The 115,343-nt window shown below is 73.0% G+C and carries 81 protein-coding genes and 2 pseudogenes (2 of these 83 cut by a window edge); 37 read left to right on the plus strand and 46 right to left on the minus strand.

Annotated features, from left to right (window positions below; genetic code table 11):
• The 3 genes from IO29_RS01625 to IO29_RS01635 all read left to right on the plus strand — a co-directional run.
• Positions 1-1,084: the 3' portion of a gamma-glutamyltransferase family protein gene (locus IO29_RS01625; RefSeq protein WP_030377193.1), read on the plus strand. The gene continues 731 nt to the left of window position 1, outside the view; only the last 1,084 of its 1,815 coding nucleotides appear in the window; its start codon lies beyond the left edge, outside the window; the stop codon is at positions 1,082-1,084.
• Between the two features lie 98 nt (positions 1,085-1,182).
• Positions 1,183-1,938, plus strand: coding sequence for a YoaK family protein (locus IO29_RS01630; RefSeq protein WP_051707127.1), 756 nt, complete (start codon positions 1,183-1,185; stop codon positions 1,936-1,938).
• Between the two features lie 174 nt (positions 1,939-2,112).
• Positions 2,113-3,531 (plus strand): MFS transporter, encoded by a 1,419-nt coding sequence (locus IO29_RS01635; RefSeq protein WP_030377195.1) that lies wholly within the window; start codon positions 2,113-2,115, stop codon positions 3,529-3,531.
• A gap of 44 nt (positions 3,532-3,575) precedes the next feature.
• Here the strand turns inward: IO29_RS01635 and IO29_RS01640 are convergent, their stop codons facing one another.
• From IO29_RS01640 to IO29_RS01650, 3 genes are all read right to left on the minus strand, one after another.
• A complete protein-coding gene (locus IO29_RS01640) occupies positions 3,576-4,196 on the minus strand; it encodes a sugar O-acetyltransferase (RefSeq protein WP_051707128.1) in 621 nt (206 codons plus the stop codon).
• Between the two features lie 163 nt (positions 4,197-4,359).
• Complete coding sequence (locus IO29_RS01645; protein ID WP_030377197.1) at positions 4,360-11,328, minus strand: glycoside hydrolase domain-containing protein; 6,969 nt, start codon at positions 11,326-11,328, stop codon at positions 4,360-4,362.
• A gap of 372 nt (positions 11,329-11,700) precedes the next feature.
• A complete protein-coding gene (locus tag IO29_RS01650) occupies positions 11,701-12,270 on the minus strand; it encodes a TetR/AcrR family transcriptional regulator (RefSeq protein ID WP_030377198.1) in 570 nt (189 codons plus the stop codon).
• Positions 12,271-12,357: 87 nt separating this feature from the next.
• Here IO29_RS01650 and IO29_RS01655 point away from each other — a divergent pair, with 87 nt between their 5' ends.
• Positions 12,358-13,278 carry an NADP-dependent oxidoreductase gene (locus tag IO29_RS01655; RefSeq protein ID WP_030377199.1) on the plus strand — a complete coding sequence of 307 codons (921 nt, stop codon included), beginning with the start codon at positions 12,358-12,360 and terminating at the stop codon, positions 13,276-13,278.
• A gap of 672 nt (positions 13,279-13,950) precedes the next feature.
• On the opposite strand, the gene rph is transcribed toward IO29_RS01655, so the two are convergent.
• A complete protein-coding gene (rph, locus tag IO29_RS01665; RefSeq protein ID WP_030377200.1) occupies positions 13,951-16,548 on the minus strand; it encodes a rifamycin-inactivating phosphotransferase in 2,598 nt (865 codons plus the stop codon).
• 471 nt (positions 16,549-17,019) lie between these two features.
• Here rph and IO29_RS01670 point away from each other — a divergent pair, with 471 nt between their 5' ends.
• Both IO29_RS01670 and IO29_RS01675 read left to right on the plus strand, forming a co-directional pair.
• A complete protein-coding gene (locus tag IO29_RS01670) occupies positions 17,020-23,451 on the plus strand; it encodes a type I polyketide synthase (protein WP_051707131.1) in 6,432 nt (2,143 codons plus the stop codon).
• Positions 23,452-23,489: 38 nt separating this feature from the next.
• Complete coding sequence (locus IO29_RS01675) at positions 23,490-24,701, plus strand: geranylgeranyl reductase family protein (RefSeq protein ID WP_051707133.1); 1,212 nt, start codon at positions 23,490-23,492, stop codon at positions 24,699-24,701.
• Between the two features lie 56 nt (positions 24,702-24,757).
• On the opposite strand, the gene IO29_RS01680 is transcribed toward IO29_RS01675, so the two are convergent.
• From IO29_RS01680 to IO29_RS01735, 12 genes are all read right to left on the minus strand, one after another.
• Complete coding sequence (locus IO29_RS01680) at positions 24,758-24,961, minus strand: hypothetical protein (RefSeq protein ID WP_030377203.1); 204 nt, start codon at positions 24,959-24,961, stop codon at positions 24,758-24,760.
• 60 nt (positions 24,962-25,021) lie between these two features.
• Positions 25,022-25,576 carry an NADPH-dependent FMN reductase gene (ssuE, locus tag IO29_RS01685; RefSeq protein WP_030377204.1) on the minus strand — a complete coding sequence of 185 codons (555 nt, stop codon included), beginning with the start codon at positions 25,574-25,576 and terminating at the stop codon, positions 25,022-25,024.
• A gap of 58 nt (positions 25,577-25,634) precedes the next feature.
• Positions 25,635-26,417, minus strand: a complete 783-nt coding sequence (locus IO29_RS01690; protein WP_030377205.1) for an alpha/beta hydrolase — start codon at positions 26,415-26,417, stop codon at positions 25,635-25,637.
• A gap of 1 nt (position 26,418) precedes the next feature.
• Positions 26,419-27,453, minus strand: coding sequence for an LLM class flavin-dependent oxidoreductase (locus IO29_RS01695; protein ID WP_030377206.1), 1,035 nt, complete (start codon positions 27,451-27,453; stop codon positions 26,419-26,421).
• A gap of 31 nt (positions 27,454-27,484) precedes the next feature.
• Positions 27,485-28,825: an LLM class flavin-dependent oxidoreductase gene (locus tag IO29_RS01700; protein ID WP_030377207.1), complete on the minus strand. Its 1,341-nt coding sequence runs from the start codon at positions 28,823-28,825 to the stop codon at positions 27,485-27,487.
• Positions 28,826-28,848: 23 nt separating this feature from the next.
• The gene (locus IO29_RS01705; RefSeq protein WP_030377208.1) at positions 28,849-29,694 is read right to left on the minus strand and encodes an ABC transporter ATP-binding protein; all 846 of its coding nucleotides are present in this window, start codon (positions 29,692-29,694) and stop codon (positions 28,849-28,851) included.
• A complete protein-coding gene (locus tag IO29_RS01710) occupies positions 29,691-30,578 on the minus strand; it encodes an ABC transporter ATP-binding protein (protein WP_030377209.1) in 888 nt (295 codons plus the stop codon). The genes IO29_RS01705 and IO29_RS01710 overlap by 4 nt, the downstream gene beginning before the upstream one ends.
• Positions 30,575-31,465, minus strand: a complete 891-nt coding sequence (locus IO29_RS01715; protein WP_030377210.1) for an ABC transporter permease — start codon at positions 31,463-31,465, stop codon at positions 30,575-30,577. The genes IO29_RS01710 and IO29_RS01715 overlap by 4 nt, the downstream gene beginning before the upstream one ends.
• A 3-nt stretch (positions 31,466-31,468) precedes the next feature.
• Positions 31,469-32,497 carry an ABC transporter permease gene (locus IO29_RS01720; protein ID WP_030377211.1) on the minus strand — a complete coding sequence of 343 codons (1,029 nt, stop codon included), beginning with the start codon at positions 32,495-32,497 and terminating at the stop codon, positions 31,469-31,471.
• A 51-nt stretch (positions 32,498-32,548) separates the two neighbouring features.
• Positions 32,549-34,126, minus strand: a complete 1,578-nt coding sequence (locus IO29_RS01725; protein WP_030377212.1) for an ABC transporter substrate-binding protein — start codon at positions 34,124-34,126, stop codon at positions 32,549-32,551.
• A gap of 501 nt (positions 34,127-34,627) precedes the next feature.
• A complete protein-coding gene (locus IO29_RS01730; RefSeq protein WP_030377213.1) occupies positions 34,628-35,554 on the minus strand; it encodes a DsbA family oxidoreductase in 927 nt (308 codons plus the stop codon).
• Entirely contained in the window at positions 35,551-36,009 is a 459-nt protein-coding gene (locus IO29_RS01735) for an RrF2 family transcriptional regulator (RefSeq protein ID WP_030377214.1), read from the minus strand. Before IO29_RS01735 ends, IO29_RS01730 begins: the two co-directional genes overlap by 4 nt.
• A 139-nt stretch (positions 36,010-36,148) precedes the next feature.
• Between IO29_RS01735 and IO29_RS01740 the strand changes: the two genes are divergently transcribed.
• Together IO29_RS01740 and IO29_RS01745 are read left to right on the plus strand one after the other, a co-directional pair.
• Positions 36,149-36,667 (plus strand): cupin domain-containing protein, encoded by a 519-nt coding sequence (locus tag IO29_RS01740; RefSeq protein WP_030377215.1) that lies wholly within the window; start codon positions 36,149-36,151, stop codon positions 36,665-36,667.
• A gap of 166 nt (positions 36,668-36,833) precedes the next feature.
• On the plus strand, positions 36,834-37,856 hold the full coding sequence (locus tag IO29_RS01745; protein WP_030377216.1) for an aldo/keto reductase: 1,023 nt from the start codon (positions 36,834-36,836) through the stop codon (positions 37,854-37,856).
• Between the two features lie 3 nt (positions 37,857-37,859).
• Here IO29_RS01745 and IO29_RS01750 read toward each other — a convergent pair whose 3' ends face one another.
• Positions 37,860-38,501 carry a TetR/AcrR family transcriptional regulator gene (locus IO29_RS01750; RefSeq protein WP_051707135.1) on the minus strand — a complete coding sequence of 214 codons (642 nt, stop codon included), beginning with the start codon at positions 38,499-38,501 and terminating at the stop codon, positions 37,860-37,862.
• A gap of 105 nt (positions 38,502-38,606) precedes the next feature.
• Here IO29_RS01750 and IO29_RS01755 point away from each other — a divergent pair, with 105 nt between their 5' ends.
• Together IO29_RS01755 and IO29_RS01760 are read left to right on the plus strand one after the other, a co-directional pair.
• Positions 38,607-40,166, plus strand: coding sequence for an FAD-dependent oxidoreductase (locus IO29_RS01755; protein ID WP_051707137.1), 1,560 nt, complete (start codon positions 38,607-38,609; stop codon positions 40,164-40,166).
• A gap of 29 nt (positions 40,167-40,195) precedes the next feature.
• A complete protein-coding gene (locus IO29_RS01760) occupies positions 40,196-40,723 on the plus strand; it encodes a GNAT family N-acetyltransferase (RefSeq protein ID WP_030377219.1) in 528 nt (175 codons plus the stop codon).
• Between the two features lie 16 nt (positions 40,724-40,739).
• On the opposite strand, the gene IO29_RS01765 is transcribed toward IO29_RS01760, so the two are convergent.
• Together IO29_RS01765 and IO29_RS01770 are read right to left on the minus strand one after the other, a co-directional pair.
• The gene (locus IO29_RS01765) at positions 40,740-41,876 is read right to left on the minus strand and encodes an FAD-dependent oxidoreductase (RefSeq protein ID WP_030377220.1); all 1,137 of its coding nucleotides are present in this window, start codon (positions 41,874-41,876) and stop codon (positions 40,740-40,742) included.
• A gap of 148 nt (positions 41,877-42,024) precedes the next feature.
• Positions 42,025-42,720, minus strand: a complete 696-nt coding sequence (locus IO29_RS01770; RefSeq protein ID WP_030377221.1) for a TetR/AcrR family transcriptional regulator — start codon at positions 42,718-42,720, stop codon at positions 42,025-42,027.
• Between the two features lie 221 nt (positions 42,721-42,941).
• Between IO29_RS01770 and IO29_RS01775 the strand changes: the two genes are divergently transcribed.
• The 4 genes from IO29_RS01775 to IO29_RS01790 all read left to right on the plus strand — a co-directional run bounded on the left by IO29_RS01775 (position 42,942) and on the right by IO29_RS01790 (position 47,849).
• Entirely contained in the window at positions 42,942-44,447 is a 1,506-nt protein-coding gene (locus IO29_RS01775) for a Y4yA family PLP-dependent enzyme (protein ID WP_030377222.1), read from the plus strand.
• Complete coding sequence (locus IO29_RS01780; RefSeq protein ID WP_030377223.1) at positions 44,444-45,781, plus strand: pyridoxal-phosphate dependent enzyme; 1,338 nt, start codon at positions 44,444-44,446, stop codon at positions 45,779-45,781. The genes IO29_RS01775 and IO29_RS01780 overlap by 4 nt, the downstream gene beginning before the upstream one ends.
• A 3-nt stretch (positions 45,782-45,784) precedes the next feature.
• Positions 45,785-46,993 carry an aminotransferase class V-fold PLP-dependent enzyme gene (locus tag IO29_RS01785; RefSeq protein WP_030377224.1) on the plus strand — a complete coding sequence of 403 codons (1,209 nt, stop codon included), beginning with the start codon at positions 45,785-45,787 and terminating at the stop codon, positions 46,991-46,993.
• Between the two features lie 88 nt (positions 46,994-47,081).
• Positions 47,082-47,849: a class I SAM-dependent methyltransferase gene (locus IO29_RS01790; protein WP_030377225.1), complete on the plus strand. Its 768-nt coding sequence runs from the start codon at positions 47,082-47,084 to the stop codon at positions 47,847-47,849.
• Positions 47,850-47,891: 42 nt separating this feature from the next.
• Here IO29_RS01790 and IO29_RS01795 read toward each other — a convergent pair whose 3' ends face one another.
• Positions 47,892-48,518: a GNAT family N-acetyltransferase gene (locus IO29_RS01795; RefSeq protein WP_234307354.1), complete on the minus strand. Its 627-nt coding sequence runs from the start codon at positions 48,516-48,518 to the stop codon at positions 47,892-47,894.
• Between the two features lie 330 nt (positions 48,519-48,848).
• Here IO29_RS01795 and IO29_RS01800 point away from each other — a divergent pair, with 330 nt between their 5' ends.
• Entirely contained in the window at positions 48,849-51,977 is a 3,129-nt protein-coding gene (locus IO29_RS01800) for a discoidin domain-containing protein (protein ID WP_030377227.1), read from the plus strand.
• A 137-nt stretch (positions 51,978-52,114) separates the two neighbouring features.
• Here IO29_RS01800 and IO29_RS01805 read toward each other — a convergent pair whose 3' ends face one another.
• Complete coding sequence (locus tag IO29_RS01805; RefSeq protein ID WP_030377228.1) at positions 52,115-53,059, minus strand: endo-beta-N-acetylglucosaminidase H; 945 nt, start codon at positions 53,057-53,059, stop codon at positions 52,115-52,117.
• 317 nt (positions 53,060-53,376) lie between these two features.
• Here IO29_RS01805 and IO29_RS01810 point away from each other — a divergent pair, with 317 nt between their 5' ends.
• The gene (locus IO29_RS01810) at positions 53,377-54,285 is read left to right on the plus strand and encodes an SAM-dependent methyltransferase (RefSeq protein ID WP_030377229.1); all 909 of its coding nucleotides are present in this window, start codon (positions 53,377-53,379) and stop codon (positions 54,283-54,285) included.
• A gap of 33 nt (positions 54,286-54,318) precedes the next feature.
• On the opposite strand, the gene IO29_RS01815 is transcribed toward IO29_RS01810, so the two are convergent.
• The 6 genes from IO29_RS01815 to IO29_RS01840 all read right to left on the minus strand — a co-directional run bounded on the left by IO29_RS01815 (position 54,319) and on the right by IO29_RS01840 (position 61,574).
• Positions 54,319-55,434, minus strand: a complete 1,116-nt coding sequence (locus tag IO29_RS01815; RefSeq protein WP_030377230.1) for an alcohol dehydrogenase catalytic domain-containing protein — start codon at positions 55,432-55,434, stop codon at positions 54,319-54,321.
• The gene (locus IO29_RS01820; protein ID WP_030377231.1) at positions 55,431-56,843 is read right to left on the minus strand and encodes an aldehyde dehydrogenase family protein; all 1,413 of its coding nucleotides are present in this window, start codon (positions 56,841-56,843) and stop codon (positions 55,431-55,433) included. Before IO29_RS01820 ends, IO29_RS01815 begins: the two co-directional genes overlap by 4 nt.
• 8 nt (positions 56,844-56,851) lie before the next feature.
• Complete coding sequence (locus tag IO29_RS01825; RefSeq protein WP_030377232.1) at positions 56,852-57,607, minus strand: (5-formylfuran-3-yl)methyl phosphate synthase; 756 nt, start codon at positions 57,605-57,607, stop codon at positions 56,852-56,854.
• Between the two features lie 276 nt (positions 57,608-57,883).
• Positions 57,884-58,885, minus strand: a complete 1,002-nt coding sequence (locus tag IO29_RS01830; protein ID WP_030377233.1) for a LacI family DNA-binding transcriptional regulator — start codon at positions 58,883-58,885, stop codon at positions 57,884-57,886.
• Positions 58,886-58,929: 44 nt separating this feature from the next.
• Entirely contained in the window at positions 58,930-59,859 is a 930-nt protein-coding gene (locus tag IO29_RS01835; protein WP_030377234.1) for an ROK family protein, read from the minus strand.
• Positions 59,856-61,574, minus strand: coding sequence for a class I mannose-6-phosphate isomerase (locus IO29_RS01840; RefSeq protein ID WP_030377235.1), 1,719 nt, complete (start codon positions 61,572-61,574; stop codon positions 59,856-59,858). Before IO29_RS01840 ends, IO29_RS01835 begins: the two co-directional genes overlap by 4 nt.
• A 291-nt stretch (positions 61,575-61,865) precedes the next feature.
• On the opposite strand from IO29_RS01840, the gene IO29_RS01845 reads away from it, so the two are divergent.
• From IO29_RS01845 to IO29_RS01865, 5 genes are all read left to right on the plus strand, one after another.
• Complete coding sequence (locus tag IO29_RS01845) at positions 61,866-63,179, plus strand: ABC transporter substrate-binding protein (RefSeq protein WP_030377236.1); 1,314 nt, start codon at positions 61,866-61,868, stop codon at positions 63,177-63,179.
• A complete protein-coding gene (locus IO29_RS01850) occupies positions 63,176-64,126 on the plus strand; it encodes a carbohydrate ABC transporter permease (protein WP_030377237.1) in 951 nt (316 codons plus the stop codon). The genes IO29_RS01845 and IO29_RS01850 overlap by 4 nt, the downstream gene beginning before the upstream one ends.
• Before the next feature lie 3 nt (positions 64,127-64,129).
• On the plus strand, positions 64,130-64,945 hold the full coding sequence (locus IO29_RS01855) for a carbohydrate ABC transporter permease (protein ID WP_030377238.1): 816 nt from the start codon (positions 64,130-64,132) through the stop codon (positions 64,943-64,945).
• 53 nt (positions 64,946-64,998) lie between these two features.
• Positions 64,999-66,204: a glycoside hydrolase family 76 protein gene (locus tag IO29_RS01860; RefSeq protein ID WP_030377239.1), complete on the plus strand. Its 1,206-nt coding sequence runs from the start codon at positions 64,999-65,001 to the stop codon at positions 66,202-66,204.
• A gap of 121 nt (positions 66,205-66,325) precedes the next feature.
• On the plus strand, positions 66,326-69,457 hold the full coding sequence (locus tag IO29_RS01865) for a glycoside hydrolase family 38 N-terminal domain-containing protein (RefSeq protein WP_030377240.1): 3,132 nt from the start codon (positions 66,326-66,328) through the stop codon (positions 69,455-69,457).
• A 26-nt stretch (positions 69,458-69,483) separates the two neighbouring features.
• On the opposite strand, the gene IO29_RS01870 is transcribed toward IO29_RS01865, so the two are convergent.
• Positions 69,484-70,425: an MBL fold metallo-hydrolase gene (locus IO29_RS01870; RefSeq protein WP_030377241.1), complete on the minus strand. Its 942-nt coding sequence runs from the start codon at positions 70,423-70,425 to the stop codon at positions 69,484-69,486.
• A 101-nt stretch (positions 70,426-70,526) separates the two neighbouring features.
• Here IO29_RS01870 and IO29_RS01875 point away from each other — a divergent pair, with 101 nt between their 5' ends.
• The 3 genes from IO29_RS01875 to IO29_RS01885 all read left to right on the plus strand — a co-directional run bounded on the left by IO29_RS01875 (position 70,527) and on the right by IO29_RS01885 (position 75,007).
• Complete coding sequence (locus IO29_RS01875) at positions 70,527-71,465, plus strand: AraC family transcriptional regulator (RefSeq protein WP_030377242.1); 939 nt, start codon at positions 70,527-70,529, stop codon at positions 71,463-71,465.
• A 258-nt stretch (positions 71,466-71,723) separates the two neighbouring features.
• On the plus strand, positions 71,724-73,595 hold the full coding sequence (locus IO29_RS01880; RefSeq protein ID WP_030377243.1) for a LamG-like jellyroll fold domain-containing protein: 1,872 nt from the start codon (positions 71,724-71,726) through the stop codon (positions 73,593-73,595).
• 422 nt (positions 73,596-74,017) lie between these two features.
• Positions 74,018-75,007, plus strand: coding sequence for an NAD(P)-dependent alcohol dehydrogenase (locus tag IO29_RS01885; RefSeq protein ID WP_030377244.1), 990 nt, complete (start codon positions 74,018-74,020; stop codon positions 75,005-75,007).
• A 35-nt stretch (positions 75,008-75,042) separates the two neighbouring features.
• On the opposite strand, the gene IO29_RS01890 is transcribed toward IO29_RS01885, so the two are convergent.
• From IO29_RS01890 to IO29_RS01905, 4 genes are all read right to left on the minus strand, one after another.
• Positions 75,043-75,795: a class II glutamine amidotransferase gene (locus tag IO29_RS01890; protein ID WP_030377245.1), complete on the minus strand. Its 753-nt coding sequence runs from the start codon at positions 75,793-75,795 to the stop codon at positions 75,043-75,045.
• 111 nt (positions 75,796-75,906) lie between these two features.
• Positions 75,907-76,752 carry an amino acid ABC transporter permease gene (locus IO29_RS01895; RefSeq protein WP_030377246.1) on the minus strand — a complete coding sequence of 282 codons (846 nt, stop codon included), beginning with the start codon at positions 76,750-76,752 and terminating at the stop codon, positions 75,907-75,909.
• Positions 76,749-77,396, minus strand: coding sequence for an amino acid ABC transporter permease (locus IO29_RS01900; RefSeq protein WP_030377247.1), 648 nt, complete (start codon positions 77,394-77,396; stop codon positions 76,749-76,751). The genes IO29_RS01895 and IO29_RS01900 overlap by 4 nt, the downstream gene beginning before the upstream one ends.
• A 5-nt stretch (positions 77,397-77,401) precedes the next feature.
• Positions 77,402-78,391 carry a glutamate ABC transporter substrate-binding protein gene (locus IO29_RS01905; RefSeq protein ID WP_234307355.1) on the minus strand — a complete coding sequence of 330 codons (990 nt, stop codon included), beginning with the start codon at positions 78,389-78,391 and terminating at the stop codon, positions 77,402-77,404.
• Positions 78,392-78,655: 264 nt separating this feature from the next.
• On the opposite strand from IO29_RS01905, the gene IO29_RS01910 reads away from it, so the two are divergent.
• A complete protein-coding gene (locus IO29_RS01910; protein ID WP_158709265.1) occupies positions 78,656-79,633 on the plus strand; it encodes a LysR family transcriptional regulator in 978 nt (325 codons plus the stop codon).
• A 13-nt stretch (positions 79,634-79,646) separates the two neighbouring features.
• On the opposite strand, the gene IO29_RS01915 is transcribed toward IO29_RS01910, so the two are convergent.
• A complete protein-coding gene (locus tag IO29_RS01915; protein WP_030377250.1) occupies positions 79,647-88,943 on the minus strand; it encodes an OTU domain-containing protein in 9,297 nt (3,098 codons plus the stop codon).
• A gap of 428 nt (positions 88,944-89,371) precedes the next feature.
• Here IO29_RS01915 and IO29_RS01920 point away from each other — a divergent pair, with 428 nt between their 5' ends.
• Positions 89,372-90,790, plus strand: coding sequence for an SWIM zinc finger domain-containing protein (locus tag IO29_RS01920; protein WP_030377251.1), 1,419 nt, complete (start codon positions 89,372-89,374; stop codon positions 90,788-90,790).
• On the plus strand, positions 90,790-93,426 hold the full coding sequence (locus tag IO29_RS01925) for a DUF6493 family protein (RefSeq protein WP_030377252.1): 2,637 nt from the start codon (positions 90,790-90,792) through the stop codon (positions 93,424-93,426). Before IO29_RS01920 ends, IO29_RS01925 begins: the two co-directional genes overlap by 1 nt.
• A 33-nt stretch (positions 93,427-93,459) precedes the next feature.
• Here IO29_RS01925 and IO29_RS01930 read toward each other — a convergent pair whose 3' ends face one another.
• The 3 genes from IO29_RS01930 to IO29_RS01940 form a co-directional block, all read right to left on the minus strand.
• A complete protein-coding gene (locus IO29_RS01930) occupies positions 93,460-94,662 on the minus strand; it encodes a PP2C family protein-serine/threonine phosphatase (RefSeq protein ID WP_030377253.1) in 1,203 nt (400 codons plus the stop codon).
• Positions 94,663-94,865: 203 nt separating this feature from the next.
• Positions 94,866-95,285, minus strand: a complete 420-nt coding sequence (locus tag IO29_RS01935; RefSeq protein ID WP_234307356.1) for a spore-associated protein A — start codon at positions 95,283-95,285, stop codon at positions 94,866-94,868.
• A gap of 205 nt (positions 95,286-95,490) precedes the next feature.
• On the minus strand, positions 95,491-97,464 hold the full coding sequence (locus tag IO29_RS01940; RefSeq protein WP_030377255.1) for a sigma-70 family RNA polymerase sigma factor: 1,974 nt from the start codon (positions 97,462-97,464) through the stop codon (positions 95,491-95,493).
• 301 nt (positions 97,465-97,765) lie between these two features.
• On the opposite strand from IO29_RS01940, the gene IO29_RS01945 reads away from it, so the two are divergent.
• Entirely contained in the window at positions 97,766-98,896 is a 1,131-nt protein-coding gene (locus IO29_RS01945) for a metallophosphoesterase (RefSeq protein ID WP_051707182.1), read from the plus strand.
• 30 nt (positions 98,897-98,926) lie between these two features.
• On the opposite strand, the gene IO29_RS01950 is transcribed toward IO29_RS01945, so the two are convergent.
• Entirely contained in the window at positions 98,927-100,429 is a 1,503-nt protein-coding gene (locus tag IO29_RS01950) for a monooxygenase (RefSeq protein ID WP_030377257.1), read from the minus strand.
• A 58-nt stretch (positions 100,430-100,487) separates the two neighbouring features.
• Between IO29_RS01950 and IO29_RS01955 the strand changes: the two genes are divergently transcribed.
• On the plus strand, positions 100,488-101,150 hold the full coding sequence (locus IO29_RS01955; RefSeq protein ID WP_030377258.1) for a TetR/AcrR family transcriptional regulator: 663 nt from the start codon (positions 100,488-100,490) through the stop codon (positions 101,148-101,150).
• A gap of 10 nt (positions 101,151-101,160) precedes the next feature.
• Here IO29_RS01955 and IO29_RS01960 read toward each other — a convergent pair whose 3' ends face one another.
• The 6 genes and pseudogenes from IO29_RS01960 to IO29_RS01975 form a co-directional block, all read right to left on the minus strand.
• Positions 101,161-101,598, minus strand: a complete 438-nt coding sequence (locus IO29_RS01960) for a VOC family protein (protein WP_030377259.1) — start codon at positions 101,596-101,598, stop codon at positions 101,161-101,163.
• A gap of 237 nt (positions 101,599-101,835) precedes the next feature.
• On the minus strand, positions 101,836-102,069 hold the full coding sequence (locus IO29_RS39220) for a hypothetical protein (RefSeq protein ID WP_234307357.1): 234 nt from the start codon (positions 102,067-102,069) through the stop codon (positions 101,836-101,838).
• A 96-nt stretch (positions 102,070-102,165) separates the two neighbouring features.
• Positions 102,166-102,348 (minus strand): annotated as a pseudogene (locus IO29_RS40320) (alpha-L-fucosidase); the annotation flags it as partial.
• Between the two features lie 55 nt (positions 102,349-102,403).
• Positions 102,404-103,165 (minus strand): annotated as a pseudogene (locus IO29_RS39225) (alpha-L-fucosidase); the annotation flags it as partial.
• A 42-nt stretch (positions 103,166-103,207) separates the two neighbouring features.
• On the minus strand, positions 103,208-103,948 hold the full coding sequence (locus tag IO29_RS01970) for an SDR family NAD(P)-dependent oxidoreductase (protein WP_030377260.1): 741 nt from the start codon (positions 103,946-103,948) through the stop codon (positions 103,208-103,210).
• Entirely contained in the window at positions 103,945-104,781 is an 837-nt protein-coding gene (locus tag IO29_RS01975; protein WP_030377261.1) for a fumarylacetoacetate hydrolase family protein, read from the minus strand. Before IO29_RS01975 ends, IO29_RS01970 begins: the two co-directional genes overlap by 4 nt.
• A 123-nt stretch (positions 104,782-104,904) precedes the next feature.
• Here IO29_RS01975 and IO29_RS01980 point away from each other — a divergent pair, with 123 nt between their 5' ends.
• Together IO29_RS01980 and IO29_RS01985 are read left to right on the plus strand one after the other, a co-directional pair.
• Positions 104,905-106,203 carry an enolase C-terminal domain-like protein gene (locus tag IO29_RS01980; RefSeq protein ID WP_030377262.1) on the plus strand — a complete coding sequence of 433 codons (1,299 nt, stop codon included), beginning with the start codon at positions 104,905-104,907 and terminating at the stop codon, positions 106,201-106,203.
• Positions 106,200-107,138 carry an aldo/keto reductase gene (locus tag IO29_RS01985; protein WP_030377263.1) on the plus strand — a complete coding sequence of 313 codons (939 nt, stop codon included), beginning with the start codon at positions 106,200-106,202 and terminating at the stop codon, positions 107,136-107,138. The genes IO29_RS01980 and IO29_RS01985 overlap by 4 nt, the downstream gene beginning before the upstream one ends.
• A gap of 119 nt (positions 107,139-107,257) precedes the next feature.
• Here the strand turns inward: IO29_RS01985 and IO29_RS01990 are convergent, their stop codons facing one another.
• Together IO29_RS01990 and IO29_RS01995 are read right to left on the minus strand one after the other, a co-directional pair.
• The gene (locus IO29_RS01990; protein ID WP_158709266.1) at positions 107,258-107,710 is read right to left on the minus strand and encodes an amidohydrolase family protein; all 453 of its coding nucleotides are present in this window, start codon (positions 107,708-107,710) and stop codon (positions 107,258-107,260) included.
• Between the two features lie 51 nt (positions 107,711-107,761).
• The gene (locus tag IO29_RS01995; RefSeq protein WP_030377265.1) at positions 107,762-108,433 is read right to left on the minus strand and encodes a FadR/GntR family transcriptional regulator; all 672 of its coding nucleotides are present in this window, start codon (positions 108,431-108,433) and stop codon (positions 107,762-107,764) included.
• A 205-nt stretch (positions 108,434-108,638) separates the two neighbouring features.
• Here IO29_RS01995 and IO29_RS02000 point away from each other — a divergent pair, with 205 nt between their 5' ends.
• From IO29_RS02000 to IO29_RS02010, 3 genes are all read left to right on the plus strand, one after another.
• On the plus strand, positions 108,639-109,295 hold the full coding sequence (locus IO29_RS02000; protein WP_030377266.1) for a maleylpyruvate isomerase N-terminal domain-containing protein: 657 nt from the start codon (positions 108,639-108,641) through the stop codon (positions 109,293-109,295).
• A 193-nt stretch (positions 109,296-109,488) separates the two neighbouring features.
• Positions 109,489-111,003, plus strand: coding sequence for a PepSY-associated TM helix domain-containing protein (locus IO29_RS02005; protein ID WP_078618042.1), 1,515 nt, complete (start codon positions 109,489-109,491; stop codon positions 111,001-111,003).
• On the plus strand, positions 111,000-111,698 hold the full coding sequence (locus IO29_RS02010; RefSeq protein ID WP_030377268.1) for a DUF5134 domain-containing protein: 699 nt from the start codon (positions 111,000-111,002) through the stop codon (positions 111,696-111,698). The genes IO29_RS02005 and IO29_RS02010 overlap by 4 nt, the downstream gene beginning before the upstream one ends.
• A gap of 55 nt (positions 111,699-111,753) precedes the next feature.
• Here the strand turns inward: IO29_RS02010 and IO29_RS02015 are convergent, their stop codons facing one another.
• Positions 111,754-112,416, minus strand: coding sequence for a TetR/AcrR family transcriptional regulator (locus tag IO29_RS02015; protein ID WP_030377269.1), 663 nt, complete (start codon positions 112,414-112,416; stop codon positions 111,754-111,756).
• Positions 112,417-112,475: 59 nt separating this feature from the next.
• Between IO29_RS02015 and IO29_RS02020 the strand changes: the two genes are divergently transcribed.
• The 3 genes from IO29_RS02020 to IO29_RS02030 all read left to right on the plus strand — a co-directional run.
• Positions 112,476-113,441 (plus strand): SDR family NAD(P)-dependent oxidoreductase, encoded by a 966-nt coding sequence (locus IO29_RS02020; protein ID WP_078618043.1) that lies wholly within the window; start codon positions 112,476-112,478, stop codon positions 113,439-113,441.
• Positions 113,442-113,517: 76 nt separating this feature from the next.
• Positions 113,518-114,897: an MFS transporter gene (locus IO29_RS02025; RefSeq protein WP_063738055.1), complete on the plus strand. Its 1,380-nt coding sequence runs from the start codon at positions 113,518-113,520 to the stop codon at positions 114,895-114,897.
• Between the two features lie 232 nt (positions 114,898-115,129).
• Positions 115,130-115,343, plus strand: the start of a protein-coding gene (locus IO29_RS02030) for a PIG-L family deacetylase (protein WP_030377272.1). 620 nt of this gene lie beyond the right edge of the window; only the first 214 of its 834 coding nucleotides appear in the window; its start codon is at positions 115,130-115,132; its stop codon lies off the right edge, out of view.

The following is a 115,343-nucleotide window of genomic DNA, read 5'->3' on the forward strand; positions in this document are numbered from 1 at the left end:
GCCGCACCGGCACTCCTCCGGCAGCGACCACGCCGGAGTGATCACCGAGGCCGACCTCGAGGACTTCGTGCCCGGTCTCGAACCCGCCGTCACCGCGGAGTTCCGCGGGACCACGGTGGCGAAGGCGGGCCTGTGGTCCCAGGGTCCCGTCCTCCTCCAGGCCCTCACCCTGCTCGACCACTTCGACGACGAGCGGATCGATCCGTCGACCGCCGAGGGCATCCATACGATCACCGAGGCGCTGAAGCTGGCCATGGCCGACCGGGAGGCGTACTACGGCCATCTCGATCCGGCGGACGCCGAGGACGTGCTGGCCCGGCTGCTGTCCCCCCGGTACAGCAAGGAGCGCGCCGGGCTGATCGGCGCGACCGCGTCCACCGCGTTCCGGCCCGGCGACATCGGCATCCGGCCGTACATACCGCCGCTGGTACGGCGCGCTCACGCCGTCCGGACCGACGGCGTGGGCGAACCCACCGTGCAGCAGACCGGGGACACCCGCGGCGACACCTGCCACATCGACGTCGTCGACCGCTGGGGGAACATCATCTCCGCGACCCCGTCGGGGGGTTGGCTGCAATCCTCACCCGCCGTACCGGAACTCGGCTTCGCGCTCGGCACCCGCCTCCAGATGACCTGGCTGGACCCGGCCGCGCCCTCGCGCCTGACGCCGGGGCGGCGACCGCGTACGACACTGACCCCGACGCTCCTGCTGCGCGACGGCACTCCCGTGGCTGCCCTGGGCACACCCGGCGGCGACCAGCAGGACCAGTGGCAGCTGATCTACCTCGTGCGCACGCTCGCCTTCGGCCTCGACCCGCAGGAGGCGATCGACGCGCCCGCCTTCCACACCACCGCCGTACCGAGTTCCTTCTGGCCGCGCACCTGGACACCGGGCGGCCTGGTCATCGAGGAGAGGGCGGGCCGAGGAGTCGTCGACGAGCTGCGCGCACGCGGCCACGATGTCACCGTCTCCGGGCCGTGGAGCCAGGGCCGGCTCTCGGTCGTCACCCGCGATCCGGCAAGCGGCGTCCTGAGCGCGGCGGCGAACCCGCGCGGCGCCCAGGGCTACGCGGCGGGGCGATGAACACTTCTACGCCCGGAGCCCGCGCCGCAGCCCCCGCCGGCACCCGCATCCGCGCCGCAGCCCGCCCGGCGCGGCGGCCGGTGCCGCCTGCCGCCCTGATGCTCGCGCTCACCTTCGCGACCGGCGTCGTCGACGCCGTCGGATATCTGCGCCTCGACCAGGTGTTCGCGGGCAACATGACCGGCAACGTGGTCATCCTCGGGATGGCCGCCACGGGCGGGGCCGGCCTGCCGGTGCTCGGGCCGGCCGTGGCGCTGGCGTCCTTCCTGACCGGCGCGGCGGCGGCCGGGAGGGTGCTGCGCACCGCCGCCCCCGGCTGGACCCCCCGGTGCACGGCGCTGCTCGCCGGCACCGGACTGGTCCTGGCCGCCACGGCGCTCGGCCTGACCGTCCTCGGGACGGGCACCCACGGCGTCCGCGTGCCGCCGGCCGCGTCACTCGCCCTGGCCATGGGCGCGCAGGCGGCGACGGCCCGGCACCTCGCCGTGAAGGACGTCACCACCGTGGTCGTCACCTCCACCCTCACCGGTCTCGCGGCGGACTCCCGGCTGGGAGCAGCCCGCCCCCAGGGAGCCCTGCGGCGCGCCGCGGCCGTCACGCTCATCATCCTCGGCGCCGCCACGGGCGCGTTGCTGTGCCGGGCGCACGCCGGCCTCGCGGTCGTGGCGGCGGCGCTCATCGTGCTGGCGGTGAGCGCCCTCGGCCACACGCCCGCGGGGGACGCCGGTCCCGTATCCGTCCGGGCCGGCGGTTCCGCCTCCGCCCGGACCGTCGGACAGGCATCCATCCGGACCGACGACCAGCCGGCGCCCGCCGCGCGCCCACCGCGCCAGGACCCGCCCCCTCCCCGATGACGAACGGCCGCGAGCCCGCGCCGCCCGCGCCGCCCGCGCCGCCGACGCCCTCCGCGGGCGGCGGCACCCCGCACCCGCCCGGCCCCTGCTCGCCCGCAACCGACGGAACCACCGGACCCAACGGACCCACCGGACCCACCGGACCCAACGGAAAGGAAGCTCATGACCAGCCCCATGACCACACCCCTGGCTCCCCCGGTCCGCATGGGGAGGCTCGCTGTCGCGGCCCTCGGCATGCTGGCCATCTCCACCGGCGCGCTGGAGTCGGTCGTCTCGCCGACGCTCCCGCTGCTGCAACGAGAGCTGGACATGAGCCCGTCCGAAGGGGCGCTCCTCAACATCGTGCTCGCCGTCACCGGCGCGCTCATCACCCCCGCCGCGGGCAAGTTCGGCGACCGCTACGGCGGAAAACGCGTCCTGATCCGGCTGATGGCGGTGGTCTCGGTGGGCGGACTGGTCTCCGCCCTCGCGCCCAACCTGCCGGTGCTGCTGGTAGGTCAGATCTTGCAGGGGGCGATGGTGGGCGCCCTGCCCCTGTCGTTCATCGTCGTGCGCAAACACCTGCCACCGGGGGAGTCCAAGGCGGCCATCGGACTGGTCAGCGGGATGTTCGTGGGCGGCTCGATGGTGGGGCTGTTGTCGGCCGGGCCGGTGGCGGAGACGTTCTCCCGGCACTGGATGTTCGCGGTGCCGACCTTCGCGGTCATGGGGTTCACCCTGCTGGTGAACCGGCTCATGCCGGCCGACGCGCCGGGCCGCTCGGACGGCTCCGGGATCGACTGGCCCGGGATGCTCCTGCTGAGCGGCGTCCTGGTCACGCTCTTGCTGGTGTTCGGCGTCGCGCCCGACGCCGGCTCCCAGCCGCTCGCCCTCGGCGCCCTCGTCGTCGTCCTGTTCGCCCTCGTGGCCGGTTGGATCGCCGTGGAACGCCGCGCGTCCGCGCCGATGATCGACCTGCGCATGCTGGCGCGGCCGGTGATCTGGAAGTCGTGCGTGGTGACGTTCGTGATCTGCCTGGGCACCGCGATGGGGGTCTATCTCGTCCCGCAACTGCTCGACCTGTCCGGCGACGGCTACGGCTTCGGGGCCAGTCCCACCGAGATCGGCTTCATCCTCCTGCCCGGCGCGGTGGCCGCGACGCTGGCCGGGCCGATCGGCGGAATCGGGGAACGGCGGTTCGGCCCGCGCGTGATCGTCACCGCCTCGGCCGTCATGATGGCCGTCGCCATGCTCACCCTGTCGGCCGTGCACAGCGAGATCTGGCACATCGTCGTCGGCAAGGGACTGATCTCGCTCGCCAACGGCCTGTGCGTGACGGCCATGGTGACGAGCATCGCCTCCTCGGTCGACGAGGGCGACACCGGCATCGCCACCAGCCTGATCCTCGTGACGCGCGTACTGGGCTCCGCCGTCGGCGGCATGCTGGGCGGCGCGCTCCTCACCGCCGGAACCCCCTCGGGGTCCGATGTGCCGCACGAATCGGCCTTCGTGACCGGCTTCCTCATCGCAGGCATCGTCGCGGCACTGTGCCTGCTCGTCGTCCGCACCATGCACAAAGGAGCAGTCAAGACACGGACCACACCGACCGGTTGACCGGCGTCCGTGGCACGCACAAGCGCTCGGTCGTCATCTCAGAGTCAGTGTGCCCCGTGGCCATTCGTTGCCACCCCCTCCTCGCCCAGGCCGCGCACCGGCCGGGCCGGGTTGCCGACGGCGACGACGTTCGCGGGGATGTCCCTGGTGACGACGGCTCCGGCCCCGATGACGCTGTTGTCCCCGATCGTCACCCCGGGGCAGACGATCACACCGCCGCCCAGCCAGACGTTGTCCCCGATCGCGATGGGCCGCGCGGCCTCCAGCTTGTCCCGCCGCGGCCCCGGCTCCACCGGGTGGGTCGGGGTGAGGAGCTGCACGTTCGGTCCGATCTGGCAGTCCTCGCCGATGGTGATCGCCGCGACGTCCAGCGCGGTGAGGCAGTAGTTGACGAAGGTACGGGCGCCGATGGTGATGTTGCTGCCGTAGTCGACGTAGAGCGGCGGCCGCACCTCGACGCCCTCTCCCACCGCGCCGAGCAGCTCCGCCAGCACCGGCCGGGCCGCCTCCGGCCCCTCCAGGTGGGCGGCCTGGTAGCGGACGGCGAGCCGCATCGCCCGCTGCTGCCGGCGCGCGATCTCGGGGTCGTCGGCGAGGTAGAGGTCGCCCGCGCGCATGCGCTCCAGCTGGGTGCGGGGGTCGCCCGCGAAGTAGTCCTCCGGCATGCGGCCCGATCGTACAGACCGGAGCGTACGACCGTACGCGCACCGCACGCGAAACGGCCGCCGCCGCCAGGACGATGGTGTCGTCCTGACGGCGGCGGCTCGTGGTGCGATCGGATCAGCGGGGCGTGGCGGGTGCGGTGGTCACCGGGCGGTCACCGGGTGGTCACCACCTTCCCGGCCCGGTCCGTCCCGCCCACTCCGTCGCCGGTGACCAGAGCGGACCGCCGCCGGAGCCCCGGCCGTCGCCGCCACCGCCGTGACCGCCGGAGACGTAGGGCCGGTGGTCGTGGCCCGAGCGCTGGAACCCGATGGTGTACGTCCGGGTGACCTCACCGTTGGCCGAGGTCACCGTGAGCGTCCGGGTGGTGAACCGGGGCGAGTCCGAGGTGAGCACGGAACCGCCGCTGGTGACCTTCACCCGCGCCCCGGACTCGGCCGGCACCGCGGTGACCGCCGGGAGCGGCCGGTTCTTCGGCCAGTCGACGACGTAGGTGGACACCTCCGGGTCGAACCCGTCGATCGCGGCACCGTCCACGGTGAGCGCGCGGGCGTCCGCGACACTCGCCCTGGTGGCGTCCGCGAAGTTCGACACCGTGACCGAACCGTCGGCGTTCACGACCACGTCCGCCGCCATCGCGGCCGCCAGGTTGATCCGCTGCCAGCTCGCGCCGCCGTCCCCGGTCGGGTCGAGCGGGTACCCGGAGTCCGTCGCCGTCTGCTCGAGGATCTGGGTGCGCTGTTCGGTGGTGAGGCCGGGGAAGGCCGTGACCAGCAGCGCCGCCGCGTCGGCCGGCGCCTTCAGGGCCTGCCCCGCCTCGCCCGTCCGGGAGAACCCGTAGGTCAGCCGCTGCGTGTACAGGTCGATGTCCTGCGCCGTGCTCAGACCCCCGTACGGGTCGCCCGCGCACGCCGTCAGGGTGTCGCCGTAGCCCTCCTTCTCGCACCGCGCGAGCAGCACGTTCTCGATCTCGGTGTGGGCCTGGGTGAGCAGCTTCTCGAACTCGGGGTCCGCCCATCGGTGCGCGACGGTGGCCTGGGCGCCGATGCGGCCGCCCATCACGTCGAGCGGGTAGTGGAACCCGAGGACGATCCGGTTGTCGCCGTACTCCGAGGTTCGGGCGAGGATCGACGGCGCCAGCTCCGGTAGGAGCGTGGCCAGGATGGTGCCCGCCTCGTAGCCGCCGTAGGTGTGGCCGCTCGGGTACGACCCGCTGGTGGCGAGGCCGCTGTAGGAGCCGTCCTGCGACTCGTAGATGTCGCCGCCGTCCCCGACGAACCCGAGCCGCACGTACGGCCGCAGATAGCCGAAGTGGTTCTTCGCGGCGTCGTGGGTGTCGAGGTTCTTGGTGACGCGGGAGAACAGCGCGCTGGTCTTGGGCAGTCGGCCGCCGTTCAGCGCGTCCTCGTAGAGCGTGCCGAGCCGCGAGCCGAGACCGTCGGCCATCGTGACGGTGGCGCTGTGCGACGCGTCGACCTCGGCCCGGTCCACCTCCTTCTGGGTCGCCGCGTTGTTGATGCGGACGGCGATCTCGTCGTTCTCCGCGGTGAGCGGGGTGCCGGCGGGCGACTTCTCGTTGGCGCCCAGGACGCTGGACGGCAGGTCGTCGAAGCCGCTGAGCAGGTGGTCGAAGTAGTCCGTGCCGTCGTCGGTCTTCGGCCACTCGTCCGACGCGTAGTCCGCGTTGAGTGTGTCCTCGGGGAACGGGGACGGCTCGTACGCGCCGGGGCCGGAGGCGGCGGTCGCCGTCGTGCCGGCCGTGGTGGTGGCGTCCGAGGTGCCCGCCAGGGTGAGGGCCGTGACGGTCGCCGTGTGGGCCTTGGCCTTGTTCCTGGCGGTGAGCAGTGCCGTGTCCGTCGTGCCGGACACGTGCGCGGTGGCGCCGTCGTCCAGGGTCACGGTGTAGCCGAGGACCGGGAAGCCGCCGTCACCGGCCGCGCTCCAGGTCACCCGGACCTGCTTGCCGTCGGTGAGCACACCGGTGACGGTGGGCCGCTGCGGCCTGCTGTCGCCGGTGACCACGGGCGCCGTGGCGGCGCTCGCGTGCGAGGTGCCGACCGCGTTCACCGCGCGGACCCGTGCCGTGTACGACCGGCCGGCGGGCAGCCGGCTGAAGGTGGTGGCCCTGCTGTCCGGGTCGTGGATCTCGACCTGGTGGTCGTCGTCCAGGACGACCTCGTAGCCGGTGACCGGGGAGCCGCCGGTGTCCTCGGGGGTGGACCAGCCGACCTTGACGCTGGTGCCGGACACGGTGGCCGACACGGCGCCGGGTGCGGCGGGCACCGTCTTCCGCCTGGTGGTGAGCGCGGACATGGCGTGGTCGAGGGCCTTGTACCGGGTGGTGAGGGTCTCGTCCCCGGCCGCCTCGTCCGCCAGCGCGGTCCTCGCGGCGGTCAGCGCCCCGGTGAACGCCTTCCACGAGGCATCCGTGTAGCGCGCGTCGACCAGGGCCGAGGCGGTGGTGACCAGGTTGTCCAGCCTCAGCCGCGGCAGCGGGACGAGCTGCTTGGCCGCCAGGGTGAGACCGCGGGTCTGCGTGTCCACCTCGAGCTGGGTCGCGTCGTCGGCGTCCACGAGGGCGCGGGCGGCGGCCAGTTCGCGCTGGAACACCCCGAAGTCGATGGTGCCGTACCGCTCCGCGTCGTCGGACAGCCCCGCGTACTGCTCGATCGCCTTGTTCAGCGCGGCCTTGTCCGTCTCGGCGGGCGCCTCGACGTGACTGAAGGTGATCCGGCCCAGGTTCGCGACGTACGGGTGCGAGGAGTCCGGGTTCGTCGTCAGCCGAAGGTGGACGCCGTGCGTGCCGGTGATCGACTTCGGCAGGGTCAGACTCGTCGTACCGCCGGACGACCACGAACTGCCCGTGACAGGCAGCGGGACCGTCGCGTACGGCGTGCCCGGGCTGGCCGCGTCGAAGTCGTCCAGGTAGAGCTGGACGGCCGAACCGGTGCCGCAGCGCGCGGAGTTGTTGACATAGGTGAGCGTGACGGTGTTCTTCGCCGAGCGGCCGAAGTCGATGTCGCCGTAGTCGAGCCACGCCCCGTCGTAGGTGCCGCCGAGGTCGGTGGCCGAGCCCGCGTCGCTCCAGCCGGCCGGTTCGCTCTTGAGTCCGCCGCCGCTGTTCGAGTCGAACGCCGTGGCGTCGAAGAACACCGGGGCGTCGGCGCTCTGCGTCAGGGTGAGCGCGTGGACGTTGGCCACGTAGGGCCGGTCGGAGGTCTGGGTGCTGGAGACGAAGTCGGCGTAGACGTCCTGGACGCCGGTGAAGACGCTGGGGTCCAGCCGGACGGTCGTGGTGGCGAGGGTGCCCCAGCCCGAACCGGTGTAGTCCAGGGGGATGTCGACGCTCTTCGTGCCGTCCTTCGAGCCGAGGTGCAGCTCGATGTGCGAGTCCGACGCGGCACGCGACTGCGGCTTGTCGTACTGGACGGTCACGCTGTCGGCGCCGTCACCCAGATCGGTGCCGTGCCACTCGGCCCACGCGCCGTTCGTCACGTTCTCGAAGATGCCGCCCGAGAGCTTGAGCGGCAGCGAACCGTCGCCGGTCGTGGTGCTGTTGGCCGCGGTCAGCGTGGCGAGCGTGGTGGTGGGGGAGGAGGACACGTCGTACGGGGAGAACTGGTACCAGTCGAAGTTCGACACCCAGCTCTGCCCGGACGGAGCGTGGAAGACGAAGGTCGCGGCCGAGGCGTTCAGCAGGGCCTCGGGGTCGGTGACGGTCGCCCGCACTGTGGTGTAGTTCTGCCAGCTGCCGGTCCCGGGCAGGGAGACCGTGGCGACCACGGGGCCGTCGGCGTCACCGGCGTGGAGGTCGACACTGCTCGGCTTCGCCGTCGTCGCCTGGGAGTTGGCGTAGCGGACGGAGACGCTGTGCGGGGCGACCCCGCCGAAGTCCAGCTTGCCGTACTTCTCCCACGCGCCCTCGGTGACACCGCCGAGGTCGCCGTCGGAGTAGTACGCCTCCTTCACCAGGCTCGGACCCTCCATGGCGTCCGGGGCCTCGGCCTGGAGGACGGCGTAGCCGCCCTCGTCGATGGTGAGCGTGTCGACGGCCGACTGGAGCGCGTCGTGCGCGGCCATGAGGGTGGCGGTCGTGGCGGCGGTGTCCGCGAGGACGGTCCGCGCGCGTGCGAGCGCCGACCGGAACAGACCGTAGGAGCCGTCGGAGTAGTGGGTGCCGTGCGCCAGGGCGGCCTGGTCCACGAGCGCCTTGAGATCTCCGCGCTGCACCGCGGCGGCGGAGAGCAGGAGCGGGTCGGTCACCGACACCCCGGCGCCGCGCACCGACGAGGCCGGGACGTGGTGGGCGAAGGCCTTGTCGGCGAAGGTGAGGCCGAACCGTGCGTCGACCTTCGCGGTGCCGCTGAGCGACAGCGTCGCCGTGCGCGAACCGGTGACCCGGAGGTCGGCGGTGACGCCGCCCGGCAGACCGGTCACCGAGGCCGCCCCGGTCCGGGTGAGACTGGTGCCCTTGCGCGCGGCGAACCGCGCCCGCCCGTCGAGAGTGAGCTTGATGCTGCCGTCGACGGTGCCGTCCGCGGCGGTCTTCACGGTGGCCGGGCGGGCGGAGACGACGGTGTCGCCCTTGCCCGTGTCCGTGCCGCCGCCGGTGTCGCCGCCGTCGGTGTTCAGCGAGTACGCGGGCTTGGTGTCCGCGCCCCACTTCGACGGCTTGGCGCCCATGGTGAAGCTCAGGGTGCCGCCGGAGATGATCTGCGAGTAGTCGAGCCAGGTGTTGGAGAACCGGGAGCCGTTGTAGGTCGCCCGCTGCACGTAGTAGTTGTCCGGCGAGACGCCGTCGGCCTTCACCGTGAACTTCGTGCCGTTGGCGTAGGTGATGGTCGTCGAGTCGAAGAACGGGCTGCCGATCTGGAACTGGCTGGACCCGGCGGTCACCGGGAACAGTCCGAGCGCGGCGGCGACGAACATGGTCGACATGGTGCCGGCGTCGTTGTCCATCGTCGGCAGGAAGCCCTTGGGGGAGAGCTTGTACACCTGGGTCTTCACCGGCGGGGTGAACTCGCCGCCGGAGCTGGGGGCCTCGCCGGTGGAGCCGGTCGCGATGTACCGGTTCCAGGTGGTGCCGGTGTAGATGGCGCGCACCCACTTCTGCGTCAGGCTCGGCTCGCCGACGTAGTTGAAGAGGTAGGGCGCCTGGAGGTCGATCTCGTTGGCGTTGGAGTGCAGCATGGTCGAGCCGTCGTCGGCGTCGGAGTCCTCGCCGAACATGTGCTCGACGGCGGCCCGGCCGGCCTTCTCGCCGCCCATGGCCTTGATCAGGCCGCCCATGTCATAGGCGTCGTACCAGTGGTACTGCCAGAGCGTGCCCTGGTAGAGCTTGGCCGCCTCGAACTTCTCGTAGTCCGCGCTCTGCCAGTCGCCGCCCGAGGCGCGCGGGGTGAGCACGCCCACCTTGGTGCCGTCGGCGGCCGTCCAGGCGCCGGACTTCACGAGGTTGTCGATGGCCATCGTCGACTGGGTGCGCAGCTTCTCGGCGTCCGCGTCCTTGCCGAGCGCGTCGGCGATGACGGACAGCGCCCACTGGTCGTAGCCGCGCTGGACGGTCGTCCCGGGGTCGCCCTCGACGTAGCCCTGCCGCAACTGCGTGCCCGTGTAGTAGCCGACGTACGACTTCAGGGCCGGGTAGGCCTCGTCGAGCCGGTCGAAGTTCTTGTAGCCCTTGGACAGCGCGTCGGCGATCACCACGGCCGAGCGCTCCCAGCGCACGGTCGGCACCGAGTGCGTGAGGCTGCCCAGGCTCTTGCCCGCGGTGCGCGCGTCGGCGAAGAGCAGGACGGCCGACTGCACCATGTCCCGGTAGGTGGCCGGGTCGATGTACGCCTCCACGGAGTACTTGCGGAAGTCGTCCCAGGTCGACCAGCCGTCGTAGTACGTGAAGCCGTTCGCCTTGTGCACCGCCCCGTCGACACCGCGGTACGTGCCGCTGGTGCTGGTGGCGTTCACCGGGAGCCCGTACATGCGGTACAGGTGCGTGTAGAACTCCTTGGTGAGCGTCGAGCCGGGGTCCGAGGTGGCGGACGCCTTCACGGCGACGGCGCCGAGGGTGTCGTTCCACTCCGCCTTCGTCCGCGCCCGCGCCTGGTCGAAGCTGAGGCCGCCCACCTCGGCACGCTGGTCGGTGACGGCCTGTTCGGCGCTGATCGGCGACAGCGTGATGCGCAGTTCGACGTCGTCACCGGCGGAGGTGTCGAAGCCGAGGACCGCGCCGGTGTCGGTGCCGTCCTGGGCGGTGGCGTCGCTCAGCTTGCCGTCGTCGCCCCAGCTCTTGAGGGAGGTGACGGGGGCGTTGGTGGTGGCGGCGTAGTACATCCGGTACGAGGCACCGTTGAACGACCCCGCGATCTGCCCGGTGAGCCGGGTGGTCCCGTCCGCGAGCGTCGTCGCCTTCAGGGTCGAACGGGTGCGGCTGGTGTAGTTGTTCGCGAGGTCGAGGACCAGTTGGGGGTTCGACCCGGCGGGGAAGTTGTAGCGTTCGAGCGCCGTGCGCGTCGTCGCCGTCATCTCGGCGTCGATGGTCCCGGAGCCCTGCGTCACCGACGAGCCGGTGCCGGAGAGGGCGCCGAGGCCCACCTGGTAGTAACCGGGCGTCGCACTCTCGTCGTCGTGGCTGTACGGGAGCGCGTAACTGCTCGCGGCGGGGCGACTGTCGTAACGCACGGAGGTCGGGACGACCAGCAGGTCGCCGCCGCCTCCGGAGCCGCCGACACCGTCCAGGTTCGTGGCCGTGAACCCGGCGATGTGGTCCTCGTCGTAGTCGTACCCGGAGTGGTTGCGGCCCGGCGTGGTCATCGGGTTGACCTTGGCCAGGCTGTGCGGCGCCTCGGCGCCGGGCAGGTCGTTGCCGTCGTCGCCGGCGGTCGACACGAACGGGTCGACGAGCTTCGTGTAGTCCGTACCGCCGGACGTCCCGGCGGACTTGGCGGACCCCGCGGCGGCGGCCGCGCCGGGCAGCGCCAGGGCCGTACCGCCGCCGCTCACCAGTGCGGCGAGGCCGAGCGAACCCGCGAGCAGCGCGGCGACCGTCGCCCGCAGCGGCCGGCGGCGCCGATGGGCGCGCGGCGTCAAGGCCGGGCCGGGCGGGGGCACTTGGGGTCTTATGGATCTTATCGGCACGAAACCTCTCCAGCGTTCGCGGTACCCGCGCACGCCCCGGCCGAGAGGGGCGAGACAACGTTGTCAGCACCAAAAACGTCCGGAACGCGCGCACTCGGGGAAAGACGGTAATGGACACGTGCGGAATTGCACCCGCCGCGTTCATGACTGCCTGCTCGTCAGGCTGCCCGCTCATCAGACACGGAGAAGGCGTACGGCAGGCGAACCGGACTTGTCCGGAAGGTCTCGGGAGGAACCGGGCGGTGTCTCGGCGCGACGCGAGCCGGCGCTGCTCACAGCCCGGCGGGGCTGCTTACGACTCGACGGTGCTGCTCACAGGCCGGCGGGGCTGCTCACAGCTCGACGGTGCTGCTCACAGCCCGGCGGCGCTGCTCACAGCCCGGCGGTGGCGACCCGCACGTCGTCGAGCGCCTGCCGGGCGAGGGCACCGAACTCCTCGGTGGCACCGGTCCCGATCCAGCGCTCGTACGCCGTCGTCAGGGCGAGCGCGCCGAGCTGTGCGGCCACCTCGGCGGTGAGGGTGGGCACCCCGCGGTTCGCGACGGCCCGGGTCAGTGCCGCGGTCAGATGCAGGCCCTTGAGGGCCTCGCGCTCCTGGAGATCGGCGTGGGCGTCGATCACCGCGCGCCGGCGCGCGACGAAGGCGTGGCGCTCGGAGGTGAAGATGTCCCGCCCGAGCGCGTCGAGACCGTGCGCGACCGCTTCGAGCGGCGTGGCGCCGGCGGGCGCCGCGGTGATCGCGGCGACAAGGGGCCCGGTGAGCGGGTCCTCGCTGAAGAGCACCGCCCGCTTGTCCGGGAAGTGCCGGAAGAAGGTGCTCTTGGCGAGCCCGGCGCGCTGTGCGATGTCGAGCACGGTCGTGTGGTCGTACCCACGCTCGTCGAACAGTTCGAGCGCGGCGGCGGCGAGTCGTTGCGCGGCATTGGGTTCCCAGCGAGCCATGGCCACAGCTTACGGGACTTGGTCCCGTGGCGGTGTACAGTGATGGGACCAAGTCTCATCACTGATCGCGATGCGTGGAGGTATGTCATGAGCCGAGCCGTTGTACACGAGACGTTCGGGGGCCCCGAGGTGCTGCGGTGGCGCGAGGTGCCGGAGCCGCACGCCGAGGCCGGCCGGGTCCGCGTCCGCGTGACCGCCGCCGGTCTCAACCCCATGGACTGGGCTCTCACCTCGATGCCCCCGGTGGCGGAGAGGTTCGGCCTCTCCCTCCCGGCCGGCTTCGGCACCGACTTCGCCGGCGTGGTGGACGAGATCGGCGAGGGGGTCACCGGGTTCGCCGTGGGCGACCGGGTCTACGGGGGCGCGATCGCCCGGGCCGTCGCCGACTTCGTGGTGGTCGATCCCGCGACGGAATGGCTGTACCACACGCCGGACGAGGTCGGCGACGAGGTCGCCTCCACCCTCTCGGTGGCGGGGCTGACCGCCGTGGCGGCGCTCGCCGCGATCGACCTCAAGGACGGCGACACCGTCCTGGTCGGAGGCGCCGCCGGCGGTGTCGGTGTGCTCACCGTGCAGCTCGCGCGGCGGGCCGGCGCCCGGGTGATCGGCACCGCCTCCGAGGGCACCTTCGCCTTCCTGCGGGAGTTCGGGGTCGAACCCGTCACCTACGGCCCCGGCCTGGAGGACCGGGTGCGCGCGCTGGCCCCCGACGGCGTGAGCGCGGCCACCGACCTCTTCGGCACGGAGACGGCCGAGGCGGCACTCGCCCTCGGCGTCCCCGCCGAGCGCATCTCCACGATCGCCGCCGGCACGGACGTACCGGCCGGTGTGCGCCCGACCGGCGGCTTCCAGGCGCGGCCGGAAGACCTGGAACAGGTCACCGCGGCGATCGCCGCGGGCGAGATCACGGTACCGATCGCCGCGACGTTCCCCGTCGAGCGGGTTCGCGAGGCAGTGGAACTCCAGGCGGGCCGCCACGTCCACGGCAAGGTGGTGGTCACGCTCTGAGGGAGAGGCCGGAGGGCCCGTGCCCCTGACCAGGGGCGCGGGGAACCGCGCAATCCTTTCGGGGGTCGGGGGCTTGCCCCCCGGGGACGGGAAGACACTGTTGGCGAATCCGGTCCGCTGAGCCGAGGCGCGGTGGCTGTTCACGTCAGCATGCGTGTTGTTACCGGGAGCGCGAACAGGTGAGCGGTGGCGAGAACTTTCGTCGCCGCTTATTCCCTGCCGATCGACGTGGACCGGAGATATGATCACCAGCAAGGCGGGGTCGTAGCACAGAGGTAGTGCGCCGCGACATCATCTCGGAGGACGTCGGTTCGAATCCGACCGCCCCGCCCCTTCCATAGCAGCGCCCGCTGACCGCGCCCGTGGCTGGTGACGAGGAGCGCACCGTGGAAGTTCATCGCCGTGGCTGTGAGTTGGTGCTGTGGCCGGGCCTTGGCCAGGCCGTGATACCGGCGCCGTCGCACATCGAAGGCTCGAACTCCCTGAGTCGGCGAACGGCAACCGACACCAACGCCGGCCTGCTCGGCGACCACGCCGGCTTCCCCCTGCTCGGATACAGCCCGGCGAAGTCTTTGTCCGAGAACAGTTCGCCCAACTCGTCACGGAGGGAATGGGAAGGGGCGGCGGGGGCGAGAAATTTCGCTCGCACCCCCGCCCCGGCACACACCACGGTCAGTCAAGGATCTCGACGTATCCGCCGCCCCCGTGGACACGGACCCGCTGTCCGTCGCGGATCAGCCGCGTCGCCCCGTCCACCCCCACAACCGCCGGCAACCCGTACTCGCGGGCGATGACCGCGCCATGCGTCATCAACCCGCCCACCTCCGTCACCAACGCCGTGATCCCCACGAACAGCGGCGACCAGCTCGGATCCGTGAACGCGGTGACCAGCACGTCACCCGGCTCCAACTCGGCCTCCGCCATGTCGTGGACGACCCGGGCCCGCCCCTCGACGGTCCCCGCGGAGACCGGCAGCCCGACGAGGGCGCCCTCCGGCACGCCCGCCCGCCGGTACGCCCCGGCGACCGACTCACCCTCCGAGGTGAGCACCCGCGGCGGTGTGAGCGCCTGGTACGACCGGAAGTCCTCCCGGCGCCGCCGGACCAACCGCTCGTCCACCGACCCCACGCGCACGGCCTCGCGGAACTCCTCGAACGTGAGGAAGAAGACGTCCTCACGCCCGGTGATCACCCCGGCCGCCACCAGCCGGTCCGCCTCCGCCAGCAACGCCTGCTTGTAGACGAAGAGACGGCAGACGATGTCGTACTTCGGGTACTCCCGGTATCCGACGAACGTGCGCACCCGGTCGATCATCGCCTTCGTCTCGGCGGCCTTGCGCTCCCCGTCCGGCAGGGCCCGCAGCCGCGCCAGCACGTCCCGCTCCTTGCGCAGCGCCTCCTGCCGCCCCTGCTCGAAGCGCCGCTCGGCGGCACCGGGCGCGAAGTTCCTGACGTGGTCGAGAAGCGCGGGCAGGAGGGCGGTGGGCCGCTCGCGCCACCGCTCCCGCGTGAGGTCGATCTCGCCGACGCAGCGCATGCCGTACCGGTCGAGGTAGTCCTCCAGCGCGTCACGCGCCCGCGCCCCGCCCGGGAGGTCCGCCAGCCGGTCCAGGAAGTCGTCGTCCTCGACATCGCGCAGGAACGCCACCACCTCCGGATACGGACGGACGACGTCCGCCACGTCGAGCAGCGCGAGTCCCATCTCGGAGGTGATGTTGCCGGGGGCGGACAGGATGAGCGTGTCGGCCGCGTTGCTCTCGCCCAGCCACTCCAGCAGCCGGTCGTTGAGCCACCATGTGGCCTCCATCCCCGCCATGATCACCCGGGCGCTCAGCGGATCGGTGAGGACCCGCTTCTGCTCCTTGACGGCCTCCAGCAGGAAGTCGAACAGCGCCGTCCCCGTCTTCCCGGCGATGTCGCGGCGCAGGGCGGCGAGGGACGCCCGGCTGCGCTCGACCAGCCCGGTGACGAGCGCCGGGTCGGTCTCCACCGGAGCGGGCGGGGTGCCGCCGGCCGCCCCTGAGGGAGCCGGGTCCGGGAGCGCCGGGACGAAACCGTCGCGCTCCAGGACGGTTTCCAGCGCGTCCCTGGTCAGCGGATCGGATCTGCCCACCATGTCCAGGAAGGCGGTCCGGCTCGCGGGCGAGGCCAGGCGCGCGGTGGCGTCGACGAACAGCCGCCCGCCGGCCTCGAGCATCCGCGGCATGGCCGTCAGCTGCCACACGGACAGCCCCAGGGGCTTCATGGCGTCGGTCATCATCTGCTGGTGGCCGACCGAGAGGTAGACGTGGTTCTCCTCGTCGCCGCTCTCCGGGAGGGGGAACAGCGTCGTGATCGGCCGGCTCTGCACGATCCGGAAGCCGCCGTCCGCCAGACACCACTCGATGTCCTGCGGACGGCCGAAGTGCGCCTCGATCCGCCGCCCGAGCCGCACGAGTTCCGTCACCTGTGCGTCCGTCAGCGCCGGCTGCTTCTGCCGCTCCGGCTCGATCTCCACCGTCCGCGTACCCCCGCCCGGCACGGCGCGGACGGCCCGCTGTTTGGCGCCGATCGACCGGGCGACGACCTCGCCGTGCCGCACCGTGAACACGTCCGGGTTCACCAGGCCGGACACCAGGGCCTCACCGAGTCCGAAACCGGCGTCCACGGTGGCGACCGTACGGTTGCCGGTGACCGGGTCGGCCGTGAACAGGACGCCGGCCGCCTCGGGGACGACCATCTTCTGCACGACCACGGCCATGCGGACCGCCCGGTCGTCGATGCCGTGCTGCCGGCGGTAGGCCACGGCCCGCTCGGTGAACAGCGAGGCCCAGCACCGGCCGACGTGCCGCAGGACCTCCGCGGGCCCCAGGACGTTGAGGTACGTGTCCTGCTGGCCGGCGAACGAGGCCGTCGGCAGGTCCTCCGCGGTCGCGCTGGACCGCACGGCATAGGCGGCCCGCTCGCCGGTCCGCGCGAGCGCACCGGTGACCGCCGCGGCGACCTCGTCCGGCAGGGGCGTCTCCTCGATCGCCCGGCGGACCTCCGCGCCGAGCGTCCGGAGTGCCTCCCGGTCGTCCGGATCGGCGCGCGACAGCCGCTCGATCCCGTCCACGACCGTCGAAGACCCCTCCACCGCCCGCCGGAAGGCCTCGGTCGTCACACAGAAGCCCTCCGGCACGCGGACGCCCTCGACCCGGGACAGCTCGCCCAGGTGCGCGCCCTTGCCGCCCACGACCGCGACGTGTTGCCCGTCGACCTCCGCCAGATCCCACACGTACCGCTCGATCACCGCGACAGCTCCGTTTCCGCAGGTAGTGGCCTCGGCCGCAGATTCTGCGGCACGACCGGGGCCTTGCCGCAAGCCCCCCGGTGCGCTATACCTTGAGACAGGCGAGGAGAGCGAACTCCTCGCCTTCGTCGTGCGGGGCCGGGCTCACGGCTCGAGTTGCCCCCGGGCGCGTCGCCGGCCGTTTCCGCGCAGACGCCAATGACGATGATCCTCACGGTCCGCACGTCTCTCCTGCGGAAGTCGACGGTCGGGGCGCCCAAGCGGCCGTCCGAACGGATGAATCCGGTGCATGGGAGCGCGGCTTGGGGGCGGCGTGCCTCCAGCGACGGTCCGTACCTCCCGGGTTCCCGGCCGCCGGTGTGCCGGAATAGGGCACCACGGCACACGCCGCGGCACAAGCCACGCCGCACGACGTGGCACCCGCCGTGGCGCAAGGCGCCGTGCCCCCCCCAGCAGTGAGGACGTACCACCGTGCACGCACCATCCGGCATCGAGTCGCCCGGAGCGGCCCAGGACGAGCCGATCGCGGTCGTGGGAGCCGCCTGCCGGTTCCCCGGCGAAGTCCGTTCGCTCACCTCGTTGTGGCGGCTGCTCATGGCCCGCCGGGAGACGGTGCGGGAGGTGCCCGCCGAGCGCTGGGCGCAGGCCGAACTGGCCGGGCTGCCCGCCCCGGTGGCGTCCCGGCTGCGCCGGGGGTGCTTCCTGGACGACGACGTGTACGCCTACGAACCGGAGTTCTTCGGGATCAACGCCCAGGAGGCCCCCTGGGTGGACCCCGAGCACCGGCTGCTGTCGGAGGTCGCCTGGGAGGCCATCGAGCACGCCGGGATCCCGACCCAGCGGCTGTCCGGCACGCCGACGGGCACGTTCTTCGGGATCTACCAGAAGGACTACATGCTGCGCGTGCAGCGGCCGTTGGAGGAGGTGAACGCCTACGCGATGTACACCGGCTTCGACAGCATCGGACCCGGCCGCGTCGGCTTCATGCTCGATCTGCGCGGGCCCCAGGTCGTGGTCGAGAGCGCCTGCGCCTCCGGCCTCGTCGCCGTGCACTCCGCCTGCCAGAGCCTGCGGACCGGCGAGTCCGACCTCGCCCTGGCCGGTGCCGCCATGCTCACCCTGGGCCCGGAGGGCGTCATCGCCCCCGCGCTGTGGGGCGTGTTCTCGCCCACCGGCCGCTGCCACGCCTTCGACGCCGCCGCCGACGGCTATGTACGCGGCGAGGGCTGCGGCGTGGTCGTCCTCAAGCGCCTCTCGGACGCCACCCGGGCGGGGGACCGGATCCTCGCCGTACTGCGCGGCACGGCCGTCAATCAGAACGGCCGCGGCACCCGGCTCAGTGCACCCTCCGAGCCGGCCCAGATCGACCTCTACCGCCTCGCGCTGGAGCGGGCCGGGGCCGACGCCGGCGACATCGGCATGATCGAGGGGCACGGGCCGGGCACGGCGGTGGGCGACCCCATCGAGTTCGCCGCGGTGGCCGCCGTCTACGGCAAGGGCCGCGACCGGTGCGCGCTCGGCTCGGTGAAGACCAACATCGGCCACACCGAACCCGTCTCGGGTGTGGCGGGCCTGCTCAAGGCCATCGCGGCCCTGCGCCACGGCATGGTCCCGGCCAGCCTGCACTTCCGCGAGTGGAACCCGCAGATCGACGCCGACGGCACCCGCCTGTTCGTCCCCACCGACACCACCGAATGGCCCGTGCGCGAGGGCACCCGGCTGGCCGCCGTGTCCTCCTTCGGCATCAGCGGCACCAACGTCCACGTCGTACTGGAGCAGCCGCCCACCGCCCCGCCCGCCCGGCACGCGAGCCGGCCGGCCCCGTCCGGCGGGCCCGCGACGACCCGTACGGACGACGGCGGGGCGCCGCGCCTGTTCCCGCTCTCCGCCGGAACTCCCGTCGCCCTGCGCTCGGTCGCCGACCGGCTGGCCGCCTGGCTGCGGGGCGAGGGGGCGCCCGTGCCGCTCGACGACGTCGCCCACACCCTGGCCGTACGCCGCTCACCCGCGCGGGAGAGGGCCGTCGTGGTCGCCGCCGACCGGACCGAACTCGTGGCACGGCTGCGGGAGCTGGCCTCCGGCGCCGCCCCCGCCCCCGGAACGGCGACCGGCCGTGCGGTACCGGACGCCGGGCAGGGCGTGGTCTGGGTGTTCTCGGGGCACGGCTCGCAGTGGGCGGGCATGTGCCGCGAACTGCTCGACCGCGAGCCGGAGTTCACCCGGGTCATCGACACGCTCGAACCCCTGGTCGCCGGGGAGTCCGGCTTCTCCCTGCGTGAGACCCTGCGCCGGCCCGACGTGGTCACCGGCTTCGACCGCGTCCAGCCGGTCATCTTCGCCGTCCAGCTGGGCCTGGCCGCGATGTGGCGCTCCCACGGCGTCGCACCGGCGGCCGTGATCGGCCACTCCATGGGAGAGGTCGCCGCCGCGGTAGCCGCGGGCGCGCTGAGCGTCGAGGACGGGGTACGGGTCATCTGCCGCCGCTCGCGCCTCATCCTGCGCACCGCGGGACAGGGGCTGATGGCCTCCGTCGCCCTGGGACGCGACGAGGTCGAACGGCTCCTGGCCGAGCAGGACGTGCAGGGCGTGAGCGTCGCCGTCGTCGCCTCGCCCGAGAACACCGTCGTCGGCGGCGACGCCGACCGCATCCGCCGCCTCGCCCGGGACTGGGAGGCGGCGGACATCGGCATCCGCGTCGTCGAGGTCGACGTCGCCTCGCACACCGCCCACATGGACCGCATCCTGCCCGACCTCGCCGACGCGCTCGCCGGCGTCACCGGCCGCACCCCGGACACCGTCTTCTACAGCACCGTCACCGACGACCCACGCGCCCACGCCGCCTTCGACGCCGCCTACTGGTCGGACAACCTCCGCCGCGAGGTGCGCTTCGCCGACGCCGTACGCGCCGCCGCCGAGGACGGCCACCGGCTCTTCGTCGAACTCGGCCCGCACCCCGTCCTCGTCCACCCCGTGCAGGCCACGCTCACCGCGCACGGCCACACCGCCACCGCGGTGGTGCCCTCCCTGCTGCGCGACACCGACGACGTACTCGCCTTCCACACCCACGTGGCGGCCCTGCACTGCGCCGGCCACCCGCTGGACTGGGCCGAGCGCTACGGCACCGGCGTTCTGGCCGACGTCCCGACGACCACCTGGGAGCGCACCCGGTACGTCGTCGACCCCTCCCCGCTGCGGCAGCCGACCGGCACCCGGTCCGGCCCCGCCGCGCACCCCCTCACCGGGCCGCACACCGCCGACCCCGACGGCGCGGGCCGGCACCTCTGGCAGACCCGCGTCACCCCCACCACGCTGCCGTGGCTGGGCGCGCACCGCGTCGACGACGTCGTCGTGATCCCCGGCGCCGCACTGTGCGAGATGGCCCTCGCCGCCGCGGGCGACCTGTACGGCGGCGAGGCGCGGGGCCTGCGCGTCACCGGCGTCGATCTGCGACGGCTGCTGCTCCCGGCGGCCGACGGCACCACCGTGACCGCCACCGCCGAGACGGCCGGTCCGGACACCGCGCACTGGCGGGTCGTCAGCACGGGCGCCGACGGCACGACCGTCGAGCACGCCTCGGCGTCCCTGCACCCCCTGCCCGAGGACGCCCCGGAACCCTGCCGCCCCGACGAGCTGTCGGCGCGCTTCCCGCACCCCGTGGACGCGGCGGACGTCTACCGGCAGATGCGCGAGGAGCGCGGCGTGCACCACGACACCGCGTTCCGCGGCCTGATGGCCCTGTCCACGGACGGAGCACCGGCGGACCGCGCGGGCGCCCGCCTCCTCGCCCGGGTGCGCGTGCCCGACGGGGGCCGGGCCGGCGCCCAGTCGCTGCACTGCCACCCCGTCGCGCTGGACACCTGCCTCCAGGCCGTCGCGGGCGCCGTCCTGCGCACCGGCTCCGTGCCCGCCGGAGGCATCCTGCCCCGGCGCATCGAGGAGCTGCGGCTGTACGGGACGGTGCCGCTCGACGGGTACTGCCTGGTCACCCTCACGCGCGTCGCGGCCGACCGCTGCACGGCGGACTTCCGGCTGTGGGCCGACGACGGGACCCTCGCCGCGGAGGCCACCGGTGTCGAGTTCCGTCACATGCCCGCCGAGAGCGCCGAGGAACGCTTCGCCGGCCGGCTGCTGCGGGCGGTCTGGGAACCCGCCGAACGGCCGGAGCCGGGCACGGAGCCCGGTGCCTGGACCCTCCTGGCCGAGCCCGGCCGTGAGGCCTACGCCGCCGGGCTGCGCGTCGCGCTGGAGGAGCGGGGCGCCACGGTGGACGTACGCCCGCTGCCCCCGGCCGGTGGTGCCCTGCCGACGGTGGCCGACGGGCCCGCACCGCGCGGGGTGGTGTACCTGCCGGGGACCGGCAGTCCGGATGAAGCGTCCCCCGAGCGGTCGGCGCGCGAACGCACCGCCCGCCTCGTGGCGACGGCCCGCGCACTCGCGCAGGCCCCCGGCGCCACCGCACCGCGCCTGTGGACGCTCACCACCTCCGCCCAGTACGTCGCTCCCGGGGACCGCCCGGACCTCGCACAGGCCGGACTGCGCGGACTCGTACGGGTCCTGAGCTACGAGCACGCCGAACTGCGCCCCGGCATCCTGGACATCGACGACGGGACCCCGGTGACGGAGGTGGCCGCGGAACTCCTCGGCTGCCCCGACGAGCAGGACGAGATCGCCCACCGCGACGGCACCCGCCACCTCGCCCGGCTGCGCAACACCCCGCTGGCCGACGGCGAGCGCCGCCGCGCCGTGGTCGACCACGCACACGACCGGGTCGCCCTGCACCTCGCACGCCCGGGCGACCTGGACTCCTTCGAGTTCACCGCCCGGCCCCGCCGCCGCCCCGGACCGGGCGAGGTGGAGATCCGGCTCGACGCCACCAGCGTCAACTTCATCAACGTCCTCCAGGCCATGGGCGTCTACCAGACCTTCGACGCGGGCGACGACGGGACGGACCTCAGCGCGTTCGACGGCGCCGGCGTCGTCACCGCCGTCGGCGACGGCGTGCGGGAGGTGCGCGTGGGCGACCGGATGGCCGCCATGTTCCTGGACGAGGACCCGTCCGCCCTCATGTCCTCCTTCGCCACCGTCCGCGCCGACTGCCTGCTGCCCGTACCGGACACGATGAGCACCCCGGACGCCGCCGCGCTGCCGTGCGCCTACCTCACCGCCTGGTACTCCCTGCGGCACCTCGCACGGCTCCGCCCGGGCGAGAAGGTGCTCCTCCACTCGGCGAGCGGCGGCACGGGGCTGGCCGCGCTCAACCTCGCGCACGCGTGCGGCGCGGAGGTCTGGGCCACCGCGGGCAGCGAGGCCAAGCGGGACTGTCTGCGCGGCCTGGGCGTCGCCCACGTCATGGACTCCCGCACCCTGGACTTCGCCGACGAGGTGCGCGAGCGGACCGGGGGCCGCGGCGTCGACGTCGTCCTCAACTCCCTCACCGGCCCCGCCCAGTCCGCGAGCCTCGGCCTGCTGGCCCACCGCGGCCGCTTCGTCGAGCTCGGCAAGCGCGACATCTACGCCAACACCCGCCTCGGCCTGCTGCCGTTCCGGCACAATGTCACCTTCGCCGGGGTCGACGTGCTGATGATGATGCGGAAGGACCCCGAGCTGCTCGCCGAGGGGTACCGCGAACTCGGCGGCATGCTCGCGGACGGCACGCTGCCGCCACTGCCGGTCACCGCGCATCCCGTCGCCGAGGCGTCGTCGGCGTTCCACACCATGGCCTCGGCCCGGCACACCGGCAAACTCGTCCTCACCTGGCCCACCGAGGGCACCGGCACCCTGCCCGTGCGCCCCGAGGACGCACGCGTGGTCCGCCCCGACGGGAGCTACCTGGTGACCGGCGGGCTCGGCGGGCTGGGGCTCCTGGTCGCCCGGTGGCTGGCCGAGCGCGGCGCCGGCGCCGTGGTGCTCACCTCCCGCAGCGCTCCGGGCGCGGCCACGCGCACCGAACTCGACGCGTTGACACGGGAGTTCGGCACCCGCGTCGAGGTCGTGCGCGGGGACCTCGCCGAACCGGGCGTCGCCGACACCCTCGTCCGGGCCGCCGACGGTACCGGACATCCGCTGCGCGGTGTCGTGCACGCGGCGGCGGTCGTCGAGGACGCCACCGTCGCCACCCTCTCCGCCGCCCTCCTGGAGAAGGTGTGGCGGCCCAAGGCGACCGGAGCCCGGCTGCTCCACCGGGCCACCGTCGGCCAGGAGCTGGACTGGTGGGTCACCTTCTCCTCCGCCGCCTCCCTCCTGGGCAACCCCGGACAGGGCGCCTACGCGGCCGCCAACGCCTGGCTCGACGAGTTCACCTCCTGGCGCCGGGCCCAGGGCCTGCCCGCCACCTGCGTCAACTGGGGGCCGTGGGCGGAGGTCGGCCGCGGCACCGGGATGGCCGACCGCGGCTACGCGATGATCACGCCCGAGGAGGGCATCGCCGCGTTGGAACGGCTCCTCGCCCACGACCGCGCCCGCACCGCCTACACGCCGGTCGACCTGGCGCGGTGGCTGGAGTCCTTCCCCGCCACCGGCCGCACCGCCTTCTTCGCCGAACTCGCCACCACGGGAGCGGGCACGGACGCCGACACCGGCGGGGCCCTCCTCGCGGAACTGCGGGCGGCGGACGGTCCGCGGCAGCGGGAGGAGCTGCTGCGGGAACGGGTCGTCGAGCACGTCGCCGCCGTACTGCGGCTGCCGGCCGACCGGTTCGACGCCCACACCTCCCTCGTCACCCTCGGACTGGACTCGCTCATGGCGATCGCCCTGCGCAACCGCCTCCAGCGCGAACTGGGCCTGGACATCCCCACCACGGTGATGTGGACCCACCCCACGCCCCACGCCCTCACCCGCTACCTCCTCGCCCGGCTGCACCCCGAGGAGGAGCAGGCCGGCACGGAGCCCACCGCCACCGCCTGATCCACCCCCTTCCGACCGCCAGTCAGGTGACCCCTCGCATGTCTTCTCCCTCCCTCTGGGACGTCCTCGTCGTCGGCGCCGGTCCGGCCGGTGCCACGGCCGCCCGCGTCGCCGCCGGGAGCGGCCGCCGAACCCTCCTGCTGGAGCGCGCCGCCGTCCCCCGCTACAAGACCTGCGGCGGTGGCCTCATCGGGGCCTCCCTCGCCGCCCTGCCGCCCGGCCTGCCCCTGAAGATCCACGACACGGCCGGGCAGTTCACCTTCGCCCACGAAGGCCGCCGGGAACGCTCCCTCACCTGCGCCACCCCGACCTGCGCACTCGTGTACCGCAGCGAGTTCGACGCGGCCCTGACCGAGGCCGCCGCCGCGGCCGGCGCGGAGGTCCGCGACAGCACCGCGCTGACCTCCCTGGACCAGCCGGACGGTGCCGGCACCGTCACGGTGCGGACCAACCGGGGCGACACCTTCCACGCCCGCGCGGTGGTCGGCGCCGACGGCAGCGCCGGCCGGGTCTCCCGGTACGTGGGGGTGCGGTGCGCACAGGTCGACCTCGCGCTGGAGGCCGAGGTGCCTGTCGACGAGCCCACCGCCGACCGCTGGCGGGGCCGGGTCCTGATGGAATGGGGGCCGCTGCCGGGCTCCTTCGGCTGGGTCTTCCCCAAGGGCGACGTCTGCACCGCCGGCGTGGTCGCCGCCCGGGGCAACCCCGCCGCCCTGCGCGCCTACAAGGAGGACTTCCTGCGCCGCCAGGGGCTCCTCGGCCCCCGCCCCCTGCACGACACCGGCCACCTGACCAGGTGCCGGCAGCCGGACTCCCCGCTGGCCCGCGGGCGCGTCCTGGTCGCCGGTGACGCGGCCGCCCTGGTCGACCACTGGTCGCGCGAGGGCATCTCCTACGCCCTGCGTTCGGGAGAACTCGCGGGCCACGCCGCCGCGCGCATCGCGGACGCCCCCGAGGACGAGGCGACGGCGGCGGCCACCCACTACGGGCAGCGGATCGACGCGCTCCTCGGCACCGAGATGCGCGCCAGCGCCACCCTGATGCACCTCTTCACCCGCAACCCCTGCCTCGTGCACACGGCCCTGACCCGAGTCCCCCCGATGTGGCGCCGCCTGGACGCCTACATCGCGGGCCGCACCAGCGTCGCCGGCATCCTGACCACGCCCCTGGGCCGCACGGCCACGGCCCTGGGCGAACGCCTCCCGCTCGGCCGCCCGAGAACGCCCCGGCGCGAGACGGTGAACACCTGAGAGGAGCGGTCACCCATGCCCGGTGCCGGTGGCCGCCGGCACCGGGCGTGGGTCGCTCAGTGGCCCTCCTCCGGTGCCGACCGGCGGTCGGCGAGGCGGTCCGGGTCGGAGACCTCGCCCGTGCGGGCCTCGGTGCGGTGGCCGCGCTCCAGGTAGTCCCGGACGATGAGTTCGACGGCGTCCTGCGGACTTCTCGTCCCTGCCAGCAGCATGACCTCGATGGCCAGATCGCTGTCCAGACTGATGGTGACCTTCGCCATGGCACCTCCCGAAGCGCTCCCGCGCGCAGCCTAACCGAGCGGCCGCCGCCCGGGAGGGGGTCAGGCTGTGGGTGCGAGCGCGGTGATACTTCCGCCGAGGGCGGCGGAGAAGCGGTCCGTCACCTCCTCCAGGGCCCTTGCGGTGGCGGGCGGGACGACGAGGGGGTCGGTGCCGCGGGGAATGTCGCGGTCCAGGGTGAACCAGCCCGGCACGATGTGGGTCGCGCCCATGGAGCTGAGGACCGGGCGCAGCGCGTAGTCGATGGCCAGGACATGGGCCTGGCTGCCGCCCGTGGCCAGCGGCAGTACCGTCTTGCCGCTCAGCGCGTACTGCGGGAGCAGGTCGAGCAGCGACTTGAGCAGGCCCGAGTAGGCGGCCTTGTAGACGGGGGTGCCGATCACCACGCCGTCCGCCCGTGCGAACAGGTCGGCGACGGCGGTGAGCGCCGGGTGCCGGACATCCGCGCCGAGCAGGACGTCGGCGGGCAGCGTGCGCACCTCCAGCGGTGTCACCTCGTGGCCCTGCTGCCGCAGGCGTTCGTCGAGATGGCGCAGGAGCCGGGTGGTGCGGGAGGTGGGGGAGGGGCTTCCGGAGACGGACAGGATGACGGCCATGGCGTTGCCCTTTCAGGACGGCGGGGGAAGAGGGGAGTGCGGCGCGGCCGGCGGCCGTTCACCAGGCACTGGAGTCCACGGTGACCAGCGGCCGCAGGCCGTTGCGGAGGGTCTCCAGGAAGCCGACGAGCTCGGCGGCCACCGAGCGGTGCTGGAGGTCGTTGAGGACGTCGTGGTGGGCGCCGTGGACGACCGCGAGGCGGGCCCGCGGCAGGGACTTGGCCGTACGGCGCAGGCCCTCGTGGTCGGCCAGGGGGTCGGCGTCACCGGTGAGGAGCAGGACCGGCAGGTCGGTGTCCACGTCCTGGACCGCCGTCAGTACGGCGTCCGGCAGGGCGTCGCCGAGCGAGCCGCGCCGTACCTCCGGGTCGTCGGTGAGCGTGCCCCGGTGGGTGGGGCAGGAGGTACGCACGTCGAGCTCGTCCTCCCAGCTCCCGGTGGCGCCCGCGCCCTGCCCCGGCAGGCCGGCCAGGACCAGCGCGTCGGGCCGTACGGCGGGCGTGGTCCCCGCCGTGCCGAACAGCGCGGCCACGGCGGCGGCCCCCGAGTCCGCGCCGACGACCACGAGCGGCCGTACGACACCGTCGTTCCCGGCGGCGTCGTCCGGGGCGGTGTCCTCGACGGCGGCGGCGAGCCGTGCGCCGAACTCCGTCAGCGCGGCGGCGGTGTCGTCCGCGTCCAGGGCCGGCGCGTCAAGGACGCGGACGCGGTAGGCGTCCACGGCCAGCCGCCTGCCGAGACGGCCGTACGTCGCCCGGGTCTCGCCGCGGCCGGGGACCACCACGACCGTGCCGCGCACCCGCAGGCCCTGCGGGGCGAAGTAGTCGCTGTACTCGGTCATGTCAGACTCCTGCGGGTGCGGGAACGGTGGTGTGCGCGGGCGTCCAGCCCAGGGCGGGCGCCACCTCGGTCGCGATGAGTTCCAGGGCACGCACGGCGGCGTCGTGGTCGACGACCGCGGGGTTGAACTGGGTGATCAGATCCGTCGCGACGGGCAGCACCTTCTCCCGCCGCAGTGCCGCGACGATCTCCTCGGGATGGCCGTGGAAGGCGTGGAAGCGCCGCAGCGCCTCCTCGGCGGACAGCCCCTCGGGGAACGCGCCGGACTCGGCCATGCGCAGCGCCGCCCGGTGGACGTCCTCGCCGATGTGGCGCAGCGCGGTGCGCCGGTCCCGGGCCGGGAAGACGAAGCGGGACAGGCCGATACGGGGGCGCGCCGGCCGGTCCCAGGCCGCGAGGTAGGCGTCGGCCCAGGGCCGCTGCACCTCGTCGGTGGGGGCGTCGAAGCCGTACGCCGCCCGGTTCAGCAGCAGCTGGGAGCCGCCCGCGGCCGCGTGTCCGGCGCCCTCGGCGCTGAACACGCCCTGCCAGATCCGCCCCTCGAAGTCGCCGGGCGGCGGCTGGATGCGGAAGCCGGGCGTGCCGACCTCCCGGCCCGCCAGGGCCCGGCGCAGGACGTCGAGGTGCTCGCTGGTCAGCTCGCGTTTGCGGGCGACGTCCCGGCCGAAGGCGGCGTACTCGACGGCGCTGGAGCCGCTGCCCACCCCGATCTCGACCCGGCCGCCGCTGAGGGTGTCGACGGTGGCGACGTCCTCGGCGAGCCGCAGCGGGTCCTCCAGCGGGAGGACGGTGATCGCGGTGCCGAGCCGGATGCGGGAGGTGCGGGCGGCCGCGTGGGCGAGGAAGGTCCACGGCGAGGACAGCCCGCCGCCGTGGAGGGCGACGTGGTGCTGCGCCACCCAGCCGATGTCGAAGCCCAGTTCGTCGGCGACGGTGAACAGTTCCTGCGCGTTGCGGTAGGTACGGGCGAAGTCGTCGTCCCGGCCCTGGACATGGGTGAGGAAGCCGAGCCGGAAACGGGGTCTGTCGCTGGTCATGGGCGTGCCTCTCTCCTCGGGAAGGCCGGCCTCAGCGGGCCGCGACCGCATGCGCGCGGGTGTGCCGGTTGGCGGGGACGGGCAGGCCGAGGTTGCCGCGCAGGGTGTCGGCGGTGTACTCGGTGCGGAACAGACCGCGCTTCTGGAGCAGCGGGACGACGCCGTCGACGAAGAGGTTCAGCTCCTCCTCGGTGCGGAAGGCGAGGTTGATGCCGTCGAGGGTGCCGGCGTCGAACCACCGCTCGATGGTGTCGGCGACCGTGCGCGGATCCCCGACGAACGGGGACTCGCGGAACTGGTTCACGGACTCCGCCACCTGACGGAGCGTCAACTTGTCCGTCCGGGCCCGCTCGATGAGCTTCGCGGCTCCGGTGCGGCCGCCCTTCTCGGCCAGGTGGGCGACGTCCGGGAAGGGCGCGTCCAGGTCGTGCACGCTGAAGTCGTAGGCCCCGAAGGAGCGGCCGAGCAGCGCGAGGTTGCGGGCGAAGTCGTTGTCCTCCTCGAAGATCTCCCGCTCGCGCCGCCGGGCGGCCTCGTCGGTGGCGGCGACGACCGGGCCGCCGTGCAGGAAGATCTTGATGTGCTCGGGGTCCCGGCCGTAGGCGGCGGTGCGCTTCTTGATGTCGGCGTAGTACTCCCGCGCCTGCTCCAGGGTCCCACCGGGCGCGTAGATGCCCTCGGCGACCCGCGCGGCCAGGTCGCGGCCCTCCTCGGAGACCCCGGCCTGGAAGATCACCGGCTGGCCCTGCGGGGAACGGGACAGGTTCAGCGGCCCGGCCACCGAGAAGTGCTCGCCCACGTGGTCGAGCGCGTGCAGCTTGTCCGGGTCCAGGAACACGCCCCGCTCGACGTCGGCGGGGAAGGCGTCGTCCTCGTAGGAGTCCCACAGCCCCCGGGCGACCTCGACGAACTCCAGGGCACGGCCGTAGCGGGTGGCGTAGTCGAGGTGCTCGTCGAGGCCGAAGTTGCGGGCGGTGCCGGTGTCGAAGCTGGTCACCACGTTCCAGCCGGCCCGTCCGCCGCTGATGTGGTCCAGGGAGGCGAACCGGCGGGCGAGGTTGAACGGCGAGTTGTACGTCGAGCTCGCCGTGCCGACCAGGCCGATGTGCCGGGTGTGGGTGGCGACCGCCGACAGCAGCGTCAGCGGTTCGAGGCGGTTGAGGTAGTGCGCGGGGTAGGTGGCGTTGATGAACTGGCTGTCGACGATGAACAGGGCGTCGAACAGGGCGTGTTCGGCGGCCTGGGCCTGCCGGATGTAGTAGTTGATGTCGATGCTGGCGTTCTTGGCGACGCGCGGGTCCTTCCACAGGCCGTGCTGGCCGGGGCCGCCGACGCCGTAGGGGTGGAGTGCGAGGTGGAGGGTGCGGGGCATGACTGCGTCCTTTCGTCGTGGGTTCAGGCGTGCAACAGCGCGCGCAGGGCGTCGCGTTCGGCGCGGTCCGCCGGTGCGCCGTGCAGGGTGGGCGCGGAGCCGAGGAGCAGCCGCGTGTAGGGGTGCCGCGGGGCGCCCACGACGTCCCGGGTGGGGCCCGACTCGACCAGCTCGCCCCGGTACAGGACCGCGACGCGGTCGGCGACGCCGGCGACGGAGCCCAGGTCGTGGGAGATGAACACCAGGGCCACGCCGTCGGCGCGCAGCTCCTTGAGGATCCGCAGGACCTGGACGCGGTTGGCCGAGTCCAGCGCGCTGACCGGCTCGTCGAGGATGACCAGACGCGGCCCGGTGACCAGGGCGCGGGCCACCGCGACCCGCTGGCGCTGCCCGCCGGACAGTTCGCCCGGCAGCCGGCCGAGGAGCTCCTCGTCGAGGCGGACGCGGGGCAGGAACGCCCGCACCCGGGCCGCCGCCTCCGCGCGGCCCGTGCCGCCGACGAGCAGCGGCTCGGTGAGGGAGTCCTCGATGCTCAGGTCCGGGTCGAGACTGCGCAGCGGGTCCTGGAAGACGTACTGAATCACCCCTTTGCGGCGCAGGGCGCGCCACTGGCGGGTGCCGTACGAGGTGACGTCCTCGCCGTCGACGGTGAGGGTCCCGGCGGAGGCGCGGACGAGGCCGAGGGCGGCGCGGGCGAGGGTGGACTTGCCCGAGCCGGTCTCGCCGATGAGGCCGACGGTCTCGCCCGGGGCGACGCTCAACGAGACGCCGTGCAGGGCGCGTCGGCGCCGGCGGCGCGGCCCGTAGTGCACCTGAAGGCCCTCGATCTTCAGTACCGGCTCGGCCGTAGGGGTGGTGTCGCCGCTCACGCGTCCTCCTCGGTGGTGAGGAACTTCTCCAGGCCGTACTGCTGGTGCTCGGCGATCAGCAGCCGGGTGTACTCGTGGCGCGGACGGTGCAGCACCTCCGCGGTGGGCCCCTGCTCGACCACCTCGCCCTGCCGCATGACGAGCACCTCGTCGCACAGCTGGGCGACGACGGCGAGGTCGTGGGAGACCACCACGAGGGCGAGGCCGGTGTCCGCGCGCAGATCGGCCAGCAGGTCGAGGATCTCGGCCTGGACGGTGACGTCGAGCGCGGTGGTGGCCTCGTCGGCGATCAGGATGCGCGGGCCGGCGGCGACGGCCGCCGCGATGAGGACCCGCTGGAGCATGCCGCCGGAGAGCTCGAACGCGTACTGGGAGTAGACGAGTTCGGGGTCCCGGAGGTGCACGGCCCGCAGCAGCTCCAGCGCCCGCTGCCGGGCCTCGCGCCGCCCCGCGCCCTTCTTGACCCGGATCACCTCGGCGACCTGCTTGCCGACGGGGATCGAGGGGTTGAGGTAGGAGGACGGGTCCTGGAAGACGGCGCTGATCGTGGTGCCCCGCAGCGCCGTCCACTCGGCGGGCGTCAGTCCGCCGATGTCGCGGCCCTCGATCTCGACCGAGCCGCCGGTGATCTCGAAGTGCGGGGGCAGGATGCCCAGCGCGGCCCGGCAGGTGAGGGTCTTGCCGCTGCCGGACTCGCCGACGATGCCGACCGTCCGGCCGGGGGTGAGGGTGAAACTCACCCCGTGGACGATCTCGCGTCCGCCGGCCCGGTCGCCGATGCGCACGTCCCGTAGCGACAGCGCGGGAGCCGCCGCCGGTGTCGTGGGACCGGACCGTGCGGGGGTGCGGCGGTCGGCGAGCGGTTTCTGGGACAGGGTGCTCATCGTGCGCCTCCGGCGGGAGCGGGGTCGGTCTCGTCGAGCCGGTGCGCGCGGGCCCGGCGGCTGAGGAGCAGCGCGCGCCCGGCCTCGCCGGAGACGTCACGGAGGGCGTCGGCGAGGACGTTGCAGGCCCAGACGGTGACCATGATCAGGAGTGCGGGGGTGAGCGGCGCCCACGGCCGCTGGCTGAGATAGCCCAGGTCGGAGGCGAGCAGGCCGCCCCAGGTGGGCGCGGGCGGCTGGACACCGATGCCGAGGAACGTCAGGCTCGAGACGATCACGAAGCCGACGCCGATGGTCTGCGCGAGCGCCACCGCGATCGGCGGCAGCACCTTGGCCCAGACGTGCCGGCGGACGACCCAGCCGACGGCCGCGCCGGAGATGAGCGCGGCCTCGACGTACGGCGAGCGGGCCACCGCCAGCGTGGCGGCGCGGGAGACCCGGTAGAACAGCGGCGAGACCAGCGCCCCGGTCACCAGCATGGCCTGGGTGATGCCGTTGCCGAGCAGGGCGACGACGGCGACCGCGAACAGCAGGAAGGGCAGGGCGACCAGGGTGTCGGCCAGCCGGAGGGTGATCCACTCGAAGGTACGGCCGAGGTACACCGACAGGATGCCGGGGACCACCCCGACCACGAGCGCGGTCAGCGCCACCTCCAGCGAGCCCAGCACGCTGACCCGGGAGCCGTCGAGCAGCCGGCTCAGCACGTCCCGGCCCAGGTAGTCGGTGCCCAGCCAGTGGGCGCCGGAGGCGGGGGCCAGGGTGTGGTCGCCCGCGGCCAGCGGGTCCTGCGGGGCGAGCAGCGGGCCGAACACCGCGAGCAGGGCGATCACCGCGAGCACGGCGACGGCGATACGGCCGGACGGCAGGGAGAGCACACGGCGCACCACGGCTCACACCCCCCTCTGCGACGCCGGCGTCACACGCGCCAGCACCAGGTTGACGACGAGGTTGAACGCCACGACCAGCACGATCGACACGACCAGCACTCCCTGGACGGCGGGCACGTCACCGGCCTGGGCGGAGTCGTTGGCGAACCGGCCGAACCCCTGGAGACCGAAGATCCACTCCGTGACGACGGAGGCTCCCACGAGCGAGGGGAACTTCAGGCCCAGGGTCGCCAGCGCCGGGCCGAGGCCGTTGCGCAGGACATGGGTGAAGAAGACCCGGCGCGGGCTCAGCCCCCGTACCAGCGCGCCGGTCACGTAGTTCTCGCGGTAGGCCGCGATGAGACTGGTGCGCAGCTGGCGGGCCACGTCGGCGACGACGTCGAAGCTCAGGGCGACGGCCGGCAGCGTGATGTGGGCGAGCCAGGGGCCGATGCCCTGCTCCGGCTTGACGTACCCGGCGGAGGGGAACAGCCCGAGACCGACCGCGAGGACCGCCACCAGGACGATCCCGACCACGAAGGCCGGCATCACGGAGAGCACCGTGACGAAACCGGTGACCGCGCGGTCGATCCAGGTGGTGCGGCGCAGCGCGGCGAGCGTGCCCAGGGCGAAGCCCGCGACGACGCCGATGACGAGGGCGAAGGTGGCCACCGACAGGCTGACGCCGAGGCCGAGTCCGATGAGGGTGGAGATGTCGGCGCCGTTGGTCCAGCTCGATCCGAGCCGGCCGTGCAGCACGCCGCCGATCCAGTCGCCGTACTGCACCAGGAACGGGCGGTCGAGGCCCCACTGGGACTCGACCCGGGCGATCGCCTCGGGCGTGGCCTCCTCGCCCAGCTGGATGCGGGCCGGGCTGAGCCCGCTGAGCGAGCGCAGCGCGAACGTCACGAAGGTCGCGACCAGGAAGACGGGCACGAAGATCGCGACCGACCGGGTGACGGTGGCCAGGACGCGGCCCAGGGTGTGCCGCGCCCGGGCCGCGGCGGCCGTACGGCGGGCGACGGGCGGGGACGGTGACTCTGTCGCCGTCATGATGCCTCCTCTCGTGGGTGGGCTCTGTAGGGGTGAGCGGTGGGCGGGGGGTCAGTTGCCGCCGATGGTCACGCCGGTCCAGTCGAGGTGGGCCGGGTTCTTCGGCAGGTCGGAGACGGCAGTGTTCTTGGCGATGAGGTTGGGCTGGGAGTAGGTGAAGACCAGCGCCTTGCTCTCCAGACCGGCCCGGGTCGCCGCGCGCAGCACCTCGGCGTAGTCCGGCGAGTTCAGCGGCGTCTCGCGCACCTTGGCCGCTGCGGCCTCGAAGCCGGCCGGCTCGTAGGGGGAACTGAGGTTGAGCGGACCGTCGGGGCCGAAGTGCGCGGTGAGCGTCTGCAACGCCGAGTCGCGGCCGGTCGTCCCGTACAGCGAGAACGTCAGGTCCTTGGCGAAGAACGGTGTCGCCCAATTCTTGTCGATCTTGATGGTGACCTTGATGCCGACCTTTCCGAGCTGTGACTGGACGATCTCCGCCTGCGGGTCCTCGGCCGGGATGACCAGGTCGAGCTTGATGTCACCGGCCCGGTGACCGGCCTCGGCGAGCAGCTTCCTGGACTTCGCCGGGTCGTAGGGGTAGGCGTCGGCCGACGACGGGTCGTAGGCGACGTAGCCCTTCGGGAAGGGCTGGTCGGTGGCTTCGCCGTAGCCGAAGGTCAGCTTGTCGACGAACTCCTTGCGGTTGATCGCGTACCGGACGGCGTCGACGACCTTGTCGTTGTCGAACGGCGCCTTGTTGACGTTCAGGCTGATGTTGGAGGCGTTGAAGCCGGGCTGGACGAAGACGTCGAGTCCGGTTTTCTTGGCGGCCTCCGCCTGGCTGGGGTCGATGTCGGCGAAGTTGTAGACGCCGGTCCGCAGCCCGGAGACGACGGTGGAGGCGTCGGGCGCGGAGGTGAGTTCGACGTTGTCGATGTGGATGTTCTTCGCGTCCCAGTAGTCGGGGTTCTTCTTCAGCACCGCCTTGGTGCCCGGGACGATCTGCGTGACGATGAACGGGCCCGCGCCGACCGGCTTCTGGTCCAGTGCGCTCGCGTTCTTCGCCGCCTTGGGGCTGGCGATCTGGAGCACGCGCTCGCCGAGCAACTGCGGGATCTGGTAGTCGACCTGACTCAGATGGACGATCGCGTCGAGTCCCTCGGCGTCCACCGACTTGATGGACGTGAGGTCGCCGAAGAGCGCGGAGTTCTTCTGCTTCTTGGCGCGTTCGATGGCGGCCTTCACGGCGGTGCCGTCCACCGGTTCGCCGTCGCTGAACTTCAGCCCGGGCCGCAGACGGAAGGTGATCTCGTCGCCCCTGGCGTTGTACTTCCAGCTCTTCGCCAGGTCGGGGACGGCGTTGCCCTTCTCGTCGGTACGGGTCAACGAGGCGTAGACCAGGGCGAGTTCGCGGAACTGGGCGCCGCTGCCGCCGACCACCGGGTCCCAGTGGGCGGGGAAGTAGGAGGAGGCCCACTTCAGCGTGGCGGTACCGCTCGCGGCGGCGGTGTCGCCGCCGCAGGCGCTCAGGGCGGGGGTGGCGACGGTGACGAGGACGGTTCCCAGGGCGGCGGCGCGCACCCGGTTCCGTCGGTCGGGGCGCGGGCCGGGGCCGGGACCGCGGCGGGTGGGGCGTGCGAAGCGTGCGAACATCGCGGAATCCTTCTTCGAGGGCGCGGGCTTCAAGAGCGCGGGCCGAAGCGCGCCACGGCGGCGTCGTCGTACGCCGGGGCGGGCAGGGCGGGGCATGCCCGGCCGGCGCGGCGCGCACGGGGGCGCGTCGCACCGAGGGGCACTCGGAAGCGCTCAGGGCATGAGGAGGTCGACGTCACGCGGGCGGGAGCCGGCGGACGGGGAGAACGAGGAGAGCGGCCGGGCCGGTGACACGGTGTTCGAGAACGGGCGCCGTGCGGCGGAGCGGCGGGAGGGCCGGTGCCGGCGGGAGGAGTCGCGGTCGCCTGTGAGCCGTGGGTGGCGGGCGGTCAGCGACAGAGGGCGCTACAGGTGCGCCGCAGGTCCACGTAGCGGCACACCACACCGGGGTGCGTCGTAAGCATGGTGCTCATCCTGCGGTGAGCCGTGACCGGCTGTCAATGGACACTAAAAGGTGTCTCATTGGGCGGGACGGGCCGCCACCGGGGGCCGAGAGGCTGGTCAGGGGCCCGGCGGGGGAGCGGGGCGGGTGGCCGGGTGGGTCGCCGCCTCGTCCGGATGCAGCCACAGCGGACCCCCGGCGGTGTCGATCCGCACGGCCCCCGCAGGCGGCCACGCCCCGCTCGTCAGCAGCTCGCGCTCCGGTCCGGTCAGAGTGCGGTACCGGGCCAGGGCGGCCCCGGCCGGCCGGGGCGCGGGGTCCGTCAGCAGCCCCGGCCGCACCGCCTCGACGGCGTGGGCGTACTCCTCGTACGGCCGCCAACCGGGCACTGCCCGCAGGCTGTTGCCGGAACGGACGAGCAGCGTGGGCAGCGCGTAGCGGTGCCCGCCGTCCGGGGTCTCCTTGGCGGCGCCGGGGTGCGGGGAGCCGCCGTCGGCGGACAGCACCTGGGGTACCGGCCGGCGGGCCTCCGCGTGGTCGGCGCGCACCCCGTCCCGTACGGCGTCGGAGGCGGCGTCGGTGGCGAGCCGCTCCGGGTCCAGGCCCGGCACGCCCCGTACCGCCGCGAGCGCCAGTGCGGGGGAGTCCGCGGGCTCGCCGAGGACGAAGACGGTCTCGCGCAGCCGCCGCAGCACCCGGTCGGCGACCTCGCCTCCCTGCGCCTCGGCCGCCTTGGCGACGAGCGAGGCGGGCCAGGAACTCGCCGCCACCCGGCTCAGCCGGAAGGGCCGCGGGGCGTGGGTGTGCCGGGCGATGTCCTCGACGTAGCGCGCGTACCAGCGGGTCTCCGCGGCCGGGTCGGGGGCCGGGTCGTCGTCGTGGTCGAACAGGACGCTGTACACGCGACGCCAGCGGACCCGGCCGTCGAGCGCCGCGCGCAGCCTGCGCAGCACGGGCTCCGAGCCCCAGGCCCACGGACACAACGGGTCGGTGTACTCGACGACTTCCACCGTTCCGGCCGGCGTACGGGCCGCCGCTCCGGTCATGCGGCTCCCTTCTCGGCCGCAGGCGCGACCGAACCGGCGGGCAGCGGCGCCGCCGGGTCCCCGGGCAGCAGCGAGGTGAGCGTCGTGGCGCGCAGCAGGGCGGCGGCCTCGTCCTCGATCCGGCGCCACACCCCGGGCAGCCCGGCGGCGGGCCCCGGGTAGTCGAGCCCGGTCAGCGGCTCGCCCCGGAGGGTGAGCAACTCACCGTCCACGGCGTGCGCGACGTCGAGGAGCGTGATGTCGCCTGCGGGCCTGCCGAGCCAGTACCCGCCCTCGCAGCCGCGCTGGCTGCGCACCAGTCCGGCCCTGCGCAACTCGCCCACCACGGATTTCAGAAAGCGGAACGGGATCTGCTGCGAGGAGGCGATGGCCTCGCACGTCAGGGGGCGGGAAGGTTCGCGGGCGAGCTCCAGCAGGGCCCGCGTGGCGTAGTCCGCCTTCGCGGAGATATGCATGCGCCCATGATGCCCGACGAGGCGGCCGGCACGAGGGCTCTTTGAGGCCTCGGCTGCTTCATTGCGGGAACATTGCCGCAGGTGAAGCGTAATGGACACCTCTTGACATCCTTTTTCGGACAGCCTTAGCGTCCGAGCCATGAGTGAGCCGTTGACCACCCCCGGCGAAGGTTTCCACCCCCATCTCGGCGACGCGGCGGGAGAGCCACCGGCCCCCCTGCGCACCCGACTTCACCACATCCGCGCCGACGCCCTCGACGGCGGCACCGCCCAGACCTCCGGGATGCGCAGGTTCGCCGCGATCAGCGGGAAGACGGTCGGCTCGGAGAAGCTGTGGATGGGCCAGACCCATGTCGCCCCCGCCACCTCCTCCTCCGACCACCACCACGGCGAGTCCGAGACCGCCATCCACATCGTCAGCGGCCACCCCGAGTTCGTCTTCGTCGACGACTCCGGTCCGCGGCCCGAAGAGGTACGGCTGCGCACGGCGCCCGGCGACTACATCTTCGTCCCGCCGTTCGTCCCGCACCGCGAGGAGAACCCCGACCCCACCGAGGAGGCCGTGGTCGTCATCGCCCGCAGCACCCAGGAGGCGATCGTGGTCAACCTCCCGCACCTGTACGCGCTGGGACAGGAGGGCGACGACACGCGGCGGTGACTCCGCCCCCGGCCCGCGCGAAGACACCGCGCCCGGGGCTCCCGGCAGCGAAGCGGAAAGTTTTTCCGTATAGTCGAAGCGGAAAGCTTTTCCGCTTCGCCGTGCTGGCCTGCCCGTGCCCGGGCGCCGCCGTGCGGCGCGTCCGACAATCACCGGGAGTCATGCCATGCGGTACCGCCCCCTCGGCCGGACCGGGATCAAGGTCAGCCCCTACGCCCTGGGCACGCTGATGTTCGCCACCCGGATCGGCAACCCCGACCCCGCGGACTCCGTGCGGATCATTCACAAGGCCCTCGACGCGGGCATCAACGTCGTCGACACCGCCGACGCCTACGGCGACTCGGAGGAGGTCGTCGGCAAGGCGCTCAAGGGCCGCCGTGACGACGTCGTCCTCGCCACCAAGGCCGGCCGGCCCACGGGTGAGGACCCCAACCGGCAGGGTGCCTCCCGGCGTTGGCTCACCACCGCCGTCGAGAACTCGCTGCGCCGTCTGGGCACCGACCACATCGACCTCTACCAGATCCACCGGCCCGACCCGGACACGGACGTGGAGGAGACCCTCGCGGTCCTGACCGACCTGGTCCGCGCCGGGAAGATACGCGCCTTCGGGGCCTCGAACACCCCGCCCTCGGACCTCGTCACCGCCCAGTGGACCGCCGAACGCCGCGGCCTGATGCGCTTCCGCACCGAGCAGCCGCCGTACTCGATCCTCAACCGGGGCGTCGAACGCGAGGTGCTGCCCCTCGCGGAACGCTTCGGACTGGGCACCCTGGTGTGGGGGCCCTTCGGCCAGGGGATGCTCACCGGCCGCGTCCGCAAGGGCCGGCCCAACGACCTGCGCCGGGCGAAGCTGTTCAGCCACCTCAACGACGAGCGCCGCATCGACGTCGTCGAACGGCTGCTGCCGGTCGCCGCGGAGGCGGGCCTGCCGATGACCCACCTCGCCCTGGCCTTCACCCTCGCCCACCCCGGCGTCACCAGCGCCCTCATCGGCCCCCGCACCATGGCCCACCTCGACGACCTCCTCGCCGGGCTGGACGTCACCCTCGGCGACGACGTCCTCGACCGCATCGACGAGATCGTCCCGCCCGGCACCGACGTCGGCACCCTGGACCAGGCGTACGCCCCGCCCGCGCTGCACACCCCGCGCCTGCGCCGCCGCCCGCTGGACGAGCGCTCGGCGGCCTGAGGGTCAGTCCGGGCGCCGGGGGGCCGGGGGAGGAGGCGTCCGTTCGCCTCGGACGAGGGGCAGGAAGACGTCGTCGACGATCGCCTCGACGCGGGCGGGCTCCGGCGGCCGGGCGTGCATCAGCAGGTCGTGCCGCACCAGGTCGAACGGCATGGCGAGCACGGCCGCGGGGACGCGGGCGAGGTCGATCTCCCCTCGGTCGTGGGCGCGTTGGTAGAGGGCCCGGACGGCAGGGAGCGGCTGGTTCCCCATGATCTTCTCGCGGGCCTGCGCCACGGTGAGACCGGTGTCGGCCAGCAGCCCCGAGAAGGCGGTGGCCGCGGCGACGGCGAAGAACGCGGCGCGCGCCTCGCCCAGGCCCGTCAGATACGCGAGCAGGTCGCCGCGCAGCTCGCCGGTGTCGGGAACCTCGACCGGGTGGGTCTCGCGGTAGTGCTCCATCGCGGCCAGCACGAGCTGGTCCTTGTTGGCCCAGCGCCGGTAGAGCACGGCCTCGCTGGTGCGGGCGCGGACGGCGATGGACTCCATCGTCAGCCGGGCGTACCCCGTCCCGACCAGCTCCTCCCACGCGGCGGCGAGCAGCGCGGCCTCCAGCTGCTTGCCGTGCCGGCGGCGGCGGACGGGCGCGGACGCCTCTGTACTCATCACCCCACGATAGAAAGGCTTTCCTGTCTTGGCAATCGCCGTCGTCTGCCCCTAGGGTGCTTAGAAAGAGATTCCTTTCTTGGTGGCGCGGCACGCGGAGGCGAGATGACCGGGACGACGAGCACGACACCGCCGGCGCGGGGGCGCGGCGCACCGGAGGCGCTGATCGTCGGCGCGGGCCCGACGGGTCTGACGCTGGCCTGCGAACTCGCCCGCGGCCGCGTCCCGTTCCGGCTGATCGACGCCTCCCCCGGACCGCAACGCGGCTCACGCGGCAAGGGCGTCCAGCCGCGTTCCCTCGAGGTGTTCGACGACCTCGGCATCGTCGACCGGGTGCTCGCCCGCGGCCGCACGGGCCTGCCGTTCCGCTCGACCGCCCCCGACGGCCGGGTGACGGTGACCGGCGGCGGCACCCCGGAGGCCCGCCCCGGCGTCCCCTACCCGACGACGCTGATCACGCCCCAGTGGCGGATCGAGGAGGCGCTCCGTCTGCGGCTTGCCGAACTCGGCGGCGCCGTCGAGTTCGGCACCGCGCTCACCGGCTTCGACCAGTCGGACACGGGCGTCACGGCGGTGCTGGCCAGGGGCGGCGAAACCGAGACGGTCACCGCGCGCCGGCTGGTCGGCTGCGACGGCGGCCACAGCACCGTGCGCAGACAGGCCGGCATCGCCTTCGTGGGGGAGACCCGCGAGGAGGTGCGGATGATCGTCGCCGACGTCGCGGCCGACGGCCTGGACCGCGACGCCTGGCACACCTGGCGGCACGAGGAGGGCCTGCTCGGCCTCTGCCCGCTGCCCTCGACCGGTGTCTTCCAGTACCAGGCCGCCCTCGCGCCGGGACAGGACCCCGGACTCGGTCTCGCCCATCTCCAGGCGATCCTGGAGCGGCGCAGCGGCCGCACCGACATCCGCCTGCACGAACCGGAGTGGTCGTCGCTGTGGCGCGCCAACGTCCGCCTCGTCGACCGTTACCGGGAGGGCCGCGTCCTCCTGGCCGGCGACGCGGCGCACATCCACTCGCCCGCCGGCGGCCAGGGCATGAACACCGGCATCCAGGACGCGCACAACCTCGGCTGGAAACTGGCGGCCGTCGCGAAGGGCGCCCCGGCGGCGCTGCTCGACACCTACGAGGCCGAGCGGCGGCCGGTCGCCGCCGGCGTCCTCGCGCTCTCGAACGACCGCCTCAGGCAGGCGATCGAGCAGAAGGACCTCCCCACCCGCCGCGACGCGCGCACGACACAGCTCGCCGTGGGCTACCGCGGCTCGGCCCTCGCACACGACGACCGCGACGGGGCCGCCCCGCTCCGCGCCGGCGACCGCGCCCCCGACGCCACCGGGCTGACGACGACGGACGGTGAACGCCGGCTGTTCGACCTCACCCGCGGCGGCCACTTCACCCTGCTGGACTTCGGCACGCGCCCGGTGTCCGGTGCCTCACCGGACGGCCGCGCCGCGGCGGCCCTCCCGTACGAACTCAGGACCCTCCACGTCGTCGAGGACCCGGCCGGCCCCGACGACGTCGCCGACACCGAGGGACGTCTCACCGACGCGTACGGCGCGGCCGACGACACCCTCGTACTGATCCGGCCCGACGGCCACATCGGCGTGATCTCCGATGCCGGCGACGTCTCCACGGTGTGGGACCACCTCGCGGCCAAGGGCTGAGCCCCGGGCCCCTGTGTTTTCATGGCGCGGTGAACGAGGCGAACGAGGCGGGGGTCCGGCTGCGGGCACGGACCGAGGACGACGTCGAGACGTGCGTACGGGTCCTGGAGCGCGTCCATCGTCGCGACGGCTATCCGGTGAACTGGCCCGACCGGCCCGCCGCCTGGCTGACGGGGACCGCCCCGCTGGGTGCCTGGGTCGCCGAACGCGACGGGCGCCTCGCCGGCCATGTCGGCCTGTCCCGGAGCGGTGCGGGGGACCTGGCTCCCGGTCTGTGGAGCGAGCGGAACGGAACGGACGAGGCCCGCACGGCGGTGGTCGGCCGGTTCTTCGTCGCCCCCTGGGCCAGGGGCCACGGCATCGGCGCACTGCTCCTCGACCGGGCCGTGCGGGAGGCGCGGCGCCATGGTCTGCACCCGGTGCTGGACGTCGTGGCCTCCGGCACCGCCGCGGTGGCCCTGTACACGCGGCTCGGCTGGGAGCCACTGGCCTCCGTCGAGCAGCACTGGGGCCCGTCCCGGCCGGTGACCGTGCACTGCTACGCCGCGCCGCCGTGACCGTGCCCGGGGTCCTTCAGGAGGCCGCCGGGGTGAAGAACTCGGCCATCCGCTCCAGGCCCCGCTCGCCGAACATCATCTCCAGGCTCGCGGCGGACTCGGCGGCGGACGCCTCGCTGCGCGGGAACATCGCCTCCTCGTAGGTGGTCAGGGCGGCCTCGGTGTCGCCGGGGTGGGCGGCGAGGGCCAGGGCGAGTTCGGCGCCGTCGAACAGGGCGAGGTTGGCGCCCTCGCCCGCGAACGGCGACATCAGATGGGCGGCGTCGCCGAGCAGCGTCACGCCCGGGACGCGCTCCCAGCGGTGCCCGACGGGCAGGGCGTGGATACGGCGCGGGGCGATCGTCTCCGCGTCGGCGACCAGGCCGCGCAGCCCCTCGTCCCAGCCCTCGAAGCGGGCGAGGACGGCGGCCTTGGCGGCGGCCGGGTCGGTGAAGTCGACCGTGTCCAGCCAGCCTTCGTCGGCCCGGAGCGCCGCGTAGACGTGGAGGCTGCCGTCGGTCTCCCGGTGTGCGAGGAACCCGCGTGCGTGCCCCAGGGCGAGGAAGAACCCGCCGCCGACGACCGCCGCGCTCCGTGGATGCCGGGTGTCGGCCTCGAACAGGTCGGTCTCGACGAAGGAGATGCCGGTGTAGGCGGGCCGGGCGTCCGAGAGGAGCGGCCGGATCCGGGACCAGGCGCCGTCCGCGCCGATCAGGAGGTCGGTGGTGAGGGCCGAGCCGTCGGCGAACGTCACCTCGTGGCGCCCGCCGCCCAGCGGCCGGGCCGCGGTGACCTTGCGGCCCCAGTGGACGGTGCCGTCGGGCAGCGAGCCGAGCAGCAGATCGCGCAGCTCGCCGCGGTCCACCTCCGGACGGTCACCGGACTCGTCGTCCGCCGCGGCCACGTGCACCGTGCCGTCGGGGCCGAGCAGACGCATGGCCTGACCGCCCTCGTGGACGAGCGCGCGGAAACCGTCGTACAGACCGGCCGCGTGCAGCGCCTGCTGCCCGTTCTCCGCGTGGATGTCGAGCATGCCGCCCTGCGTACGGGCCGCGGCCGACGCCTCCAGTTCGAAGATCGCCGACTTGATGCCGTGGACGTGCAGGACGCGGGCGGCGGTGAGGCCGCCGAGGCCGCCGCCGATGATCGCGACGGGGTAGTGCGGGGTGCTCATCGGAACCTCCGGAGGGAAGGGGAAGCGCCGGGGGAGTGCCCATGGGCTCCGGCTCCCTCCGAGCGTAACGAACATGTTCGTCACGAACAAGTTCGTTACGGGCGTCGCTGAGCCCGAGCGGACCTCTGGAGGCGAGGGGCGCCCGGGCTCAGCCCTCCGCGCCCGGCACCGGGGTGTGCGTGATGCCGTTGACGAGGACGTCGAAGTTCCAGCGCATCCGGTCCTGCGCGGGGCCGTCGATCAGTGCGGGCATGTGCGCCGCGATCGACGGATACGTGGCCTCGCCCGCGGCACGGAACGCGCGCAGGGTCGCGTTCCAGTCCTCCTCGAAGGCGGGATCGTCCGCGTGGGCCCCGTGCTCGGCGGCGCCTGCCGTCGCGGCCTGGAGCAGTACGTCCACCCCCCAGGCAACCTGGGCGCGCGCGGCACCGCTGCGCGAGAGGAGGTCGAGGATGCGCTCCACCAGGCGCAGATAGTTCTCGCCGCTCGGACGGGCGACGAGCGCGGACCGGGCGAGCTGCGGCTGCGCGAACAGCACCAGGGTGTACGACGTCATGACCGCGCGGAGCTGCTCGCGCCAGTCGTCACCGCCCTCCCGCCCGGTCAGGTCGACCTCGCCGAGCAGGGCGTCCAGGACCGCCGCGTGCAGCTCGGCGGTGTTGGCGACGTAGACGTACAGCGAGGCCGGACCGGTGTCCAGCTCCTGCGCCAGCCGGCGCATGGTGACCTTGTGGAGCCCCTCCGCCCGCATGATCCGCACGGCGGCGTCCACGATCGCGTGCCGCGACAGGGCGGGCTTCGCCGGACGCTCCCGGCGGCTGATCGGCTCTCGTCTCGCAGTCATGGCGGCGATCGTAACGAACGCGTTCGCCAGATCGGGGATCAGCCGGAGCCCGGCCGGAGCCTCCGATTCCACCGGCGCCTTCGGCCTCACGCACCGAGAAGGATGCTTAACAGTCAGTGCAGTTGGAAACGATTATCACGAACTGATCATCGGGACGGCGCCGTCCGGCACCGGGGTGCTGCCGCGGTGACCGACTGACGCCCGACACGGGGAGGTACCACGTGAAGGACGCGCCCTTGTATCTGAGGCCGCGGGTCGACCCACCGCTCGCCTCATTGCTCGGGAACGCGCCGTTGTTGCACTCCTTGGCCGACGCCCTGGGATCGCCGCTGAACGTGCTGATCCCGGAGGCCGTCGCCGCGAACGCGGAGCGGTTCCGCTCCGTCTACCGGCGGCACCACCTGGCCGGGAGGGTGTACTTCGCCCACAAGGCGAATCGTTCCAGCGCCCTGGTGCGCAGACTCGCGGCCTGCGACCCGGCGGCCGTCGGCATCGACGTGGCCTCCCTGGAGGAACTCCGCCACGCACTGAGCTGCGGCTTCACCGGGGACCGGGTGATGGCGACCGGCCCCAAGGATGCCGAGTTCCTGTGGCTGGCCGCCCGGGCGGGCGCGACGGTGAACGTCGACTCGGTCGGCGAGCTGGACCGACTGGCCGGTCTCGTACGGAAGTACGCACTGGCCAGGACCCAGGTGCTGGTGCGGCTGTCCGGCTTCGAGTCGGACCCCGCACCCGGCGGCGCCGGCACCCGGCTGCTCTCGCGCCGCAGCCGGTTCGGCACCCCGGTCGCCGAGGCCGGAGGGCTCTGGACGGCACTGGAACGGCACGCGGACAGCGTCGAACTCGTCGGCCTCGCCTACCACTTGGACACCACCGGCCTGGAGGAGAAGGGCCGTGCCCTGGAGCGCTGTGTGCTGCTCATGGACGACTGCCGCGCCCGGGGCCTCACGCCACGCGCGGTGGACATCGGCGGCGGCTTCGGCGTCGGCTACGTCGAGGACGCCGGGGAGTGGGAACGCTGGACGACCGCGCTGAGCGAGGCCGTCCTCGGCACCCGCCCGCCGCTGGCCTGGCGCGGCCACGGCTACGGCCTGCGCAACGAGGCCGGCACGGTCCGCGGCACCGCCGCCCTCTACCCCGCCCACCGGCCCACCGCGGGCCCCGGCTACCTGGACGCACTCCTGACCCGCCCGGCGCCCGTCCTCGGCCGGTCCCCGGCCACCCTGCTCCTGGAACACCTCCACGACCTGTACGTCGAACCCGGCCGCGCCCTCGTCGACCAGTGCGGACTGTCGCTGGCGCGGGTCCAGGAGGTGCGGCCCCTGGGCGACGAGCCCGACCGGTATCTGGTGCGGCTCGGCATGAACGCCGGTGACGTCAGCCTGGAGGAGCACGGGGTCCTCGTCGACCCCGTCCTGCTGCCGCGCGGCGGCCCGCCCGAGGAGGCGGCGGACGGGGCGCCGGTCGGCGTCCACCTGGTGGGCAACCTCTGCCTGGAGGCCGATCTGATCACCCGCCGTCTGGTGTTCCTGCCCCGGCTGCCCCGGCCGGGGGACCTGCTGGCCTTCGTCAACACCGCCGGGTACGTCATGGACTTCCACGCCCACCACGCGCAAATGCAGCCGTCGGCGCGGACGGTGGCGGTCACGGAGGAGGACGGGACCTGGCACTGGTGCCCGGACGAGAACTACTGGCCGCTCACACACCCGCAGGGAGTGCCGTCATGAGGTACGACAGCATCACGGAAGCCATCGGCAACACACCGCTCGTCCGCATCGACCCGGCGGTGCACGGTCTGCGCCACATCGACCTCTACGCCAAGCTGGAGATGCTCAACCCCTTCGGCTCCGTCAAGGACCGCCCGGCCTGGCACATGGCACGCCCCCATCTGGAGGGGGCGGCGGGCGGCGACGGCACGGTCGTGGAACTCTCCAGCGGCAACACGGCCAAGGCGCTCGCCCTGCTGGCCGGCATGCACGGGCTGAAGTTCAAGAGCGTCACCAACCGGATGCGCGTGCCCGAGATCAAGGAACTGCTCCTGCTGCTCGGCGCCGAGATCGAGGAACTGCCCGGCCGGAGCGAGTGTCTGGACCCCACCGACACCGACGACCCGCTCACCCGCTTCCACCAGGCGCTCTCCGGGCCCGGCAGCACCTATCTCCACACCGACCAGTACTTCAACCCGCGCAACGTCGAGGCACACGCGGCCGGCACCGGGCCCGAGATCGTCAAGGACCTCGACGGACGGGCCCCGGACTGGTTCGTGGCCTGCGTCGGCACGGCCGGCTCCTCCACGGGCGTCGCCCGCGTCCTGCGCGAACACGACGCCGGCGTACGGGTGCTCGGACTGGTCGCCGACAAGTCCGACTTCATCCCCGGCATCCGCACCATCGACGAGGTCCACCAGGTCGGCCTCTTCGACCCCGCCACCTACGACCGGCTCGCACCGGTCACCTCGCAGCAGGCCATTGACGGCATGGTCACCCTGATCCGCCGCTGCGGACTGCTCTCCGGACCCACCGGCGGCGCCGCCTACCACGGGGCCGTCCGCGAACTGGCCGCCGCCGACGCCGAACTGGAGGGCACCGGCCGCCGCCAGACCGCCGTGTTCATCGTGTGCGACCGGGCCGAGAGCTACCTCAGCTACGTACGGCAGCGCCGCCCGGAACTGCTCGGCAGGGCCCGGCGCGGACACTCCCTGGCCTCGCTCGGCGACGAGGACGTCCACGCACAGGGCCGCGCGGTCGACGTCGACGGCGCACGGCGCTGGATCGCGGAGGGCGAACCCCGCCCGATGGTCGTCGACCTGCGCGGCCCGCACGCCTACGCCGCCCTGCACATCGAGGGCTCGGTCAACATCGTCGACGAACTCTTCGAGGAACTCGTGCGCGGCGGACTGCCGTTCAGCAAGTGCACCCCGGTGCTGCTCGCGTGTCCGGTGGGGGAGAGGTCGCTGCGCTATGCCGCGCTGCTGTCCCGCATGGGCCACCCGGACGTCAGGAGCCTGGCGGGCGGCATCGTCGCCTGGCGGGACGCCGGCGCACCGCTGGTGAGGGAGTGAGCCGTGGCCGAGGAGACGACCGCCGAAGAACGCGCCTGGCAGGAGAAGCTGAGGACACAGTTCCCCCTCGTCACCGCGCACCCCGACCTGGCGTATCTGGACAGCGCGGCCACCTCGCAGAAACCGCGGGCGGTCCTGGACGCCGTGGAGACCTACCTCACCACCACCAACGCCAACGCGGGCCGCGGCACCTACCCCTGGGCCAACCGCACCACGGAACTGGTGGAGCGGACCAGGGAGCGGGTCAAGGAGTTCCTGGGGGACCCCCGACCGGGGCGCTCCGCCGTCCACTTCACCAGCGGCACCACCGAGGGACTGCGCACCGTCGCCCGCGACTGGCTCGTGCCGTACCTGGAGGACGGCGACGAGATCCTCGTTCCGTTCTCGGACCACCGGGCCAACCTGGACCCCTGGCTCGAAGCGCGGCGGCTGCTGGCCGAGCGCGGTGTCGAGGTGCGGGTGCGGGCGCTGCCCGTCCAGGAGTCCTCCGGCGACTACGACCACCGCGCCCTGGCCGGGATGGTCGGCCCCCGGACCCGGTTCGTGGCGGCGACGCACGTCCATCACGTCTACGGCGGCGACATGAACGTGCACCGGCTGCGCGCCGCCGTCGGCCCGGACGTGCCGATCTGCCTGGACGCCGCGCAGAGCGTCGGCCACCTCCCCGTCCGGGTCGGCGACCCGGACCTCGACGTCGACTTCGTCGTCTTCTCCGGGCACAAGGCGCTGGCCCTGCCCGGCACCGGAGCGGTGTGGGCGCGCAACACCAGGGGGCCGGTGTTACGGCCCGGCGGCTGGCAGGGCACCCCCAACACGGTGGGCATCGTCTCGCTCCTGGCGGCGCTCGACTGGCTGACGGAGGCCGACCCCGCCCGCGTCGCCCGCCATGTCACCCGGCTGGCCACCCGCCTGACCGACCGCCTGGGGCGACTGGAGCCGTACGACATCCTCGGCTGCCCCGCGAGCCTCACCGCGGACAGCGCGCTCCCCACGGCCCAGCGGCGGCACGGCATCGTCACCTTCCGCCACCGTGACATCCCCTCCGACGACCTGGGCTTCATCCTCTACAGCCACGGTTTCATGGTCCGGGCCGACAACCTCTGCCAGGCGGGCGCCGACGAGGACGGCGGATCCGTACGGGTCAGCCTGCACGTCTACAACACCGACGAGGAGATCGACCGCCTGCTGACGGTGCTGGCCTCACTGGAGTAGCGCAACAAAGAGTTATTGATAATCGTTTCCACCTGTAGATTGTGCGGTGACCACAACAGGTGAGAGACGGATGAGGTGACAGGGCCGGATGGGTGTGAGCATGGGAGCGGCCGGTATGTGGGTCGAGCGCTGGGAACGGCAGCAGCGGCGCTACGCCGTGGACCGCGAGGAGCGGTTCGCGGTCATCGCCGACGTCACGGAACATCTCTGCGCCGGCGGCGGCCGGCCGCTCCTGCTGGACCTGGGGTGCGGCCCCGGCTCGCTGTCCGTCCGGCTCGCCCGCCGGCTGCCGGACGCCGAGATCGTCGCCGTCGACATGGACCCCGTCCTGCTGGAACTGGGCCGCACCCATCACGCCGACGCCGCCCGGTACGTGGACGCGGTGATCGGCGAGGACGGCTGGACGGACGCGCTGGCACTGGACCGCCCCGTGGACGTCGCCGTCTCGACGACCGCGCTGCACTACCTCCCCGCCCCCGTCCTGGGGCGCACGTACCGCGCCCTCGCCGCCCTGCTCCGCCCCGGTGGCGCGCTGGTCAACGGCGACCACTTCCCGCCGGAGGAGTCGCCCTGCGCGGACCTGACCGCCCATGTGGGGCGCCGCCGGGCCGAGCGGACCGGTGCCCACGGTCACGAGGACGAGGACTGGGAGTCGTGGTGGCGGGCCGCGGCCGCCGACCCCGAACTGACCGACCTGTTCGAACAGCGCGAGAAGACCCGCCCGGCCTCGGGCGACGGCAACCAGCACCTCTCCGTGGCCCGCCACACCGAACTGCTCCACCGGGCGGGCTTCCGCCACGTCACCCCGGTGTGGCAGGCCGGGGACAGCCGCGTACTGGTGGCGCTGAAGGGCTGAAAACCGCTTGCCCGGCCGAACGGGCCCGCAGGCGGCTGAAGTTCACAGCGCGAGGCTCATCAGGATCTCGTCGCGGTCGTCCCCGGGCGCCAGACGCAGCGCCCCCGGCCACCGGCCGACCTCCGTCCATCCGGCCTTGCGGTAGAAGTGCTCCAGTCCCAGGCCCGCCCGCGCCGACAGCTTCAGACGCTCCAGTCCCATGTCCTCCCGCGCGACATGGCGGACACGCCCCATCAGCGCGGCACCGACGCCCCGGCCCCGCAGACCGACCCGCGTCTGCACATGGTTGACCACGCCGCAGTGCGCCTCCAACGGGTGCGCCTCCCGGCGGAGCACCAGCCACCCCGCGAGTGCGCCGCCGAGCGTGGCCGTGAGCAGTCTGCCGCGCGCGGGCGCCAGGCTCTCCACGAGCCGGTCCACGGCGGGGCGGAGGGCGGCCGGTGTCACGGGCGGCGGCGGGCAGTCCGGCGGAACGACCGCCCCGCCGGCATCGACCACCGCCGCCCAGCAGTCCGCCAGCTCCTCACGCAGGGAGCCGTCCACGTCGGAGGGCCGGGTGAACTGGGTGAGGGACAGACGGACGGGGAGGGGAACGGGGGCAGGGGCCGGGGCGGCGGGCGTGGTGGGGCTGCCGGGCGCGCCGGGGTTGGTGGCGTCGTAGGAGTGCACGGTCGGAAGACTGCCCCAGCGGCGCCCGCTCACCCCACTGAGCCCGCTCACTCACTGACGCCCGCTCACCCCCCTGACGCCCAGGATCCCACCGCGCGGTGTCCGTGGCGTTGTCGTGGACAAGCCCCGCGGACCTGCCGCCGCGGGCGGAGGGCCGGCCCGGGGAAGGCGAGCCGAACTGCTCTCGCGAGGCCGACACCCTCCCGCGCCGCGCAGGGGCGCTCCCCGGCCTCCCGCTCCCGCGCATCCGACCCCTTGACGTAACGACCCGCGGGACCGAAGAATTCAGGCCACTGCCTGACAACGTTGTCCGACTGAGAGGTGCCGCAGGTGCTGCCGAGATCCCCGATCGACCGCCGTCGCTTCGTCCAACTCCTCGGCGCCGCAGGCGCGCTCGCCTCGCTCCCACTGACCCTCGGCAGCGGCGAGGCCCAGGCGCAGGGACGCAAGCAGGGCCACACGGCGTCGGACCCGGTGGCGGACACCTATCACCGCGTCCTGCTGAACCACACCCGGTGGACGGAGACCCAGTGGGACGCGGCCCGCGGCTACTACACGGACAAGGACTTCGGTTTCGCCGTCGTGCTCGGCCACGCGGTCCTGCTCACCCGCGGCGGCTACGACGCCGACCGAGCGGGGATCGACAAGCAGCTCCTCAAGGCCCGGACCATAGCGACCATCGAGCACTTCGCCGCGTCCAACAGGCTGACGGGTGGCACCCAATGGGGCCGGACACTGTTCTTCGACACCACGTTCCAGCTGTACTTCGTCCTCGCGGCGCGGTTGCTGTGGGACGACCTCGACGAGACCACGCGCGCCCGTGTGGACACCATCGCCCGTGAACAGGCCGCCTACACCACCGCGTTGGGCACGGGCAACGACCCCGCGTCGGGCAGCTGGACCCCTCATGGCCTGCTCGGCGGCCACGAAGGGGACACCAAGCTCGAGGAGATGGGCGTCTACGCGCAGTCCCTGGCCCCGGGGCTGGCCTGGGCCGCCGACGACCCACGGCACGGTGACTGGGCCGAGGCCTTCGGCGCGTGGTCGCGCAACGAGACGGGACTGCCCCAGGCGGACCTGGCGAACCCGGCGCGCGTGGACGGAGTCCCCGTCTCCGACAACACCGCCCGCAACCTGTACGACACCTTCATCGTCGAGAACCACGGCTCCTTCGGACCGCACTACCAGGAGGAGCTGTGGCGCACGTCGGGCCGTAACGCCGCCCACTTCATCGCCGCGGGCCGGGCGATGCCGCAGGTGCTCACCCACCAGCCCAACGCCGACCAGCTGTGGAGCTCCCTCCTCGGCGTGATGAGCGACGCCGGTGAACCGTTGATGCCCATGGTCAACGACCGTGAGCACCTCTACGGCCGTGACGTCATCCCGCTCGTGTTCCTCGCCCAGGTGCTGGGGGACAGGGCGGCCGCCCGGGCGGAGGTCGCGCTGGCGGAGCGGCTGGAGGCGTACCAGAGCTACCCGCCCGAGTTCAGGATCGCCAAGTTCTCGGGCGAGCCGAAGTACGAGCCGGAGGCGCGCGCGGAGCTCGCCATCAGTTACCTCCTGCATCTGTGGGCCAACGATCAGGGCCGCACGGTGCGCCCCCTCTCCTCGGACGAGCTGTTCGAGCGCGCCGCGGGGGTCACCGACTTCGGCCCCGGCCCCGGCCTGGTGTCGCACCAGACGCCCGCGGCATGGGCGGGCGCCGTGACCAAGCCCGGCTTCGTGAAGTTCGCCTGGCAACCGGGCCACGACGACTGGCTGTTCAGGCTCAGCGGCTCCACGGCGATGTTCCTGCCGGCGACGTCCCTGAAGGCGACGGAACGCCAGGTGCGCACGTACCACAAAAGCCGGGACGGGTTCGACGGCAGCGCCACGATGCTCCAGGTGGGGCCCGGGTACGCGGGATTCACCACGCTTCCCACCGGTGCCGTCGTGTACGCGACGTCGGGCGTCGCGGCGGGGGAGGGGCACCTGGAGATCCACAACCTGACCATGCCCGGTGTGCCGGGCCTGACCGGGGCACGCACCTACCGCTTCGCCGAGGGAAGCGCCACCGTGGCCTCCTCCGACTCCCGGCCGGCCCCGTCGGGCGGACGCGTCGACGAGGTGACGTTCGCGCGCACCGAGGTACGGCATGTGCGCATGCTCGGTGTGCGGCCCGACCCGGCCTACGGATACTCGCTCTTCGCCCTCGAAGCGCGCGACGGGGCGGACGGCGCCGATCTGGCCCGGACCGGCACGGCCACCGCCTCGTCCTACGACACCGGCAAGGAGCCGGCGCTGGCGGTGGACGGCAGCACGACCACCCGGTGGGCCGTTTCACGGGCGGACCGCCCCCGCGCGGACAGCTGGCTCGCCGTCGACCTGGGGGCTCCGCACACGGTGGACCGGGTCACCCTGCGCTGGGAGGCCGCCGCGGGGCGCGCCTACACGGTGCAGGGGTCGGCCGACGGACTCCGGTGGGAGGACCTCGCCTCCTGGCCGGTGCCCGACGTCACCAGCCGGGGCGGATGGCTGGATGTCGACGGCCGCGCGGGCCTGGTGGTACGGGGATCGGACTCCCGCCTGACGGTCCACCAGGACGAGATCGTCCTGGCCGACGGTCCGGCCGCGCCCCTCGTGGTCGAGGGATTCCCCGGCGCCTCGTCCCGTACGCTGCGCGAGCGGGCCGCGGCACCCACGCCACGCGCGGACGCCGAGGCCGTCCGCGTGACCCTCACCGACGACCACCTCAGCCTGTTCAACCTGTCGGACGAGCCCGTCACCACGCGCGTCGACGTACCGCAGACGGGAACCGGGAGGCTGCTCTTCGAGGGACACCAGACCCTCACCGACGGTGGGACCGCCTACGACGCCGCACTCGACGCGGCCGAAGCCCAACTGCTCCCGCCACGGCTGACCCTGCGTCCTCTCGACGGCCGCCGCCTGCCGACGGGCCTGCGGGCGCGGGTGCTCGACGGCGCGTCGGTCGAACTCACCGGACCGGCCTGCCGCGTGCGGGTGACCGCCCAGGGACGCAGCGAGGTGGCCGTGGTCCGCGCGGGCCGCCCCACGACGGTCACCCTGAAGCAGGCGACCGCCTACCCCCTGCGCGATCTGGCACTGGGCCGCACGGTGTTCCCGACCAGCCCGCTGCCCGCGGGCATGTCGGACCCTGCCGCCGCCGTCGACGGCGATCCGGCGACGGCGTGGACGCCCGGTCCGAACGGCCGTCTGGTCGTCGACCTCGGCGCCCAAATCCGTGTCCGCGACATCCGCACGGACTGGACGAACGGCCGTGTTCCCACGCTGCACGCCGAGTTCAGCGACGACGGCCTCACCTACACCCCGGCCGGCCGGCTCACGGGCCGTGCCCGCACCCGGCACCTCGGCACGGACATCACCGCCCGCTACGTGGCCCTGGCCACCGACGCGGAGCACGGGAACGGTGCCCGTCTGGTCCGTCTCTCCCTGGAGTGACACCGGGCCGGTCACCGGCCGATCGCTCCCCCCAGCGACGCCGTGCGGGCCGCCGTGCGGTCATCCGCCGGCCGTCGGTCGGTGGGGGCGGGCCGTGCCGTCGACAACGATGTCGGCAGCACGGCCCGCGCGGGTTCCTACGGTGTGCGGACCGCGTCACTGCCGTAGAGCTCCCTGGTGAAGGCGGTGATGTCGGCGCTGCGGTCGGTGCCGTCGAGGTTGTACGTCAGATAGACGCCGTATCCCTCACTGACGGTGCGGCGGGCGAGGTCGGCGGCCGTGCTGCGTGGCGTGCGGCCGATCTCGACGGCCGCCGGTGACAGCTTCGACTTGGGCAGTGCGATGCGGGGCACCTGCCAGCTGCCGTAGTAGGGATTCCAGGCGTAGTCGAACGTGCTGGAGATGTCGATGCCGCCGTAGGACAGACGAGAGGCGGCGGGGCCGATGTTGTACAGGCTGATGATCTTGTCCGGCATGTCCGCGCGCAGTGCCGTCACCAGCTGCACGAAGGAGCCGGCATTGGGCTGTGCCGTGCCGTTGTTGCCGTACTCGGCGTATTCGTCGTCGAAGTCGATGCCGTCGAGGCCGTACGTGCGCACGGCGTCCGACAGCTGGTGCGCGAACGCCGCAGCCGACTGCTGGGACGTGAAGTTGGCGAATCCCGCGCCCTGGTGGTTGCCCAGCACCGAAAGTACGACCTTGATGCCCTTCTGCTGGAGTGGCCGTATCTGGGTGGCGGCGTTGTCCAGAACGCGTCGCACGTTGTCGTTGAAATACAGGTACGCCGTCTTCGTGGCCGTGTCGTAGTTGATGTTCGCCGCGAAGATCACGGCGATGTCGAAGACGTTGCCGCCCTGGGTGAGCGTGTACTTGCCGGCGTTGAGCATGCTGTTGTTGTTCACCTCGATGTAGGCCACCGAGGTCGGTCCCTGCTTGGCGGGTGCGGGTGCGGGTGCGGGTGCGGGTGCGGTGGCCGGGGTCGCCGCCGCGCCGGTCGTGACGGTGGTGCCGAGGACCAGGACCGTGACGGCCGAAAGCATGAGCGCGGCGGTCCGTACTGTGCTCCGTAGCGGAGTGAACATCGTTGGCCGGTCTCCCCTCGCGAGGTTGGTGTCCGACGTGCTCGAAGACGCTGGGTGAGCCCTCCGAGTTTTCCACCCTTGTGACTGCACACCGACAAGCGTGCGTGAACTCTTCACGGCTTCCCCACGTGCCCCGAGCGCGGCCTCCGGCCGTTCGCCCCGCCGGCACCGGGTCACCCACTGGGATGAACGCCGCCGGATTCGCGGATGGCGGAGGAGCGCCGCCCGGATAGTGAGGGGGGACAGGAGGGCGCTTCGCACCGTCTCGCCCTTCTCCCCGCCCCACCGCCGTCCCTCGCCCCCGCCCAGGAGGACCCATGGTCGACACGGAGCCACGGAACGCCGAAGCGTACGGCGTCGACGAGGGAGTCGGCGCCACCGCGCTGCTGGTCGCCGCGGCCCGGGCGCTGGAGACCCACCGCGAGGACAGCCTCGTGCGGGACGTCCACGCCGAGCAGTTCGTGCGGGCGGCCGTCGCCTCCACGGGCTGGCCCGTGCGGCCGCACCAGGTGCCGGACGTGGACACCAACCCCCTGTGGGGCCGCTTCGCACGCTACTTCGGCCTGCGCACGAGGGTCCTCGACGACTTCCTTCTCCGCTCGGTGCGGGACGGGGCGCGCCAGGTGGTGCTCTTCGGCGCCGGCCTGGACAGCAGGGCGTTCCGGCTCGACTGGCCCGAGGGCCGCGTCCTGTTCGAACTCGACCGGGAGGGCGTGCTGGAGTTCAAGCACCGGGTGCTCGCCGGAACGCCGGCGACACCCCGGGTGACGCGCGTGCCCGTGCCGATCGATCTGCGTGCCGACTGGGAGGGCGCGCTGACCGCGGCGGGCTTCGACCCGAGCGTGCCGACGGCATGGCTGGCGGAGGGGCTGCTGTTCTATCTGCCTCCCGCCGCCGAGCGGCAACTCATCGACGCCGTGGACCGGTTGAGCGCGCGCGGAAGCACCCTGGCCTACGAGGTGAAGCTGGAGAAGGATCTGCGGGCGTACCGCGACAGCGCGCTCTACACCGCGACGCGGGAACAGATCGGCATCGACCTGCTGGATCTCTTCAACGGCGAGCCGCGCCCCGACTCCGTCGGGGACCTGGCGGGCCGGGGCTGGTCCACCGTGGTCCGTACGCCCTTCGACTTCACCCGCCGGTACGGACGGGGACCGCTGCCCGAGCCCAACGACGCGCTGGAGGGCAACCGTTGGGTGTTCGCGGACAAGCCCGCCAGGTCCTGACCCGTGGGCCCGGGGCGGGCGGCGCGCGGGGCCTCACGGCAAAGGGGCCGCGCCTCTGTGCTGCGGGATCAGGACCGGTTTGACGACGAGGCCCGCGTCGCAGTCCCGTTCGGCCTCGTTGACGTGGGCGAACGGATACGTACGGATCAGTTGGTCGAACGGGAAGCGCCCGGCCCGCCACAGCGCCGCCAGCCGGGGGACGAGGAGCGCGGGCACCGCGTCCCCCTCGCAGATGTGGGAGATCCTGCGGCCCTGCTCCAGCGTGCCCACATCGAGGGACAACGGGGCGTGCAGCCGGGCCACCAGACCGAGGTGCCCGGTGGGCCGCAGCGCCAGGAGCGCGTCGTTGATCAGCCTGCCGGAACCCGTGGTGTCCAGCGCGTACCGTGCGCCGCCGCCGGTCAGCCGCCGGATGCGGCCGGGCAGATCGGGTGCCGAGGCGGGGAGGGGCGAGGCGTGGAACCTCTCGGCGAGCCGGAGCCGTTCGGGGTGCCGGTCCACGGCGACGGCCACCGCCCCGGCGGCCGTCGCCGCCATCACCGCGGCCAGGCCCACCGCCCCCGCCCCGAGGACGACGACGGTGTCGCCGGGGCCGGCACCGAAGGTGTTCAACACCGCTCCGGCGCCGGTGAGGAAGCCGCAGCCGAGCGGCCCGAGCAGCTCCAGGGGCAGCGAGGGATCCACCCGGACCGCGTTGCGCGCCAGGACCAGGGCGAAGCCGGCGAACGCGGACTGGCCGAACCAGCGGGGAGCCAGCGCACCCCCGGCCGCGTCCGTGAACCGTGCGGCGTGCTCCTGACGCCCGCCGAACAGGTTCAGCGACGCGAACTCGTCGCAGTAGGCGGGCGCCGCGCCCCGGCAGTGCGCGCAGTGCCCGCAGGAGTCGAAGCTCAGTACGACATGATCGCCGACGTCCAGACCCGTGCCGGAGCCGCCCGTCTCCACCACGACACCGGCGCCCTCGTGACCCAGGACCGCGGGCAGCGGGGAGCGGCCCGCCGAGCGCCGGACCGCGAGATCCGTGCGGCACATCCCGCAGCCGGCGATGCGCACCAGCACCTCGCCCTCGGCCGGCCCGGCCGACAGGAGCACCTCCTCGACGGCGAAGGGGGCGTCGTACGCGCGCAGCACCGCCGCGTCGAATCTCAGGGGCACGTCTCCTCCGGGCGGTGCACGACGAACGGCTGGAGGTTGCCGTACAGACCCCACGGCCCGCCCGCCACCCCCACACCGCTCTCCTTGGTGCCCGCGAAGGGCTGGGCGAGGGAGAGTTCGGCGTGGTGGTTGATCCAGGCCGTGCCGCAGTCGAGCCGGCTGGCGACCTCCTCGGCCCGGTCCAGGTCCGTGCCCCACACCGAGCCGCCCAGCCCGAAGCCGGTGCCGTTGGCGGCCTCGACGGCGTCGTCCAGGCGGGTGTACGGCAGCACGGGCAGGACGGGGCCGAACTGCTCCTCGGTCACGATCGGGCTGTGGGCGGGTACGTCGGTCAGGATCGTCGGAGCGAAGAAGTGGCCCGGCCCGGCGAGCCGTCGGCCGCCGGTCACGGCGCGGGCACCGGCCGCCACCGCCTGGCGGGTGCGGTGTGCGACGCGGGCGAGTTGCGGGGCGTTGTTGAGCGGGCCGAGGCGGGTGGCCGGATCGAGCCCCGGCCCGACGACCGTGTCCCGGGCGCGCTGCGCGAGCGCCTCGACGACCTCCGAATGGCGCCGGGCGGGGACGTAGAGCCGTTTGACGGCCATGCAGACCTGGCCGCAGTTGCGGAAGGCCGCCCAGAACAGCCGGTCCGCGACGGCGTCCACGTCCACGTCCTCCAGCAGGATCGCGGCGTCGTTGCCGCCCAGCTCCAGGGTGACCCGGGCGAGCGTGTCCGCCGTCGCGCGGGCGACGGCCCGCCCGGTGGGGATCGAACCGGTGAAGGTCACGTGCCGGATCCCGGGGTGGGCGACCAGCCGGGCACCGAGGGGCTCACGTCCGGTGACGACCGTCAGGACGCCCGCGGGGAGGGCGTCGGAGAGGACGGAGCCCAGCAGCAGGGTGGCCAGCGGGGTGTACGGGGAGGGCTTGAGCACCACCGTGTTGCCCGCGGCGAGCGCCGGGGCGAACTTCGCCGCCGCGAGCTGGAGCGGGAAGTTCCACGGCACGATCGCGGCGACCGGGCCCAGCGGACGCCAGCGCAGCTCGCTGCGGACCGGCCGCTCGTCGACGAGGGGGCGGGGGCGGCCGTGGTCCAGCGCGGCGAAATAGCGCAGCCGCGCGGCCGTACGGGCGACCTCCGCCCGCGACTCGGCCAGGGGCTTGCCCTGTTCCCGGGTGAGCAGGGGCGCGAGGTCCGCCCCGGCCGCCTCCACGGCGTCGGCCGCCGCACGCAGCGCGGCCGCACGGGCGGCGGGGTCCGACCGCCACCCGTCCCAGGCGGCACGGGCACGGTCGACGACCGCGTCCAGTTCCCCTGGCCGCAGCTCGGGGACCGTGTCGACGACCTCGCCCGTCGCCGGATCGGTCACGGTGAACCGTCCGGCGCGGGTGCTGGCGGTGCGGTGGGCGCGCCGGGCCGGCATCCGGGCGGTCAGCTCGCGGCGGCGACGGCCGCCGCGTGCGCCTGGACGTGCCGGTCCATCTCCGCCCGGAAGGCGGCCACCAGAGCGGGTCGGATGCGGCCGGCGTTGCGGTCGCCGCCCTCGCAGACGGCCCCGCGCACCCCCACGATGTCCGTGCCCATACGGGCCAGTTCGCCGAGATCGGCGGCCTTGACGCTGCCCGCGAGGGCGGCGAGGAGACCGGCCTCGTGGGCCAGCCGCACGAACCGGGCGCAGACCTCCGGCGGGGTGTGGTCGAACAGCCGTGACCCGTCCTTGACGGCCGTGTCGAGCATGGCCCCGTCGGAGCCGGAACGGCGGGCGATGTCGGGCAGCGCGAGCGGGTTGACGCAGCCGATCCGGTGGGCGTCGGCGTAGCCCGAGGCGACGACGAACGCGTCGGGCCGGTGGTCCTTCACGGCCCGGACGACCCCGCGCATGACCTCCACGGCCTGCTCGGGCGTGGTGCAGCCGTAGAGCCCGACCTTGATGTACGACGCGCCCGAGACGACCGCGCCGAGCGCGGCCTGGGCCACCGTACCGGGCTTGTAGGGCACGTCCCCCACGGTGGCGGAGACCGGCCTGTCCGCCGGGACCGCCTCGCGGATCGCTCTGATCACCCAGGGGTAGTTCGCGCCGAGCGAGCCCTCGTCGGGCTTCTTGACGTCGACGATGTCGAGGTGTTCGGCCGCCTTCGCGCAGTCGAGGGCCTCCTCGACACTGTCCGGTGAGACGAGAAGCAACACCGTGCACTCCTTCCCCGTGTGCGCGCCGGCCACGACGGGCGGGGCGCGCCGTCACGGAATCCCGGGCGATCACCTCATGGTCACAGCGGCCCGGCGGCCACCGGTAGAGCGCACGGAATCCGACCGCACCGCCGCCGTGCACCGCACACCCCCCGAGTGCGCCGTCCGCGCCGGTACACATCCGACACGCCGTTCGCGGCGGCCCCACCCGCCTCTTCCGTGCCACCGGCGTCAGCACCCTCGCGCACCACCCCGGCCACCGCGAAGGTGAACGGGTCACGGGCCGTGGCGGACGACCCGGGTCGGAACGGTGACGCGGCGGGCGGCCGGCGGGGCCGCGTCCCGGTGTTCGAGGCGGTCGATCAGCAGCCGTGCGGCCTGCCTGCCGATCTCGTCGGCGTCGTAGGAGACGAGGGTCAGCGGCAGACCGAGGACGTCGGAGAGGTCGAAGTCGTCGAAACCGGCGACGGGAAGGGTGACCCCCGCCTTGTACAGGGCCCGGATCGCGCCCTGGCTGATGCGATTGTTGGTGCAGAACAGCGCGGTGGGCCGCTCGTCCTGCCCCAGCAGTTCGACGGTGGCCTGCTCCGCCGCGACCGCGTCGACCAGACCCTGACGGATGAGGGCGTTGTCCGGCTCGGTGCCGACCTCCTCGTGCGCCGCCCAGAAACCGCGCAGGCGTTCGGCGCCGGTGTAGAGCGCGGGCGGGTTGCCGAGGAACGCGATCCGGGTGTGCCCGTCGGCCAGGAGACAGGCGGTGGCCTCGCGCGCGCCGTGGAAGTCCTCGACCAGGACGCAGTCGGTGTCGAGCCCCGCGGGCGGCCGCGCGGCGAAGACGACCGGGACGTGCCGCATGGCCGCGGCCAGATGCTGCTGCCGGCTGCCTGCCGGGACCACGATCAGCCCCTCGACCTGGTGGTCGACGAGCCCGTCGATGAGTTCGGGTTCCCGTTCGGGCTGCTCGCCGGAGTTGCTCAGCAGCATGCGGAAGCCGTACTCCGTCGCGATCTCCTGGACGCCGAGCGCGAGCCGTGAGTAGAAGGGGTTGGCGAGGTTGGTGACGACCAGGCCGATCATCCCGCTGCCCCCGAGGCGCAGACTGCGCGCGGTCTGGTTGCGGCGGTAGCCCAGCCGGTCGACCGCCGCGAAGACCCGCTCGCGCGTCGCCTCGGACACGCCGGGGTCGTTCTTCAGCACACGGGACACGGTCATGGCGCTGACCTGCGCGAGCTTGCCGACATCGTGCATGGTCGGCCCGCTGCCCCGGCGAGCGGTCATGCCCCTGCCCCTTCCTCCGTCTGCCTGCACCGGCACCCCCGGCCTCACCGGGCGTCCGGGACGCCCCGCACCCACGCGGCCGCCCCGGTCAGGGGGGCCTCGTCGGGGTGCCGGGCCGGCCGGACGGGTACGTCGTCCGGTCCGCCGCCCGAGGCCAGCCCCGCGGTGAGCGCGGGGTGGATCAGGCCCCACGACTGGGCCATGGAGCCACCGACGACCACCGCGGTGGCGTCGAAGCGGTCGATCCAGGGAGCCAGGGCCAGGCCGAGTGCCTCGAAAGCGTAGCGGAAGGCCGACACCGCGGCGGCGTCGCCCGCCGTGGCACGTGCGGCCAGCTCACGGACGTCGGGGAGGAGTTGTCCCGCCTGGGGGGAGAGGCGCGCGTAGTGCCCCCGGATGCCGCGGCGGGAGACGGTGTCCTCCAGCGGGCGGCCGTGCACCGTCAGCCGGTGCACGTGCCCGTGCGGCGGGACCAGCGGGCCGGTGTGGACGGGACGCCCGGCGGCCAGGAACGAGGAGCCGACCCCCGTGCCCAGCGTCAGGCAGACGACACGGTCGTGGCCCGCGGCGGCACCGGCGCCGTACTCGCCGAGGGCGAATGCGTCGGCGTCGTTGAGGAAGCACAGCCGCTCCGCCCGGCCGGCCAGCCGCGCGCGCAGCCCCGCCCCGACGTCGACGCCGGACAGCGACTCGAACTTGCCCACGCCGGTGAAGCGGCCGACGCCGGTGGCGTAGTCGAAGGGGCCGGGGATCGCCACACCCCAGCACCCGCCGTGTCCGGCGGGCAGCGCGAGGGCGGCCCCGGCGACGGCGTCGAGGAGGTCGTCGGCCGCCGCCTGTGGGTCCAGCGGCACGCGGAGCACCGTCGAGGGGACGGGCCGGCGCGTGCCGGGGTCCACGAGGGCGGCGGTCACATGCGTACCGCCGACGTCGAGGACGGGCACCGGGGCCCGTCCCGTACGGGCATCGCTCACGGTTCGACCACCAGCGCCTTGACGATCCGTACCTCGTCGCCGCCCAGCGCGCGGACGCGGTAGGCGCCGACAGCGGCGGGGACGGTGAGGGTCTCCGCGAACGCCAGCGGGTGCGTACGGCCGTCCCGCGTCTCGACGACGGCACCCTCGCCCGCGGCGACGTTGAGGATGTGGAAGCGGCCCGCGGTGTCGTCGGGGGCCTCGCGGCCCTCCGCCACCACGAGGCGGTGCACCGCGTAGAACATCTCGGGCAGCGCGCCGAGGACCTCCTCGCGCCAGCCCTCGCCCGAGCGGAGCGTGCGCGGCTGCTGGACGAGGTCCTTGGTGACGTCCGCCCCGCGCCGGGCGGTGTCCAGGTTGGCGAAGCCGTGCGCGTAGGGCAGCGGCCGGGAGGCACCGGCGGCGTCCTTGCGCAGCCAGTCGTACAGCCGCAGGGAGTACAGGTACGGCGTCGCGCTCACCTCCAGCACCAGGTTGCCCGCGCCGGAGGCGTGCGGGGTGCCCGCCGGGATTATGAAGAGCTGCCCGACGGTCGCCGGGTGGGACTGGACGTGGTCCTCGACGGGCATCGGGGTGCCGTGGGCGATGGAGTCCTCCACCTGGCGCCGCATGGTGTCGGGGTCCGCCTCGTCGGCGAGCCCCAGCAGCACCCGCGAACCGTCCTCGCCGGCCGTGACGTAGTACGTCTCGTGCTGGGTGTACGGCCAGCCGAAGACCTCCCGCATGTACTGCTCGCGGGGGTGGAGGTGCAGGGACAGGTTGCCGCCGCCCATGGTGTCGAGGTAGTCGAACCGGATGGGGAAGGACGTGCCGAACCGGCGGTGCACGTCCTCGCCGAGCATCTCCTCGGGGTGCTCGACGCACAGCAGCTGGAACGGGATCTCGACCTGTGCCCCGCCCCTCTCGCCGACCAGGACGCCCGCCTCGGGCGCGATCAGCTCGTAGCCGAGGGCCGTGTTGCCGGCCTGCGGGGTGAAGCCGAGCTCGCTCGCCGCCCACTGGCCGCCCCACGGGGTGGAGTTGAAGTACGGACGGGTGCGCACCGGCCCCCGGGCCAGATGCGCCAGCGTGGCGCGCAGCGCGGCACCGTCGAGGGAGGCCGGGCGGGCGGGGTCCTGGACGTCGATCCACCTCTCGACGCGGCCCGCGAGCGCGTCACGGTGTCGGTCCTGTACGGGCCAGTCGGTGTAGAACAGGCGGACCAGACCGCCGGGTGCGGCGGGCCGCCCCAGGTTGACGCCGACCGGGAGTTCGCCCTTGGCGACGGCCGCCTCGGCGTACCGCTTCGGCAGGTCCGCGTACCACAGCACGTCCGGCGCGCACAGCGCGGCACCCGGCCCGTACACCACCAGCACCTCGTCCACGGCCGGTCGTTCGGGCCGCGGAACGGCGTCGAACAGGTCCGCGACCCGGGCCGTGGACAGGGGAGTGAAGAACGGGTCGCCGTCGGGGACGGGGCGGGCGGCGATCCGCTCACCGGCGTCCGCCGCGTAGTGCTCACGGACATCGAGGAACGACACCTCGCGGCCCGTGGCGCGCACGGCTTCCGCGAGGCCGTCGGCCAGCGCGGCCCAGTCGAGCGCCGCGGGACCCTCCACCGCCAGGACGAGCGGGCCGGGCGGCAGCGCCGCGGCCGGGACGGACCAGCCGACGGCCACCTCCCCGGCGGCGGGCGGATAGCTGGGCAGAGGGTCGTACGAACGGGACACGGGCACAGCTTGCTCCTTGCTCGGCTCCACGGTGTCAGTTAACGATAACAACGCTTGGCCGAAGGTGTCCATGGTGGTGCGGATGTCCCTTGGAAGCTGCTGTACGCCTATAACCAGCACGTTTGCCGATGGCGGCCCGCAAAATGGATTCTTTTCCTTTCGGAGTCTTGCTACCGCTGGAATGGTGTCGTTAACCTCCACGCAACACGTACCGGGCAGCTCCGGGGTCCCTCCGGCGTCGCGCGCCCTGTGCTTCACATCCGGCCATGCAGTGGCCCGATTCCGTGAAGGTGATCAATGTCAGCATCGGGCAGGACCAGCCGTGCGGCGGGGCCGCTCGCCCGGCGCCGCTTCCTCGCCGGGGTGGCCGCCGGTGCGGCCGCCCTGACGGCCGGGGGCTGCGCACGGGGAACGAGCACGTCCGCACAGCCGGGAACCACGAGCATCTCCAACGACAACGCCACCTGGGACGACGGCTACCGCGCGGCCGGCCAGGAGCTGAAGAAGATCACCGGGTACTCGCTCAGGCCGCTGTCGAACCCGTCGGTCACCTCCTACCAGCAGGTCGTGCAGATGACCTTGCAGACCTCGAAATCCTCCGACCTCGTCAAATGGGCCTCCGGCTACCAGCTCAAACGGCTGGCCCGGGCCGGCGGGCTCACCGACCTGGGCGGGGTCTGGAGGAGCTACGCGGGCAAGGGCTGGGTCCGCCGCGCGTCCCGGGACGCCTTCTCCTACCGCGGCACGGTGTACGGCATCCCGCTGTACGAGTCGTACTACGTGCTCTTCTACAGCAAACCGGTGTTCAAGAGGCTGGGCCTGTCCGCCCCGGCGAGCTGGGAGCAGCTCCTGCACTGCGCCGAGGTCCTCAAACGCAACCGGATCACTCCGTTCCTCGCCAGCCAGGTGGGCGGCTGGCCCGCCATCGAGTGGTTCCAGGAACTGGTCAGCAAGACCGATCCGCACTTCTACCAGCGGCTGGTGGCCGGACAGGCCTCCTACACCGACGAGCCGGCCCGCCGGGCGATGGACCTCTGGCAGGACTTCATGCGCAAGGGCTGGATGACACCGCCCGACTTCGACCAGGCACGCGGCCCCGGCGCCCTCAAGGAGGGCACGCTGGGCATGTTCCTGCACGGCACCTGGCAGGCCGCCGGCATGGCCGCGGCGGGCATGAAACCGGGCACCGACTACGGCGCCTTCCTCCTGCCGACCGTGCGCCCCACCACCGCGAAGAGTGTGATCACCGAATCGGGCGTCTTCGTCGTGCCCAGCCGCGCTTCCTCGCACCGGGCGGCCATGCGGAACGTCGCGGCCTGGCTCGACCCGTCCGTGCAGCGGGTGTGGAGCGACTTCCTCCAGGACAGCTCCGCCAACCCCACGGTGCGCGCCGGCAACCCGGTGGTGGCGGCGCTCCAGCGGGACATCGCCCGCGACCACCGGCTGCCGCTGGTGCGCTACTGGGAGGCCAGTCCGCCCAGCCTCATCCAGGGCAACACCGACGACCTCGGCGGCTTCATGGCCGGGCAGACCTCTCCGGCCACGACCCTGCGTCGGATGCAGGAGCGCGCACACGACGAATGGGCGGCCTGGAAGCGAGACGAAGCATGAGCACCTCCCTCACCGACCGACGCCCGCCGACCGCGGCCGGCGGACCGGCCGCACCCCGGCGCGCGACGCCCCCCGGACACTCCCGGCACACCCTGCGCGAACGGCTGGCGGCCGGCGGGTTCATGGCCCCGGCCGTCGTCCTGGTCGCCCTGTTCCTGCTGGCCCCCTTCGTCTGGACGGTCTACCGCAGCTTCTTCAACGACTCGCGGACCTCACCGTTCAGCTGGTTCGACAACTACGCCCTGTTCGCCTCCGACCCGGCCCTGGCCCGCTCCGTCCAGAACACCCTGCTCTGGGTGGTGGGCACGGTCGCCCTCCCGTTCGTCCTCGGCCTCGCCATCGCCTGCATGACCAACGCCGGCCGTTTCTCCCGCCTCGCCCGGCTCTGCGTCGTCCTGCCCTACGCGCTCTCGGGCTCCGCGGTGGCGGTGGTGTGGAACTTCATGCTCACCACCGACGGCGCCGTCAACCAGGTCCTGACCACCCTCGGACTGGACTCACTCGCGCAGGGGTGGCTGCTGACCTGGCCAGGCAACACCCTGGTGATGATCCTCGCCAACGCCTGGCAGGCCACCGGCGTGGCCGTCATCCTCTTCCTCGTCGGATTGCAGTCCATCCCGCCCGAGACCCTGGAGGCCGGCGCCCTGGACGGCGCGACCGGCTGGCAGCAGTTCCGTCACATCGTCCTGCCCCAGCTCCGCCCGGTGTCGATCATCGTGATCGGGATGAGCCTGGTCAACGGACTCAAGTCGTTCGACCTGATCTGGGTGCTCACCCAGGGCGGCCCCGGGCGGGCCACCGAGACACTCGCGGTGTCCATGTACAACGAGACCTTCCTGGAACTGCGGCCCGGCGCGGGAGCGGCGATCGCGGTCGTCCTCACCGTGATCGTGCTGGCGGCCTCCTGGCTCTATCTGCGCCGCCAGCTCGACGTGAAAGGCGTGTGACCCATGTCCCTCGGCCGCGTACTGCGCAACGCCACCATCGCCGTCCTCGCCCTGCTGTGGCTGGTCCCCACCTGGCTCCTCGTCGTCAACGCGCTGGTCCCCGCGACGAGTTACTCCGGCAGCCCGCACTGGCTGCCCCAGGACTTCGGACTGTTCGACAACATGTCCCAGGCCTGGGACAAGGCCCACCTCGGACCGGCCCTCGGCAACAGCCTCCTGTACGCCGTGGTCAGCGCCGTGGCCGCCGCGGTGCTGGCCGGCTTCGCCGCCTTCGCCACCGTCATCATGCCCGTCAGACGGCAGGCGGTGTGGTTCTGGGCCATCTACTCCGGCACCCTCCTGCCCCTCCAGGTCTTCCTGCGACCCCTGTTCCTGTCGTACGCGCACACCTCGCTCTACGACACCCAGCTCGGGCTCGTGCTCATCTACACGGCGATCGCGGTCCCGTTCGCGTTCTTCGTCCTGCGCAACTACGCCCTGACGCTGCCGCGCGAGGTCGTGGAGGCCGCGCGGATCGACGGCGCCTCCTGGTGGCGGGTGTTCTGGCAGATCCACGTCCCCCTGACCCGGTCCGCGATGATCGCCGTGTTCGTGTTCCAGTTCGTGGCCGTCTGGAACGACCTGATGTTCGGCATCACCATGGTCACCAGCCGCAACATCCGGCCCGTGATGGCCGCGCTCGCCGATTTGCAGGGCAACTACTCCAACGTCGGGCCGCCCGTCGTCCTGGCCGGCGCCCTGCTGGTCTCGCTGCCGACCCTGGTGCTGTTCTTCTCCGCCCAGCGTTTCTTCGTCAGCAGCCTGAAGATCCACCGCTGATCCCGCACGCCCTTTCCCCTTCCGTCGTCACCACGTCACCAAGGGACACCTCGATGCCGCGCTCACTGCTCATCCGTGCCGCCGCCTCCGTGCTCTGCGCCGGACTGCTCTGGACCGCCGCCCCCGCCCACGCCCAGAGCCCCGCACCCGCCCGCCCCGTCGCCTCCGGCACCTGGGCCGACCGCGCCACCGGCGCCTACCGGGCGCTCCAGGACCACCTGTACGAGGGCCCCAGCCGGCACGGCCTCTATCTGGAGCACACCCCCCGGCAGGCCGGCGACCAGGAGCACTCCTTCCTCTGGCCGTTCCGGGAGGCCGCCCAGGCCGCCGTCGACATGCAGGAACTGCCGCGCACCGGGTCCGCCTACCGGCAGGACGCGGCCGAGCGCCTCGACACCGCCGAGCTCTACCACACCGGCGGTGACCGCCCCGGCTACGCCTCCTATCTGCCTGCCCCCCTCGGCACGGGCGGCGACACGTACTACGACGACAACGCCGTGGTCGCCCTCACCGAACTCGACCAGTACGAGGCCACCGGCGACGCGCGCTTCCTGGAGCGGGCCGAGCGGGTCGTGCCCGTCGTCTCCCGGGCCTGGGACGACGACACCGCCAAGGCGTGCCCGGGCGGCATGGACTGGTACGACTCACCGGACAACACCATCCGCGCCACCAACGTCACCGCCCTGTCCGCCCAGCTCGCCGCCCGCCTCTACACGCACACCCACGACCGCGCCTACCTGACCAAGGCGGAGCAGTGGTACGGCTGGGTGTACTCCTGCATGCGCAAGGCGCCCGGCCTGTACGTCAACGACCGCGGCGACGACGGCAGTACGAACGCGACCCTGTGGACCTACAACTCCGGCGCCATGATCGGCACCGCCACCGCGCTCTACCGGGGCACCAAAGACACGGGGTACCTGAAGAAGGCGGTGGCCGACGCCCGCGGCTCCCTGGCGTACTGGACCGAGGGCAGCAGGCTGCACGACCAGCCGGCCGTGTTCAACTCCTTCTACTTCAAGGACCTGCTCGATCTGGACGCCGTGCGGCCCGACCCCGCCTACCTCAAGGCCATGAGCGCGTACGCGGACAGCACCTACAAGTCCAACCGGGACCCCGCCACCGGGCTGTTCCGCTTCCAGCCCTCCAACGGCGGCGACTACGACCCGGCGGCGCCGGCCGCGACCCTCAACCAGTCGGCCATGGTCCAGATCTTCGCCACCCTCGCCGACGCCACCCAGCACAAGCACCGGCGTTCCTGACGCGACGGACCGCACCAGCCTCACCGGTGTTCCTGACGGGACGAATCCCACCACCCTCACCGGCGTTCCCGACGGGACGGACCGCACCGCCGCACCCCCAACGCAAAGGACTCCACGCACCATGTCCAAGCCACCGCTCACCCGGCCCTCCTGGTGGGACGCCGACCTCGCGCGCGACCTGCTGAAGGAGCGCGTGGCCACCACCGCCCACCTCGGCGGCGCGCGGGTGCGGCTCTCCGGCGAGCCACTGCTGCGTCACGACGGCAGGGGCGGCCTGCTGCAATCCGTCCGGCTGCGGGTGGACCACCCCGACGGCACCCGCCCGCCGCGCCTCACCAGCGTCCGGGTCACCACCGCCGGGGGCACCCCCGTCCACTGCGAGCTCCTCCCGGGCCCGGACGGCGACACCCGCCTCCTCGTCCCCGAAGTGACCGAACCCACCTCCCTGTCGATCGAACTCCCCGAACTTCAGGAGGGCACCGCTCTCCCCTTCGAGGCACACCCGCAGCGCCACTGGACCCTGCACCTCGTCCAGCACTCCCACCTGGACATCGGCTACACCGACCCGCAGGGCAGGGTGATGGCCGAGAGCCGCGCCTACCTCGACTCCCTCCTGGAACTGTGCCGCGACACCGACGACTGGCCGGAACCCGCCCGGTTCCGCTGGGCCGTCGAGGGGTTCCACTCCTTCCAGGACTGGCGGGCCCACCGGCCCCGGCGCCAGGTGGAGAGCTTCCTGGACCGGGTCCGTGAAGGGCGCGTCGAACTCACGGCCATGCCGTTCAACCTGCACACCGAGACCTGCTCCACCGACGAACTGCACGAACTGCTGCGCCCGGTCGCCGAGTTGCGCGAACGGCACGGCATCGACCTCACCACGGCCATGCAGACGGACGTGCCCGGCCAGGTCGTCGGGCTGCCCGACGTCCTCGCGGACAACGGCATCCGCTACCTGTCCGTCGCCCACAACTGGGCGGGCCGCGCCGTGCCCCACCTCGTCGGCGGGGAGCACCTGCCCCGGCTGTTCCGCTGGCAGGCGCCGAGCGGCAACAGCGTCCTGGTGTGGCGCACCGACACCCCGCACGGCCTGGCCTACATGGAGGGCTCGATCCTCGGCTTCGACGAGTCCTACGACCACGTCGACGACCTGCTGCCCGCCTACCTCGGCGCCCTGGCCCGCTTCCCGTACCCCCACCAGGGGCGCGGCATCCCCGGCTTCCCCGCCCTCGACCTGCCCGGCACGGCGGACCCGTACCCGTGGGACGTCCTGCATCTGCGGGTGCTCGGCAAGTTCGCGGACAACGGCCCGCCCCGCCGCGTCATCTCCGACACCGTGCGCCGCTGGAACGAGGAGTGGGCGTACCCGCGGCTGCGCGCCTCCCGCAACCAGGACTTCTTCGAGGACGCGGAGAAGCGGGTCGGGGACCGCCTGGAGACCTACCGGGGCGACTGGAGCGACTGGTGGGTCGACGGCGTCGGCGCCGGCGCCGTCCCGCTGGCCGCCACCCGGCGCGGGCAGGCGGCCCTCGCCGAGGCGCAGACCGTGGCCGGGTACGCCCAGCTGCTCGGCGTTCCCGACAGCACGGCGGTCACCGCGGGCGCCCCGGCCGTCTACCGCTCCGCCTCGCTGTTCAACGAGCACACCTGGGGCGCCGGCGACCCCTGGACCCACGGCGACCACGGCCACGGCTCCGGCGAGAAGCAGTGGCACTGGAAGTACGCCCAGGCCCTGCGCGCCCACGACGACGCCGAGACCCTCCTGGACGCCGCCTCCGCCCTGCTGGGGGAGGCCCTCGCGCCCGCCGCCGACGCGCTCGCGTCCTTCTACGCCGTCAACACGTGCAGTTGGCCGCGGACCGAGACGGCCCGGCTCTTCCTCCCGGAGAGCACGGTGGCGCTCGGCGAGCCGGTCCGGGTCCTCGACGGACGCACCGGAGAGCCCCTCTCCTTCGCCGAGGAGGCGCAGAGCAACGACCGTCACCGCGCGGCGGGCCGCTTCCTGAACGTGCCCGTCACGGACGTGCCGGCCTGCGGCGCCGTACGCCTGGACGTCGTCATCGGCACCGCCTCCCCGGCGCGGGAGCCGGCGGAACCGGCCGCCGGAGCCACCGTCCTGGAGAACGACCACCTGCGCGTCACGGTCGATCTGCGCGAGGCGTGCGTCTCCTCCATCGTCGACAAGGCGACCGGCCGCGAGATGGTGCGCCAGGACGCCGCCGTCGGCTTCAACGGGTACCTCTACGACGAGTACGCCACGGCCGGCGGCTTCAACCACCAGTCCAGCAAGACCGTGGCCGACGACTCGATGCATCTGCTCGCCTCCCGCAGCACCGCCCCGCCCGCGGCACTAGTGGACCGCACCACGGACGCCACCGGACAGACGCTCGTCTACGAGTGCGCACCCGCCGGGACCCGCAGGCTCCGCGTACGGGTGCACCTCCCGCACCACGCGGCCCGTGTCGACATCGAGAACCGGATCGACAAGACCGCGACCCTCACCAAGGAGAGCGCCTTCTTCGCCTTCCCCTTCGCCCTCGACCACCCCACCGTGCACACGGAGGCCACCGGCGGCGTCCTCGGCACCGACCGCGAGACCGTGCCGGGCTCGGCGGCCCACATGCGTGCCGTACGGCGCTGGATCAGCCTCAGCGACGGCACCCACCACGCCGCCCTGGCGACGGCCGACGCCCCGCTCGTGCAGCTCGGCGGGATCGCGATCCCCTACGTGCCCTACCCGCCGTCGCTGCCCCGTGAGGAGCCGGGCACCGTCTTCTCCTGGGTGCACAACAACATCTGGGACACCAACTTCCCCGCCCAGCAGGCGTTCGACCACGTCTTCCGCTACAGCGTCGGCTTCACCACGGCGGAGGAGGACCCCTCGGTGCACGCCGCACGCGTCGCCGCCGTCACGAGCCACCCCCTCGTCCCGGTCCGCGCCCGTGCCGCGACCGGCTCACCGGCGTGGGCGCGGTTCCTGACCCTGGACGATCCCCGGGTACGGCTCGTCGGCGTCACCGTCCCCGCCGCCGGCCAACTCCTGGTCCGGCTACAGTCGATGGCCGACACGCCCGTCACCTGCGGACTGCGCACGCCCTTCACCGTGACCCGCGCCGCGCGCACCACCTACCTCGGCCTGTCCCCGCGCGACATCGCCCCGGACCCGGACGGTGCGATCCCGGTCGAGGTCCCGGCGCTCGGCACGGCGGCCGTGGTCCTCCATCTGTCCCCGTCCACCGCCGGGGGCGACGACTGACCCGGGAGGTGCCGTGAGGCCACGGCTCACCCGAGCCCGGACGCACTCCTCGTCCGCCCGGCTGCTGCCCATGGGCCGAGGGCGAACCGGTCACCGTCCCGTCGCACTTCCAGGGCCCCTGCGCCACCGAAGTGCGCGGGAACGACCAACTCCCGTTCGTCGGCCGCCCGCCCGAGAATCCGACGGCGGCTGGCCACCGCCTGCTCCGGGGCCAGGCAGGCGCTGCTGTTGCAGCAGGGGTGCAGGATCTGCACCGGGCTGTGCAGCAGATCTCCGACGAACACCGCCCGGTCGCTGCCGGACGCCAGTCTCAGCACGGACGAGCCGGGAGTGTGGCCGGGCGCCGACTCCAGGGTGAGGCGTTCGTCAATGCGGTGGAAACCGTCCCACAACAGGGACTGTCCGGCCCGGTGGACGGGCGCGACGCTGTCCTCGTAGATCAGGCGGTCGACCTCCTGCGCACCGTTCCCGTACCCGTTGTCCGGACCGTAGTGGAAGTCGTCGGCCGCCGGAATGAGGTACTGGGCGTTGGGGAACGCCGGTACCCACTGCCCGTCCGCGCCGACGGTGTTCCAGCCGACGTGGTCGACGTGGAGGTGGGTGTTGACGACGACGTCGACATCCTGCGGACGGACGCCGGCCCTCGCCAGGAGGCCGAGGAAGTCACTCCGGGCGTGGTGGAACGGCCCCATGCCGGGCCGCTCGCGCAGGTTCCCCGCCCCGGTGTCCACCAGGACGGTCCGGCCCGCGCTGCGCAGCACCCAGCTCTGCAACGCGAGCACCACCAAGCCGCTGTCCGGCTCCCAGTGGTCCGGTGCCAACCAGCCCTCGTTCGCCTTCCACACCTCGGCGGCAGCTCCGGAGAACATGCCGGAGGCGGGCAGGAACGGCTCGTGCCACTCGACGACCCGGATGACCTCGACGTCTCCCAGCACCATGCTCCGCACACTCTCGTACTCGTTGGTCATGTGCTCGACCTTAAGAACGGCCGAGTGATCGTCCCAATGTGTATCCGGCTCAAAAAAATACGAATCCAGCTCATCCTTCATACGACGGATATCCTGGATCAATGGATGTGGTGAGCGACGCGATCTCTGCCGTCCACCTCGGGCACCCCTGGTCCCACCGGCTGCGGACGAGCGGGAACTGGTGCGTACGACTGGACCGGTATGACGGCGCGGGCTTCTACGTCGTCCTCAAGGGCCACTGCTGGCTCCTGACCGACGGGGGCGACCCCCTGTCCCTCGGAGTGGGTGACGCGGTGCTGCTGCCCCATGGCACAGGCCATGTGCTCGCGGACTCCCCGGTCGACGCGGCGGCCGCGAAGAGGGAGGCGGTGCCGTTCGCGCGATGGCGTGCGGAGACGGAGTCACGGACCCAGCCCCCTCGCCACGAGACCGAGATGCTCTGCGGCACGTACTGGCTCGATTGCAGCCGCATGCACCCGCTCATGGCGGAGCTGCCCGAGGTCGTCCACCTTCCCAGCCGGGTGAGCGGCCACCTCGAACTCCGTGCCGCCATCGATCTGCTCGCCGGTGAGCTGGACGAACTGCGCCCCGGCTCCTGCGTGGCGCTGCCGAGTCTGCTCGACCTGCTCCTCGTCTACCTGATCCGCGCCTGGATGACCGAGGCGCCCAGCGGAGCCTGGCCCCGCGTACTGGGCGACCCGGTGGCCGCCGCCGCCCTGCGGGCGCTGCACTCGGATCCGGCGGCGCCGTGGAGCAATGACCGTCTGGCGGCGGAGGTCGGCGTCTCCCGTCCCACCCTGGCACGCCGGTTCACCACCCTGGTCGGCCGTCCTCCCATGACGTACCTCACCTGGTGGCGGGTGATCCGCGCCGCCACCCTGCTCCGCGACACCACGGACACCCTGGCCACCATCGCCGGCCGAGTCGGCTACGGCAGCCCGTACGCGCTCTCACACGCCTTCCAACGGGAGTTCGGCATCACACCGGGGCGGTATCGGGCGCAGGCCGCGGGACGGTCCGCCGACGTCGGAACGGACTGACAGCGGTGGCGCGGTCAGGCAGTCGCGCCGACAGCCCCGCCGAAATGGCCTCCGCGGCCCTCACGTCCTGAGCCGCGGCCGGGTGGCGGGCGGCGTCGCTCACGCGTGTACGCCGGGCGGCGCGGGCGGGCCCCGCCCCGGCAACCGTCGGGAACCCGGCAGCGGGCGTTCAACTTCCCGCTACCGTACGGCTGTGGCGGGTCAGGAGTGTACGGGCTGCCGTCGATCACGGCCCTCACCCCACCGGACGGAGCCCCCATGACAGCCGAACCACGTCACCCCCTGCACAGACGCACGCTCCTGCGCGCGACGGCCGTACTGCCCGCGGCCGGTGTCGCGGCCGCCGCCTTCGACGCCACCCCGGCGCAGGCGGACGCCCCCGGCCGCGCGGGCCGGTTCGACAGCGAGAGCCCGCGCTTCACCCTCGCCGTCCTCCCCGACACCCAGTACCTCTTCGACGCCGACAGCGCCGACCCGGCGCCGCTGACCGCGACCTTCCGCCACCTCGTCGGCGAACGGTCGGAACGCAACATCGCCTTCATGACCCACCTCGGTGACGTCACCGAACACGGCACCGAGGACGAGATCGAGCGCGCCGCCGCCACCTTCCGGACCATCCACGGCAAGGTCCCCTACAGCGTCCTCGCGGGCAACCACGACATCAGCTCGAGCACCGACGACCAGCGCGGCGCCTCCGCCTACCTCGCCGCGTTCGGACCCGCGCGCTACGCCTCGATGCCGACCTTCCGCGGCGCCTCGCCCGACGGCTACAACAGCTACCACGTGCTGCGCGCCGCCGGCAGCCAGTGGCTCGTCCTCGCGCTCGACTGGCGCGTGTCGGACAAGGGCCTGAAGTGGGCGCAGGGCGTCCTGGACGCCCACCCCACGCTGCCCGCCGTCCTCACCACGCACGACATCGTCTGGGCGGACGACGACGGCAAGGCCCAGCTGTCGGACAACGGCCGGCGCCTGTGGGACGGGCTGATCCGCGGCAACGACCAGATCTTCCTCGCCCTCGGCGGGCACTACTGGCCGCCCGGGCGCACGGTCCTCACCAACGACGCCGACAACGATGTCCACCTCCACATCACCAACTACCAGGACCGCTACTACGGCGGCGCCGGAATGATCCGCGCCTACGGCTTCGACCTCGCCCGCGGTGTCATCGACGTCGAGACGTTCGCCCCCTGGCTCCTGACCCGCGACCCCGAGGAGCGCAGCCTGCTGGAGGCCGAGAACCTCGAACTGACCGGCCCCGCCGACCGGTTCAGCCTGGACATCGACTTCGACAAGCGGTTCGCGGGCTTCGCGCCGGTCACCCCGGCGAAGCCGAGGCCGCCCGCCGCGGTGATGCCCCGCGGTACCGTCGCCTACTGGCGCTTCGACACCGCGGGCACCCGCGCCGGGGGCAAGGAGGGTGCCCCGGTGGCCGACGGGACCCTCGTGCGCGACCTCACCGGCAACGGCAACGACCTCACCGTGCGCCGGCTGACGGGCGGCGGCCCCGACACCCTGACCTGGTCCGCCGACCACCACCCCGGCCAGCCCGCCCACGCGAGCCTGCACTTCGACGGCGGCAAGGACCCGAACCGCGGAGCCATCCTCACGACCTCCGCGCGGGCGGCCCTCAACAGCGAGAAGTTCCTGCACGGCTACACGATCGAGACGTTCCTCCGGCTGCCCGAGCCCTTCGAGGGCGACCACGCCTGGATGGGCATCCTCAGCTGGGAGGGCCGCAACGGCGACGCAGGCAAGACCACCGGCTGGTCCCCGCTGGAACCCACGTGCAGCCTCAACCTCTCGCCCGAGCGGTTCCTCCAGTTCGTGGTCTACCCGCAGCGCCAGGACGCCGACCCCACGTCGTGGAGCCACGCGCTGCCCGTCGGCCGCTGGATGCACCTCGCCGTCGTCAACGACGGCCGCCGCACCGTCCTGTACGTCGACGGCTCGAAGATCGCCCGCAACCCGACGCAGCCGTCGACCGGGATCGCCACCCTCGGCAAGCCCTTCGTCCTCGGCGCCACCCAGTTCGACGCGCAGTACGGCCAGGGACTCTACGGCTCCCTCGGCGACACCCGCATCGTCAACCGGGCCCTGCCCGTCCGGGACTTCCTCACCCCGTTCGACTGACGCGCGCCTCACCGGGGCCCGGGGCGCCGGTCCGGACAGTCGAGCTCCGGCACCGGGAACCCGAGGAAGGGCAGGCGCGCGGCCACCACGGCCGGGCTCCTGCCCGTCCCGCTCGCCACGGCCCGGCAGCTCGCCCGTGTCCACGGCCCGGCAGCCCGCCCGTACCCCGGTGGCGGCCGCCGAGGTGCGTCGGCGCGGTCGACGGGCGACAACTTCGCAGCCGACCGTGCGTAGTTGACGACTCGCGGCATTTTTTGGCAGCCGGGTACGACACCGCGAGCAGGGCGGTGCCGGTGAACCGTGTCACCCCGGCAGGCGACGCCATGTCGTTGACGGCCGCACCGTCTGCGCCTACTTTGCCCTCACCTTGCGCGGTGCGGACCTCCGCCCGCCGGACGGCTCCGGAGAGAAGGAGCGAGGCGATGAGGGCAGTGCTCCAGGAGCGGTTCGGTCCGCCGGACATCCTGCGGCTGGGGGAGACCGACCGGCCCCGGCCCGGCGTCGGCGAGGTACTGGTCCGGGTGCAGTGCGCCGCGGTCAACCCCTACGACTGGCACATGATGCGCGGAGACCCCTACGCCGCCCGCCTGTTGGGCGGGATGGGGCTGCGCCGTCCCAAGTGCCGGGTGGCCGGCATCGACGCCGCCGGGGTGGTGGAGGCGGTCGGCACCGGGGTGGACGGGCTCCGGCCCGGTACCGCGGTACTGGGCTTCTGCCGGGGCGCGTTCGCCGAGTACGCGTGCGCCCCGGCACACTGGGTGGTGCCCAAGCCCGAACGCCTGTCCTTCCCCGAGGCCGCGGCCGTGCCGATGGCAGCGGTGACCGCGTTGCGCGGCATCCGGACGGTGGGCCGGGTACGGGCCGGACAGCGGGTGCTGGTCAACGGGGCGGGCGGCGGCGTCGGCACCTTCGCCGTGCAGCTCGCGGCCGGCCTGGACGCGGAGGTCACCGGGGTGTGCGGTGCCGGCAGCGCGGCACTGGTGCGCACGCTGGGCGCGGCGCACGTCCTCGATCACGCCCGTGAGGACTTCACCGACGGATCCGTCCGCTACGACGTCATCCTGGACAACGTGGGCAACTTCTCGCCGGTCCGGTTGCGCCGGGTCCTCACCCCGACCGGAACCCTGGTGGCCAACGGCGGCGGCTCGCCCGGCCGGGTGTTCGGGGCGATCGGCACCATGCTGAAGGTCACCGCGGTCGCCGCGACCGGCCGGCAGCGGCTGCGGCCGATCGTCCCCGCGACCCCGGACGGCCCGGTCCACGAGGACCTGCTCGCCGTGACCGCGCTCATCGAGGCGGGCCGGGTCACGCCCGTGGTCGGCCGGACCTACTCCGTGGCCGACGCCGCCGAGGCCGTACGCCACGTGGAGGAGGGCCACGCCCGCGGGAAGACGGTGCTCACCGTGCGCTGACGTACGGACTGCCGGACCTGCCCCCGGCGGCCCCTTCAGCCGCCGTGGACCACGGTCGACAGATCGACGCGGCGGATCTCCAGCACATGGTCCTCCGGCAACGTGGACCATTGCGGAGCCGGCTGCGGCCAGCCGGTGGACGCGATGACCACGCGGTCCGCGTGGCGGCGGTAGTTGAGGGCGAAGAAGTCCGCGCCACGCCGCCGGATCACCTCCGAGCGCGGGGAGTGCGCGGCGTAGGCGTACAGCGCATCGGGGGTGAGGAGCAGACAGTTGAGGCTGGCGAAGCGGGTGGCCCGGGCCCGGATGCCGGCCGCGGTGGCCCGGATGGCCCGCGGCGGCTCCATGCCCTCGTCCATCCGGCGTCGCACGGCGAGGTAGAAACGCTCGCTGTCGGTGCCGCCCTCGGCACCCGCCAGACGTGCCTCACCGATCTCGTCGTCCAGACAGGACAGGGGGGCGAAGTCGCCGTTGTGGGCGAACGCGACCGAGTCGTCCCCGAACGGATGGGTGTTGCCCGGCAGCGGGGCCACCCCGGGGCTCGCCATGCGGAGGTGCAGCAGGGCCGCGTCGCCGGCCGTCGCGCGCAGGGTGTCCCTGAACCGGTCGCCGACGTGGGCGGGGGCAGGGCTCTTGTCGGTGATCACGGACCCGTCCGGGGCCACCGAGGCGACCCCCCACCCGTCGCCGTGCTCGCAGGCGAGGGAGAGGAAGGGCTCGATGTCCTCGGCCAGCAGCTCACCGAGCGGAGCGGTCCTGCGGGAGACGACGCCGAGAAGTCGACACATGGTGGTGCGCCTCGTTTCTGAGGGGGAGGTGGTCCGAGGAGGAGTACGGCCGGGGCGGGACATGCCCGCCCCGAGGGTCCGAGAGCGTGGCCGGTGCCGCCCGGCGTCATGTCACGCGGCGCGGGCCAGGGCCGCGGACTTCGCCGGCGCCGCACCGCGTGAGCGGCCGGCGCGTCCCTCCAGCCGTGCCGCCGCGGCCGCCAGCGCGGTGTTCACCAGCACGTACACCAGGGCCACGACCAGGAAGCTCTGCACGATCGTGTGGTTGTACTCGCCGAGCACCTTCGCGGAGTTCAGCAGCTCCAGGAAGCTCACGACGTACCCGAGCGTGCTGTCCTTCAGCAGCCGGACGAGCTGGCCGACCAGCGACGGAACGGTCTGGCGGACCGCCTGGGGAAGCACCACGAGCCGCATGGCCGGCCAGTACCCGAGCCCCAGCGCGTACGCCGCCTCCGTCTGGCCCCGGGGCAGCGCCCGCACCCCGGCGCGGAAGATCTCGGCGAACACCGCCGCGTTGGTGAGCACGATCGGCCACACCAGCTGCCAGAACAGCGGCATGCGCACCCCCGTGCTGGGCAGCCCCAGCAGGAACGCGTAGATGAGCAGCAGCAGCGGCACGGCGCGCAGCACCTCGACGTACGCCGCGGCGGGCCAGCGGACCAGCCGGGTACGGGAGAGCCGGCCGAGCGCCAGCAGCGCGCCGAGCGGCAGCGCGAACGCCGTGCAGACCACCGTCACCCGCACGGTCGCCTCCAGCCCGTCGAGCAGATAGCGCAGCACCGCCGGCTCGGTGAACAGCCGCCACTTGTCCGCGTCGAGCTGTCCGTGTGCCGCGAACCGGTGGACGACCCCGGCGAACAGGGCGGCCAGCACGATGAGCGACACGGCCGTCGCGACAGCGATCCTTCTGCGGCCGCGCGGCCCCGGGGGGTCGAACAGGTCGTCGTCGTGGTTCACCGCTGTACCGCCAGTCTGCGCTCGAGACGGGCCGCCGCCTGCCCGATCGCCAGGGTGAGGGCGATGTAGCAGAGGGCGGCCGCGCCGAAGGTGACGAGGGGGCGTGCGTACCGCAGGTCCAGCAGCTGCGTCTGTCCGGTCAGCTCCTGCGTCACGCCGACCGCGGCGGCGAGCGAGGAGTTGAGGGTGACGGCGATGAGCAGCGAGGCCAGCGGCTGCACCATGGACCGCAGGGCCTGCGGGAGGACGACGAACCGCAGGACCTGGCCGAAGGTCAGGCCGAGCGCCCGCCCCGCCTCGATCTGGCCCCTGGGCACCGCCCGCACCCCCGACCGGACCGCCTCGCCGAAGAAGGCGGCCCAGTACAGGCTCATCGCTGTCACCGCGGTCCAGAACAGCGAGTAGACGAGCCCGATCTCCGGCAGGCCGAAGACGAACAGGGTGAGCAGCACCAGCAGCGGGACGGCACGCAGCGTCCCCACGTAGGCGCGCGCGAACAGGCGCAGCGGAACCACCGGACTGATCCGCAGCACGGCGAGCCCGACACCGAGCAGGCCGGCGAGGAGGAACGTCAGGCCGCTCAGTTCCAGTGAGACCAGCAGACCCTGTCCGAAGACGTCGAGGTGGGAGAGGATCAGGCCCATCGACCTCAGCCGATCGCCGGAGGGGCCGGGGCGGCGCCGGGCACCTGGGTGCCCACGGTGGCCTTCCAGACCTTGGCCCAGGTGCCGTCGGCCGTGATCTTCTTCAGCCAGTCGTTGACGAACGTCTTGAAGTCCGGCTTGTCCAGCGGAAGTCCGATGCCGTACGGCTCCTTGCTGAAGGTGCCCGCGAGGACCTTCACATCGGGATTGGTCGACGCGTTGCCCGCCAGGATGCCCTGGTCGAGAACGTACGCGTCGGCGCGTCCCTGCCGCAGCGCCTGGAGGCATTCGGTGTTGGTCTCGAAAAGCTGCACCTTCGCGGTGGGCGCCGCCTTCTTGACGGCCGTGGCGGCGGTGGAGGCGGACTCCGTCACCACCGTCTTCCCCGCGAGACCCGCCGGCGACGTGATATCGGAGTTCGACGACTTGACCTGAATTCCCAGCCCGTCCTCGTAGTACGGGCCGGCGAAGGCGACCTGCTTCTGTCGTTCGGGCGTGATGGTGTACGTGGCGAACACCGCGTCCACGGAATGGTTCTTCAGCAGTGCCTCACGGGTGGCGGAGGTGACGTTGACGCGCTTGACGGAATCCTTTCCGGTGACGTACTTGGCCAGCAGCCGGGACAGGGCCGCGTCGAATCCCTCCACCTTTCCGGTGGTGGGATCGAGGAGGGAGAACAGGGCCGCGGTCTGGGTGCCGCCGACGGTCAGCGTGCCCTTCTCGCGGATCGCGGCCGCGGTGGAGCCGCTCGGCACCAGCGAGTCGGCGGCGGGCTCCGCCTCCTTGACCAGCCGGTCGACGACCCCGGCCGCCGAACCGGACGAGGACCCGGAGGACGCCGGCTTCCCCCCGGGGACCCGCGCCTCGCCGGCCGAGTTGCCCGAGCAGGCGGTCGCGGAGAGCGCGGTGACGGCCGCGAGGACGGCCACGCGGGTGCCCCAGGAAGTGGCGGCGAGGCGGATCGACGGCATTCCGCCGCGGTGACGGGTGAACATGATGCTCCTGGCGTGGAGAGGGACGGACGACGAAGGAAGGCGCGGCAAAGCGCGCGGGCGCAGGGCATGTCGAAGGAAATGCACAGCGGAAAAATGGGGCTTACCGGGACCGGGCGGCCCGCGGGGGACGAGCGGTGAATGATCCGGCCTCAGGAAAAACCGTGCGGCCCCGTTTCCGCCGTGACTCCATTTCACCCGGTCCGGCCGCGTCACGTCCAACGAGGATTCTTTGGGGATCCCATCAACCTCCCTTATAGTTGCGGGGTGTTGGACATACGCCAGTTGGAAGTCCTGGCGGAGATCGCGCGCACCGGCTCGTACACGGCCGCCGCCGCGGCACTCGGCTACACGCAGCCCGCGGTCAGTTATCAGATGCGGCGCCTGCAACAGGCGGTCGGCGCACCCCTGGTGGCCCGGGCCGGCCGCGGGCTGAGGCTCACCCAGACGGGAGAGGCCCTCGTACGCCACGCGGACACGATCTTCTCCGCGCTCCGTGCCGCCGACCAGGACATCGCCTCCCGGGTCGCCCGCGGCGGCGGCCTGGTGCGCGTGGCCGCCTTCCAGAGCGGCTGCGCGGCCCTGCTGCCCCAGGTCGTGGAACGGCTGCGCGCCCGCCACCCCGGCATACGGGTCACGGTGACGCAGGCCGAGCCGGTCGAGGCCCGCCGCATGATCAGGGCCGGCGAGGCGGACCTCGGCCTGCTGTGCAACTGGGCCAACGAGAGCGTCCCCGAGGGCGAGTCCACGATGCTCCGGGTGCCGCTGATGTCCGACCGCCGTTGCGTGGTCATGCGCCGGGACCACCCGATGGCCGGCCGCGACACCATCCACCTCGGTGAACTCTCCGACCACGACTGGGTGATGGAGAGCTTCCGCGACCGCTTCACGGCCGCCTGCACCAGCCTCGGCTTCGAACCCCGGATCAGCGCGACCGTCGACGACACCCGCACCCTCCGGTCGCTCGTCGCCGCGGGGCTCGGCATCAGCCTGATGAGCGAACTGGCCCTGCGCGACAACACCGACCCGGACCTGGTCCACCGCCCGCTGCGCGACTGGCCGCTGCGCCGCACCTACGCCCTGCTCTGGCCCGACATGGCCCAGGTCACCGCCGTGGCCACGGTCCTCGCCGAGGTGCGCCACGCCGTCCGCGTCCTGCGCACCGAGGAGGGACTGGGCGGCCCGCACGACGCGGACGGTACGGAGCCGGAGGGGGAGAAGGGAGCGGGGCGGCCCGCCGGGTGAGTCGTCCGCCACCTCAGCGCACCGTGCCCTTGTTCCGCCCCGTCAGGATGTCGAACGCCACGTCCGCCAGGGAGGAGGAGACGGCGACGGTCGCCGCCGGCGGGCTCTGCGGGACGCCCGCGAGGAAGTGCAGCGGGCCGTTGGTGAGCTGGACCAGGGTGACCGGAACACCGTTCTCGGGGCCCATCGAGACCTCGTACGTCGGGGTGACGATGCGCAGGCGCAGACCGAGGAGCTCCGAGGCGATCCACGGAGTCACGTCGCCCGCGAGGTTCGCGTAGTTGCCCCGGATCCGGATGTCCGAGGCCAGCGCCGCCACCGACGTGCCGGCGCCGACGCCACCGATGTGGGCGGCGTACCGCTCGGGGTGGTCGGTCAGCTCGGTGGCGGTCGCCGCGCGCATCTTCTTGATGACGTCGCCGAGCCCGTCGGACTCGGTCAGACCGAGCCTGGCACGTACATGCGGCCCCGCGACCTCCAGGACGGCACGGAAGAAGCAGTCGCCGTCCCCGAACACGTCCCGGGGCGTCTCACCCGCGCTGTCGAGCCGCGACCACTGGTAGGGCGTGAGCAACCGCTGCCCGCCGCCGTAACGGGGCACGGGGCGGCTCCTGTCGTACGTGGGGGCGGGCGGGGCGGGGAGGTCTGTCTGGACGGTCCCGGAGGGTTTGACGGTCGTCGTTCCGCTCTCGGGGGCCGAGGTCCTGGTGGCCTTGGCCGCCGTCTCGGTGCCGGTCGCCCCTGGGGCCTCGGCCTGCCCGGCGTTCAGGACCTTTCCGGCCGTGGCCGGCTTCGCGGGCGCGGTGTCCGTCGTGCCGTCCGGCTCCTCGTCGGTGGTCTCGTGCGCCGGCGGGGCCTCGGTCGTGCGGAACAGGATGTCACCGGTGACCCACCGGGTGCCGCCCGGCCCGCGCACCTCCAGGACGGCCACGGCCCGCACCCGGTGGCCGTCCATGCCCTCACCCTTGTCGTTCTCCATCGGCGTGCCGAAGCGCAGCAGTTCGCGGCGCTGGCTGGAGGCGGTGGCGGTCTGGCCGAACGACGCGCGTTCACCGCCCAGCGGCACCGACGCCCCGCCGCGCCGCCCGGGGCCGCCCGAGTACTCGAAGGTGGCGCCGGTGGCGACGACCGTGTCGGCCTGCGTCTGGAAGCCGTCCGCGGACAGCTCGATCCGGTCGATCGCGGTGTCCTTCGTCGTCACCTCGGCACGCGGCGCGTACAGCCGCACCGACACGGACGTGCGGTCGCTGCCCCGGTCGCCCAGGTACGGCGCGGTCGCCGCGGCGTCCAGGAGCGTCAGCCTGCCGTCGGCGGCCAGAGTGGTCAGCCGGATGAACATGCCCTCGGCGGACCTGGTGGTGCGCGGGTTGAGATCCTGCCGCAGCGACGGGTCCACCGTCCGCAGGGCCTCGCCCAGCCGGTCGATGCCCGCGAAGTCGTACACCTGGAACGGCCGGGACGGCACCCAGGGCTCGTCGCCCAGCAACTCCCGCAGGCCCTGGGGCAGTTCCATCTCGATGACGGCGTCGCCCGGGGCGGCCGGCGTCGGTGCGGTCCTCGGGTCCGAGGTGAACATGCCCGGCCCCTCGGTGAGCGCGGGGCTCTCGCCGGTCGTCTCCGAGGAGTTGAACCGCAGGACCACCCCCGCCGGTTCGCTCCCCGTGCGCCCGGCGACCCACGGCAGTCCGGAGAGGGCCGGCGGGGAGAGGTCGATCAGGCCGGCCGCAGGGGCCGCGAGGGTGGTGAGGCCGTCGCCGAGCGCACTGATCAGCTTTCCGATCAGCGCGTCGTCCAGCGCCCAGGACCGAACCGTCACGACGTACTCGTACGGCACGCGGAACTCGGCCGTGTTGCCGAACGTCCGCTGCCAGGACCGTAGTTCGCGGCTGGAGAGCTGGGCGTCCTGCCAGGCGGTGCGGCGGGCCAGGCTCGCGGTCGGCCGGAACTGGTGGATGCCGTGCTGCCCGGCCGGGGAGAAGGTCAGCTCATGGCTGTTCCCCGTGCTCCGCGCGATACGGGTGGCGCCGGGCACGTCGAGGGCCGTGCCGGCGCCCCGCGAGTGACCGAACACGTTGTCCAGGCCGGAGGAGCGGGTGACGAGCTTGCCGCGCAGCTCGGCGAGCCTGGTGCCGCGGGCCGGCCGGGCGACCAGCGCCACCTCCACCAGCCGGGGCCCCAGCCAGGAGCGGTGCACGAAGTGGAAGGCGGTGTGCCCGCGCGGCCCCGCGTTGACGAGTGCGCGCAGCCCCAGGGACGTCCCGTGCTCGTTGATCCGCGACAGCACACCGGGCAGGTAGGTGGCCGAGCCCGGCTCGGTCGTGCCCGGGGCCTCGCGCTCCACCAGTGTGCGCACCCGCTCGGTGAACGCCTTGCGGCCGCCCGCGAGGTCGACGTCGCTGGCGGCCCCGTAGCCGAGCACGCCGCCGCTGGAGACGTACGGGGACGGCAGCAGGCGGTCGGCGCGGTTGGCGCCGAGCGGAGTGCGTCCCGCCTGCCGGGCCAGTTCGGCCAGTTCGGGATGGTTCTGGAGGTCGTTGTCGACCAGCGAGAACTCCAGCGTCCCGTCCGGCTCGACGACCTTCCTGCTGGTCAGACCGGGGCTGGGATGGAAGGTGCCGGACGCGGCGTTGCGCCGGCCGCGCTTCACGGTGACGACCAGATGCACCTTCGCGGTGAACCGGTAGACGGGGGTGGTGTCCTCCACGGTGACCCGGAAGACACCGGTGATGTCGTTGGAGGTGACATTGCGACCGGTGCTGCGCTGGTAGGCGTAGCCCCCGGACGGCGTGAAGGCGTCGCTTCCGGAGCCGTACCGGCCGGACGCGGAGAAGGCGATCTGATGGGAGGAGTTCACGCCGGAGGTGAACGCGGAGGCATCGACGGACTGGAGCCACCGCTCCGCGTCCATCGGTTCGCCCTCGGGCAGCAGTTCCACGTCCGTGAGATAGCCCTCGACCTCGACGAGGTAGTCCGTGCCGGTCACCAGGCCCGGGGTGCCGGCGCTCTCGACCACGTACGAGTCCCGGAAGACGCGCAGAGCGTTGCCGGCCATGTGCTGCGGCGAGAACGCCGTGTCGAAGACCTCGCGGCCCGACGACTCCTCACGTGTCACCGGCTCGCCGAAGGCGGTCCGCCACGCCCAGCGCGCCGCCCCCGTCGCCTGCGCGCCCAGCCAGGAGCCGGTGCCGGAGAGCAGGTCCCACAGGGGACCGCGGCGGGCCGGGGCGGTGTCGGGGGCGGCGTGGGCGTCGGTACGGGCACCGGTGTCCGTGGGGGTGTCGCCGTCGGCGGGCTCGGTGTCCTGGTTCTGGGCCTCCAGATCGATGTCGTCGGGGAAGGCGCCCGGCATCGGCTTGCGTGCGCGCAGCGCCCGCTCCTCCTGGCGGGCGGCCTCCCTGTCGAGCTCGTCGAGCATCGCCGGGACGGTCTCGCGCAACTCCGCGCTGCCCGGCGCCCGGTCGAGGAGGGCGGTCTCCGGCAGTCGCAGCAGGCCGTTGTGGTACGTGTGGCCGGCGCCCGGCCCGGCCAGCTTCCGCATGTCGGCGTCCCGCACGTCGCGCACGACGGCCGGCTTCGGCCGCGGCCCGGTGTGCGGCGTCCTCGACGTACGGTCGGTCGGCACCGCGAGCCGGACCGTACCGTCCTCGGGGTCGGGGGTGAGCCCCTCGGCATGGCTGTCGCTGATCGTCATGGTGTGGGTCACGGGCACCGAGAAGACCTGTGTGCCGTTGGCGGTGGGACTGAGCATGTAGTACTCGTGGCCCGTTCCCGCGCTCGAACCGGCCGTCGTCGACTCGGCCCGGTGATACGTGTAACGCGCCCCCAGCTCCTGAAGTCTCCGGTCGCCGTGCGCGCCGAAGGGGTTGGTCACGGAGGCGCCGCCGCCGGCGCTCCAGCCGAAGGGCGTCCGCTGGAACTGTTCGTCGCCCGCGAGCGTGGACCCGACGTAGTTCAGCGTCTGCACCCCGGGCAGGGAGCGCTCGTGGACCACCCCGTCGTTGTCCGAGCCCGGTGTGCCGTCCGTGCCGGTGTAGCGGCGCGCGGTCCTCAGCCGTACCGTCGCGCGACGCGTGCCGTTCGGGGTGGGCAGTTCGAAGGTGATCGCGTCGCTGCCCTCGATCATCTCGTCCAGGGCGCCGCGCAGGGCCAGCCGGGACCGCATCCGGTCCAGTTTGCGCTGGTTGTTGAGGCGTTGGACGCGCAACGCCTCCTCGGTGGTGTGGTCCCACAGGCGTGGCCGCGGTCGGTCCGACGGCAGGTAGCCGTTGTCCCGGAGCCACTCCTCCGCCTGGTCGAACAGCGGTTCGGTGCCGCTGACCTGGAGCGGTGTCGTCGACACGCCCAGCTGGGTCAGGTGCAGCACCTCGCGTGGCGGATACCGGGTCTCCTCCGGTTCCTTCCCGAGCGTGTGCTCCGAGGGGACCCGCATGTTCAGCGCGTAGCCCTTGCCCTTCCCGAGCCGGGAGTCGGCGGCGGGGTGCACCGGCGCGCTGTCGGGGCGGACGAGGGTGACGTGCAGTGCCAGGTCGGGGCGGACCAGCAGCAACGGGTCCCCCGTGCGCAGGGAGTGCGCGATGCGCGCGCTGCCCGCCGAGGTCAGGGTGTGGGCGAACTGGTGCGAGGCACCGACCTGTCCGCTCACCGAACCGCCCAGCGGCTCCACCCCGGTCACGGGATCGGGCTCACCGGAGGAGAGCCCGAACCGCAGCGGCAGGGTGACCCCGAGGGAGTTGGCGATCTGCGACGCGCCCTGCATACGGATGGAACGCAGGACGTAGGACTCCAGCACGGACGACGCGCTGGCCGGCCCCGTCACGGTCTCGCCGCCGCTCAGGGTGGTCGAGAACCTCAGATAGCCGATCGCGCTTCCCGACGCCGAGTACAGCGTCGGCGACGCCACCGAACCGCCCCAGGACTGGGGCAGGTTGCTGCGCTGGTTGCCCTCCTTCATGAACTCGAACAGCTCGTCCACGGACCGCTCCGACAGTTCCGCCAGAGGGGGGAACGCCTCCATCAGATCGGCGAACATCCCGTCGTGGTCGACCAGCGACTCCGGGCCGAAGAGCGGGAGTTCGTCGAGCAGCCGGTCGACGGGGGCGGGCCGGGACTTCGCCTCCTCCTCCCGCTGCTTCTGCTTCTCCTCGTCGGTGGGTTCGGTGGGTCTGGTGGGTTCGGCCGGTTCTGTGGGCTTGGTGGGCTCGGCCGGATCGGCGGGCTCGGTCGGCTTCGTGCTCGGCCGGTCGTCCTTGGGCTCGGGAGCCTTGGCCAGATAGGTGGGGAACCATACGGTGAGCGGGGACTGGGTCTTCGGCGCCTCGGGCGGCTCGGTCGCCTCGGTCGCCTCGGGCGTCTCGGATGCCTTGGCCGCCTTCGGGGTCCCGGCCGGTGCGGGTGGCGCGGGGGTCTCGCCCGCGTCCTGCCACTCCGGCTGCCCGGCGTTGGCGAGAATGTCACGCGAGCGGCCCGAGTTGCGGCGCACCTGCCAGGTCATGGCGAAGTCGTAGGGCAGCGAACGACCCTTGCTGCGCCACAGGACCATCGGCTGCACCGTGCGCCCGACCGTCACCGTGGTGGTGAGCTGGTTCCAGGTCATGTTGATCTGCGGCGAGAAGGTGATGCTGCTCAGCGCGCCGTGCTTGACGGCCCAGGGCTGGCTGAAGGTGAAGTTGAGCGCACGCAGGTCACCGGCGCCCGAGGTGTCGCCGTCCTCGTGGATGCCGAACGCCCACCGCTGGATGCCGACGGGCGGACCGTCGGGCATGGGCTCCATCTGTTCGGGCGCGGGCCCGATGAGCGAGAGCTGGAGCCGCAGTGAGACCGGGTAACGCTGCCCTCGTAAGGTGACGTTGAGGGGCAGTCCGGCGTCGCTGAACAGCCGTGACCACTCGGCGGTGAGCAGCCGCGCGGTCAGTGTCCCGCGCACGGCGTCGTGGAAGGCGGGGTCCTCGGCCGCGCCGTCCTCGGCGGTCGCGATGGCCAGGTCCTGGAGCCACTCCACGACGTGGTCCGGGACAGGGGTGATGTTCGTGAGGGCCTGCGCACCGTCGCGACGGGTCCCGAAGGTCTTCACGGCCTCGCCGGGGTCGTCGTCCTTGGGGGCGGGAGTGTCGTCCTCGGGACCGGGCTCGGGTTCGGGGTTGGGCTTCGCTTCCGGCTTCGGGTCCGGTGTGGGTTCGGGTTCCGGTTCCGGCTTCGAGTCCGGTGTGGGTTCCGGTTCCGACTTCGGGTCCGGTGCGGGCTCCGGTTTCGGCTCCGGGTCCGGGTCCGGTGTGGGTTCCGGTTCCGGCTTCGGGTCCGGTGTGGGCTCCGGTTCGGCGGCCGTCTCCGTGGACGGTGTCGTCTCCTCGGCCGTGTGGGGAGGCTTGGCCTCGTCCTCGGCGGGGGGTGTGACGACGATGGTGGGCGGTTCGACGGGCGGAGGGGTGACCGTCCTGAGGGAGGTGCTCGGTTCGTCCTCGGGTGGAGGCGTGACGACGATGGTGGGCAGCGTGTCGGGCGAAGGGCCGACCGTCCTGAGGGGCGTGCTCGGTTCGTTCTCGGCCGGGGGCGTGACGACGATGCTGGGCAGTTCGTCGAGGGGCGGCGTCACCGTCACGATGGGCACCAACGGCGCACTGGCGGGTGGGACTTCGGCCTCTTCGGTGGTGGGCGCCGGTGCCCCCTCCGCTTCTGAGTCGATCAACTGGTGGAAGTCGTTCAGGGCTTCGTACATCTCGTTGTACCGGCGGGTGACGGTGACGGGGTTGGTGGTCAGCGCCGGGGGACGCGTCCCGTAAAGGGCCTGCATGAGGGCGTGGGCCTGCGCCGGCTCGTGCGTGCGTACGGCGTCCGTGCCGTTGTTGCGAAGACGCCCGGTGAACGGGTCGGGTCCCTTGTTCGTTCCGAGGTAGGCGTTGGTCAGCTGGGCGAAGTACTCGGCCGGGCTGCGCGAGGAGTAGTTCTCGGTCTCCACACCCTTGAGATCCGTGCGCGGGCCGTCGGGCCACTCGGCGGCCGCGCCCTGTTGAATCTTGGCCGCGTGGAGGGCGTCGATCTGTGCGCGTTGGCCGTCGTCGAGGCCCCACAGATGGATGAGGTGCGCGAGTTCGTGCGTGACGGCCGAGTAGCCGTCGGGGAAGTGTCCGTGCTGGTCCACCGTGGTGACCTCGCCGACGAGGTTCTCCTCGGGCACGGCGATGATCCGCCGCTGGGGATCGGTGAGCGCACGCAGTGTGTCGGCGGTGCGGGTGCCGCCGGGGTCCGTGTGTTCAGGGATGTCGGTGAGGTGCGCGAACTCCGGAAGATCGGTGACGCGGGTGTCACGGGGCACGACGACCACCCGGGCGCCGCTGTGCAGGACGTTCTCGGCGATCCGGGGATCGCGAAGCATCCGGTTGAGGATGCGGCCGACCTCCGTACGGGCCGTGGCGGGCTGCTCCACACCGTCCGGGACGAGCACGTGTGTCCGGGTGAACTCGGCGGTCGGGGGCAGCACATCCGGCTCGACGATGGCCCCGGTGCCGTTGTCGGTGCCATGGCCGGTGTCGGTGTCGGTGTCGGTTCCCGCGACGTGGCGGTCCTCGCCGGCGGAGGCGGGGGGAGTGGCCACGGACTCCGCGGCCCGCGGGTTCGGCGAAGTGGAGCCGTCCGTGTGCGGGGCGACGCCTTGGGATTCGATCTCCGGACCCGGGGCGGCAGTGGTCCCGGCGTCTCCCGGGGTCCCCGTGGTCTGCCCGTTCTCGGTCCTTTCCGTGGCCTCGCGGGGCGGCGTGGGGCCGGTGGTGCCCGCTGCCGCGCTGTCGGCCGTGTTCGTCCCGTCGGCGACGACGGTCCCGCCCGGCGCGGTTTCCCCGCCCATGGGCGGGGACGCGTAGACGCCGACCATGGGAAGGGCCTGCGGACGGGGCAGGGCGGGCCGCCCGGTGGGAGGAGCGTCGGACTGCGTCTTCGGAAAACCGGCCCCCGTGCGGTCCTGGTTGCCGCCGCCCGGGGACGAGGTGCCGCCGGCCGGTGGTGTGAGGGAGGGGCCGGGGCCGGGGGAGGAGCCCTTGCCGTCGCCGGGGTTGTCGGACGAGTGGGAGGAAGAGGAGTCGTTGTCCTCGGAACCTGGGATGTCCGTGGTGCCCAGCGTGTTGACGTTGGGCGGCTTGTTGATGTTGAACTTGCCGCCGAAGGCCGCCGCGCCCTGTCCCAGGTGGCGTTCGCTGATGGAGCTGAGGCCGCCGCCGAGGAACGTCATCAGGCCCTCGGTGGGGAGGTGGAAGACCGCCGCCGTCGCCAGCTCGCCGAGCGCTTCCGCGCCTCCCTCGCTGAGGAAGTGCGTGAGGTCCTCGCTCAGTTCGTGCTTGAACCGTTCGATCGGGCTCAGTTTCACCTTCGGCACCGGATCGGGCGTGGGCGTGGGGACGGCCCTGGGCTCCGGACGCGGCTTCGGTTGCGGAACCGGGTCGGGCTTCGGCTCGGGGGTCGGGTTCGGCCTGGGATTCGGATTCGGATTCGGTCTGAGGTCCGGATCGCGCTTCGGCTTCGGGTTGGGCGTGTGGTTGTTGAAGTTGTCGTCGAATTTGTGGCTGAACTTGTTGCCGTCGCCGTCGATGTTCTTGAACAGGTCCTTGTTGTTCGTGAGATTCTTGAAGTTGTTCTTCAGACCTTTGAGGATGTCGTTGAGGAATCCGTGGAACAGTCCGGTGAACGCGCCGAAGACGCCGTCCTGGATGATCTGGTCCCAGTCGAACCCGTCCGGCCTGCGGCCCTTGGGCGCGCCCAGCATCATTCCCAGCCGCACGGCGAAGGTCTGGAACGCCTCCTCGAACATCTCGGAGAGGCTGGGCAGCGCGTGGCTGCGTTTGGACAGCCACTGCAACACCGTGAGGATGGCGACCCGGCTGCGTGCCTTCGCCACGGCGGCCTGGCTGGAGGCGGTGCCGCCGGTGAAGACGGACAGCGCCGTGATGACGGCGAGTTCGAGGAGCAGCGTGATCAGCTCGGCGATGATCTGCCACTTGGCCTCCATGATGTCCATGGAGGACTGCGTGCGGGACTTCTCCAGGTCGTCGAGCTGTCTGGCGAAGTCCTTCAGGTAGTTGACGCCGCCGTCGTCGAGGAACATGTGCATCGCGCGCACGTAATTGGCCCCGACCTTCGGGGGCAGGGACCGGCCCACGCCCCCGGCGGTCGCTTCGATCACGTCCGACAACTCCCGCATGCGCCGGGCCAGCCGGCCGTACGGTTTGCCGTTGGCGTAGGCCATGTCCTCGTCGGCCTGGAGCATCCTCTCGCCGATCAGCACGAACAACAGATTGTTCAGCTGCGGCGATACCTTGATGCTCATCGGGCGGATTCCAGTTCTCGTGCCGACCCTATAGGTTTCCGTTCTTCTTGCGCGCCCGACACCGCCCCCTTTTCGGGGATTTTCTGCTGTGGGCTGCCGCGAGCCTAATGCGGTTTCAACTCGGGTGAGCAATGGGGCGGGGCCGCTCTGCGGTTAATGCCTGATTTTTCGCCCGCGATTTCATGTCGGAGAAACGTGGCCGCCACATTGAAACGTGGCCGCCACACTCCCTTGTTGTGGCCGGGCGTGGCTCTGCCCGCGTTCGGACCCTGACGGCGGCCGGTCGCCGCACCGCACGCGCGGTCCTGTCCCACGTGGTGTTGTGGCACGCCGAGGACCGGATCGTCCGCGCCGGCAACCACACCCGTCGTCTTCGCCCGAACCGGACGCCGCGGGCGTTGTCAGTGGTGGCCCCTAGTCTTCGGCACATGACTCACGACGCACAGACGTACGCCTATTTACGGCCCTCCGCGGTCCGCCCCGCGGCGGAGGGCGGCACGCTCAGCCTGGAGACCTCCGGCGGGACGACACCGGCGGGGCGGGAGGCCCATCCGCGGTTCTTCCACGGCTTCCTGACCCGACCTCAGATAGCGGCGGCCGGCCTGCTGTGCGTCGCGGACGTCGCCGCCACCCGCTACTACCAGCCGCTGAACCCCGCCTGGCTGGACCCGGTGGTCACGGGGAACGGCGACCGGCTGCGGTTCGAGTCGTTCTCCGGCTGCTGCGGCGTCTACGCGCGGCTCGACATGCTGGGCGACGCGCTCGACGGTGACGACGTCGGGCACGGCACGACCAACGTCGACGTCAACCTCCCGCTGCGCGAAGCCCTCACCCGCGTCGGCCCCGTCGACCCGCTGCTCATGGAGGTCGGGCCCGACGAACTGACCGTCACCACCTTCGACGGACCCGTGGTGGAGAAGAAGGTGCCCCTGCCCGAGCGCTGGCTGCGCGGCTTCGCCGAGACCCAGGTGGTCGCCGCCGGGTTCGAACCCCGCGCCGAACTCTCCGCCGCCGAGGCCGTGCGCTTCCTCAGAGCACTGCCCCGCTCCCGCGCCTCACGGGCCACGCGCTGGGTCGTCCCGGCCGGCCGCTCGCTGCGCGCCACCACCCGGCCGGTCCCCGGCGCGGTGTGCCTGCCGGGCCCCGACCGGCTCGCCGCACTGAGCCGGGTGCTCCGCCACGCCACGGGCCTGCGGATCCACGGCCCGGCCGTCACCACCGGCAGCGGCCCCGTGGCGAGCGCGTGGGAGGTGGGTCTGCCCGGAATGCGCCTCACCCTCACCCTGTCCCCGGACCCGGCGCGGGGCTTCTCCGGCGAGGGCGGGGTCCTGGAGGCGCTGGCCACGGAGGAGTCCGCCGAGGACGCCGAACTGGTGTCGGTGCTCCTCGCCTGGGACCCCGCCGTCGACCTCGCGGATCTCGCCGCGCAGAGCGGCCTCACCCCGCAGCGCGTCCGGGCGGCACTCACCCGCCTCGGCACCGCCGGGCGCATCGGCTACGACGTGACGGAGGCCGCGTACTTCCACCGCGAGCTGCCGTACGACACCGGGCGCGCCGAGCGCCACAACCCCCGCCTGCGCGCCGCCCGCGCCCTGGTCGAGGCGGGCGCGGTGCGCCTCGACGGCGAGCTGGCCACGGTCACCGTCGACGACCACGTCCACCGCGTCAGAGCCGCCGAAGGGCGGCTGACCTGCACCTGCCGCTGGTGGGCCGCGTACCGCGGCGGCCGCGGACCGTGCAAGCACGCCCTGGCCGTCCGCCTCGTCCGCCGGGCGGCGGGGGCGCGGACGGCCGCCACCAACGCCACCACCCCTGACACCACGACCCCTTCCCACGGAGCCGTCTGATGCGCGGGATCCCCCGATACGACATTCCCGACGAGGTCACCGAGGCCTCGTACGAACTGCTGCACGCCGTGCGCGAAGGCCGCGCCGAGGCGGTGCCCAAGCTGTCCGAGGCACTCACCGTCGCCGAGCGGCGCACCTGTCTGCCGGTGCTGAAGTCCTGGCGCTCGTCCCTGAACAGGGACTGGGCCAACGGCCACACGGACATACGCGTCGCCCTGCTGGCGGCCGGCGCGGCGTGCTCCACCGGCGCGGCCGCCGCCGCCCAGTGGCTCGCCTCCAACGAGCTGCGCTGGGCCATGCGGGACCCCGCGCCGGTCGTCGAGGCGCTGGCCGACCGCGACCCCGAGTGGCTGGGCCAGGTCGCGCACCGGCTGGCCGGGCGCCGCACCGTCGCGCGGGAGGAGTACCCGCTGATCTCCCGGCTGGTCAGCGCCGCGAACTGCGCACCGCCCACGACCGACGGGTTCGTCCTCGGCTGGGAGGAGGCTTGCAGCGGGGTCGCCGGTGAGCCGGTCGGGGAGACACTGCGGAAGAATCCCTTCCTGACGGTCATGGTCCCGCGGCTCTTCGAGGTGCCGCAGGCCGGCTCGCACCTCCAGGACAGCTGGGAGCACGACCCCGGCTGGGCCGCGGCGCTCGCCGGGTTCGCCCGGGAGGGCCTGCTCAGCCGGGAGGCGCTGCTCGACGGCTGCCTCTCCCGGCTCTCCCGCGAGACCCGGCTCGGCCTCGTCAAGGGCTTCCTCGCCCTGCTGACCGCCCTCGACCCGACCGAGGACGAGCAGGCGGCGCACACCCTGACCTGGGTGCGGATGGTGCCCGACGCCCACGGCCTGGTGGTGGCCCGGGCCCAGGAGACGCTGGCCGGGCTGGACGCCGCGGGCCGCCTGGCGACCGAGCACCTGGTCGAGGCCTCGGAAGCCGCCCTGACCCGGCCCGAGAAGAAGATCGTGCGGGCCCAGCTCACCCTGCTGGACAAGGCGGTCAAGCGCGGCGGCCCGGACACGGACGCGTTGCTGCGCGCGGCCGCCGTCGCCTTCGGCCACGAGGAGCACAGCCTCCAGGAACGGGCGCTCGCCCTGGTCGTGCGCCACCGCAGGCGCGCGAGCGACGCCGTCCTGGCCGAACTCGCGGAGAGCGCCGGGCAGCTCGGACCCGACCTGCGCGCACGCGCGGCCGCCGCGCTCGGGGGCGTCCTCCCCGACGAGGGCGCCGGCACCCCGCCCGGCGAGGGGGACGGGCTGCCGCCCGTGCCGGAGCCCGAGCGCCTCGCGCCCGTGCCGCCCACCGCCGCGGAACTCGCGGAGGAGGTCGGCGTCCTGATGCACGGTACCGACGAGGCGCCCGGTCAGGCGGAGCGGGTACTCAACGGCCTCGTCGTGCACGCCCACGCCGACCTGCCCGGCCTGCGCGCCGCTCTCCAGCCGGTCGTGGGGCGGCTGTTGGAACACTGGACCACGGACTTCCGTGGCCTGGGCTGGCACTGGCGTCCCTTCGTCGTCCTCGCGGTCATGGGCGGTGTTCCCCAGGAGGAGTTGGACGGCATCCGCCGCCTGGCCCTCGACCACAGCAGCACGCACTCGGCCAGTGCCTCCGTCCTCGCCGTCCGCGTGGCCGAGATCGCGACCCGGCTGCACGGCGACCCCCTGCCCTTCCTGCTGGCCACCCCCACCTGGACGACGGGCACCCTCGACCCCGCGGAACTGGTGGAGCGGCTCGCCGCCTACGAGGGCTCCGGCACCGAACCCGGCCCGGCCGACCTCGACCAGGCCCTGCTGCGCCTGGACCGCGTGATACCGCCCGACGCGGTGACGGCGGCCGCGAAGCTCACCTCCCCGGCCGGACGCCGGCTCGCCGCCCGCCTCGCCGAGGGCGCGCTGCCCGCCCCGGCCGCCTTCCGCGAGAGGGAACGCCTCGGGCTGCGGAACCCCCGCCCCGGTGTGCTGGTCCGCACGGAGGCCGTCGCCGGACGCGAGGGCTTCTCCGAGCCGTTCCGTTCCCTGCTCGGCGCGCACGATCCCCTCGACAGCCCGGACGCGGGCAGGCGCATGGAGTGCACCCCGGAGTCGCTGGCGCTGCTGCCCCAGCACCGGGAGGTCGTCGCGGCACGGATGCTGGTCACCTTCGTCGCCCACGCCTACTGGAACGAGAGCGATGCCCCCGTGCTGCCCGCACTGGCCGAGTCGGGGGGACCGGCCGGGCCCGCCACCCACCTCCTCGTGGCGTACGGCCTCGGCGCACGGCGGGCCGACGAGCAGTTGTACGCCGTGGACGCGCTGCTCCTCCTGGCCGCCCGCGGCGCGCTCGACACGGCGCGGCTCGGCGGGGACGTCGCCGAACTGACCGGCCTGCGCCGGCTCACGTTCCAGCGGGTCGTGAGCGCACTGCGGGAGGTCGCGCGCGCCGGCGCGTACGGCACGGTGTGGGCGGTGCTGTCGGCCGCCCTCCCCGCCCTGCTCCAGGGCGAGGCACCGCACGGCCTGCCCGCCGCGCTCACCCTCGCGGCCGACTGCGCCGAAGGCTGCGGGGCCCGCGGGCCCCTCCCCCCGGAGATCGACGCGCTGGCGGCCCGCACGGGCTCGTCCCAGACGGTCAAACAGGCACGGCGCATCAAGAACGCACTGGAGAGGACGGCATGAGCCCGTAGCGCCCCGGGCGCGGCCCGAGCGGCCTCAGCGGGGCGCGGGGCCGGGTTCGGCCGCGGACGGCTTCTCGCGACGGGCACCGTACCAGTCCAGGACCAGGACGGTGGCGTCGTCGCCCAGCTGTCCGTGGCAGGCCTCCAGGACCGCGGTCGTCAGGGCGCGGACGGCCTCCCGCGGGTGCAGGGCGCGGGTGTCGCGGACGAGTGCGGCCAGGTCGACGGCCGCGGCACCGCGGTCCTGCATGCCGTCGGTGAGCAGCACCAGCCGGTCCCCGGGGCGCAGCTCCAGTTCCTGCACCCGGTAGTGGGTGGGCGCCGCCACCCCGAACGGCAGGTTCACGCCGAGGGCGACCTCCTCGGCGACGCCGTCGCGCACCCGCAGGGGCCAGGGGTGCCCGGCGTTGACCAGCTCGCAGACACCCGTTTCGAGATTCACGCACAGCAGTTGACCGGTGGCCAGCCCGCGGGCGTGGCGCAGCAGGGCCTGGTGGGCCTCCCGGGCCTGTCTGAGCGCGTCGCAGCCATCGCGGCGCGCCCGGCGCAGCGCACCGACCAACAGGGTGGCCAGCAGCGCGGAGTCGGTGTCGTGCCCCATGGCGTCGGTGATGGACAGGTGCAGCGTGTCACGGTCGAGGGAGTAGTCGTAGGTGTCACCGCCGATGTCGTCGGCCGGGACGAGCCCCGCGGCCAGGGTGAACTGGACGGCCTCGCAGCAGGAGGCCGAGGGGAGGAGCTGGTGCTGGATCTCCGCGGCCAGACTGGTCCGGGTGGTCCGCCGGCCCAGGTGGTAGAGGTCGGTGAACCGGCGGTCCGTGACGACGATGTACGCCAGCACGTGTGCCGCTTCGGCGATCTGCTCCAGCGTGGCCCCGTCGGCGTGCTGCAAAGTCACCTCCAGTACGCCGAGGCAGTCGCCCCGGTTGGTCACCGGTGTGATGACGCGCTGTCCGCCCTGGTCCTCGGGTTCCACGTACTGCCGCTGGCTGCGCAGGACCTCGTCGTAGACACTGCCCCGCAACGCGAAGGGCTCGGCGCGGCCGTCGCCGTCGCCGTCGTCGCCCGCGGACAGCCGCACCAGTTGCTGGCCGACGAGGTCGGCGAACAGGAAGGACACGCGCTCCGCCCCGAACCTCTTTTGCAGGTCGCGTGCCACCACGTCGACGGACTCCCCCGGAGGCGCTGCCTCCGCGGCGGTGAGAAGCTCACCCAGTTCGACATCCGCATTCTCCACGGCAACCTCCCATCGGCTGCCGTTCCTTCTTCCCCCGCTTTCCCCGAGGTCACCTGGCACGGTCCATTACGACCGGTCCTGAACGGGTATGGCGTTTCCTGTCGCGGGCGGCACGGACGAGATCATTTCCGGGCACGACAGGACGCCGGCACGGCGGAGCCCCGCCCCGTGACGGGGCTCCGCACGCGTGCCGCCGGTGACGGTCAGCCGCAGAAGCCCGCGAAGCTCGCGTACGCGTCGTCGATCTGCCCCCGCACGGTGACGCACTCGCCGCGCCCCGGGACGTAGACGGGGCCCGCGTACGTCGTGTAGGCGCCCGAGTCCGAGGCGCTGACCTGGGTGTGGTCGGTCTGGAACACCTTCGCCTGCATGTACACGGGCGCGCCCTTCCGCGCCCGCACGGTCACGGCGCAGTTCTCGCCGGTCCGTTCGTTCCAGGTGAGGTAGACGGTGCCGAGCTCACCGATGTCGTAGCCGTGCAGGACGCCGTACCCGGAGCCGCAGGCCCCGTTGTACGCGGCCGCGTAGGCCCCCTGCGCGGTGGCGGAGGCCGGTGCCGCGAAGACGGCGGCCGAGGCCACCGCGGCGGCGGCGACGGCGGTGACGGCGGCGGCTCGATGCATGCGCTTCATGATGTTCCCCCTGGGGAAGGACCGTACGGCCCCTCCGTCGCATTGATCGCCCTGCCGGGCGGGCCGCGGGACTCTTCCCGCACCCGCCCAGTTGGACCGGCGGCCCGGCCGAACGGTTGGTGACGGAGATGTCACCGTTCTGTCACCGCTCGCCTTCGGCCCGTTGTCGCCCACCGGGGCGACCGCCCGGCGAAGGTCACGGCGCCGAGCGGAACGCGCGGCCCTCCGCCGTCAGGGCGGAGTTCGAACGGAACAGCGTGGTCCCCGGCCCCGTCTCGTCCGTGCCGAGGCCGAACCAGGCGTAGCGCTTGAGATAGGGCAGCCCGGCCAGCATCTTGGTGGCCGAGGTGAGGAACGCCGCCTGCTCGGCGTCCGTGGGGTAGCGGGTGCCCCGGGAGAAGTCGATGAGGGCGAACTCGGTGAGCCAGATCGGCTTGTGATAGCGCGCGTACACCGCGCTCAGATAGCCGCGCAGCTGCTCCACGGCGGCCTCGGTGCGAAAGTCGCCGCCGTACCAGTGCAGTGCGATGAAGTCCACGCGGTACCCCCGCTGCTTCGCCCCGCTCATGAAGCGGTCCAGCCAGCCACCCGCCCGGTCGCCGCCGTAGGCCACCGCGGGGCTGCCGAGCGTGGCGCCGGTCGCCTGCACCTTGGGCCACAGATCCAGCGCCTGGTCGACGGTCATGTTCGACTGGGCGCTCATGTCGGGTTCGTTGAAGCCGAGCAGATAGGGGCCGGCCGCCTTCGCCTCCGAGAGCGCCTGCGCGGTAACGCTCTTCGCGCCCCAGATCATCGGTACGAAGTCGGCGCGGCCGGAGGCCGCGATGCCGGGGTGCGCGGTCGACCAGGTGTAGTACCAGCCGGCCCCGGAACGGCTCAGCGCGTCGGACATGCCGGGGAAGGACCAGACACCGACACCCTTGCGGGACGAGGAGACCACCGGATCGGCGGCGGGTGCGGCGGCCTCGCCGCTGGGGGCCCGCGACGCCCGGGCGGTGCCGGCCGAGGCCGACGGCTCGGTCTTCTTCCCTTTCTCCTTCTCCTTCTGCTTCTTCTTCGCCGACGAGCCGGGGGAGGGAGAGACGCTCGTCGTCGCGCTGGCGCTCGTCCTCGCGCTGCTCGCCGTCGGCGCGCCCGCCGGGGCCGCGGCCGTACGGTCGGCGTCCTGGTAGTGCACCAGGGCGAAGGCACCGAGGACGACCGTCGCCGTCGCGACCGCCGCCGTGACCGTGCGGGCGTGCCCGGCGCGGCCCGGCGTACGGCGTCGGGACGCGGCCCGCCCGGCGGCGTGCGCGCCCCGGGGACGCGGACCCGCGCTCCCGGGCGCCCCCGCCTCCGTGCCCCCGGCCGGCGGCACCGCCGGCGCGATCGCCGCCCACACCGCCTGCCGCAGTCCGGCCGGCGGGACGACCAGCGGGAGCCCCATGAGCAGCCGGCCCACGGGAACCAGCCGGCCCTGCCGCGCACCGCAGTGGGCACAGCCCCGGGCATGGCGCGCGATCCGCTTGCGCCACAGGGGACTCGGCACCGCGTCCCACCCCTGGACGAGCTCGGACAGCTCCGCGCAGGCCGGCCGCGCGGCGAGCACCCGGACCACCGTCCTGGCCACGTCGAGCTGCTCCTTGAGCCGCTGGACGCGCACGGCCGTGTGCTTGCCCGACAGGCCGAGCGCCTCGCACACCTCAGTCCGCTCCAGCTCCCCGGTCTCCTCCAGCCACCACAGCGACAGCAGTTCCCGCTGGTCCTCGTCCAGCCAGCGCGTCGCCTCCGCCACCTCCCGCCGGTCGCTGTCGAGTTGCAGCCGCAGCACGGTGAGGGACGCGAAGTCGGACGCGGGATCGGCGAACTGGGCGGCCAGTTCGACGGGTTCGCGGCTCTCCCGGTCCTGTGCGCGGCCCCGTATCCAGTCCCGTATCTGCCGCACGGTGATGGCCACCATCCACGATCGGTACGACGAGGGGTTCTCCAGCCGGTCCAGGCCGCGCACCACGCGCAGCAGCGTCTCCTGTACGACGTCGTCGACGTCCTGGCCCCCGCCCAGCGCACGGCCGACGATGTTGTAGACCAGCGGCAGGGACTGCGCCACCAACCCCTCGACGGCCCGCGGATCGCCCGCACAGGCGGCGGACACCAGCCCGGTGCCGGGATCGCTCCCGTGGTCTGTACGCATGAACCGTCTCTCCCTCGTCCCGCATCCGCAGGGCATTCTTACTGGCCCACTGTCGGAGACGTGGGCCGGCGGGGAGAACAACAAAAATTCGCGCACGGGCCGGCCGTTGTCCACAGGGGTGCCCGGCGGCGCGCGCGAGGGGCGAAGATGGAAGCGTTCATTGGGCTGTGAGTGGGTGTGGGGTGGGAACGTGACGGACGTACGGACCGGGCCGGCCGGGGGAGAGGACGCCGCGGTCGCCGGCGCGCCCTCCGACGAGCAGGGCGCGGCGGAGGCCCCGGCAGGCCGGTGGCGTGGGTGGATCGGCCGGGCGCTGGTGCTGCTCGCCGTGCTCACCTCGCTGTTCTTCCTGCCGTGGTGGGTGCTGCTGGCGTCCGGCGCCAGGTGGCCGGTCCCGGTCGTCGTCGGCGGCGGAATCCTGTGCGCGGCGGCCGAGTTGGCGTTCCCGGTGGTGATGGCCCTGGGGCACGGCCGGCGTCAGCTCGACCGGGCGGCCCGTACGGCCGACACCACCCTCGGCGTGGTCTGGGTCCTGTTCGTGTGGTCCGCCCTCGGCGGTGTGCTGCGGATCGCCCTGGCCGTCGCCGGGGCCGGGGGACAGCAGACGGCCAGGGCGGTGTCCGTCGCGATCGCGGTCGTCGCCGCGGCCCTTCTGACGTGGGGTTACGTGGAGGCCATGCGGGTGCCCCGCATCCGGCGGGTGGAGGTGACGATCCCCCGGCTGGGCCCCGGCCTCGACGGGACCCGCGTGGTCGTCCTCGCCGACACCCACTACGGGCCCATCGACCGGGCCCGCTGGTCGACGCGGGTCGCCGACGCCGTCAACGCCCTGGAGCCCGACATCGTCTGCCACGCGGGCGACATAGCCGACGGCACGATCGCCCGGCGCCGGGAGCAGGTCGCGCCCCTGGGCACCGTCCGGGCCCGGCTGGCCAGGGTCTACGTCACGGGCAACCACGAGTACCACGGGGAGGCGCAGGGCTGGCTCGACCTGATGAGCGGCCTCGGCTGGGAGGCGCTGCACAACCGTCATCTGACCGTCGAGCGCGGCGGCGACCGGCTCGTCCTCGCGGGCGTGGACGACCGCACCGCCGCCTCCTCCGGGCTGACCGGGCACAGCGCCGACCACGCCACCGCGCTGGCGGGCGCCGAGCCCGGCCTGCCGGTGCTGCTCGTCGCCCACCAGCCCAAGCAGGTGGCCCAGGCCGTGGCCGCCGGCGTCGACCTCCAGGTCTCCGGCCACACCCACGGCGGGCAGATATGGCCCTTCCACTACCTGGTACGGCTCGACCAGCCCGTGGTGCAGGGGCTGAGCCGCCACGGCGACCGGACCCAGCTGTACACCAGCCGGGGCGCGGGCTACTGGGGGCCGCCGTTCCGGGTCTTCGCACCGAGCGAGATCAGCCTGCTGGTGCTGCGGTCGTCCTCGTGAGGCCCGGCTCCGCTCCCTGACGAGGCGCTTTCACACCCCCGCCCAGTCGGCCAGTGCGGCCTTCCGCTCGGCCTCCCGTTCGTCCGGGTCGCCGGTGCGGGAGGCCCAGGCGAGGTGGCTGTCGGGGCGCACCAGGACCTCGTGGACCCCGCGCAGGCCGGCGTGGTCGTCGTACGCCGTCGCGTGCACGGCGGTGACGCGTGGATGCGTCTCCCGGACGGGCCGTCGCTGCCCGTCGCCCGTGAGCTCGATCCGTACGAAGCGGCCCGGGACGAGGAGTTCATGGACCCGGGTGGTCCCCGACTCCGCCGTGGTCAGCGCGATGTCCGGCATCCGGCGGCCCACCAGCGGGTCGGCTCCCGGCGGCGGCGCGTACACCGTGCCGATTCCGGAGGTACGGTCGGCGAGGAGGCGGTTGACCCCCTCGATGCCGAGGAGTTCGTCGAACAGTGAGCGCAGGGCCGTACCGGCACGGCGGTACTCCGGTACCAGCGACAGTTCGGCGAGAAGCGTCTGGACCACCGTGTTCTCGGTGACCGCACGGCCGACCGGCCGGCGCTCGGCGTCGTAGCTGTCCAGCAGCCCCGGGCCGGACCGGCCGCCGATCTCGGCGGCCAGCTTCCAGCCCAGGTTCATCGCGTCCTGGAGCCCGGTGTTGAGGCCCTGCCCGGCCGCCGGGAAGTGGATGTGCGCGGCGTCGCCCGCCACCAGGACACGGCCCTGGCGGTAGCGGTCGGCCAGGCGGGTGGCGTTGCCGAAGCGGGACAGCCAGCGCGGGTCGGCGATGCCGTGGTCGTGGCCGCAGAGCCGGAGCAGTGCGGCCCGGAACTCCTCGAGGGTGACCGGCTCGCCGGACGGCACGCGCATCCGGGCGGGGTCGACGCAGACGACCCGGGTCAGCCCGCCCTCCAGCGGGACCGCGAGGATGCCGGCCGCCTCGGCCGCCGCGCGTGCCTCGGGCGGGGCGTCGTACACCGCGAAGTCGCCGAGTATGCCCGTGAGGGACTCGTCGGTGCCCGGGAAGCCGATGCCGGCGGCCTGCCGTACGGTGCTGCGTCCGCCGTCGCATCCCACGACGTACAGCGCCGTCGCGGTGGTGTCGCGGCCCGCGTCGTCACGGAGTTCGAGGCGGACCCCCTCCGCGTCCTGGGTGAGGCCCCGCACCTCGTGGCCGCGGTCGATCCGCACGCCCAGCTCCCGGGCCCGCTGCTCCAGCAGGGCCTCCGTGCGGAGCTGGGGCAGGAACAGGGTGTACCCGTGGCGGGTGTCCAGTGCCCGGAAGTCCAGCCGGGTGTGCAGGGCCGCGAAGTGCCAGCCCGGCACGGTGCTGCCCGCGGCGAGGAAGCGCGGGGCGAGCCCGCGCATGTCCAGCACCTCCATGCTGCGCGGGTGCAGCGTCAGGGCCCGGGAATGCGGTGACGGCTCCCGGCGCCGCTCCACGACGCGGGTCCGTACGCCCGCCAGGGCCAGTTCGCCGGCGAGCATCAGACCGGTCGGCCCGGCGCCGACGACGATCACTTCTGCTTCCGTCATGGCATGCCTCCTTTAGTGAACGTTGTTCACGTGAACGGCGTTCACTATAGTGAGGGTCATGTCTTCGATGTCAACCGCGGGCCGGGGCCGGCCCGCACGGCTGGACCGGGCCTCGACCGTCGCCACCGCGCTGGAACTGCTGGACGACGTCGGTCTTGAGGCGCTGACGATGCGCCGCCTGGCCGACCGGCTGGGTGTCCAGGCGGGCGCGCTCTACCGGCACTTCACGACCAAGCAGGACCTGCTGACGGCCATGGCCGAACGCATGTTGCGACCGCTGGCCGAACCACTGCCGGAGCCGGAGGGGACCGCAGACTGGGCCGGGCGGCTGACGGCGCTGGCCCACACCATGCGCCGCGCCCTGCTCGCCCGCCGCGACGGCGCCCGGGTCTTCGGCGGCACCCACACCACCGGCCCCCACACCCTGGCCTTCGCCGAAACCGCCCTAGGCGCACTGCGCGAGGCCGGCCTGCGCGACGAGGACGCGGCCCGCGCCTTCCTGACCCTCGTCAACTACGTCCTCGGCCACACGCTGGAGGAACAGGCCGCGCTCTCCGGCACCCCCGAGGACACCGGAGCGGTCGGACGCCTGCGGGACGCCACGACGCCCGGAGCACACCCGCACCTCACGGCCGCACTCCCCGCGCTGACGAGCCCGGACTTCGACGCCCACTTCGCCTTCGGCCTCCGCGTCCTCGTCGAAGGCCTGCGCCACCTGTGAGGCTCCTGCCTCAGCCCTTCCTCAGCTCCTCGGCGAGCATCACGATGATGCCGCTGGGGCCGCGGACGTAGGTGAGCTTGTAGATGTCCTCGTAGGTCGCCACGCCGCGGAGCGGATGGCAGCCGTGCCTCGCGGCCGTTTCGAGGGCCGCGTCGATGTCGTCGACGGAGAAGGCGACACGGTGCATGCCGATCTCGTTGGGACGCGTGGGCTCCGACTCGATCGCCTCGGGATGGAGGTACTCGAAGAGTTCGAGGCGACCGTGCCCGTCCGGGGTCTGGAGCATCGCTATCCTCGCGTGGTTGCCGTCGAGGCCGACGGCGGTGTCGGTCCACTCCCCACTGACCGTGTCCCGGCCGAGGACGGTCAGACCGAGGTCGGTGAAGAAGGAGATCGCCGCTTCGAGGTCACGGACGGCGATGCCGACGTTCTCAAGTCTGATGCCCATGGACCGCATGCTAGTGACCGGGCCGTGTTCTCGCCGGACACCCGGGCGAGAACACGGCCCGTGATTCCCGTGGGAGGCCGGCACGGACTTGCGGGCGGGGAAGTCAAGCGAGGGTTGTGTGCGAGTCGTTGATGATCCAACCGTCTCGAACGGAGCACGGAGGGCTGCCAGCAGCCTGCTGCCGTGGCTTGAGCATTGACGAACCTTCCCACGCCCGGCGCACCCTCCGCCCGGTCGTCAGCGCAGCGGCACGTCGACCCGCGCCGGCCCGGCCGGGGCCGGTTCCCCGGGCGTCACGACGAGCGTGCCGTCGACGACCTCGGTGCGGGCACCCGTGGCGGCGGTCAGGTCCACGGCGTCACCGTCCGCGTCGAGCGTGACGCGGACGCCCGCCGGTGCGTCGACGAACGCGTGGGCGTGACCGTCCGTGCGGGTCCAGCGGACCCAGGGTTCGTCGGAGGGGCGGGCCACGTCCCTGCCGAGGGGCCGCGACCCGAAGACCGCGTCGCCGTGGACGCGGTTCCAGGCGCCGAGTGCCTCAAGGGTGCGGCGCTGGACCGGGGGGACCTCGCCGGAGGCGGTGAGGCCGATGTTGAGCAGCAGGTTGCCGCCGCGCGAGACGACGTCCAGGAAGTGGCGGATCGCCTCCGGCCCGCTCAGCGAGTGGGACGCGTCCTCCAGTCGGTTGTAACCGAACGAGAAGCCGACGCCCCGGCAGTTCTCCCCAGGCGCCGTCGCCCTCGCGCTCACGGTCCTGTTCGTACTCGCTGGTGCGGAAGTCCCAGTGCGTGTCGCCCCAGCGGTCGTTGACCACTCCCTCCGGGCGGGCGGCGTAGAAGCGGCGCAAGAGTTCGACGAGGCTCTTGCCGCCTCCGGCCTTGCCCGCGTCGGGGTACTCGATGTCGCCCCACAGCAGTTCCGGCCGGTACCTCTCGATGAGGTCGGCGACATGGCCGAAGGCGTAGTCGGCGTAGGCCCGGTCTCGCGGGCGCACGGAGTCGTCGATGTGGCGGACGAGGGGCGGGGCGGGGGCGAAGTGCCAGTCGAGGCCGCCGGAGTAGTACACGCCGAAGCGGATGCCCCGGCGTGCGGCGGCGTCGTGGAACTCGCCGACCAGATCGCGCCCGGGGCCCCGGCGGACGGTGTTGCGGTCGCCGGTCCCGGGGGCGTCCCAGAGGGTGACGCCGTCGTGGTGCTTGGTGGTGGGCACGAAGTAGCGGGCACCGGTGGCGGCGACGAGGTCCATGACGGCGTCGGCGTCGAACGCCTCGGCCCGCCACGCGTCGAGGAACGTGTCGTAGTCGGCCCCGCCGTAGGTCTCCTGGTGGTGCCGGCGGGCCGGACTGCCGTCGATGCGGACGGTGTTGGCGTACCACTCGGCGTACGGGTTGCGCCGGAACCACTCCTCCTCGTCCTCGACGCTGCCGAACGCCCCGACGGGCTCGGCCCAGGCCGGCACGGAGTACGGGCCCCAGTGGACGAAGATGCCGAGCTTGGCGTCCCGGAACCAGGCCGGTGTCTCCCGGGCGAACCGCCGGTAGAGCGGCGGGCGTTCGGACATGGTCATGGCGGGGAGTCCTTTCCGTGACGCGTACCGGGCGAAGCAGGGTCAGCGGCGCGGCCTGAGCCCCGACATCCCGCCGTCGACCTCGACGACCGTGCCCGTCGTCGAGCCGGCGCGGGGACTGGCCAGATAGGCGACCGCGTCGGCGACCTCCGCGGCCTCCACCAGACGTCCGTGCGGCTGCCGGGCGTCCAGGGCGGCGCGCTCGGCCACCGGGTCCGCGGCGGAGTCCAGCAGCCGGGTCACCCACGGGGTCGCCGCGGTGCCGGGACTGACCGCGTTCACCCTGATCCCCTCGCGCACGTGGTCCGCCGCCATCTGGAGCGTCAGCGAGTACAGCGCGCCCTTGCTCGCCCCGTACAGCGCACGCTCCGGAAGCCCCGCGCGCGCCGCGACGGAGCACATGTTGACGATCGCCGCGCAGGGGGACCGGCGCAGCCACGGCAGCGCCGCCCGGCTGACCCGGACGGCCCCGAGCACGTTGACGTCCAGCACGCGGTGCCACTCGTCGTCGGAATTGTCGGCCACCGTCCCCTGGGCGCCGATCCCCGCGTTGTTGACGACGACGTCGATCCCGCCGAAGGCCTCGGCGACACGTGCCACCGCCGCCCGCACCTCCTCGTCCCTGCCGACGTCCACCCGGTGCGCGTCGGGGTCGCCCTCGGGCGGGTTCAGGTCCAGTACGGCGACCCGCGCACCCTCCTCGCGCAGTCGGGCGACGATCGCCGCGCCGATCCCCGACGCGCCGCCGGTGACCAGGGCCCTGACGTTCTCGAAACCGGTCACCGGGTCACCTGGCGCTGCCGGCCGAGTCCGTCGATCTCGAGTTCGACGACGTCACCGGGGCGCAGATAGGGGAAACGGCCGGACAGGGCGACACCCTCGGGTGTGCCGGTCAGGACCAGATCACCCGGCTCCAGGACCAGGAACTGGCTGAGCCGCCACACGATCTGGCCGACGTCGAAGATCATGTCGGAGGTGCTGGAGTCCTGGCGCGGCTCGCCGTTCACCCAGCTGCGCAGCCGCAGCGCGCCCGGGTCGATCTCGTCGGCGGTGACCAGCCAGGGGCCGACGGGGGAGAAGCCGGGGAAGGACTTGCCCTTGCCCCACTGGCCCCCGGACCGCTCGATCTGCCACTCGCGCTCGGAGACATCGTTGGCCAGCGTGTATCCGGCGACGTGTGCGAGCGCCTCGGCCGGCGAGCCGAGGTAGCTCGCCCGGCGGCCGATCACCACGCCGAGCTCCACCTCCCAGTCGGTCTTCACGCTGCCCGGCGGGATGGCGAGGTCGTCGTCGGGACCGGCAACGGTGTTCGGGGTCTTGAGGAACACCACCAGGTCCTTCGGGGGCTCGGCCCCGGACTCGGCGGCGTGGGCGGCGTAGTTCATCCCCACGCAGACGACCGCGGAGGGCCGGGCGACCGGCGCGCCGATCCGCTGTCCCGCGCGCTCGATCCGCGGCAGGCCCCCCGCGCGCACCGCGGCGGCGACACTCTCCAGGGACCGCGACAGGAAGGCCCCGTCGATGTCGTCCGTGAGGGCCGACAGGTCGAGGTAGTGGTCCTCGGCGACGACGACCGGAATCTCCCGGCCGGCCTCCCCGATCCGTGCGAGCTTCATCAGACCCCTTCCGCAATCGGATTCCGGACATCGGCTCTCGGCCCCTACGACACGTGAGCCGACGGCACCCTACCAGTTGACCCCAGGATTGATCCGATGTTTGGATGCGTCCCGGGAGGGCCCATGACCACGATCACCTCCGTCTCCACGGCGGACGTCCGCTTCCCGACCTCCGCGTCGCTCGACGGCTCCGACGCCATGAACCCGGACCCCGACTACTCGGCCGCCTACGTCGTCCTCCGCACCGACGCGCCCGACGGCCACGAGGGACACGCCTTCGCCTTCACCATCGGCCGCGGCAACGACGTCCAGGTGGCCGCCGTCCAGATGCTGGAGGGCCACCTCGTCGGACGTGAGGTGGAACCGCTCCTCGACGACATGGGCGAGGCATGGCGGATCCTGGCCCACGACTCCCAACTGCGCTGGCTGGGCCCCGAGAAGGGCATCATGCACATGGCCGTCGGCGCGGTCCTCAACGCCCTGTGGGACCTCAGGGCCAAGCGGGCCGGACTGCCGCTCTGGCAACTGCTGGCCCGGATGTCCCCCGAGCGGATCGCCGACCTCGTCGACTACCGCTACCTCACCGACGCCCTCACCCGCGACGAGGCCCTCGCCCTCCTGCGCCGCGCCGAACCCGGCCGGGCCGTACGCGAACAGGACCTCCTGGCCGACGGATACCCCGCCTACACGACCAGCCCCGGCTGGCTCGGCTACTCCGACGGAAAACTCGCCCGTCTGTGCCGCGAGGCCCTCGACGCCGGATTCCCGCAGATCAAACTGAAGGTCGGCGCCGACCTCGACGACGACATCCGACGTCTGCGGCTCGCCCGCGAGATCTGCGGCGCCGGCTACCCCATCGCGGTCGACGCCAACCAGCGCTGGGACGTGGCCGCCGCCGTCGAGTGGATCCGCGCCCTCGCGCCCTATGACCCGGCCTGGGTGGAGGAACCCACCAGCCCCGACGACATCCTGGGCCACGCCGCCATCGCCCGCGCCATCGCCCCCGTCCCGGTGGCCACCGGCGAACACGTGCACAACCGCGTCATGGTCAAGCAGTTCCTCCAGGCCGGAGCCGTGCAGATCCTCCAGATCGACGCGGCCCGCGTCGGCGGCGTCAACGAGAACATCGCCCATCTGCTGCTCGCCGCGAAGTTCGGCATCCCCGTCTGCCCGCACGCCGGGGGCGTGGGCCTGTGCGAGGCCGTCCAGCACCTGTCGATGTTCGACTTCGTCGCCGTCTCCGGCACCAGGGAAGGACGCATGATCGAATACGTCGACCACCTCCACGAACACTTCGTCACCCCCGCGGTGATCCACAACGGCCGCTACCGTGCCCCCACCGCCCCGGGCGCCGGAACCGAGATGCGCGCGGCCTCGCTCGCCGCACACCGCCGGCCCACCGGAACGGAAGCCGCCGCATGACCGGCCGGCTCGGCTTCGGAGGCGCACCCCTCGGCAACCTTTACCGCGAGGTGTCCGACGAGGACGCCCGCGCCGTACTGGAGGAGGCCTGGGCGGGCGGCATCCGCGACTTCGACACCGCTCCCCACTACGGACTGGGCCTCGGCGAGCGCCGCCTCGGCGCGTTCCTGCGCGAAAAACCCCGCGACAGCTACCGCCTGTCGACGAAGGCCGGCCGCCTCATCGTGCCGAACACCGGGCGCCGGCACGGCACCGACGAGGCGGGCGGGTTCCTCGTGCCCGACGACCACGTACGGCACTGGGACCCCAGCCCGGACGGCATCCGGCGCAGCCTCGACGACTCGCTGGAACGGCTCGGCGTGGACCGTGTCGACACCCTCTTCCTCCACGACCCCGACGTCTACGGCCTCGACGAAGGGCTGCGGCAGGGGCTGCCCGCACTCGCCCGCCTGCGGGAGGCCGGACTGGTCGACGAGATCGGAATCGGCGTCAACAGCGTGGCGGCGGCCGTCCGCGCGGTCCGCGAGGGCGACCTCGACGTCGTCATGATCGCCGGGCGGTACACCCTGCTCGAACAGCCCGCCGCCGCCGAACTCCTGCCCCTGTGCCAGGAGCGCGGGGTACGGGTCCTCGCGGTCGCGGTGTTCAACTCGGGGCTCCTCGCCTCCGACGATCCCGCCACGGCCCACTACAACTACGGCCCCGTACCGCCCGAACTCGCCGCCCGCACCGAACGGTTGCGCGAGACCTGCGCCCGCTTCGGCGTCCCGCTGCCCGCCGCCGCCCTCCAGTACCCGCTGCACCACCCGGCGGTGGACCAGGTGGTCGTGGGCACGGCGAGCCCGGCCGAAATGCGCGCCAACCTCCGGCACATGAGGACCGAGATCCCCGACGGACTGTGGGAGACGCTGCGTGAGGAACGGCTGACCCCCTGAGCAGACAGCGCTTGGGGCCGAACAGGTCGAGGGCCGCGCGGAGCAGGTCCGGGCCGTGCCGTCGCAGGCTCCCCGCGTCGCGGACCTCGGTGGGCAGCCTGCCGAGGGCGGTGACCCCGTCACCGAAGCGGGCCAGGAGACGATCGAGGGCGTCCGACCGCGTCCGACCGCGTCCAGCGCGCACAGGCGTCGAGGACGAGCCGGGCGCGGCCCACCTCGGCGAGTCCCGCGCGCGGCGCGGGTGCCGCGAGCCGCTCGCCGGGCAGGTCCTGGAGCAGTTGGCGGACCCCGCGCACGGACGGCGGCGCGGCCGCCCGCTCGATCCGTTCGCCCGCGTCGGGCGCCTCCGGGCCGGCCGCCACGACCCTCCCCGCCGGCCCGGGCCGGTCCAGCCCCGCGACCCAGCGGGCCTCGTCGAGGGCCCTCTCGGGAGTGACGTCGGCCTCGACGAACCCCCGGCGCGTCACCGAGCCGTCGGCGTCGTCGATGTCACCCGGCGGCCTCGGCCGGTCCAGCACCGTACCGGCGATCCAGTCGTACCGCAGCCGACGGGGGGTCCCAGATGTGCACATCCGCGTCGATCACCTCTGCGACGCGGCTGCCGGACCGAGGAGCGACACGCGTCAGCGGGCCCTGCGGAGCCAGTGCTCCACGCCGGAGACATGGACGAACATCAGCGCCTGGGCGAGTTCCGCGTTCCGCTGCCGCAGGGCGTCCAGGATGCCGCGGTGCTCGTCGATCGTGCGGGCGACCGAACCGTCCTCGGTGATGCCGCGCCAGACGCGGGCGCGGACGGTGTCGCCGGACAGGGAGTCGAGGAGACTCGTCAGATAGGCATTGCCGGTCGCCTCGGCGATCGCGTGGTGGAACGCGATGTCGTGGGCGACCAGGCTCTCCACGTCGGCGTCCGCACCGACGTCCGCGAGCCGCTGCTCGATCGCGGCCAGCCGCTCGTCGGTGATCGAGTGGCACGCGAGCGCGGCCGCCTGCGGTTCGAGCATCCGCCGTACCGCGAGGACCTCCAGGACCGAGTCGTCCCGGTGGAGGTCGACGACGAAGGACATGGCCTCGAGCAGCAGCCGCGGTTCGAGACTGGTGACGTAGGTCCCGTCACCGCGCCGCACGTCCAGAACCCGGATGACCTCCAGCGCCTTCACGGCCTCGCGCAGCGAGTTGCGCGACAGTCCGAGCGCCTCGCTCAGCTCCTTCTCGGGAGGCAGCCGGGACCCGGGCGAGAGCTCGCCCGAGACGATCATTTCCTTGATCTTGAGAATAGCCGCGTCGGTGACCGCCATACGGCCCACTCTAGCCAAAATGATCCGACGTCTCGGTGTGCGTGCGCGCCGGACGGTCTCGGCAGGAAGGGAGCCGCCGGGTGGGCGCGTCCCTGGGTCCGTCCGTACGGAGGCTGCCACCGTCAGGAGTGCCTCTGACCGCCCGCAAGACATCCGATGTCCCGTCCGCTTGTCCACCGCTCCGGGGTCGGCCTACCGTGCCCTGATGGATCTCTTCTCGCGCTCCTGGACAGCACTGCTCGCAGCGGTCGCCGAACTGCCGGAGGAGGACTTCGAGCGTCCGTCCGGCTGCGCCGGCTGGCGCGTGCGGGACCTGGTCTGCCACCTCGTCATCGACGCCCAGGACGTACTGATCACCCTCGTCACGCCCGCCGGTACCGAACCGACCGCGGACGCGGCCACCTACTGGACCCTCCTGGACGAGCCGCCGACCGGCGAGGACCCCCTCGACGCGCTGATCCCGCGGCTGGCCGCCGCCTACGGCCCGCCGCGGTGGCTGACGTTCCACCTGGACGACGTGGGTTCCGCCGCGGGCCGGGCCGCACGACTGGCCGACCCCGCCCTCCGCGTCAGCACGCAGGAGAAAGTGCTGACCGTCGGCGACTACCTCTCCGCGTACGTACTCGAATGGACCCTGCACCACCTCGACCTCATCGCGCACCTGCCCTCCGCCCCCGAGCCGCCCGCCGAAACCCTCGCCGCGGCGCGCGCCCTGCTGGAGCGCATCGCCGGGGCCCCGTTTCCCGCCCGGTTCTCCGACAAGGACGCCCTGCTGATCGGCACCGGGCGTCGCACACCGACCGACGCCGAGACGGCCACGCTGTCCGGCCTCGCCGCCCGCCTGCCGCTCATCCTCGGCTGACGACGTTCCGGTGACCGGAGGCCGGAAGCGTGGCCAGGTGTGCGGACGGGGCTGACCCGGCGGGTCGACTCCACGGCAGGGGCGTGACCCCGGTCACATACGGCGCCGGGAACTTCCTCCCTTCCCGCTCCGACTCCTGTGCTGCCGTCGCCGAAACGGTCGGCCGCGGCAGCGGTGGGGAGAGGAGTCGCGGATGCCCGAGACAGGGACACAGCCGGGGGTGGGGGCCGCGCCGGCGGCGGAGTCCGTGCCAGAGGCGGATGCCGCGCCGGTGGCGCGGGCTGCTGCCGTCAGCCCCGATGCCGAGGTGGGTGCACTGCCGTCGCCGCGGTCGGCCGGGGAACCGGCCGCCGTCCCCGCGCCCGCCGTGCCGGGACCATGGAGCGGACTGCGGCCCCTGCTGCTGCGGCTGCACTTCTACGCCGGTGTCCTCATCGGCCCGTTCATCCTCGTCGCCGCCGTCACGGGACTCGCCTACACCGTCACGCCGCAGGTCGAGTCGATCCTGTACGACCACGAGCTGAAGGTGACGCCCCACGGCGGCGCCGAGCCGCTCGCCGCCCAAGTGGCCGCCGCGCGGCGGGCGGTGCCCGGCGGCACCCTGGTGTCCGTGACCAAGGGCGCCGGGCCCACCGACTCCACCCGTGTCACCTTCGACAAGGACGGCCTGCCCGAGGGCTACACGCTCACCGCCTTCGTCGACCCGTACGACGGCGAAGCCCTCGGCGAACTGCGGACGTCCGGCCAGTGGCTGCCCGCCCGGGCCTGGCTCGACGATCTGCACCGCAATCTGCACCTGGGCGACTTCGGCCGCAACTACAGCGAGATCGCCGCGAGTTGGCTGTGGATCGAGGTACTCGGCGGTCTCGCCCTGTGGGCCGGCACCGCACGCAACCGCAAGCGGCTGCGCCGGCTGCTGCTGCCGCGCGGGGGTCCCAAGGGCCGCCGGCGCACGCTCTCCTGGCACGGCGCGGTCGGCCTGTGGGCCTCCGTCGGCCTGCTCGCCCTGTCCGCGACCGGCCTGACCTGGTCCGCGCACGCGGGCGCCGGTATCGGGCGGATCCAGGACTCCCTGGGCGGCAGCACACCCTCGGTCTCCACCGTGCTGCCCGCCGCCACCGGCGCGGAGCAGGGCGGGGGAGAGAGGCGCGAGGACGTCGGCATCGACGCGGTCGTCGCCTCGGCCCATGACGCGGGCCTGGTCGGCGTACTCGTCGTCACCCCGCCCGCCGACGCGGACTCCGCGTACACCGTGAAGGAGAACACCCGCAGCTGGCCCGAACAGCAGGACGTGGTCGCCGTCGACCCGGCCACCGGAAAGGTGACGCACAAGCTCGACTTCGACGACTTCCCGCTGCTCGCCAAGATGACCTCCTGGGGCATCAACGCGCACATGGGCCTGCTGTTCGGCCTCGCCAACCAGATCGTCCTCGCGCTGCTCGCCCTCGGCGTGATCGGGATGACGCTGTGGGGCTACCGCATGTGGTGGCTGCGCCGGCCGATCCGCGCGCGGGGCCTCACCGCCGGCCGCGCGCCGGTGCGCGGGGCCTGGCGCCGGGTGCCCGGCCGGGTCCTCGCGCCCCTGGTCGTGGCGGCCGCGGTCATCGGTTACTACGTGCCGTTCTTCGGTCTGCCGCTGCTCCTGTTCGTCCTGGTGGACGTGACGGTGGGCGCGGTGCGGCGGCGTCGGGCGGGGGTGGCGGCGTGATCGCGGCGACCGGACTGCGCTGGATCCTGACCCTGCTGTTCGCCGTGTCCGCCGCCCATGGGGTGTGGCGGGCCGTACTGCCGGGCACGGCGGTCACCGCGCGGGTGGACCACGCGCTGCACGTGGCGATGAGCGTGCTGATGGCGGCGATGGCCTGGCCGTGGGGCATGGACCTGTCGGCCGGGCCGCAGGTCGTGCTCTTCTCGGCGGGCGCGCTGTGGTTCCTCGCCGCCGCCCCCTTCCGTCCCGGCGACCGCACCCGGCGCGGGGCGGTGCTCGCCGCGTGGCCGCATGTGCTGATGATGGCGGCCATGGCCTGGATGGTGGCGGCGATGGCCTCCTCCGGCGCGATGGCGGGCGGCTCCGGCGGGGGCAGCATGGAGGGCATGGACATGGGCGACGGCTCGGGGCTCGCCGCCATGACCCTGACCGGTACGGGGCCGAGACTTGCGGCGGGCGTCCTCGCCGCCGCGTTCACGGGGCTCGGCCTGGTCTGGCTGGCCCGCGCGCTCGACCGGGCCCGCGCCCTGGAACCGGCGGTCCGGCCGGGCGGGACAGGCACGACGGGCGCGGCTGCTGTTGCGGTCACGGCGGCCGGGGCGCCGGGCGAGGGCGCTGCCGTCGCCCTGGGACTCGGCTGCCATGCGGCGATGGCGCTGGGGATGGCGGTGATGTTCGTGCTGCTCGTCGGGTAGCGCGGACGCGCCGGGCCGGTGGCCGCCGCACCGGATCCGGTGCGGCGGCGGCACGCTATGCGTCCGCGTCGCCGGTGATCCCCCGGAGCAGCCCGCCCAGGACCCGGCGCAGCCGGGGCTCCACCTCCACCACGGCGTGCGCGAGCCGGGGGTCCTCGCGGTAGAGCGCCTGGATGTGCGGGCCCGGCGTCGCCATCTGCCACAGGGCGCCGGCCAGGCTGGTGGCCGTCGCGATGACGTCGACGGCCCGCTCCTCGTCGAGGCCGAGCAGCCGGCCGAGTTCCGCGCCGATCCGTGCGACCTCGTCGAGGGTGACGAGCTTGAAGGCGCGCACCGACTCCACCGACACGTTCCGTTCCAGGTTGAGGGGCGCCTGGGCGAGCAGATCGCAGAACAGGGGTCGGGCCGCCAGCGTGGCCGCGAGCACCTCGCCGACGCCCTCCGGCGTGCCGTGCGGCAGCTCGCGCAGCCGGTCGCACAGCTCCGCGGACCACTCCCGCCATCCCTCGGCGGTGATCCTGAGGAAGATCTGCTCCCGCGTCTCGAAGTAGCGAAGCAGGGCGGACTTGTGCATGCCCACGGCGGCGGCGATGTCGGTGAGGGTGATCTCCCGGATGCCTCGCTCGGCGCCGAGCGCGCGGGCCGCTTCGAGGATCGCCGCTTCGCGCTGCTGCTTGGCCTGTGCGCTGCGGGCGCGCTGGAATCCGGACGCGGTCATGGCCCCATCGTAGAGCAACGCTGTTGCGCTATTAACGCAACGGTGTTTCACTAAATGGCATGGAACCTCAGCAACGACAAGAGCGACAAGAGCGGCAGAATCGTCAGGAAGGACAGGACCGTCAGGAAGGACAGGAAGGGCAGGCTCACGCCCCACGGGTCTGGTTCGTCACCGGCTCCTCCCGCGGCCTCGGCCGCGCCCTGGTCACCGCCGCGCTCGACGCGGGCGACCTCGTCGCCGCCACCGCCCGCCGGCCGGAGCAACTGGACGACCTCGTACGGAAGTACGGCGAGGACCGGGTCCTCGCGCTCCCGCTCGACGTCACCGACGGCGCCGCCGCACGGACGGCCGTCGACGCGGCGCTCGGCCACTACGGACGCATCGACGTGCTCGTCAACAACGCCGGGTACGCCAACGTCTCGCCCGTCGAGACCACGGACGACGACGACTTCCGCACCCAGTTCGAGACCAACTTCTGGGGCGTCTACCACGTCACCAGGGCCGCGCTGCCGGCCCTGCGCGCCCAGGGCGCCGGGACGGTCGTGCAGATCTCCTCGGTCGGCGGCCGCGTGGGCGGCTCGCCCGGGATCGCGTCCTACCAGGCCGCCAAGTTCGCGGTAGACGGATTCTCCCGCGTGCTCGCCGCGGAGACGGCGCCCTTCGGGGTGCGCGTCATGGTCGTCGAACCGAGCGGCTTCGCCACGGACTGGGCCGGCTCCTCGATGACCGTGCGGGACATCCCCGCCCCGTACGAGGAGACCGTCGGCCTGATGAACCGGCGCGTACGGCAGAACGACGCCGGAGCCGCCGGCGACCCGCAGCGCGCCGCACGGATCATCGTCGAGGCGGCCGGTCGCGACAATCCCCCCTCGCACCTGCTGCTCGGCGTCAACGCCGTGGAGATGGCGCGGGGCTACTCCCGCCGCCAACTCGCCGAGGCGGCCGCCTGGGAGAAGGTAAGCCGCTCGGCCGACTTCGCGGAGCCGTACCCGGCCCCGTTCCCGCCGGACGAGGCGCCCGCATAAGGGGACGCCGTCGACCAACTCGGCGGCGGGCAGCGGAAATGCGCGGCGGGCCGGGAGCTCACGGCATGATTCCTCCGTGGCTTCCACGCATGACGCCCCGGACCGGCCCCCGGCCCGCCGGGGGCGACTCGCCCACCCCGGCTTCCGGTCGCTCTGGATCGGCGAGACCGTCAGCGGACTGGGCAGCAGCATCACCGTGGTGTCCGTGCCGCTGATCGCGGTCGTGACGCTGCACGCCGACTCCACCGCCGTCGGTCTGCTCGCCGCGGCGGTGTGGGTGCCCTGGCTGCTGGTGGGGCTGCCCGTGGGCGCGTGGGTGGATCGCGTGCGGAAACGGCCACTGATGATCGCCTGCGATCTGGTGTCCGCCGCGGCGCTGACGAGCGTCCCCCTGGCGGCATGGTCCGGCGCGCTCACCCTCGCGCACATGGTCCTCGTCGCGCTGGTCTGCGGTACCGCGGCGGTGTGTTTCCACACCGCCTACCACTCGTACATACGGATCGTGCTCGACGGCCGGGGACTGCTGGCGGGCAACGCCAGGCTCCAGGGCGGCGAGGCCGCCGCGCAGCTCGCCGGGCCGGGGGTGGCGGGGATGGTCACCCAGGCGTTCGGCGCGGTCGCCGCGCTCGTTGCCGACGCGACGACCTTTCTGGTCTCCGCGTTCTGCCTCACACGTATCCGGGTCGCCGAACCGGACCGAGCCCCCGGCGTGGACCGGCCACCGCTCCGACGGCAGATCGCCGAAGGGCTCGGCTTCGTGGGCCGGGACCGGTACCTGCGGCCGATGGTCGCCTGGGGCGCCGTCGTCAACATGGCGCTGATGGGGTACCAGGCGGTCCAGGTCGTGTTCCTGGTCCGCACCGTCGGGCTGGACCCGGCCATGGTCGGGCTGCTGCTGACCAGCGGCAGCGCCGGCGGCGTCGTCGGCGCGTCGGTGGCCACCAGGGTGAGCCGGCGCATCGGCACCGGACGCGGACTGCTCCTTCTGCAACTCGCCACCGCGCCGTTCGCACTGCTCCTGCCGATGACCACCGCCGGGCCGGGGCTGCTGCTGTTCGCGGCGGGATCCTTCCTCGTCGGGACCGGCGTCTCCGTGGCCAACGTCGTGGTCGGCAGCTTTCGGCAGAGCTACTGCCCGCCGCATCTGCTCGGCCGGGTCGTGGCCACGGCCGCGGTGATCAACCACAGCACCATCCCGCTCGGCTCCGTGCTCGGCGGGCTGCTCGGCGACGCCGTGGGGTACCGGCCGGCCATGTGGATCACGACGGGTGTCGTCGCACCCAGCTGGCTCGTCCTGGCCTGGAGCCCGATGCGCCGTGTACGCGACCTCCCACACGCCGGCGACCTCCCGCACACCGACGGTCTCCCGTCCGCCGACGATCTTCCGTCCGCCGACGGTCTTCCGTCCGCCGACGCGCTGCCATGCCACGAGGAGTCCAACAAGCCCTCCCTGTAACCTCGTTCACATCGGACGCCGAGGTTCGCAAGGCCCGGCCGCCGCCCCGGGAACAGCCGGTCCCGTCGGTGCTGTTGCACCCGCGGGGGGCCGGCGCCGTACGGGCGGGAACCACGCGGACCACGTGGTTGTCCGTTCCCACAGGGTCCGATCCCCGCAGGAACCCGCGGCACGCCCGCCGCACACTCGGACCAGTACGTACTTTTTCCGCGATCGCAGGAGGACTGTTTCCATGACTGACCGGCCCTTGACGCTCATGGCAGTACACGCCCACCCCGACGACGAGGCCACCGGCACCGGAGGCATCCTCGCGCGGTACGCGGCGGAAGGCATCCGCACGGTCCTCGTGACGTGTACCGACGGCGGTTGCGGTGACGGACCGGGAGGCGTCAAGCCGGGCGATCCCGGCCACGACCCGGCGGCGGTCGCCCTGATGCGCCGCAAGG

The sequence above is a fragment of the Streptomyces sp. NRRL F-6676 genome, from assembly GCF_000725625.1.
In the GTDB taxonomy this organism is placed as follows: Bacteria; Actinomycetota; Actinomycetes; order Streptomycetales; family Streptomycetaceae; genus Streptomyces.

Coding starts and splice junctions, on each gene's coding strand:
- IO29_RS01630 (WP_051707127.1), top strand. CDS start 1,183: ATGCTCGCGCTCACCTTCGCGACCGGCGTCGTCGACGCCGTCGGATAT.
- IO29_RS01635 (WP_030377195.1), top strand. CDS start 2,113: ATGACCACACCCCTGGCTCCCCCGGTCCGCATGGGGAGGCTCGCTGTC.
- IO29_RS01640 (WP_051707128.1), bottom strand. CDS start 4,196: ATGCCGGAGGACTACTTCGCGGGCGACCCCCGCACCCAGCTGGAGCGC.
- IO29_RS01650 (WP_030377198.1), bottom strand. CDS start 12,270: ATGGCTCGCTGGGAACCCAATGCCGCGCAACGACTCGCCGCCGCCGCG.
- IO29_RS01655 (WP_030377199.1), top strand. CDS start 12,358: ATGAGCCGAGCCGTTGTACACGAGACGTTCGGGGGCCCCGAGGTGCTG.
- IO29_RS01675 (WP_051707133.1), top strand. CDS start 23,490: ATGTCTTCTCCCTCCCTCTGGGACGTCCTCGTCGTCGGCGCCGGTCCG.
- IO29_RS01680 (WP_030377203.1), bottom strand. CDS start 24,961: ATGGCGAAGGTCACCATCAGTCTGGACAGCGATCTGGCCATCGAGGTC.
- ssuE (WP_030377204.1), bottom strand. CDS start 25,576: ATGGCCGTCATCCTGTCCGTCTCCGGAAGCCCCTCCCCCACCTCCCGC.
- IO29_RS01690 (WP_030377205.1), bottom strand. CDS start 26,417: ATGACCGAGTACAGCGACTACTTCGCCCCGCAGGGCCTGCGGGTGCGC.
- IO29_RS01695 (WP_030377206.1), bottom strand. CDS start 27,453: ATGACCAGCGACAGACCCCGTTTCCGGCTCGGCTTCCTCACCCATGTC.
- IO29_RS01700 (WP_030377207.1), bottom strand. CDS start 28,825: ATGCCCCGCACCCTCCACCTCGCACTCCACCCCTACGGCGTCGGCGGC.
- IO29_RS01710 (WP_030377209.1), bottom strand. CDS start 30,578: ATGAGCACCCTGTCCCAGAAACCGCTCGCCGACCGCCGCACCCCCGCA.
- IO29_RS01720 (WP_030377211.1), bottom strand. CDS start 32,497: ATGACGGCGACAGAGTCACCGTCCCCGCCCGTCGCCCGCCGTACGGCC.
- IO29_RS01725 (WP_030377212.1), bottom strand. CDS start 34,126: ATGTTCGCACGCTTCGCACGCCCCACCCGCCGCGGTCCCGGCCCCGGC.
- IO29_RS01730 (WP_030377213.1), bottom strand. CDS start 35,554: ATGACCGGAGCGGCGGCCCGTACGCCGGCCGGAACGGTGGAAGTCGTC.
- IO29_RS01735 (WP_030377214.1), bottom strand. CDS start 36,009: ATGCATATCTCCGCGAAGGCGGACTACGCCACGCGGGCCCTGCTGGAG.
- IO29_RS01740 (WP_030377215.1), top strand. CDS start 36,149: ATGAGTGAGCCGTTGACCACCCCCGGCGAAGGTTTCCACCCCCATCTC.
- IO29_RS01745 (WP_030377216.1), top strand. CDS start 36,834: ATGCGGTACCGCCCCCTCGGCCGGACCGGGATCAAGGTCAGCCCCTAC.
- IO29_RS01750 (WP_051707135.1), bottom strand. CDS start 38,501: ATGAGTACAGAGGCGTCCGCGCCCGTCCGCCGCCGCCGGCACGGCAAG.
- IO29_RS01755 (WP_051707137.1), top strand. CDS start 38,607: ATGACCGGGACGACGAGCACGACACCGCCGGCGCGGGGGCGCGGCGCA.
- IO29_RS01765 (WP_030377220.1), bottom strand. CDS start 41,876: ATGAGCACCCCGCACTACCCCGTCGCGATCATCGGCGGCGGCCTCGGC.
- IO29_RS01770 (WP_030377221.1), bottom strand. CDS start 42,720: ATGACTGCGAGACGAGAGCCGATCAGCCGCCGGGAGCGTCCGGCGAAG.
- IO29_RS01780 (WP_030377223.1), top strand. CDS start 44,444: ATGAGGTACGACAGCATCACGGAAGCCATCGGCAACACACCGCTCGTC.
- IO29_RS01790 (WP_030377225.1), top strand. CDS start 47,082: ATGGGTGTGAGCATGGGAGCGGCCGGTATGTGGGTCGAGCGCTGGGAA.
- IO29_RS01805 (WP_030377228.1), bottom strand. CDS start 53,059: ATGTTCACTCCGCTACGGAGCACAGTACGGACCGCCGCGCTCATGCTT.
- IO29_RS01810 (WP_030377229.1), top strand. CDS start 53,377: ATGGTCGACACGGAGCCACGGAACGCCGAAGCGTACGGCGTCGACGAG.
- IO29_RS01820 (WP_030377231.1), bottom strand. CDS start 56,843: ATGCCGGCCCGGCGCGCCCACCGCACCGCCAGCACCCGCGCCGGACGG.
- IO29_RS01830 (WP_030377233.1), bottom strand. CDS start 58,885: ATGACCGCTCGCCGGGGCAGCGGGCCGACCATGCACGATGTCGGCAAG.
- IO29_RS01845 (WP_030377236.1), top strand. CDS start 61,866: ATGTCAGCATCGGGCAGGACCAGCCGTGCGGCGGGGCCGCTCGCCCGG.
- IO29_RS01850 (WP_030377237.1), top strand. CDS start 63,176: ATGAGCACCTCCCTCACCGACCGACGCCCGCCGACCGCGGCCGGCGGA.
- IO29_RS01855 (WP_030377238.1), top strand. CDS start 64,130: ATGTCCCTCGGCCGCGTACTGCGCAACGCCACCATCGCCGTCCTCGCC.
- IO29_RS01860 (WP_030377239.1), top strand. CDS start 64,999: ATGCCGCGCTCACTGCTCATCCGTGCCGCCGCCTCCGTGCTCTGCGCC.
- IO29_RS01865 (WP_030377240.1), top strand. CDS start 66,326: ATGTCCAAGCCACCGCTCACCCGGCCCTCCTGGTGGGACGCCGACCTC.
- IO29_RS01870 (WP_030377241.1), bottom strand. CDS start 70,425: ATGACCAACGAGTACGAGAGTGTGCGGAGCATGGTGCTGGGAGACGTC.
- IO29_RS01875 (WP_030377242.1), top strand. CDS start 70,527: ATGGATGTGGTGAGCGACGCGATCTCTGCCGTCCACCTCGGGCACCCC.
- IO29_RS01880 (WP_030377243.1), top strand. CDS start 71,724: ATGACAGCCGAACCACGTCACCCCCTGCACAGACGCACGCTCCTGCGC.
- IO29_RS01885 (WP_030377244.1), top strand. CDS start 74,018: ATGAGGGCAGTGCTCCAGGAGCGGTTCGGTCCGCCGGACATCCTGCGG.
- IO29_RS01890 (WP_030377245.1), bottom strand. CDS start 75,795: ATGTGTCGACTTCTCGGCGTCGTCTCCCGCAGGACCGCTCCGCTCGGT.
- IO29_RS01900 (WP_030377247.1), bottom strand. CDS start 77,396: ATGGGCCTGATCCTCTCCCACCTCGACGTCTTCGGACAGGGTCTGCTG.
- IO29_RS01905 (WP_234307355.1), bottom strand. CDS start 78,391: ATGTTCACCCGTCACCGCGGCGGAATGCCGTCGATCCGCCTCGCCGCC.
- IO29_RS01915 (WP_030377250.1), bottom strand. CDS start 88,943: ATGAGCATCAAGGTATCGCCGCAGCTGAACAATCTGTTGTTCGTGCTG.
- IO29_RS01920 (WP_030377251.1), top strand. CDS start 89,372: ATGACTCACGACGCACAGACGTACGCCTATTTACGGCCCTCCGCGGTC.
- IO29_RS01925 (WP_030377252.1), top strand. CDS start 90,790: ATGCGCGGGATCCCCCGATACGACATTCCCGACGAGGTCACCGAGGCC.
- IO29_RS01935 (WP_234307356.1), bottom strand. CDS start 95,285: ATGCATCGAGCCGCCGCCGTCACCGCCGTCGCCGCCGCCGCGGTGGCC.
- IO29_RS01940 (WP_030377255.1), bottom strand. CDS start 97,464: ATGCGTACAGACCACGGGAGCGATCCCGGCACCGGGCTGGTGTCCGCC.
- IO29_RS01950 (WP_030377257.1), bottom strand. CDS start 100,429: ATGACGGAAGCAGAAGTGATCGTCGTCGGCGCCGGGCCGACCGGTCTG.
- IO29_RS01955 (WP_030377258.1), top strand. CDS start 100,488: ATGTCTTCGATGTCAACCGCGGGCCGGGGCCGGCCCGCACGGCTGGAC.
- IO29_RS01960 (WP_030377259.1), bottom strand. CDS start 101,598: ATGGGCATCAGACTTGAGAACGTCGGCATCGCCGTCCGTGACCTCGAA.
- IO29_RS01975 (WP_030377261.1), bottom strand. CDS start 104,781: ATGAAGCTCGCACGGATCGGGGAGGCCGGCCGGGAGATTCCGGTCGTC.
- IO29_RS01980 (WP_030377262.1), top strand. CDS start 104,905: ATGACCACGATCACCTCCGTCTCCACGGCGGACGTCCGCTTCCCGACC.
- IO29_RS01985 (WP_030377263.1), top strand. CDS start 106,200: ATGACCGGCCGGCTCGGCTTCGGAGGCGCACCCCTCGGCAACCTTTAC.
- IO29_RS01990 (WP_158709266.1), bottom strand. CDS start 107,710: ATGTGCACATCTGGGACCCCCCGTCGGCTGCGGTACGACTGGATCGCC.
- IO29_RS01995 (WP_030377265.1), bottom strand. CDS start 108,433: ATGGCGGTCACCGACGCGGCTATTCTCAAGATCAAGGAAATGATCGTC.
- IO29_RS02000 (WP_030377266.1), top strand. CDS start 108,639: ATGGATCTCTTCTCGCGCTCCTGGACAGCACTGCTCGCAGCGGTCGCC.
- IO29_RS02005 (WP_078618042.1), top strand. CDS start 109,489: ATGCCCGAGACAGGGACACAGCCGGGGGTGGGGGCCGCGCCGGCGGCG.
- IO29_RS02015 (WP_030377269.1), bottom strand. CDS start 112,416: ATGACCGCGTCCGGATTCCAGCGCGCCCGCAGCGCACAGGCCAAGCAG.
- IO29_RS02020 (WP_078618043.1), top strand. CDS start 112,476: ATGGAACCTCAGCAACGACAAGAGCGACAAGAGCGGCAGAATCGTCAG.